Consider the following 114,383-nt stretch of genomic DNA (forward strand, 5'->3'; position numbering starts at 1 on the left):
ACATCCAGATGGCGATGTCGGTGGGCAACTCGCGCCACTACCGCATGGACCAGATCCATCCGCGGCACTTCACGCAGACCGCGCGCGCCACGCGCGTGCCGGAGAGGGTGATCGGGGACGCGGTCTCGGAGATCGCGGCGGTGGGACGCCGTGCCCTGGCGGAGGTCGAGACCGGGCTTCCGGGCGATTTCCCGGAGCGGATCTCGGGGCCGGTGCTGAAGCGTCTCGGGCGATGCCTTGCGACGGTGGAGGCCTATGCCGATGGCGGGATCGCATAACAACACAGCATATATAGGGCAACGATCGAGGCCCCCTACGCATTCTTGTGCGTCATGATCCCGGCATCAGCCGAGACCACTAAAGCGGACAGGGCCATGGCAGCGACAGCCAGGGCCAGTTCAAAAGGAAGTCTCAATACTTAGTTGACACGAGACCGATCGGTCAAGCGCCCGAAATCAAGCGCCCTAAGACTGGAATCTTTGCTCAAGTCGTTTCGCCGCTCGAGGCATCGAACCCAAGTCCCTGGAGTTGACAAGAGCAACGCACAATCATTCCCGCCAGGAGACCTTCTGACATGCACACATGTCTGTTCCAAACACCTTCTATCGCCGGCTTCTTCGGCATTCCCAAAGACGTCGCCCGCGCCGGGGCCGAGTTTCTGCACGAGCAGCTGCCAAATTCCAGGCTCGACTACATGATCAGGAAGAAGCTTGAACTCTGTATCAGCATCCGCTGTACCCCCGGCCTAACGCTATCGAAGCAGGAATTCTGCTTCTTGGAGATTTCGAGTCACAAGGGTGCCTCCGACGTTGATGTCTTCGGTGGTCAACCGGAAGACCTCCTACGACTCGATGAAGAGGAGAGGGTCGAGGCCCTGACGGAGATGGTATTCCAGAGCGCCGATGCATTTCTGGATATGTACGACGGGTCATAAATCAGCATCAGTGACCCTCGGCGACGATGCTCCCGCCACTGCCGCGAGCGCCGCGCTGTGGGTCCCCCACACCGCGGAGAAGAGACTTCCCGCGCCTCAGGCCCGGCTATGCGGTCTTGGCCCACATAGCCGGGTGGCAACTTACGCCTTTCGGAGCAGCTTCATCACCGCCCGTTGACCGGCAACGCGGTCGACGAGTTCATCTCTGGCAACCTTCATGCGCTTGAAGGCCGCCTGAAGGTCGCCGACCGCCTGCCCCTTCTCGGTGACGATCCGGACCGCCTGAAGGTAACCTTCCTGCGCGGGCTCTTCGTCGACCCAACAGTTGGTGACGAATTCCTCGCGCACCTCGAGGGTCTCGGCATCGAGCGCATCCTGAATTGCGAGTCCCAACAGGCGGAGAGCCTCGTCATCCCAGCGCTCGAGGATGGTTCCGTCCCGCAGATAACTGCGGACCTTCCAAAGTTGGAGGTCCTGACCATGACCTTGGGGCTGGAGCAACTCACCGATGCCGTTCGCGACAATGCGGGCCTCGGCGACAACCCTTGCCGCGAGATCCTCATATGATCTTTCATTCTGATTGTGAGGGGCCATTTGTTTCCTCGTCGTCGAGGCGGCCACCATAGCCGCCTTGTCAAGGCCCGGCCGAGCGCCCGGGCGAGGATTTCTCCCTACGGCATATCGAGTACCACAGGGGTCATACCATGAGCGGCGGCCCATCCTCCGAAGGCACGAACGGCATGTTGCAACTGGTCGGTGAGAAGCTGGATCTCGGCAACAACAGGCCAGTTCAGGTCGATCGCCGCAAAGAACCCTGCTTCTGGCCGGTCGACATCGCCAACATGTTGAAGCGAGAGGAGATCCACGAGAGAAACCAGCCGGGTTTTCGCGACGCGGGAGAGACCAGGGTTGCGGCTAAGCTCTTCAACAAGAAGCTGCAGGTTTCGACGGGCGCCGGCACCGCCCAGAAGCGTTGTGGCGCTTTCGAGGCCGGCCAGGTGGTCTTGAAAGAACTGCCGGAGGGGATCAGGCGTGGGGAAGGAATGCTGGTGAAGCATAGGCGGTGGCTCCATTTCGTAAGCCGGTCACTCTGGACCGGGTCAAGCGCCATCCAATTCCGCCCTTCTGCTCGCGTTCCCTCTGAAACGTCTTATTCCTTTGTGCCGCCATCCCGACTGCCGGCGGTCTCACCGAGATGACCGCCGGCAGTCGGGATGGCGGCACGACCGGCCCGACCTCTCACCTCAGCCTGGAGACCAGCTCTTCCGGAGCGTCTGAGGCTTCCTCCCTGTCATCGAGAAAGGAAAGATCGAGGTCCCCTCCCCCCATCTGGTCGTAACCGGAGCGTCGCGCCTGGCCTGACGCGCGGCGCTGGGCGACCGAATTCCGCATGACCAGATCTTGCTGATACTTGAACTCGATCCCGCTTGAGACCTGATGACAGGCGGCCATCGCCATGAGAACCCCCTGCTTGCCGTAGCGGACGGCGCAGTCTGTGTGAGTCATCGTTCGCGTGGTGGTAAAGCTGTTGCCAGAGAGGTGTTTGAAGATCCGCGGAATGTATGAAGGCGCGGTAGCACCACCGTCAAAGAGAACGAAGAGCTGGCGCCGGGCCAGCAGCGCCTCCTGGCGAAGTTTCGGCAGCATTGACGGCGAGTGGTCGCCGAGAAGAACGGCATCGATGTATCGGCCGAACAGTGGTTCAAGACGCAGGACGAACAACTCCGGATTCCGGCTGTGCGTTTTATGAATCTTCGTTCTGATCACCCAATGCTCGGCTTCCCAGAACAGCGTCTCGCCGAACCGGAGGTCGGCGGAATGGTTCCGAAGCGGCGCATTGGCGTAGATGCCGAGGATCGCCGCGCCGTTTCGCAATTGATGGCGCTTCTTGGGTGACTCGACCGCGGCGACACCAGCAAGAAGCCCGTCAGCCATATCCAATAGCCGATCGATTGTGTTGCCGGTTCGCGCAAGCTCGAAATGCTTTAGAGCCAGTTGCACGTTCTCGCGGCTTTGCAGAAGGGCGAGCCGGGAGGCCAGTTCCGCGATGACGTCCCCGCCAAGGCCCGCATAACGGGCGAAGCGATGGAGTTCTTCAATCGACGCGCGAACGCTCGCCCATCGAAGGCCGTTCTTGCGGGCCTTCAATCGCTGACGCAGGTCCGTTTCGTAGAGGTTGATCGCGCTCGGCGTCAGGGCCACCGAAGTCCCGGCCTTCCGACAAGACCAGGCAAACTGACAGAGCTTCTCCCGCAGGCGCTTGGCGATTTCCGGAGCAATCATGACATCGTTGCCCGGAAGCCCGTCGAAGATACGGCGAAGGAGGTCCTGCCAATCGCTGGGCAGATCTTTTGGCGCGACGGAGACATGCCTTGGGACAGGCGGCTTGCGCCCTGGTGGCGCGATGGGGTCGAATGCCGGGCGCGCCGGCTCGCCCCCCCTGCTTGACGGGACCTCGCTCCCATCAGCAGGCGTCTTTGCTGGCGTCAATATTGCGGCCTTCGCGGCGATCAGGCCGATCGCCTCGTCGATCTGAGCCAGAAAACTTGGCAGGCAGATGACCATCGCCTGTCTCAAGCCGAGCAATCGGAGCCTCGCCGGGGCCGAGGAGTCGCCGACGGCCCAGGCCAATAGATCTGCGCCATTTGGCGCAGCAAGCCCGTGCTCGGCGATGAACCGGAAGAAGTCGTCTGTGATCGCAAGCACGGATGTTGGAAGGTCAGCGAAACCTTCCCGATGCACGAAATGCTGCCAGTGCGGGCTTTTCAGGATACTGCTGCGCGATGCCATCAGACCGCCAGCCGCAGATTGATGGCGCCAGAGGCCTTGCGGCGATTGGCGCGGTCGCGTTGCAGCCGGCGCGCCTGTTCCTCGCGATCGATGAAGGCGTAATAGCGCCGGATCGTATTCGGATGATCGGCGAGCAAGTCTGCCAGTTGCTCGATGCAGGACGGGTCGTGGTTGATCTCGATCGAGCATAGACCGTGCCGGAAATTATGGGCGGTCAAGGGAAGCTCGATCTCGGTCGAACACTCGCGCAGCCATTCATCGAAGGTTCCGACGCAGAGGCTATCATGTCTGGGATTGATCGGCGCAAAGAGCGCCCCGGACGTCCTTGCACCCGGGAAAAGAGGACGAATTTTTTTGAGAAAAAATTCAAGGATGCCGTAGGCATAGGTGCCATCCCCCGGGCGCCCCTTGGCGATCTTGAACGGCGGCAGTGATCTGTTGCGTTTGGTGAGAGCCTTGCTGTTCTTGAGAAGTTCATTCGGAATGATGATTTCGAAATAGGGGGCAGGCGCTCCGCGGTGATCGAAGAAGGTCTGGCGCTGGCCCGACCGGCACAGCTTGAGCGTGTTGGATTTGCGGAACGGCGCAGCTTCGATCTCGATGGCAGCGAAAGCCGCACATGTGCCAAACATGCGCGCCCGGCGTAACAGGTGTTTGGCCGCACTTCTCTTTTCCAAGGACAAGCGCCGCATTGCCTCGGGATCGGAGAGCGCGACGAGATCGAGTCCGGCGGCGGCGGCAGCCTCGAGCGCCTCGTTGGCCTTGGTGGCATAGTAGACATGCTGCATTTCGAACAGCCGCTGACGTTCGTCGCTCGCGAGCAAGTCGCGGCACCATTGCTCTGTCTCCGCCGACATGAATTCGTTCGCCGCCTTTCCCTCAAGCAGGATCGGCAGGGCGGTGCAGAGCGTCTTGATCTTGAGCGCCGCCGTCGGATGACCGTTCGCATCGAGCGCCAGCCGGATGCAGTCGATGTAACGGTAAATCGTTCTTGCACTCAGGCCACGAGGACTATTGGAGGCGCGGTCCCAGGCGACGATGACGCGCTCGATGGCGGCACCATCGAACAGGCCGCCGATCGTGTTGAGCGCGGTGATTGTCTGCAACTTGCCGAGGGTGTCGACATAGGCCCGCAAAGCCGCCTGATGAATGCCCTTTGACCCCGCCGAAAGCTCGGTGGCGTAGAGCTCGCGCGCTTCCTCAGATGCGAGTTCGGGCGGCACGATGCGGCTCACGCAACCGACCCAGGCATCGATCTCGGCCGCGAACTGTGGCGGGATGGTGCGTTCTTCTCGAAGGACACCGCTTAGGGAACCGATCTCTGTCGGCGGCAGCAGATCTCGCATGCAAGGATACGGGAGAAGCTTGTCGATCAGCTTGGCGCCGCGTTTGACCTTGGTCCAATGATTTTCGGTCGGGCAGTGTTTCTTGAGCGCGATCACCCGCTCTCGATCAAGATCGGCCAGATCGTGCCCCTCGGCCCTGGCGGCGTCGGCGATTGCCGCAAGGCTGCGCAGCTCCTCCACTTTTACAAGACCGGCGTCGACCAGCATCGGGCCGCGCTCGGCAGCGGCGGCGAACCCATCCCGGCGCGCTTTGCGTTCCGACCGCTCGGCGAACTCTCCGGTGAAATGCTCGACCAGCCGCCGACCGTCGGACTGATATTGCTTGTAGGTCGAGGCCGACCAGCCCTGGCGGACGATCGACTCGCCGAGCCACGTCAATCGTTTGTTGAACTTTGGCGCGATCTCGAGATAGCGCGTCAGATCCGCGGGCTCCTGGGCGAGGTTCGAGCGGTCGAAGCCGCGGGACGCGGTCACCCGGAGAAAGTTTTTGGCGTATTGCCGGAGCGTCGGGTCGGTGCTGTCTTCTCCGAAACGGACAGCATCGAGCAGGGTCTGGTTGGATGCGTTCATTGGCCTGCGAGCCCTTTCATGTTCTGCGCGTTATCGGGAAGATTGGCTGTTATCGGGAAACCGGTAATAAAAAGTCGTGCGTTTACCACTGCCGAAAACCAACGGAGGAACGTTATTTTGCGCGTTGCCGGGGTCACTGCGCGTTATCCCTCACGATCTGAGCAAAAACGTTGTTTTCCGGGTCTTCGCGGTCCTGGTCCGTCGGGTAAGCGTCTGAGATGCGAGCCGATTGGACGTCGCCGGCTTCAGCTTCAGGGGCGTCGGCCATGACGTCCTCAAGGAACTGAAGACTGGTGAGGTCAACCGCGTCGCGCCGAGCCAGAACGACCCGCGGCATCCAGCGGCGCAGGCGCGGCGGCTTCCGGTCCGCTCGGAGGCAGCCGAGCTGAATGCCGGTCGGCCAGTCGAAGGTGCCAGCAGCGATCTTGCGACGGATTGACGACGCGGATTCGCCGATGGTCTTCACCATCCAATTGATATCCTGAAGCTGGAGCCGCAGCGCTTGCATCGCCGGCTCGTCTCTTGGCTCGACACCGAGGATCCGTTTCCAGATCGCGCGTTCGGGATAGAGCCCTTCGAGTGCGGGCACTTCAAACCGGCGCATGATGCCACTGATCTCGTTGTGCCCGACATTGAGAAATTTGGCGCATTCCTCCCGAGTCAGGAGGCCCGGTGTCTTGGGTTGGATGCTCGGTATCTCGTCCGAATGTGCCATCGCCACTCTCCTTTTTGGGGAGGTGGGACCGTCCGGATACGCCCGGAAATAAACAATGAATGACGATTGCTTCCAAATTCGGGCCGATCAGGTCAGCCCGGACGTTCAGTGCGGTCACATCCGGATCGGACCGATCAGACTGGGCAGAAGATCCGTCGCCCGCACTGTCTCAATGCCGTGCAAGGCATCGAGGCGCGCAATATTGCGCGCGAAGGTGAGTGCGAGGTCGGCCCGCCCGTATGGCGCGTGCGTGCTGCACCGCCGCAGATCGCGATCGACCCCAACCGCCCAGGCGAGATCGAGCTCGGCCGGGCTCCGACCCTGCGCATATCCGAGAAGGGCAGAGACGGGGTTGTCGACCGAAGATACACCCGCCCGAACGACGGCTTCCTGCAAGGCGGTCCAGTCCGGGGTCCATGCCAGGAACAGGAAGTCACGCAAGGCGCGGAGGCTGGACTTGTACCGATTGACCTTCGCCTGGACGAGCCCCCAGTCGATTTGCTCGAAATCGTAGGTGAGCAGCTCGCTCAGGGACGCAAATCCCATGTCTCGACCCCGCGCGACGGCGGCAAAGGCCTTCACGGCGATCCGTGTGGACCGAGACCCGCTCGCAGAGAGACCGCGCAGGCGGAGCGCGCATTCCGTCTCTTCGGCAAGTTCGCCCGTTAGATCAGGAGCCGACTGCCGTCGGTCCGGCAGCGGACCGATCGGCCGCGCCGGCATGTACGACCGCAGGTCTTCGACCGACCGAAGCTCATCGAGCAATCTCGCCGCCCCGCTGATCGCGTTTGCCTTTTGACTGTTGGTCATCCGCCGTGCATTGTCGACCAGGGTTGCATCAAGCTCATTCGGTCTGCACCCGGCGCGAAGAGCGACCGCTTTTAACGCATAAAACCGGTGCACTCTGGACTTCTCGAGCCCGGTTTTCCGCAGATCCTCAAAAAAATAGGTCCAAACCTCCGTGAGGGTCGGGCACGGGTTTCTGCCAACCTTCTTTGGTTTCGCGGTCTTCGGTTTGTTGGCTCGCGGCAGCGCCGGCGGCACCCCGCTTGGGCCTGCCGGCAACAGAGCCGGATCGAGCAACCCGGAGCCGCGGAGTTGATCAAGCATCCGGGCGCCACGGAGAAACCCATCCACGCTCGATCCGCGGAGCTGCCGTTGCTGGTCCGCGAACCAATCCGAGGTGAGTTGCTCTGGCTTCAGTTTTGCGCGCGCGGCACATGCGCCCACGGTTGCAAGGCGTTGTTCGGCTCTGTGCTGGCCCGCCTCGCGGAGGCGCCGACGGAGCTCGCTCCAGGCCGTCGCGGCGGGGTCGCGTTCGTGAGACAGACGCTCGAGGAGACCAGGAACCAAATCGTCTGCAATTGCCTTCAGATACACCCGATACGCCTCGACACCAGGTCTGCGAAACCCGAAGTCAGCCGGCCGCAGCGCCCGAAGCCTCATCAAGATTTCCGGTTCCACCAGCATGGCAGGTGTGACGTCTGCTGCTGGTCGCAAGATGCCGGCGGTGACCGCCAGACGCCAGACAAATGGAAGCCCGTACTTCACTCGTTCGGGCGCAGCGGCACGATATTCCTCGAGCTGTGGCGGAAGTGGAACCGCGGTCGCATGTGCAGACGGCTTAGCAAGATACCCGATCTTCTCTGTTGGCAAGAGCCCCGCATCTGTCACAATTTTCAGGTCACGGAGCCGATCCAAAACGCTGAGACCTGCTCGAAATGTCTGGCGCTTGTTTCCGGAGAGTTTTGCGTCGATCTCGATGGCGCTGGTACGAGTCAGGTCCTTCAACCCGAGCGGGCTCGGCAACAAATTTGAGATCTCCGTGAGACGATTGGCCTGAGCGCTGCCGAACTCGAGTCGCCAGATCCGACGCAATGCGTCGATGGTGTCGGCATCGACGGGGCTCCCGGTGTGTACCAGAAGGCAGTCGAGAAGCAGGTTCCGCCACTTCCGGTACCGCGTCAGTTCCCGGCCGAAGACTCCGCGCGCAACTTCCGGCACTTCGTTCCTGGGAAATTGCCGTGACAATTCGATCGGCGGGACGTCGAGTGCCGCGAGTGGAATGCCCACAAAGCGCGTGAGCAACTCCAGTGCTGCAACTCCAGAAAGCGGCCCCGCCAGCCCGGCCTGGTTCGAGAACGACGGGTCGTCATGGAGACGTCGGTATAGCGATTGATATGTCATGCCGGGTATCATGCCGGGTATATTGGTCGATCTTGGAAAAGCAGAAGAACGTTGTTGGCCGCGGCAACTCTGACAATGTGATGATCACACCAACGGCATCGCCGTACCCAGATGACTCGGGGACAATCCAAATAGGGAGATCGGTCGCACGATCAGTGACAGGGAAGGCAGATAGCGGCCCTTGAAAAGTCGTGGCGTGAGAGTGGAGCCAACTGGAGCGAACGGCCCAGAGCCGACCTTCCGACCCTAATCAGATGCGGCGGTGCAGCTTCTCAGAACCGGACTTTCGGTGCTGAGGACAGAAATTTCATGTGTTGAACGTTGATACCGCCTCTCACCCGCGACCGAGCGGGCCGTCACACGGGCATTTGCACGCTTCGCTGCCAAACCGACGGAGCAGGACTAAGGCCGGCAGGCGACATGCATCAGCCTCACCACCTCCGCGCCCCCCTCCTTGCGAGCTTCCCACTCTATACATCATACGCTCCTTGCCATAGCGTCCTACGGCAGTCGGGGCCGCTCCGGGGGAAAGGACTTTGGCGATTTCCTTCGGGCAAATATTCGACGATCGGGGCACAGCGCTGCGGACGAAGGTCGTCGGCTTACTCGGCCTCCTGACCCTCCTGAATGTCATGGCCTGGGGCTGGGCGCTGCTCAGCTTTCGGACGTATCCGGTGCTGTTGGGCACGGCGCTAATCGCCTGGGGCTTCGGGCTGCGCCATGCCGTCGATGCGGACCATATAGCAGCCATCGACAACGTAACCCGGAAGCTCATGCAGGCCGGCAAGCGTCCGGTCGCAGTCGGGTTCTTCTTCTCGCTTGGCCATTCGACGATCGTCGCCCTCGCCTCGATCGCTGTCGCCGCCACTGCCAGCGCGTTCAAGGACCAGATCGAGGAATATCACGCAATTGGCGGTGTCATCGGAACCTGCGTCTCGGCGACGTTCCTTCTGATCATTGCGCTCGCCAACCTCGCCATCTTCCGCCGCATCTACCGAACCTTCCAGGAGGTCAGAAACGGTCGGCAGCTCCCCGACGAGAGCATGGAAGACATGCTGGCAGGGGGCGGTTATCTCACTGCGGTCCTGCGCCCGGCGTTCCGCCTGGTGACCCGGTCGTGGCACATGTATCCGCTCGGCCTCCTGTTCGGCCTCGGCTTCGATACGGCGACGGAGGTCGGACTCCTCGTCATCTCGGCGGCCGAGGCCGCGAAGGGGATGGATGTCTGGGCAATCATGATCTTCCCGGTCCTGTTCGCGGTGGGCATGTCGCTGATCGACACGATGGACAGCATCCTGATGCTCGGCGCCTATGGCTGGGCCTTCGTGAAGCCCATCCGCAAGCTCTACTACAACATGACGATCACCGGCGTCTCGGTGGTGGTCGCGCTGCTCGTAGGCGGGATCGAGGCTCTGGGGATGCTCGGAGACAAGCTTGGCCTGACCGGTCCGTTTTGGGAGGCCATCGGATCGCTCAACGGCAATTTCGGCAGCATCGGCTTCGTCATCATCGGGGTCTTCATTGCAGCCTGGCTCCTGTCCTTCGCGATCTACCGGGCGCGCGGCTACGACGATCTGGACACCGACGCCTCCGCCGACTGAGGTCCGCCCGGCGCCTCTCTTGCGCTTTCCGGATCGTCCCGCGATCCTGCCCCCGGCCGTCGCATCGGGACGGCGCGAAGCCGGATCGCCAGGCACCCACGGATTCCAGCATGACCGATCAAAGCAAAGCCCAGCCCGCCGGAAACGCCCGGGAGGTCTTCCGCGCCTTCCTGCGCCTCGGCCTGACCAGCTTCGGCGGGCCCATCGCGCATCTCGGCTACTTTCGGAACGATCTTGTCGTGAAGCGGCGCTGGATCAACGAGGCGGACTTCGCCGATCTCGTGGCACTCTGCCAGTTCCTGCCGGGTCCCGCGTCCAGTCAGGTGGGCTTCGCCCTCGGTGTCCTGCGCGGCGGTCCACTCGGCGGCCTCGCCGCCTGGACGGCGTTCACGCTGCCGTCCGCACTCCTGCTCGTCGCCTTTGCTGCTGGTCTGTCGCTCTTCGCCGACCCCGCTGGGCAGTCGGTTCTCCACGGACTTCAGCTTGCGGCCGTGGCTGTTGTCGCCCAGGCGGTCTGGGGCATGGCCCGCAGCCTGGCGCCGGACCGGCCGCGGGCTGGGATCGCCCTCTGTGCCATCCTGCTCGCCGCCTTCACGGGCGCCGCCTTCGGACAGGTTGCCGCCATTGGCCTGGGCGCCCTCGCCGGGCTGGTTCTATGCCGCGGAGAGGCCAGCAGCGGCGCCGGGCGGCTTCACTTTCCCGTCTCCCGACGCGCCGGCGCGATCTGCATCGGCCTGTTCTTCCTCCTCCTCCTGCTTTCAATGTTCGAGCCTTCAGCTGTAGGCGCCCAGGGGGCCAAGCTCTTTGCCGCCGTCTATCGCTCCGGTGCCCTCGTCTTCGGGGGCGGCCATGTCGTCCTCCCACTTTTGCAGGCGTCGGTCGTGCGGCCGGGCTGGGTCACCGGAGATGCCTTCCTCGCCGGATACGGCGCCGCGCAGGCGGTTCCCGGGCCGCTCTTCAGCTTTTCGGCCTATCTCGGCGCGGTGGCGGTGCCTGCGCCGAACGGCCTCGCCGGAGCGGCGATCGCCCTCGTCGGGATATTCCTTCCCGGCCTGCTCCTCGTTGCCGGGATGCTCCCATTCTGGGACAGCCTTCGCGGGAGGCCGATGGCGCAGGCGGCGATGCGGGGCGCCAATGCCGCTGTGGTCGGCATCCTCGCCGCGGCCCTTTACGATCCGGTCTGGACCAGCGCCGTCCGGACCCCGAAAGATTTCGCGGTCGCGGCGATCGGGTTTCTCCTCCTCACCCTGTGGAAGGCACCACCCTGGCTTGTGGTGCTCCTCGCAGCGGCCGGAGGATGGCTGCTCATCACCCCTTGAGCCCAGGGACGCCTGCTGCCCTCTGCACCAGTTCGCGACCACGCCGGGAAACTCCAAGATCCGGCGCTCCAAACTTTGGGAGCGGAACAAGAAGGTCGGAAACTCCGGCCTCAGCTGGTCCAAAGTAGGGTAACGGAGCAACCTCTCCGCGGACTTTCTGCAAGTCCGGAAGAGAGCCGGGGTATCCAGGTCACCGACATTATCATGGCGATATACATCGCACGGTCTCTGCCCCTTGCTCACCAAGGCGATCGCTCGGGCGACCCGGATTGCGCGAATGGCTGCTATCTCGATTTACCGCAGGCGCAACGCCGCGGGTGCAAATGACAGCTCTCCGCCCTTCTTGCCAGGACCACCGAGGCGTCACGACCGATCGACAAAGGGCATTGATCCGCGTAGCCCGCGCCGCAGTTCAGACCGTCAAACAGGCCATTGTTGCAACTGCGCGTGCGCTGGCCACCGTTTGCATGAAGGGTTCGCGCGGGGGGCGTCAGGACTCGTGTGGAGTTGAGCCCCTATCGCCGGGCTTGAGGGAGCGTCCTCGTCCAGGCCAAGTAGCGGCCCACCCTTACATCGAGAACGCATTACGCTTCGGGGATCGCACGTGTTCCCGCAATCGAAAGTCCATAGGCCTCGAGGCCCACAACCTTAGGAACGGGAGAATTGGTCAGAAGTGTAAGCTTGGTGATGCCAAGTGAAGACAGTATCTGCGCACCAAGACCATATTGCCGCAGGGTTTGCGGAGAAACGGCGTCGTCTGCGACCAGCTTCATATGTGTGTCCCGAAGGAGCACAAGTGCACCACGCCCCTCCTCCGCTATCAACCGCATCGCTTGACCGAATTCAGCGGAGCGCCCGCTTCCGCCCAGCCCTGCTACGTCCAAAAGGGGATCGAGAGTATGCATCCGAACGAGCACAGGTTCGGCACCTGTCAGATCTCCACATGTCAATGCGATGTGCTCGTCTCCGTACACATCGTCGGAAAAGATACGCATCAACCACTCGCCGCCAAACTCTGATTCGACGGTGCGTTCGGATCTTACCTTGACGAGGTTATCATGGCGTCGCCGATACTTGATCAGGTCCGAAATCGTCCCGATCTTCAAGCCGTGCAGCTGCGCAAAAGAAATGAGGTCTGGCAATCTTGCCATAGTCCCATCTTCATTCATAACCTCGCAGATCACGCCTGATGGGTTCAGTCCAGCAAGGCGTGGGATATCAACCGCCGCCTCAGTGTGACCGGCTCGAACAAGCACTCCACCGTCGCGAGCCCGAAGTGGAAAAACATGACCAGGAGTGGCGATGTCCTGAGGACCCTTGGTTGGATCTATCGCCACTGCGACTGACCGCGCACGATCATGCGCCGAGATGCCCGTTGTCACCCCTTCACGCGCCTCTATCGACACCGTGAAAGCCGTTTCATGCCGGCTTGAGTTTTTCGGACTCATCAACTGAAGACCCAGGCCCTCGATCCGATCGCCGGTAAGCGCCAGGCAAATCAGGCCCCGCCCATGAGTAGCCATAAAGTTTATTGCCGCCGGCGTACACATTTGGGCTGGAATAATCAGATCCCCTTCATTCTCACGGTCTTCATGATCAACGAGGATAAACATGCGTCCATTTCTGGCATCGTCGATTATCTCCTCAATTGAAGAGATTGCATCCGAATACTCACTCAGATTGTCGCCATGCATGCGCAACACCCCTATAGATCATCCGCTGCGCGGATTACTGACAAACCCTCAGCATAAACTACCTTTGAGCCTGCCCTTGTTCGCATCGGGAAGATGAAAACGAAATACCATCAAGCAATCAACAATTCGATCCCTCGGTTTTCGATCTCCCGCGCCGCCTTATCGCTGATCCCATCATCTGTGATAAACGTCTGTACCAGATCCAACGCCCCAAGACGCGCGAAGGACGTCCGGTCGATCTTGGTAGAATCGGCCACCAGGTAGACGTGAGAGGCGGACTCAATCATCGCCTGCTTGAGACGGAGATCCGCAAGGCTCGGCAACGTCAATCCGGCGTCGAAGCTCACTCCACCCGTGGCGAGAAAGAGTTTGCCTGCAAAAATGTCGTCGAAAAATTCAACCGACTTCTCTCCGCTGAGGGAGAGGGTTGGCGCTTTGAACTGGCCGCCTGGCATATGCACCGAGTATCCAGGAACGCCGCCAAGCATGAGAGCGATGTTCAGGGCATTCGTGATGACGGTCAGCTCCTGCCGATCGAGCAGACAATGTGCTACCTCTGTCGTCGTGGAACCTGAGTCCAGGATGATGGTCTCACCATCTCTCACCAGCGCGGCCGCTCGAGCGCCGATCTTTCGTTTCTTCTCCATGTTCTCCATGTGCTGAAGAGACATGGTGCCAACCTGTTGAGGGACGGTCTTGAGATAAGCACCGCCGTGTTCCCTCAAGATATGTCCATCATTTTCGAGCCGCTCGAGATCCTGCCGGATCGTCGCTTCGGAGACTTGAAAAGCTTCGCTGAGATCTCGCACCCGAGCGCTGCCTTCTTCCTGAAGCCAGTCGAGGATGCGCATCCGACGCGGTTCTGCGAGAAGGCCCGGCTCCGGCTCGGCGGCACGACCGCCGCCTCGGCCGTTTCGCGGCCTTCCCCGCACCGGGCTCGCCGGCTTTTCAGAAATGGCCATCCGTTGACCTCTCGCTCGTTCGCATCACGCGGCACAATATGCGGAAATCACATCGGCTGGCCACGGTTGCACACGATATTTTTCGTATGCTTTCATATTGACCCGGAGCCTGCCAGAGGTGTGACAAGCTCCGGGTCTGAGGAGGCCCGCTTGGCGGGCCCAATCGTTAGCGCGCTGGGTTAGCTCTTCATCGCCCAGTTGGTATAATTGCCGACATTTTCCGGGGTGATCAGGATGCAGTTCAGCTCCTGCTTCTCCGGCAGTCCGGTCTTACCCGTCTTGATGTACTGGTCCGCCTCAATCACCGCCTTTTGGGAAAACACAGCGATCGGCTGCAGTACATCGGCCTTGATCTGGCCTTTCTTGATCGAGGCCACGACATCGGGGCTACCATCGAACCCGACGACGATCACGTCCGGCTTGTGGGCAGCCAGTAGCGCAGCTTCAGCGCCGAGCGCCATCGTATCGTTACCGGCGATGACGCCCTTGACGTCCGGGTGGGCTTGAAGAAGCGTTTGCATGACCGAGAAGCCCTTGGACTGCGACCAGTCCGCGGTCTGTTTCCCGACCATCTTCATGTCCTTGAAGTGGTTCAGCACGCTTTCTGCACCCTGGGCACGCACTTTGGCGTTGGTGTCGGAAGGAAGGCCGGTCAGCTCAACATAAGTGCCCTTGTATCCCATGAGCTTCGCGAATTGGGTACCTTCGAGCTGCGCGCCCTGGAAGTTGTTCGACACGATCTGCGCCTTGGCAATACCCTTGGCGTTGATCTCGCGGTCGATCAGGAACACCGGCACGCCAGCGTCTGTCGCGGTCTTCACTGCCGAGATGGACTCGTCAGCCCCAGCGTTGTCCAGAACGATCGCGGACACATGCCGGGCAATTGCGGTCTTGATCAGGTTCAGCTGAGTTTCGGCGTTGCCGTCGTGGCTGGCCACCATGGTGCCGTAGCCGAGCTTGGTGGCTTCATCGGCGGCAAATTTCTCTTCGGCAACAAAGAACGGATTGCTCAGCGAGGGCACGAAGATGGCAATCGTCTTGCCATTTGTGCCCTTCTGAGATTGCACCGACGGTGTAGCCGCAGATGCCGGAAGCGCCAGTACGCCAAGCGAGGCCGCCATGCAGGCCGTTCCGAGAAGGGTCTTCAGTGTCATGATTGGGTCCTCCCAAAGGTTTTGTTCCACTGACTGTGGTGCAACGGCCCTGGCCTCCTGCGCAGGGCGTTACCTCTTCACCGCGGCGCCTCCGCGCCACGGAAACTTGACGGCATTGAACTGCACCTGATCGATTGCCACCGCCACAACGATGACGAACCCGGTGATGATCATTTGCCAAAAGTCGGAAACGCCGAGCAGGATGAGACCGTCGACGAGGACTGCTATGACGAGCGCGCCAATCACGCTACCGGTGATTGTCCCCTTGCCCCCCATGAGGGAAGTCCCTCCGAGCACGGCTGCCGCAATCGCGTTCAGCTCATATCCCGTTCCCGCCGCCGCACCGGCGGAATCGAGTTGCGCGGCGATGACGATGCCGGCGAGCGCTGAGAGGGCACCGGAGATCACATAGACCCGCGCCCGGACGGAGCGCACTTTGACGCCAGACAGGGCGGCCGCTCGCTCGTTGCCGCCGACCGCATAGATATGGCGACCAAAGGTCGTCCTGGTGGCGACGGCTGAGGCCGCAAGTGTGGCTATGGCCAGAAGCCAGATGGGCACGGGGATATCGAGGAGCAACCCGTTGCCAAGCCAGGGAAAGCCCATGTTGCCATGCGCCTTGGTGCCGTCGAGGAACGGGAAGGTGGAGCCGTTGTTGCTTAGAAGGGCAAGCCCCCGCCCGATGTAGAGCGTACCAAGCGTGGCGATGAACGGCGCAACGTTCAGTCGGGTAATGATCCACCCGTTCACGGCCCCGGCCAGGGCACCTGCGGCGATGCCGATGAGAACGACAGCCCAGGCATGCGGATAGACGACAACGCCGAGGGCGTGAATTGGAATACCCACGTCGATCAGCGCGCCGACGACCATGCCGCAAAGACCCGCGATTGCACCAACCGACAGGTCGATCCCGCCGGAGACGATGACCAGCGTCATGCCAATCGCCAGCAGGCCGTTGATAGACGACTGCACCAGCACCGTGATCAGGTTCGACCAGGTCAGGAAGGTCGAGGACAGGAACGTGAACAGTACCATGATCACGATCAGCGCGACGAAGGCTCGGAACTTCAGAAGAAGTGCTCCGAGCGCCGGTCCCGTGCCGCGCGTCTCGCTTTCCGGGTGTTCACTCTTTTTCAGGTCTTGCTTGGCCATGTCTTTCATACCGCCTCCCGCGCCCGGGCGGCGCTCACCATCAGGTCGTTTTCGTCATATTTGCCGCGCGCCAACTCGGCGGTGATCCGTCCCTCGGACATCACGAGGGTGCGATCCGCCAGCGCCACGATCTCCTTCATCTCGGAAGAGACGAAGAGGATCCCGATGCCTTCCGTCGCGAGCCGGTTCATGATCGTGAAGATTTCGGCCTTCGCCTTCACATCGATGCCCCGGCCCGGCTCATCCATCAGGAGTAGTCTGGGCCGGATCAGCAGCGCCTTGCCGACAATCGCCTTTTGCTGGTTCCCACCCGACAGCGTTGTGATCATCTGCGCCGCCGAGGTGGCCTTTATGGCCAATTCCTTGATCGTCGAAGCCACATCGCGAGCACCGAAATTGCGGGGAAGCCAGCCGAAACGCTCGTATCGGGTCAGGTTGGCAAGAGAGATGTTCTCTCCCAGGGTCATCGTCTGAACGATACCGGCGGCCTGCCGATCCTCCGGAATCAGCATCATACCCCGATCAATCCGTTGCTCGACCCCAAGCCGGGCCCCCAAGGTCTCGCCGGCCAGCTCAACCTGACCGCTGGCTTCCGGATGTAGGCCCATCAGGCACTCGAGAAGCTCCGTGCGCCCCGCGCCCATCAGTCCGAACAAGCCGACGATCTCGCCCGCCTTCACGTCAAACGAGACATTATCGACTTTGGCGCCACTATCCGTGTGCGGCAGGCTCAGGTTGCGAACAGAAAGGATGGGGTCGACCGAAGGCTCGGCGCCATGGTGCGGCACGTCGAGCTTGGTGTCGCCAAGCATCTGCCGCAGGATCCACGGGATGTCGAGGCCGTCCATCTCTGCGTGGGCCGATATCTTCCCGTCCCGCAAGACCGTAATGTAGTCACCGATCTCGATCAGCTCCTCGAGGCGATGCGAGATATAGATGATCGCGACGCCCTGTGCCTTCAGGTCACGGATTAGCCGGAACAGCGTCTCGACCTCCCCCGCCGACAGTGCGGAGGTCGGTTCATCCATAATGAGAACTTTGGCGTCGCGCCTGAGCGCCTTGGCAATGGCGACGATTTGCTGGGTCGAGACGCCGAGTTCTCCAACCACTTGGTCAGGGTCGATCTTGTGGTCGAGCCGGTCGAGGACGTGCCGCGTCACATCGTCCTGATGCTGTCGATTGATGACACCGTGCTTCACCGGCTCGTGGCCAAGGAAGATGTTCTCCGCAACCGTCATGTTCGGGCAGAGGTCCAGCTCTTGATAGACGATCCCGACGCCCTTTTCGGCTGCTTCGGTAGGTGTTGCGAAGGCAACCGGTTCGCCATCGAGGAGAAGCTGGCCTTCAGTGGGCTGGACTGCACCGGCGATAATCTTCATGAGCGTCGACTTGCCCGCGCCGTTTTCGCCGACCAGAATATTGACCGATCCGGCGTAGGCGGTGAAATCGACATGGTCGAGCGCGATCGTTCCCGGATAGGACTTGCAGATCTGCTTGGCCTGGAAGATGACGCGGCCCATTACTGAGATCCCTTCGCGCGCTCAAGGATCACAGGCGTGACAGTAATATCCTGCGGATCACTATCGTTGTACGTATAGGCGCCAAAGATCGTGACTGCCTGACCCCTGAGATTGGCAGCCTCTTTCGGCGTAACGATTTTCGAGGTCACCATGTTGTTCAGGGCATCGGAAACGTCGCCGTATTGAATCTGGTTAAGGAACTCGCCGAAGCTGATGAATTTCAGCGCATCGCGCAAAGTCGTGCCGAGAATGACCGGCCCAACCGCGACCTGGACGGGCACCGACTTGCCGTTATCTTTGGTGTCGACCGTCAACATGCCCATCGGTGTCGAAGTATCGATCTTTCCGACCGTTCCGCTAAAACTGACGAGGATGTTGTAAGCGTCGCCAACCTTGTTGCCGTAGGTCGTCAGGGCTGCCGCCTTGTCCTTGGCCAACGCGGACAGGAGCTGGGGCAATGGCACAGCGTCCTTTCGCACCATCGCAACGATCTGTTTGGGCCAGATCCGCTCGACATAGGCATTCGGTTGGAATGCAAGGCCGGCAGATGGATAGCTATCAGCGACCGTTGGCCCCGCCACAGGCACGACTGTCACAACCGACCCCTGCCAGAACATCACGGCCAGAACCAAGACACCCGCCCCGAACATCGCGAGTTTCGGGGATCGTGGTCGGTGCGCGAGTACACCGCTCATAGCGCGCACCGGATATTAAGGTCGGCCGCTGCGTCATGTCTGTTAGTATCGCCAGACAACGCGAGTATTTTGGCTTCCACCAAGAGTTCCTCCCATAAGTTCTTCGGCGCCGTCCTCCAGATCGGCACCGGCCGTGTCAGAAGCGCACTACTGCCCGCTCCTCCAACTCGTCATTCGGATCGGCGCCGACGGTGCTAAGCGATGTCTCCCTGCCGCCGAGAATTTGCCCGACGGCAGCGTGCCAACCGTCAAGAATGGCCTTCCGGTGCTGCTCTGGCATGGTCGGCGTGACATGTTGACTATCTCGCTGGAACAGCACCTTTGCGGCGTCCTCGTCCCAGAAGCCCACAGTGATCCCAGCCATCGAAGCGACCCCTGCCGCGCTCAGTTCGGCCACTGGATTGCGGCATACCGGTCGAGCAAGGAGATCGGCCTGCAACTGCATCAGCACCTGATTGGCGCTGGCGCCACCATCGGCGAATACTTCTTGAAGACGGAGGCCCAGATCCGCTTCTACGGCCCGGAACACATCACACACTTGCAGTGCAATCGCCTCGAGCGCAGCACGAGCAACATGTGCTGGCTTTGTACGCAGGCTCATCCCGCTGATCGATCCCTGGACGTCGTCTCGCCAATAGGGCGCGCCGAGCCCGGCGAGAGCGGGGACGAAGACGACCCCGTCACTCGTCGGCACCGACTCTGCCAAGTTTGTCAGAGCGATCTCATCTTTGAGCCCCAAGAGGCGCGTCACGAAGGCTGCGCCCTGACCTGAGACCGATATGTTGCCTTCGAGTGCGTAAGTCGGTCGCCCGTCTCGGGCCCAGGCGATAGTCGAGGATAGTCCGTGGCCTGACGCCAGGGCCTCATCCGTCAACGCCATCAGAGACGTGCCGGTGCCGTAGGTGGCTTTAATCTCACCGGGCTTTCTTATGCCGTGACCAAATAGGGCCGCATGCGAGTCCCCCATCACGGATCGGATCGGAATACCGTCAGGCAAGTCGCCGGCGCCACGTGTCACACCGAAGTTGGCATCAGAGGATCGGACTTCCGGTAGCACCTTCATTGGCACATCGAAAAACCCTGCCAAATCTATGTCCCAAGCGGCGTGCCGAATATCGAGCAGTTGCGTGCGGGCGGCATTTCCCAGATCTGTCGCGTGAACCTGCCCGCTCGTCAGCTTGAAGATCAGCCAGCTGTCGACCGTTCCCGCGCAGATCTCACCCCGTTCCGCCCGCCGGCGAAGCCCCTCATCCGCGTCCAACAACCAAGCAAGTTTTGCCGCCGGAAACATCGGATCCAGACCAAGTCCGGTTTTCACGGCGACTTGGTCGGCACCCGGCGCTTGCCTCAATTTTCCGAGCCGGGGGGCAGTCCGTCGGCACTGCCACGTCACACAGGGCCCGAGCGGACGGCCTGTAGCCCGCTCCCAAATGAGAACTGACTCACGCTGGTTAGAAATTCCAACTGCCGCGACCCGCACATCTGGAGTAGCCGAAAGCGCATCCGCAACCGCTTCGAGGACACTTTCCCAGATGTCGTCCGGTGACTGCTCCACCCAGCCAGGCCGCGGATACGTTGTGGCTGTCTGGCATGAGGCACGGGCGATGACGGTTCCCGCTGCATCGATCAGCAAGGCCTTGGTATTGGTCGAGCCTTGGTCGATAGCGAGAACGGCAGTCGTCATTTTCCGTCCCTCGCGGCCATGACCGCACGCACGGCGCCCGCGATCCCTTCGGCGGTCAGACCAGCTCGCTCAAGCAAAAATTCAGCCGTGCCGGTCGGTTGGAAGCCCTCGAAGCCGAGGATTCGCATATGGCAAGGCCGTTCAGTTGACAGAACTTCAGCAACCGCGCCCCCGAGCCCCCCGCGCACGGAGTGTTCCTCGACAGTCACCACAGCGCCGGTACCGGCTGCCGCAAGCACCGCATCATGATCCAGCGGATTCACGGTCGCCATGTTGATGACCCGCACATCGATACCCTCAGCGGCCATCACTTGAGCGGCCTCCAGCGCCCGCGACACCATCGTCCCGCACGCGATAATGGCCGCGTCATTTCCCGCGCGGAGTTCTTCGGAAACACCGATCCTGAATTTAGAGCCATCCGGCCGGCCAAGGTCGGGCACGGGCATCCGGCTTACCCGAATGAACATCGGCCCCTCGTTGCTTACCGCCGCCTTGATCGCTTCTCTCGTCTCCCAGCGGTCCGATGGCACGATGATCGTCAGGTTCGTCAAAAGCCTGAACCAGCCCATGTCCTCGATCGAATGGTGCGTGGGCCCAAGCTCCCCATATGCGACACCGCTGGACATCCCGCAGAGCTTCACATTGGTGTTCGAATAGGCCAGGTCCGCTTTGACCTGCTCCAGTGCACGAGCGCTGAGGAAACATGCGGCGCCGCTGACGAACGGCACCTTCCCGCCATTGGCCAAACCGGCCCCGACACCGACCATGTTCTGTTCGGCGATGCCGACGTTCACAAGCCGTTCGGGAAAGCGCTTGCCGAACCCTCCAAGTTTGCTTGATCCGACGCTGTCATTGACAACCGCAACGATGCGCTCATCAGTCTCCGCCAGCGCTTCCAAGGTTTCCGAATAGGCTGTTCGGCAGTCGTGCAGATCCGTCGAGAGTGCAGTCGCCATCACACGAGCTCCTGCATGGCGATTTCGAATTGTTCCGTGTTCGGAACGCCGTGATGCCAGCCCACCTGATCCTCCATGTAGGACACGCCTTTACCCTTGTGAGTGTGTGCTATGACGCAGCGCGGGCGGTCGGTTCCTACCGCGCCCAGGATCTTCAGGAGCGCTGATTGGTCATGCCCATCCACTTCGATGACCTCCCATCCGAAGGCCCGCCACTTGTCCGCGAGCGGCTCCAGTGAGTTGGTCTGTTCCGTCGAGGCGCCCTGCTGCAGACCATTGCGGTCCACGATGAGCGTCAGGTTGCCGAGACCGCGGTGGCCAGCCGCCATCGCCGCTTCCCAATTGCTGCCCTCCTGCAGCTCGCCATCGCCAACGACGACGAAAACCCGCCAAGGGGCTTTGTCCATCTGCCCTGCTATCGCCATACCAACGGCGACGGGCAGGCCGTGACCGAGCGGCCCGGTGTTTGTCTCCACCCCCGCCACATAGTTTCGGTTCGGATGGCCATTCAGCCGGGACAGCGGCTGCATGTAGGTCTCGAGCTCTGAAAGGTCGAAGAAGCCGCGCTCGGCCAGGGTCGCATAGAGCGCGCCGGTGCAATGACCTTTGCTCAACACGAAGCGATCCCGCAATGGATCAGACGGATTGGCGGGATCGAGCTTCAGAACCCCGAAGTAGAGAGTGGCGAGTATGTCGGTCACCGACATATCCCCCCCCGGATGGCCGAGCTTGGCGCGATAAACCATCTCGATGGCATGGCGGCGCACCGCCGTTGCCTTGCCTCGGATGAGGTCGAGCTGGAAATCCGAACTGCTGGTCATGTCACTCTCCAAGAAAATGCGTTTCGATCAGCCAAAGAACTCACCCGCGCCCGCAGCCTCGGGCGCAAGGTGGTGGTAGATCGGCCATTTCAGGTAACGCCGCACCGCCTCGTCGACGGTATCGGCCCAATTGCCACGCACCATGGCGACGTGGTGCTCGAAGCCATTGCGCACGACAAACTTCATCATTGCCTGGAGCTTCTCCACCCGCGTCACAGCAATGCCGCCGTCCATGGGAAACGGATCATCGGTGAACGCGCCTTCGCCGACATACGCCTTCAACGTCCCCCGCCCATCGTCGCTGGACAGTCGGAAGAATGTCATCGGGCCGGCCTTCACCTTGCCCTTCACCGCGCCAAAGCATTTCTCCGCCCCGATTACGGTGCCGAGCACATCAAGGTTGGAGATCTCCGGTTTATCGCCGATGAAACTCTTCGGGAAGTTGCCGCAATGGGTGCAGACACACATCTCGGGGTCCGCGCCGTAGTTGTTATTCCAGTCGAGGATCGCCGGCGGCGCCGTTGAAGCCAGCGCGAGCGCATACATAGAGATCGCGCCCATCACGTCGACCTCGCAGGCACTCGGCATGAGCTTCTCGCCCATCATCGACATGCTGAGGCACGTCGCGCAGCCGTAATTGTCCTGGATCGAGCGCCAGCATTGAATGGAACTGGCATCGCATTCGTTCTCGGCAATCCAGCGATCAAGTACGATTGAAAGTCTTGCCTGCTTGACGATGTTGTCGCGAACGATCTGGGAGGGAATGCGCCCGTAGCCATCAATATCCTTGAGCTTCGCCTGCACCTCGGGCGCCTCAGACGAGAGCGCCTCGGCCGCGCCGATGATCTCCGACATGTCGGCGGTCACGATGGTAATGCCCGACGCCTGCAACAGCTTCTCGCTATACCGCATGGTCTGAAACGGCGAGGTGCGTGCCCCGATGGCCCCGATGCGCGCCCCTCTCAGGCCGCGCACAACTCGGCAGACCCCGGCGAAGCGGTTTAGGTCGTCCGCGAAACCTTCGCTCGCGACATCCATTGTATGAAGGCTCGTGTCAGTAAACGGGATGCCGTACTGGTAAAAGTTGTTCGCCACGGAAATCTTGCCACAGAAGGCATCTCGCCGGCTGTGCACGTCGACCTTGCCAATCTCATCATTAGAGGCCTGCAGGAGGATCGGCACATTTAGCCCGGCCCGCGTCACAGTCTCCACAATGGCAATCTCATCGCCAAAGTTCGGCAACAAGATCACCATGCCATCGATCTCGTCGCGGCGAGCCCGGAAGAATTCCGCGTATAACACCGCATCGGAGCGAGACTGAACGGCACCGAACTCCGTCGCCTCGAGCGGCAGGATAACCGGCTCGATCTGCAGCTTGTCGAGTTGGGCGATGGCCTCTTGACGCGCGGCGATGGCTGGCGTGCCGTTGAAGAACTGCCGGCTACCAACCACCACGGCCAGCCTAAGCGGCCTGGCAAAAATTCCCATACCCCCCCCCTTTAGCCATAGGTCCCGCCGGTTGGCGGGATTCGCGAATGGCTTCGCTTGATTGCGTTTGTAACCACCGGCTTGACACTATGGCAAGTAAAAGATTCGTTTTCTTCGTTTTACTTTCGCTTTTTTTCACATACCCTAAGAATTCAGAACCAGAACGCCTGAAATGGGTTCATGAGGGGTAGCCCACGTCGAGGTGCACGCGGGCGAGGTCTTGCGCGGCCGGACCAATGGGGAACCGCTTGGCGAAAACCGTCTGAAGACGCATAAGCTTGCCCTGGCAAGCTATGAGAGTGCGGTGAACAAAAGCACAATCAACATGCGCCGCTGGGGCCAGGCGATCGGAGCGTCAGCCTGCGCCCGCTGTTGCCACCCTTCGCCGACCGGCCCCGCCCTCGCGGCCGGCCAGCGCCAAAACAAGGATCACCACCACGCCCTGCACCATGTCCTGCGCCCCCGGCGGCAGGCCCATGATCTGCATGGTCGTCACGATCAGGATCAACAGCACGGAGGCGACGAAGGTGCCGAGCGCTGTGGCCGAGCCGCCGAAGATCAGCGTGCCGCCCACCACCACCGCCGCGATCGATTGCAAGAGATAGGGCTGCCCCATCTCCAGGAAGGCCCCGCCGACGTAGGCGCCGAGCAAGAGTCCGGTCAGCGAGGCCATCACCGAAGAGATCAAGAATGCGATTCCGATTACCCGCCCCGCCGGGATCCCCGCCAGCCGTGCCGCCTCGCGGTTCTGGCCGACGGCGATCAGCATCTGGCCGTAGCCGGTGAACCGCAGCACCAAGGCGGCGAGCCCGACGCAGGCCGCTGCGATCAGCGCCATCACTGGCAACCCTTCGACCCGGGCGCCGACGATCGCCTTCAGAAGCGGGCTAACCGCGAATCCCGGGATCATGCCGTTGGCCAGAAGCGTCGCCGTCGCCAGCACATAGCCGGAGGCGAGCGTGGCTATGATCGCCGGGATCCGCAGCTTCACCACCAGCCCGGCGTTGATCAGCCCGACGACCAGCCCCACCCCCAGGGCCACCGCCACGCCGAGCGCCAGTCGCCCATCATGGCCGCGCACCGTCAGGAGAGCAAGATAGGCGTTGAGCGTCAGCACCGAGGGAATGGACAGGTCGATATTGCCCCGCCCGGTGGTGACCACGAACATCTGTCCCAGCCCGACGATCGCCAGGAACGAGGCCGAGAGCAGGATGCCGGAGAGACTGCCGAGGCTGAAGCGGCTGGTGACAACCGAGAGCACGATCCACAGGATCAGCACCGCCAGCGCCGACCAGATCCAGCGGTTTCTCTGCGCCCAGCGGGCGATCCCGGCCTCAGTCATTCCTCCGCTCCCTTCTGGATCGTCAGCGCCCGCACGGCCAGAAGACCGATCAGCACCAGCCCTTGTGCGGCCACGGTGAAGTCACTCGAGACGCCCAGCAGCCCCAGAAGCGCACCAATCAGCGACAGCGTCACCGCGCCAGCCACCGCTCCGAAGGGCGAGATGATGCCGCCCAGCAGCGTGCAGCCCCCCATCACCGCCGCCGCCACGCTCAGCAGCGTGTAGGAATTGCCGGAATTGATGTCGCTCGCCGTATTGATCGCGGTCAGTGCCAGCCCGGCCAGCGCCGCGAAAATCCCGGCAACAAGGTAGCGGAGAAGCGCAATCCGCGTCGCGGACCAGCCAGAATTCACCATTGCCCCCGCGTTGTTGCCAAAACCCCGTAGCGCCACCCCGATCGGAGCTTGGTTCACCCCATAGGCGAGCATCGCTACTATCAGGATCATCAGCACCGAGGTTGGCAGCCCAAGGATCTGCCAGTTCACCGCGGCGCTCAGCCAGGCCGGGCTCGCGCCCCCCGGCGTCGGCTGGATCGAATAGCCGATGCCGGACCAAATGAACGAGGCCCCCAGCGTCACTACGATTGCCGGGATCCGGCGCGCCTGGATCAGCCAGCCGAGCCCGGAATAGGCCAGGATCACCGCCAGAATCGCCAATAGGCCGAGCGGCGGATGGGCGTAGAGCAGCGTCGCCGCCAGAACGCTCGTGAGCCCGGCGAAGGCGCCTACGCCGAGGTCGATCTCGCTGCCGCCGATAATGTACATCTGCGCCATCGCAACCAGCACCAGCGGTAGCGCCGGTATCAGCAGAAGGTCGAGCCCAAAAACCGAGGCCACCAGCGGATTGGCCCAGACCATGATCGCGAAGACCAGCGCCAGCCCGAGCAACGGCGCCGCCCGGACGGTCCCCTCGCCCAGCCGGCGCAACCCGCCAGCGCCAGCCGAGTCCTCCTCCCGCCGCTCGCCGATATGAGCGAAGGAGGCCGCGACCATCGCCTCCTCGGTGATCTCGGGCCCGGCAAGCTCGCGCACGATCCGCCCGTCGGCAAAGACCAGCACCCGGTCGGCCGCCAGCAGCTCGGCATCCTCGGTGCTGTGCCAGATCAGCGTATGGCCCTCCTGGGCCGCGGCATCGCAGAGCCGGTAGAAATCCTGCTTGGTGGCGATATCGACACCCCGCGTCGGATCGTCGAGCAGGATCACCGGCGTCCCGGTCGCAAGCGCTCGGGCTACCAGCGCCTTCTGCTGATTGCCGCCGCTCAGCTCCAGGATGTTGGAGCCGAACCGCCCGGTGTCGAGTTGCAGAGCCTCGGCATGCGGCACCGCCGCCGCCGCCTCCCGGCCGGCCGAGACCAGCCGCAACATGCCCTGCCGCGCGATCCGGCCGATGCCGATGTTGAAAAGCACGGTGCCGAGCGGGAAGACGCCTTCCTTGCGCCGGTCGCCGGCGATGAAGCTCGCCTCGCCCAGCCTCATAACATCACCACCGCGTCCGCCAGCAAAGACCGCCTGCAGCAGATCCTTCTGGCCGCAGCCCTCGAGCCCGGCAAGCCCAATGATCTCGCCCCGCCGGATCTCAATTGGCCGCTCCAGACCCTCGGCGAACGCGCCACCAACGCGCACCACCACCTCCCCCCCACCGGCTACCTTTGCCGCGCCATGGTGATGGATCACCCCGGCGTCGCCCCCCATAAGCTCCACGAGCCTGCCGATCGACGCCTCGCGCACCGCCCCGGTCCAAGCCAGCCGACCATTTCGCAGCACCACGACCTCGGTCGCGATGTCGATCACCTCGTGGAGCTTATGGCTGATGAAGATGAAGGAGAGCCCTTCGGCCCGGCGTTCATGCATGAAGGCCCGCAGTTGGCGCGAACGCTCCTGGCCGAGCGAGGAGGTCGGCTCGTCGAGCACGATAAGCCGCACCCCAGGAGTCGCCACCGCGCGGGCTATCTCCACCATCTGCCGCTCGCCGATCGTCAGATGCCCCACCTGCGCATCAACATCGATCCCCGGCTCCGGAAACACTGCCTCCAGCGCCGCCCGCGCCCGGGCACGGTAGCGCTCGCGCCAGCGCCGGCCGATCCGCGCGCCCTGCGGCTCCTCCAGAAAGAAGTTCTCCGCTACCGTTAGATTGGTGCAGAGAGAAAATTCCTGATGCACCATGCGGATGCCGCGCCGCTGTGCCTCGGCGGTGCCGTAATCGGCGAAGTGCACCGCCTCACCGGCGAAGGCGATCGTCCCCAGCGTCGGCGGCAGCGCCCCGCAGAGGATGCGCATCAGTGTCGACTTGCCCGCACCATTGCCGCCAACGAGGCCGATCACGTCGCCTGGCCGCACCTCCAGATCGATCTCGGCATTGGCCAGCGTCGCCCCGAAGGCCTTGGTAATCCTGCTGAGGCGGACGACGGCGTCGCCGTCGGCCGCGACGATAGCCCCTACGGCCTCCAGATGGCCCGGCGCGTGCCCGGCGAAGCGGATATCGGTCATGCATCCCTCGGAGTGACGTCGGGGCCGGCCAGGCCCGTCTTCGCGCGGCCGGCCCGCTGGATCAATCTGCCCGTGCAAGAACGGTTACTTGAGCAGGTTCTTCTTAACCCAGTCGAGCGAATAGCTGGGCGAGATGATCTGCCCGGCCGGAAGCTTCGCATATTCTGCAAGGTTGCTGTCGTCGACCGTCGCCACCGGCATGATCATCATTTTCGGCGCCTTGGCGCCCTTTAGGATCGACAGGCCCAGCCAGAAGGCCGCACCGCCGATCCCCGGCGTCGTATTCATCGAGATCGTGTTGTAGCCGTCCGCGGCATGCTCCTTGGCCCACCATTTTACGAAATCGGTGCTGCCTCCGCCCTCGATGATCGGCATGTGGCCCTTGTACTGGCCGCCGAACTGCTCGAAGGCCTGGGCGATGCCGATATCGTCGCTGCCGCCCTGCGCCAGGACCGCATCGACATGCGGCAGGCTCGGCAGCACATTGGTGATCGCCGCCTGAGCGACCGAGGCCGTGGCCTGGCCGTAGACCGTCGCCACCACCTTCACGTCCGGGTATTTCTTCAGGACGCTCTGCTGCGCCTCGTACATGTCATGGTCCGGCGCCGAGCCCTTCACGCCGCGCACCTGGATGATGTTGCCCTTGCCCCCGATCATCTTCATCACCGCCTCGGCCTGGGCCTTCTTGTAGCCGGTGAAGTCGAAGTTGAGCTGGTAGTTGCAGGGCGCATTGGCAATCGAGTCGAAGGAGACGACGATGATCCCGGCCTTGCAGGCCTTCTCGATCACCCCGTTCACCGCCGTCTCGGAGGCGGCATCCACCAGGATCACATCCACCTTCTTCAGGATCAGTTCGGCGATCTGGCTGTTCTGCTGCGCCACCGAGCCGTCGCCGTTCATGGCGATGTAATTCGCGATCTGGCCGTCCGCCTTGGCCTTCTTGGCGGCCGCGTCGAAGGCCTCCACCATCTGGTGGCGCCAGGTATTGCCATAATAGGCATTCGACAGCGCGATCACCGGCGCAGAGGGCGAGGCAATGGCCGGAAACGCTCCGCCCGCGGCCACCACCGCGGCGCCGACCGCCGCCGCAAGACCAAGTCTCATCATTTATCCTCCCATGTTCTGTCGCGCCGCCCGTTTAGTGCCGACGCCAACTATGATGCTTATTATACCAGTTGCTTCGTGACAAGCCCCTTTGGTAAGAGTAATAGGGCAATCGGGGTACGGTAGGCGGAGGAGCACATGTACGGAGCGCTTGAGGGAGCCTGGTTTGAAATCCTGGATGATCGCTTCCGGACACTTTTCGCACCGCATATTCATGTCGAGCGGCTCTGGAGCGGCGCCCGCTGGTCCGAGGGTCCGGCTTGGTTTGCCGCGGGCCGTTACCTCGTCTGGTCCGACATTCCCAACAACCGCATGTTGCGCTGGGATGAAACAGACGGCTCGGTCTCCACCTTCCGCTCACCCTCAAACCACTCGAACGGAAACACGGTGGATCTCGAGGGCCGACTTCTGAGTTGCGAGCATCTGACCCGTCGCGTTACCCGGACCAATCACGATGGCCGCATCGATATCCTCGCAGATCGTTTCGAGGGTAAGCGCTTCAACTCGCCCAACGACATCGTTTGCAAGTCCGACGGATCGATTTGGTTCACGGATCCAACCTACGGAATCCTTAGTGATTATGAAGGAGAGGAGACGGCGCCAGAGATGGATGGCTGTCACGTCTACCGCATTGACCCGACCGACGGCGCCGTCACCTGTGTCGCCAACGACTTCGTGCAGCCGAACGGCCTCGCCTTCTCGCCGGACGAAAGCCTGCTCTACATCTCCGACACCGGCGCCTCGCACCGCCCGAAGGGCCCGGCCCATATCCGCCGCTTCTGCGTCGGCGCCGATAACCGCCTCTCCGGCGGCGAGGTGCTGGCGACCTGTACCGCCGGCTTCTTCGATGGCTTCCGCGTCGACCGCGCCGGCCGCATCTGGTCCTCCGCCTTCGACGGCGTGCACTGCCTGGCGCCAGAGGGCGACCTGATTGGCCGCATCCGCATCCCCGAGATGGTCGGCAACCTCACCTTCGGCGGCCACCGTCGCAATCGAATCTTCATCTGCGGGACCAGTTCACTCTATTCTGTTTTTGTCATGGCAAATGGCCTCGGCCTTGGTTGACCGGCGGGCTCAATCTACTTGCTTGGAACGTACGGAAAACCTACTACTGGTATCATGAGCACAAAGAATCCCATATCCCGCGTGAAGCTATCCGACCAGGTGCAGCGCCGCCTCCTCTCGATCATTGAGACCGAGGGGCTCGAGCCAGGTGACGTCCTTCCCTCCGAGCGGGAGCTCATGGAGCGCTACGCCGTCGGCCGCCCAGCTATCCGCGAGGCGATGCAAAATCTCCAGAGAATGGGACTGGTGGAAATCAAGCACGGCGAACGTCCGCGCGTGGCCGAGCCCTCGTTCGATCGAATGGTCGGTCAGATGAGCGAGTCGATGCGCCATATCCTTGTTCACTCGTCGACCAGCCTCAGCCATCTCAAAGAAGCTCGAGCCACCTTCGAGATGGAGATGGCCCGCATCGCCAGCCGCAAGCAAACGCCCAAGGATATTGCCGATCTGAAGGACATCCTAAAGAAGCAGGAAAGCGTCCGCCTGCTCTCCCCCGCCTTCCTGGAATGGGACGGCCGCTTCCATCACCGCATCGCCGTGATTAGTGGCAATCCGATCTTCTCCTCGCTCAGCCGGGCGCTGTTCGACTGGCTCGCCCAGTTCCACTTCGACCTGGTGCGCAAGCCCGGCTTGGAACAGCTCACCCTCTCCGAACACTGGCAGATTCTCGAGGCCATCGAGCGCGGTGACGCGGATGATGCCGCCCGCTTCATGAGTGAGCACCTGAACCGCGCCAACAGCCTCTATCATCAAGACAATTACAGTCTGCGCAAGTAACGCCACCAAGGCGGGACGACTTGCAAGCGCGCCCCAACTGGTATAATGAGCATTCAACGTGCTTAACGGGAGACACTCGAGATGACCGGGCTGGAACGGGCCCTCTACGGCACCACCGAGCCCGCCGCCGCGGCGCGGGCGCTTACGGCCGGCCCTCTCTCACTCTCTATCGAAGCCAACATGCTGCGCAGCCTGTGCTGGCATGGAACTGAGCTGGTCCGCGCCATCAGCTACCCCATACGCGACGTCGACTGGGGCACGATGCTCATTTCGACCACCGCGGAGGCGCTCGATCCTGGAGCGGGTACCTATTTCCGCCGGTTCGAGACGACCGACGGTGCTCTATCCGGAACGCTCGATCTCACCGTCACGGCAACCGGCCGGATCGAGATCGACCTCACCCTCAGCCCCCAACGCGATCTTCAGGTCAACCGCGCTGGATTCACCATCCTTCATCCGATTTCTGACCTTGCCGGGGCACCGATCGAGATCAGCCATGCCGATGGCTCCATTGAACGTGCACGCTTCCCAGAAGTCATCTCACCCGACCAGCCAGCCCGGGAAATAAAAGCGCTGGCCTACGCAATCGCTCCCGCGCGGGTCGAGATCGAGATGGAGGGCGAGGTTTTCGAGATGGAGGACCAGCGCAACTGGTCTGACGCCTCCTACAAGACCTACTGCCGCCCCCTGGCGCTACCGTTCCCATACCGCCTTGCCGCTGGCGCCGAGATCCGCCAGCACGTTAGCATCCGTTTTTCCGGCCCCGCCCCCGCCGCCGCCAGCCTCGCGCACGACCCGAGGCTCTTGCTGGAGAAGACCGCCGAACAGCTCCCCGAACCGTCGCTCGCGGTTGAGCCTGGGTGGTCGCTGCATTCCGGACCTGCAGCGGCGGCGTTGGCCTCCTCACGCCGCCTGATCCGCCTCGACCTTCGTACCAGCACCGCAGCGACAGACCTGCTCGATGCCCTCGCGAACACGACTGCAGCCTACGACATAGAGCTCGTCACCGCGGACGACGCCCCTACATTAAAGGCTCAGCTCTCGGCCATTGCCGCAGAGATTGTCCAAATCGGCCGCTCTCCGGAGCACGTAATAGCGCTGCCCGCCGCCTACCTGGCAAGTTACCAGCCCGAGGGCACTTGGCCCAAAGGTGCGAGCCCAGCAGACGCACGCTCGGCCGCGCGCGCCACTTTTCCGGGCCTTGCTATCGGCGGCGGCATGCTCACCAATTTCACCGAACTAAACCGTCATCGCCCAGATCCAAAGACGCTCGATTACATGAGCCACGGAACCACAGCGATCGTTCACGCAGCCGACGATGTCTCAGTCAGCGAAACCATCGAAGCACTGCCACAGATCTTCCGCTCCGCTCGTGCACTGGCGCCAGAGAAGCCGTACCGACTCGGTCTCGTCTCTATCGGGATGCGTTCGAATCCATATGGCGCCAGCACCGCCCCGAACCCGGAGCGCATGCGCAAAGCGATGGCGATGGACGATCCCCGCCACGGCGCGCTCTTCGGCGCGGCATGGCTTCTCGCCGCCATTGCGGCCACCGAAGGCGCAGGGGTCGAGGCGATGGCACTCGGCGCCCCTGCCGGCCCCTTCGGCCTGGTTGAGGCAGACCGACTTCGCCCCGTCTTCCACCTTTTTCGGGCACTTCAGACCATGTCTCCTGGCCGCCGCCTCCGGCCGCGGCTGGCCGATCGGGCAATCCATGTGGTGGCTGCGGCCCTTGCCGGCGGAACTGTCCTCGCCGCTGCCAATCTCGGGACTGCGCCCCGCGCCTTCACCCTGCCCGCTCGCGCTCGCGTCCGCCGGCTCGACACCGAAACTCTCGCCGCAGCCGAGACTGATCCCGACTGGCTGACCCACGCGCCGGCCTACCAAGCCAGTGCAATCGACCTGCCTCCCTTCGCCCTCGCCTTCGCTGAACTGGACGCCTGATCTCATGCCTTCCCCAATCCGCATCGAAGCAGACTATCTCATCGAAACCGCCTACGACCCCCGAGCCGCGATCGAGGCTATGGCCGGTGAGCAGTCCTCCGGCACCTTCGTTCCCGTGCCAGGCGAGACGGAAGAACTGAAGGCCCGCGCCGCGGCTCGCATCGAGGCGCTCGACATCATCGGTCCGGTCGGCCCTCCCAGCCTGCCGGGCGCCGGTGAGCCTCCGGGCGGCGGCGCACCGGTCGCCGCCCGGATCACGCTCTCCTGGCCGATCGACAACATCGGCCCGTCGCTGCCGAACCTTATGGCGACCGTCGCCGGCAACCTCTTCGAGCTGCGCCAGTTCTCCGGCCTCCGGCTCATGGACATCCGCCTGCCAGCGGAGTTCGCCGCCGCCTACCCGGGCCCGAAATTCGGCGTCGACGGCACCCGCCGGCTCTCCGGCGTCACCGGCCGGCCGCTGATCGGCACGATCATCAAGCCCTCCGTCGGCTTCTCGCCAGAGGAGACGGCGGGCCTCGTCGCCCAGCTCTGCGCCGCTGGCATAGACTTCATCAAGGATGACGAGCTGCAGTCCGACGGCCCGGCCTGCCCATTCGAGGCCCGCGCGAAGTCGGTGATGCGCGAGATCGAGGCCCATGCGGACCGCACCGGCCGCAAGGTGATGTACGCCTTCAACCTTACCGGCGAGGTAGACGAGATGCGCCGCCGCCACGATCTGGTGGAACGTCTCGGCGGCACCTGCGTCATGGTCAGCCTCAACTCGGTGGGCCTCGCGGGTGCCATTGCGCTCGGACGCCACACCCGCCTGCCAATCCACGCCCACCGCAACGGCTGGGGCTATCTTACCCGCGCCCCGGCGCTCGGCTGGTCCTATGTCGCCTGGCAGAAGCTCTGGCGCCTCGCCGGGGCTGACCACATGCATGTCAACGGGATCGACAACAAGTTCTGCGAGGCCAACGACAGCGTCATCGCCTCGGCCCGCGAATGCCTAAAGCCGATGTTCGACGACAAGCCCTGCACTGTCATGCCCGTCTTCTCCTCCGGCCAGTCCGCCCGCCAGGCCGGCGCGACCTATGCCGCGCTCGGCTCTGCCGACCTGATCTTCGCCGCCGGCGGCGGGATCATGGCCCATCCCCAGGGCCCCGCCGCCGGTGTCGCCTCGCTCCGCGAGGCTTGGGAGGCCGCGCTCGCCGGCATCCCGGCCGCCGACTATGCGGCCACCCATCCCGCGCTCGCCGCGGCGCTGTCGAAATGAGCCCGGCCGGGGCCCTTCCGGACGGCCCGCTCGTCGCCTTCTACGGCGACGACTTCACCGGCGCGTCGGCGGTGATGGAGGTGATGGCCTTCGCCGGGCTGCAATCGGTGATGTTCCTCGACATCCCCGACGCCGCCAGCCTCGCCCGCTTCCCCGCCGCCCGCTGCATTGGCATCGCGGGCATCGCCCGCTCGCAGCCGCCCGGCTGGATGGCGCGAGAGCTGCCGCCGGTCTTTGCCGCGCTGGAACGCCTCGGCGCCCCGGTCATCCAATACAAGATCTGCTCCACTCTCGATTCCGCGCCCCATATCGGCTCCATCGGCGCGGCGCTGGAGATCGCCCTGCCGATCGTCTCCCGCCGCCCCGACGTTGCCGGGTGGCAGCCGCTGGTGGTCGCCGCCCCGGCGATCCGCCGTTACCAGGCCTTTGGCACCCTCTTCGCCGCCTTCGGGGCGGAGGTGTTCCGGCTCGACCTCCACCCGGTGATGCGCCGCCACCCCGTCACCCCGATGGACGAGGCCGATGTCCGCGCCCATCTCTCCCGCCAGACCGCCCACCCCTTCGCCCTCATCGACCTGCTGGCGCTGAAATCCGGCGCTGCCCAAACCCGCCTCAACGAGATCCGCGCCGCCGGCAACGCCGCCGTCGCCCTTGACGTGATCGACGAGGAGACGCTGGTCGCCGCCGGCGCGCTGATATGGGCCAACCGCGCCGGCGGGCTTTTTGCCTTGGGCTCCCAGGGCCTCGAATATGCGCTCGTCGCCCATTGGCACGCGGCGGGCCTGTTGCCGCCGCCGCCGACCCCGCCGCGCCCTGCGGCAACGGCGCTCCTGCCCACGGTCTCTGGCTCGGTCTCCGCCACCACCGCGGAGCAGATCGCCTGGGCCGCCGACCACGGCTTCACCCCGATCGCCCTTGAAGCCGCCGCTGCGACCGATCCCGCTCGTTGGCAGGTGGCGCTCGACACCGCCGCCGCGGAAGCCGCGGCCGCCCTCGCCGCCGGCCGCTCGCCGCTCGTGGCCACCGCTCGCGGCCCGGAGGATCCCGCCGTCGCCCGCCTCGCCGAGGCGCTGGCCCGCAGCGCGGCTGAGCCCGCCGCCGTCAACCAGCGGATCGGCGAGGGGCTCGGCCTGATCCTCGCGCGCCTTCTACGCCACCCCGGCATCAGCCGTGCCGCCGTCCTCGGCGGCGACAGCTCCGGCCATGCCTGTCGCGCCCTCGGCATCACTGCGCTCGAGGCCGTGGCGCCCCTCGCCCCAGGCTGTCCACTTTGCCGCGCACATGGCTCGGCTGCACCGGTCGACGGGCTCGAAATCGCACTGAAGGGCGGCCAGATGGGCCCGCCCGATATTCTGGGAATCATTCGCGCCGGTGGCGCAACAGCACATGGGAGTACATAAAATGACCAAGATAGCATTGCTCGGCGCCGGCGGGAAAATGGGCCTCCGGCTTTCGAAGAACCTCCAGGGCACGCGCTTCGACGTCGCCCATGTTGAGGTCTCAGCAGAAGGCCGCGATCGGCTAAAGGCTGCAACCGGCATCGACTGCATCGAACAGGGCCAGGCCCTCTCTCGCGCCGATGCTGTGGTAATGGCGGTGCCGGACCGGATGATCGGCAAGGTCCTCACCACCTTCGTCGCCGATCTCGACCCAGGTACTTCTGTCATCATGCTCGACGCCGCCGCCCCGCATGCTGGCGAATTACCGAAAAGGCCGGACGTGACCTATTTCGTCACCCATCCCTGCCACCCGCCAATCTTCAACGACGAGACCGAGTTCGAGGCCCGTACCGACTTCTTTGGCGGCGTGAAGGCCAAGCAGCATATCGTCTGCGCTCTGATGCAGGGCCCGGAGGCGCATTATGCGCTCTGCGAGGAGGTTGCCCGCACCATCTATGCCCCGGTCATGTCCGCCCACCGCTGCACGGTGGAACAGATGGCGATCCTCGAGCCCGCGCTCTCCGAAACCGTGGGGGCCACACTGTCGCTGGCGCTGCGTGAGGCGACAGAGGAGGCCATCCGCCGCGGCGTGCCGCGCCAGGCCGCGGTGGACTTCATGCTGGGCCATCTCAACATCGAAATTTCCATCGCCTTTGAGATCTTTAAGGAGGGCAAGTTCTCCGACGGAGCGCTGCAGGCCATCGAGCAAGCAAAGCCTCAAATCTTTCGCGACGGCTGGCTCGACCGCGTCTTTGCTTCCGAGGCGGTAATGCAGTCGGTCAAGGACATTTGCAACCCGCCGTCATAGCCAGCGCTTGTCGGGGAAAGGTGTTTGCGACATCTATAGTTCGGCAATAAACGTGCAGCGATTGCAGCCAATGGCTGTGATCGCGTCGAGCTTTTCTCGTTTCCGCTTGAATGAGCAAACGGTCGCGATCGCAAATCAAAAACAATTGTGAGGTATGCGGACCGGAGCCATCCCGACGCAGACCCTATCAGGTGAGCCTATTCCTGGCCGCGGCCGATAGGGCGACGTGACCGGCCCTTTGTAGTCATTCGAGTGCCAAACCGACGCCGCGACGCAGCATCCGCAAAGCTGACACTCAGACCAGGGCTCTTCGGGAAATCAACAAGCCATCGGCATCGCAGTAGACGTAGTCCCCCGGCCGAAAAGTCGTCCCGCCAATTTCAACGGGCACTTCCTGACTTCCGATGCCAGCGCCGGCGCTTCTCCTTGGTGTCACACCGAGGCACCGCACACCGACCTCAAGGCAATCGATTTCGTCGCGGTCCCGGATGGCGCCGTGAATAATGATGCCCGCCCAATCATTATGGAAAAGAAGGCCCGCCATCTTATCTCCGAACAGCGCGCTTTGAAGGGACCCTCCTCCGTCGACCACCAGTACGCGACCTTTACCCGGCATCTCGAGCTCGGATTTCAGAAGAGCATGATCCTCGAAGCACTGCAGCGTCGCAACGGGCCCGAAGAACGAACGCTTCCGGCCGAGGATCAGAAACGAGAGGGAACAGACCTCGACCTCCGAGCTAAACGCATCGTGGATATCTGCCGTTTTCATGAGGTTAGCCCGCTATCAAAACGATATTGCCGTTCGGACAATACAAACTTCATTCGGGATGCGCGGCCCGCAGGTTCGCGAAGCCGCAGACCTTGCCGGCGATCGCGCTCGCCACGACCGTCGCCGGACTCGCGAGCCAGGTCGTGCCAGGCCCGCCCCGCCCTGGGAAGTTTCGGTTGATCGCCGAGATCGTCACCTGGCCCGGATCGGTCGAAACCCCGGGGCCACATTGACCACAGGCACCGCAGGATGGGCCCAGAATTTCGGCGCCGATGCCACGGAAAGCGTCCATGTAACCCTTCTTCTCACAGTAATCGCGCACCTGCAGGGTGCCGCACTGGAGGTAGAGCTTGGTCTCCGGAGGAACGCTCAGGCCCCGTTCGAAGGCCCATTGGGCGACCTCGTGATAGGCGTCGAAGTCGTCCCTCTTTCCGGCGGTGCAGGATCCTCCGTAGGCGATGTCGACATGGACGGTGTCAGAGAACGTCTCAAGCGCGAGCCCGTTACCGGGATCGCCGGGGCTTGCGAGCATCGGGCCGACCCGGGAGCAGTCGATAGTGAGCACATCGGCATAGATCGCCTCCGGATCGGATTGCATCCAGTCCTCGAGTTGGAAATCGACCGCCCGGCGCTCTCGCAGGAACGCGACCGTCGTTGCGTCCGGCGCACAGATGCCGGTCAGCCCGCCCATCTCGGCCACCATGTTAGTCAGTGTCGCGCGCGCGTCCACGCTCATGGCATCGATCACTGGGCCTGCGAATTCGAAGATCTTGCCAAGGCCGCCACCTTCGCGGATGAGCGAACTCGCGAGAATGGTGAGGGCGACATCCTTGGCCGACACACCGGGCGGCAGCTCGCCCTCCAGCCGTACGAGCAGGCTTTCGGCCATCGTCAGGCGGCAAGCCCCGGTGACGAACGCGTTCGCCATGTCCGTGGTCCCGATGCCATACGCAAAGCAACCGACCGCACCGAGGTGCGTCGTATGGCTGTCGGTTCCGACGATGAGCTGGCCGGGCAACGCATAAAGCTCGGTCATCATCGCGTGGCTGATGCCTTCCGATCCCTCCTCACCTACGAGATAGCCGTGGCTTTTCAATCCGTACTCTCGTTCGAACGCCCTGTGGGCCTGGGATAGCGCGCGAACGCCCGGAAGCAGCCCCTGCGACAGATGCGTGGGCGAGCGGTGGGAATAGGAGAGATGGTCCTCGAAGAGCAGGATGGTTCCAGGATTCCTGAGGGCCAGCGGCCGTCCGAAGCGGTCGTGCAGCATATGCGCGGCCATCCCGGTGTAATACTCGTGGATGAAGCGCCAGTCGGCTCGCACGAAGCCGCCGGTTCCGGGCCGCATGTCCCAGTCGAGCCCCTCGACCTGAAGGCGGGCCCTGGCGACAATCTTCTGAGCAAGCGTCTGCGGGCCGGCGGGCGTATCGCCGACAGGCCTGGCATGGGCAAGGTGGCGCTCTCCGAAGCTCAGCAGCCCACCCTCCCTCAGGATTGCCGAGGCAAGGGAGTCGCGGCCGGCGACGAGCTCTTCCAACGGGATATCCTCGCCCGCCCGGATCCGATCGATCAGCCCGAAGTCGCTCGAGGTGAAGATGCCAAGATTGTCGCAGTTCTGCCGGTAGATGCGCTCGAAGCTCTCGGCGATCACCAGCCGGATACCGGCCGAGCGCTCAGCCAGAGGCGAATGCTCTCGTGACGAGCCCTTGCCGTAGCGCTTTCCGGCCACGAGCACCGAGAACCCGCCCCGGGCAAGCGTTCCCTCGCCAATCGCCTTGACGCCCCCGAACACAGTCCCGGTGTGGGCGTAACGGCCAAGCGTCTCGTCGAAATTCAGGAGCACCGGCAGCGGGGTAATCTCGTCTGTCGAAACATTCGAGCGACGCGGCGACGCCTCTTCCAGACCGAGGTCCGCACCGGCGAGTTGCGCCGACATCGCTGCGGCGTCATCGCTCAGGATTAGGATGCGTCCAGAGAACTTCATCGTACTCCCACCGTGTTGTTGGCAACGAAAAGGACGAGCTGGGGCACCGCCACGAGCAACAGCAGGGTGAGCAGCATCAGCAGCACGTAGGGGAAAGATCCGCGGATGATCCTCGACATCGGCGCCCGGGTGATGGCCTGGATCGTGAAGAGGTTCATGCCGACCGGCGGCGTAATCATCGCCACCTCGAGATTCACAACCAGTAGGACGCCGTACCAAACCGGGTCGATGTGCAGGTGGATCATCGCCGGCAGCGTGATCGGCGCCGTGATCAGGATGATCGCAATGCTTTCGAGGAACATGCCGAGCACGATGATCAGCGCCATCATCGCCAGGACAAACTCGATCCGCCCCATCCCAGAGGCCGTCATCGCCTCAACGATCTGCTGCGGCACCCGCATCATCGTCAGCACGTGGGAAAAAACCGTAGCGCCTGCCAGGATCATGAACAGCAGCCCAGAGAGCTGCGCCGCCTCGATCGCGGCCTCCCAGATTTCGCGCAGCCCGACGGTACGGTAGATGAAGACGGTTATGAGGAGTGCGAGCCAGGCGCCGGCGGCAGCGGCCTCTGTCGCGGTGAAGACGCCGAGATACATTCCGCCGAGCACGAAGACCGGCAGTGTTCCCGCCCAGGCGGATTTCTGGAGCGCCTGCCCCATCTCGGTCAGGCCTGCCATCTTCTCGCGCGTCATGTTCGGCGCGCGTGAAGCGCGGAACGAGGCCCACAGGATGAAGACGCCGGCCATCAGGATACCGGGGACGATACCGCCCATGAAGAGCTTGCCGATCGATGTATCGGTAGAGACGCCATAGAGGATCATCGGGGCGGAGGGCGGGATCAGAATGCCCAGCGTGCCCCCTGCCGCGACGACCCCATAGGCCAGTCGCTCGTCATAGCCGAAGCGGAGCATCTGAGGGATTGCGACGGCGCCGATTGTCAGCGCAGTTGCTACGCTCGAACCGGAGATCGCAGCGAAAAGCGTGCAGGCGAGGATGGTAGCGATGGCGAGCCCGCCAGGCAGGTGCCGGGTGAATGTATAGGCAGTGTCGTAGATGTCGTCGACGACGCGGCCCTTGATCATGATATGGGCCATGAATCCGAAGAGCGGGATCGCCACGAGCAGGTATTCGTTCACCTGGTTGAAGATGACGCCCGAAATGCCGCCGAGGCCGCCCTCGAACATATAGAGCATCGCGCCGCCATAGATGGTCAGGCCGGCGAAGATAGGCACTCCCGTGAACAGGAGGACGAGCAGTGTTGCGAGGATGAGAAAGATGATCATTTTGAGCTCGCTTCCCGCGACACACCGGACCATCCGTCCACCGCCTCCCAGATCTGGCCGACAGCCACCAGCGCGAGCAGGACGCCGCCCAACGGCAGCAGGAGTTGAAGCAGCCACACAGGCAGTTCGAGCTGTCCCTCCGTCATGATGCCAATCAGTTTTGACATCATCGCCGTCTTCCAGCCGTTTAGGATCAGAAGTGCCGAGACACAGAGGACGGCGGAAGCGCCCCAGATGCGGACGACAAGCTGGGCTCTCCCCCGCAATCCGCCGGTGAGGATGTCGACGCCGATGTGGCCGTTCTGGAGAAGCACCTTGGGCGCCGACAGCATCACCACCGCCGTCAAGGTCAGCGACACGATCTCGTCGGTCCACTGCAGCGGGTTGCTGAAGACATATCGCATGACCACGGCGATCCCGATCAGGGTGAGATCGAACAAGATCAGCACCGCCGCGCCGGCCATGCAGAGGTCTACCAGTGCCCGGACTGCACGCGCATACAACCGCAGCCCCCGCGATGGCACCCTCACGATCCCGTAGGAGGCCTCCATTGCTCGCCTACATCTTCGAAACGAGATCGAGCAGCTTCTGCCCTTCCGCGCCGGTCTGGTCTACGAAAGCCTTGCGGACCGCGGGCTGCATGGCAGCCTTGATCGCCGCGTTTTCAGCATCCGTCCAAGCGCGCGCGTCCATACCGACGCGCTTTAGGTTCTCGATGTCCTTCGGGTCGATGCCATCCGTCGGGGTGATCGATGCGCTGACGGCCTTGTCAGCGGCCTTGGTGATACCGTCCTGCACGTCCTTCGGCAGTTTGTTCCACCAAGCGGGGTTCACCACGAGGTTGTCGAAGGCCACGAATATAGGCGCTGCGCGCCCGTATTTCTGAACCTCATAGAACTTGCGGGAGTAAGCCGCCTGAACACCGGTGATGCCAGCATCAATTACGCCGGTCTGGAGCGCTTGGTACGTCTCCGACCCGGCCATAACGACGGGTGTCGCCCCCATCGCGACCAACCCCTTGTCGAAAAGCGGGGAAAGGCCACGGATTTTCACGCCCTTGAAGTCAGCCGGCGTATTCAGCGGATGCCCGTTCGAGGTGAAGATCAGGTCGTTGGTATCGACGATCCAGCCAATATTCTTGACGCCATGCTTCAGCATTTTGTCGTCGAGGAATTGGGCCGCGGCCGATTTGATGAACGCTCGTTGGGCCTCGGGCGAGCTCACGAGATACGGAATAAGGGTAACCCCCATCTCGGGAAGGGTGCCGCCCCACTGCAGGTTAACCACGGCCGCCGCTTCAACGTCGCCCGACGCAACCGCCGCAATCTGCTGCTTCGGGGCGTAGAGCTGGGCTGCCCCGAAAATCTGAACCTTCACCTTGCCATTTGTATCGGCCGCCACGTCCTTGGCAAACTGCTGGAGCAGGATTGCCGTGTGGTGCGTCGGCGGGAACTGGTGACTGAGGCGCATCGTGAAGTCCGCCGCCCAGGCCGACGTGCCGATAAGCGCAATCGCTGCCGCACCAACAAAGCTCCTGAAGTTCATTGTCATGGTCTCCTCCCGTTGACATTTGGCTCAGCCACGCGCCGCCCCTGCACCCAAATCCCCGCGGGGTGAGGCTGGGATGTGATGCGGCGGTCCTCCCGGCAACTTCCTTAGCGCAACGATAAAGCCCGAAATATTATAATGTTTGCACTGTTCCTCTCTATAATTTAGAGATCACGAATGGACTTCCGCCAACTGCTGATCTTCATTGAGATTTACAAGGCCGGGAGCATCGTCGGTGCAGCAGATTCGGTGCGATCTGCGCCATCCGTGCTGACCCATCACCTGCGCAATCTTGAGCATGAGGTCGGTGGCCCGCTGTTCGAGCGCCGGTCGCGCGGGGTTGAGCCAACCGACCTCGGGCGGAAGCTCTTTCCCCATGCGCTCGACATCCTCCGTACAATCCGCCTGGCGAAGCAGAGCCTGCAGGACGCGAAGTCTGAGATCACAGGCAGTGTCTGCGTGAGCCTCGCCTATTCGGCAGTCATCGGCATTGCCGATCTCCTTGTGGAGAGGGTGCTTTCCCGCCATCCGCTCATCCGCCTCGATATCGTCTCCAGCGTTTCAGGCGTGACCTTCGAGACTCTCTCGAATGCTGGGGTCGATCTCGCTGTCATCTACAGCCCAAGCCGGGACAGTCGTCTTCGCCTGACGCCCCTTCTTGAGGAGCGATCCGTATGCATCGGGCTGCCCGAGATCGTCGGCGAGGCGGATCAGGATCTGCCGTTGTCAGAGTTTCTCAAGATGAAATACATCCTGCCGCGCATGAGCGCCCGTGGCCGTGCACCGACCGACAATGCGGAGCACCAGCGCCTGATTGAAGATCACGCAACCATGTTCACGGAGAATGTCGAAGTCGCGTTCCGCTTCATCACTGGAGGTTACGGCTGCATGATGGGAAGCCGGCTATATTCCGACCACCTCAAGCACCGCGGCCTCATTGCCCGTCCACTCATAGACCCGGAAATCACCCGGACGCTCTATCTCTGCGAACGGAGGGACACGCCAATAACGCGAGCCATCGAGGCGGTCCGAGCCATCATATTGGAGACGATTGAGACGGCTGTCTCAACCGGCTACTGGCCATGCAGTCGCTTAACAAAAGATGGAGATCCAGGGTGACGCCGCCCTAACCTGACCGATTGGGGTGCAGACCCCTCTGCGCGACACCCCACGTACCACGGCCGAAGTCCCAAACGGCCCCTAACAGCCATCGGACTAAGTGATCGAATGCTGCGCCGCGGCGAGGTGTCCAGCGATTCATGTGGCATGCAGCGATCCCCTGACCGGGCATGCGCAGGATGCCCATTCGCCTTCAATGCGCCTCAGCGAGCTGGCAAGGGAAGCTCATCACGCTGCCCAACCAAGCTCTTTCAGGCTATTCCATGAATGCCATATCTTGGTCATGTGGGCGATCTTGTCTCCGGCAAACTGCATCACATAGACGTAGTCCGCCGTCGCCGTCTTGCCCGTCGGAGGCACGGGGCCATTGCACTCTTGACCTCAATGAAGCCGCTGTAAACACCCGTCCAGAGCGCTGAGCGATGCCTGAGAGCCTGAAAGACTGTAGGATGTCACATCCTTCCCGCTCTCGTCGCGCAGGAAGAGGGTGTTGCCATAGGTGACATCGGACAGGAACTCGCCGCTCCCTGCCTTGTTCGGCAAGGTGAACAGGACCGAGTTCTTGTAGAGGTCGGCGTCATTTAGGTTCCAGGGTTGACGACCGTCGATCTGGACCTGCAGGTTGGCGGTACCGCCATTGTCTCCAAAATTCCAGCTCGGCGAATAGAATTGGAGTTTTGTCGTGGCGTCCTTGTACTTCCAGACCGAAAAACTGTCCCCATTGTCGTAGTAGACCTCAGCGACGCAGGCCGAGGTGCCATCGTCCCAGGTTACGATTTGAACGTCCCAGTTCTTGTACTGGTACAGCGTGGTGCCATGGCTGGCGGCCGCCGCCACCGGCGAGGACAGGCACATCAATACCGCCACCAATGAAACCTGCGCGGAGCGTAGACGGCCCTGCAAGGACATATCGGTCAAATCGGGTGCTCCTTTCTTAATTGCACGTCAACTTGGCCCATATGCCTGGAAAGCCAACGGTCGATGCGGCCGAGAAGCGCTCTGGCAAGCTCGGGATCGAAGCCTTGCCGATAGAAGCGCGCGCATTCCGCCTCGATCATTTTTCGGAATGCCTTGTGTTCCAGACAGTTTTGGTTCGCCGCGGCGCAGCGGTGAGCCTGCATGCAACTCTCTTCGATCTGAAAATGTACCATCCCGTAGATGGTAAGGAAGCCAAGAAAGGCTTCGTAAGGCCGGGACGACTCGCCATTCTTGAGCGTATCGCGAAAGCAATCGACTGCTTCCAGCAGCGCTTTGTGCTGGGCGTCAATGTGCGCAAACCCGGTTCTCAGTTCCTGACGCAATTCCATAGCGCTTCACCTCCCTTGACCGACCATAAGGGCATTGCTTGCGAACGCGTGGCCAAAACCGAAGGCGGAAACCGCCGAAGGCCCAACCTAAATGATAGGCCGAGTGAAGTACGGTTTTGTCACGCGCGAAGCTCGCAATCTACAAATACCCCGTCGCCCAAGCACGGCAGGTTCCCATGGAAGAACGCTTACTCGACTCAGTACCGCCGACTTCCAGTGCACCGGTCTCGATCGGAAAAGCGTCGTCACCTCAGTCCTTTGTCTTCACAGTCTTCAGATAGGCTATGATGTCGTCGACCTGCGCGAGCGAAAGCTTGTTCGCGACCTTGCCCCAGCGCGGCATGATCGTGTCGAGCGGACCACCTTCTTCATCGATGCCGTCCATGATCGCGCGCTCCATCAGCTTGTCGTCGTGATGGTACTGATTTTCGAGTCCGGGCGACTGAAGGTCTGCGGATTTGGTGTCGCCGAGGGACACACCGCCTGAGGCATCGCGCTTATGACACACGGCACAATGGGCCAAGAACAGCCTTTTACCCGTAGCAGCGTTCCCCACTGCAAGTGCTGACGACGCGGAGAGTGCCACGGCGCCAGCCGCAATGAGCGGTATCGTAAGGTCGCTGATGAATTTGGTTGCAGAACGCATTGAACAGGCCTCCTGGTTTGCCGACGCAGTTATTGAGGTTCCCCTTTAGCCTCTATGCAGAGGCCTCCCCCGACTTTGATGCAGATCATGTCAATTATCCGGCCTTCCTCGACGAATGCAGATTCCGGAGATTCCGACCACACATTTTCGTGATATGCGTCGCCACTTGTTGCGCTGTTCTACGGCGGCACTGAGTTACAAACCGATGTGGCAGACGGGCCTGCGAGCCGTCTCTCCGCAAGTACCCCCGAACCCGTCCCCAACTACTGCTCCGGCACCAGAAACTCGCGCTTGCCGACGTGGTTGGAGGCAGAAACCAAGCCTTCGTCCTCCATCTGCTCCACCAGCCGCACGGCTTTGTAGTAGCCGATGCCGAGCTTGCGCTGGATGTAGGAGGTGGAGCATTTCCGGTGCAGGCGCGTTCCGCACCGGCAAAAGCTTGATCGAGATTCTGCCTCTGGCGATTCAGAGCGCAGTGAACGGCGCCCACACGATGCAGGCCGCGGCCGAGGGGGAGCGACTGCCGTTCGGGCGCATCGCTTCGTAGGCTCAGCTCTCTTCGCCGGGTTTCATCCGTAACAGGAGCCCATCGTGGCGAACGAACTGGTGGTACAACGCCCCTGAGGCGTGCATTCCGACGAGCAGGAGCAACGTCACCGCCAAGACGTTGTGGACGATCGAGACCGCGCGGAGATCGAAGAAATAGGCGAGTATTCCGGTGAGCGGGATCAGCACCATGGTTAGGTAGGTGGCCCATTGGACGACGTGGGCAACCGCTTCCATCCGCGGATCGAAGTCCTTGGGCGGTGGCGGGGCCGCGTGGCTGCGCTTCAGTTGCAGTCGCCAAAGGACGAGCACGAGAACTGCCGTGCCGACCGTAAGGTGTATGATGACACCGGGAGTGAATAGATAGCTGTGGGTTGTGATGAGGTAATGCCAGCCCGGCAGCACGATCCAGTAGAAGGCAAATTGCGACGCGATCAGCAGTGCCATCGCCCAATGCAGGAAGATTTGGACGGAATCGTAGGTTTGTGCTTGTTCTTGCACGGCAAGGCTCCAGCTCAGGTCTTGCCGGGTTATTCCGCGACTTTGCTGATAGAGACCTGACAATGCTGCGCTGCAGAGTGCGGCAGAACGTCTTGCCTATATGCCCCTCCGTAACCGGCCGATCTGGGCCGCAGTTGTAGCGATGATCCGTGATAGGCTCGGGGCATGGAGATTGATCAAGACCGGATTGACGAAGCCGTCTGTGAACAGGCATCGGAGTTTGCCCCTTCCTGGAGTGCGCCCCTTGGGCGCACTCCAATCCGAAATTGGTAAGTGAACTGGACTCAGCCGATCATCGCTCAGCTGTCTCCTGGAAATCGGTCATCCGGCTACGGGATGCTCTACCCCTCACACGAGCGATCGGAATGGGGGCGCGTCCCGACGTTCGATCTTGGCGCGGCGAAGTGGTGGAACCAGCCCAGCCTTCCAGCTCGAGCCTCGGCGTGTTGCTGATGGCGCGAATGGCCGCTCCTGCCGGATCCGGTAGCTGCCACGCCGCGGCGCCGGAGGTCCGCTCTCCGCCCGGAGGCGCACTGTCGTGACCTGGCACGGCGGAGAGATGGATAGGGGATGATTGATCGGCTTGCACAACCGAGAAGAGCACATACCCCAAATTCAGCATGTGTTATGCTCGGGCCAACCAAAGCCCGGGAGGCTGTTGCATGATCGACCGATCCGATCATTGGGAACGCATCTACCGCGAGAAGCCCGCGGCATCGCTGAGCTGGCACGAGGCGATACCGCGCGTCTCGCTCGATCTGATCGAGGCAACTTCGATCCCGAAGGACGCCTGGATCGTCGACATCGGCGGTGGCGCATCGCGTCTGGCCGATGGTCTCGTTGCCGCAGGCTACAGCAACCTCACCGTCCTCGATCTCTCCGCCACAGCCCTTGCCCAGTCCAGGTCCCGCATCGGACGCGAAGCGCCGGTCGAATGGGTTGTCGCCGACGTGCTCCAATGGGAGCCGACGCACCGCTACGCACTCTGGCACGACCGTGCCGTGTTTCACTTCCTAACCGCTCCGGAAGACCGCGCCTCCTATCGCGACGTGATGCTCAATGCGATCCGCCCGGGCGGGTACGCAATCGTCGGCACCTTTGCTCCGGACGGCCCCGAGCGGTGCAGCGGACTTCCTGTGGTCCGATATGACGCCAAGGCCTTGATGGATGTCTTCGGAATGGACTTCGCGCTGCGCCGCTCGATCCGGCACGAGCATGTCACACCGGCCGGGACGGTCCAGAATTTCCACTTCGGGACCCTGCAGCGGCTCTGATCCGGCGTCACGGAATGGAAGGTGCGGGCTGGGCGATGAAGGCCAGCGCCACCGGCCAGGACGCGGTCGGCTATATGGCTGGCTATGTCGTAGTGATGTAACCCGAAACGGCTTGGATTGGTCTTCAGGACGCAGCCGGGAACTCCGGCTGCGTCCCTTCAATTCGGTTTCTCCATTATTTCCAGGAACGATCCGAAATATTAAAAGTCCGAATTGTCGAACCGGAATTCCGTTTCACGGCATTTCTGTGCCACGCACCGGACCTCAGCCTTTTCGGCGGGTGCGGCAAACGCCTACTTCCAATGTTTGTGACGCTTGACACTCTGGCAGGCAGCCGCTTCAGCGGATTTTACCGAAGCGCCAGATCAGTCGCAGCAGTTGCGCCCCCTTTGGACCGGAGGGCACGGGACCGTTCCATATGAGCAAAAGACACAACAATCACCGGGCAACGGCCTCAGAACCTTGCCGCACGACCTGCATTCATAGAACCACTGGCAGCTATCAGTCGACATGGTCTCGTCTTCTGAGTGGCCACAGTTCGGGCATGTAATGCTGCTGATGAGCTTGATGTTGTCGTCAGACATGCTGACACCCTCGCAAGATCAGAGAGATGGTAGTCACGTTGGGGCCACGCACTTTAGGGACCGTTTGGCGCAGCTGACGTACGCGGAGCCGCTACGACGACAGAGGATGCAATACCGTAGCTGACAACGGTACTCGAATGCGTCACGACCCAGATGTCCGACGCGAGCGTCTCGGGCAACTCTATGGGTCGGCACCCGCCAGTCAGCACAGGAGACAACCGGTTGAGGGCGGTCCATGCGTGACTTATGGCCGAGGCTGGAAACGTTCGCCCAGGGGTTATGCTGGTAACGCAAAGCATCCCATCTGGCATCAACGCGTCCCGCGCCTCTTCAAGGAATGCATCGGTCTCATCGGGCCGAAGGAGATCGAGCACGTAACTCGTAACGATGCGGTCGAACCGTTGGCCGTCAAAGACAGCTTGAGGATCACCGTCATTCTGGAAAATGCGAACGCGTGGACCAAATCGGGAGGTCCTCTGCCGCGCCAATGCAACCATCTTTGGGCTGATGTCACAAGCGACATAGGAGGCTTCGGCAGGCAGGACTGCTTCAAGCAGGCGGGCAGCCAGGCGCCCGGTCCCGCAACCGAATTCAAAAACCGAGGTGGCTGTGTCGAAATGGCCTTCCCGGATCAATACATCCAGCGCCGGCTCCTCGTAGAAGGCCTGGGTGTCCTGAAGCGCTCCGATACGATCATAGATGCGGCGCGCGGCCGTGCGCGTGAGATACCTCATCCTGAAAGTATCGCATGCCAGGCGGGCTTACACCAACAGCGTTCGCCCGACACTGGGGCGTATCCGACGCTGTATTGTTCCCGGGATCGGATGGCCCGCGTGACCCGCGCATTTTCTGGTCCACTCTCCGGGGTCCGACAATGCCCCTCCCGCTCCGTAAACGAGCAGCAATGTCTGCTTCTGTGGGGCGCGACTGAAAATTCGCAGCCAGGACGAATGACGGCTAACCGCCCTTCTTGCTCTTCGCCTTTCTGACCAAGTCGACAAGAATCTGAGGTCGCGAGAATTTATCCGAATGTCGGGCCGGTCATTCTGACCGAGCCCGACAGTTTGCGGACATGGCTTCACCAACTGGATCGGGCCTGAAGTCGGCGACGGCCGCTATCAATCGGCGCACTGCGCTTCGCTTCATGACCTCGGAAGTTCGGCCAAGGTGGTCCCGGAAGATTAGACCGTGTCGCGGCAAGCTGCAAATTGGGCCATCAACACTTCGTTGATCTGTGCCAAGTGGCTCACAATAAGCATCTCGCCCCCCTTGAGGCCGTCCTTCGATTGAACCGAATCGATGAAAGGCGGAAAAGGCGCGGGAGGCATCGTGAATTCAATGTCGAGGTGGCGCTGCCCCTCAGGAGTGTCGATAACTACGGTCGCCTCTCCGAACTCGTCGTCGATGAATACTGTGTTGGTGACTTCCAGGTTTTGCACGGGTTTGTGCATATTTTTCTCCATATCGTGATGGCCCACCCTGGGGCCGAGGTTTCAAGATCGGAGCTTTGGCGAGTGGCGGGGCCGACAAGTCGACCTACTGACCCCCGACAACATCGCGGCCAGGCTGATGGCGCTCGGCAAAGAGTGCGATGCCGTCGCCGTGACCGCGGCGGACCATCCAGTCATCAATCATACGATCAGGGATCTGCGCGAACAGGGAAAGCCGGTCGTTTCCTACATCACGGACCAGTCGGCCCCGGAACGAGCCGCATATGTTGGCACCGACAACTGGAAGCTCGGGCGCACGGCCGGCTACTTGATGGCGCAAATGACCAATGGGCCCGGCCGCGTTGCCGTCTTCATCGGCAATCACTGGAGCGCCGATGCGATCGGCTGGCAGCCGCTTGGCTGGGAGCAATGGTTCCACGCCCAAGGCGCCCGGTGGGAGCGCGGACCGTCGAGCTTCTCGACCAACAAGGTGGCGCTCCTGATAGAGGCGGCGCTCGCCGGCGAAGGCGTCATGCTGGGCTGGCAGCACATGGTCCGGCGGTTCCTCGACGAGGGGCGCCTCGTGGTTGCGCATCCGGCGCCGGTGACCGCGGGACGCGGCAATTTCCTGCGCTGCCAGACCGCCTCGCTGCAGCGCCCGGCGGTCGCGCGCTTCGTGGATCACCTGCTCGCCTCGCTCAAGGCCTGACCGACGGGCCGCACAATCCGGCTCCGCCAGAATTTCATTTGAATTCAACGCTTTGCTTTTCGATGACGCATTAGGCTTACTAATGCGAACCCCGCCAAAATTCTCGTTTGCAGCACGCCGCCCGTCTGACCGATACCTGCGTGAAGGAAGGGGACGACAGCGACGCCGGGCACGATCGCCGGTTGACGTGTTGGCCCCATCAGATGGGCACGGTGGCCACACCACCCCAATCACCAGATCGCCGGTCAATCGGCGAATGGCGCTGCGGTGCCATTCGCCTGCTTGCGCACACGGTGGCATCGCACCCAACGCAATCGGAGGACGTTCCATGCGCAAACTGATGCAGACCCTCGCGGCCGTTGCGGTCGTGGCTGGCCTTGCCCTGCCCGCAGCCGCCGAGAACATGACGATCAAGATGGGCACGCTATCCTGGGAGGACCTGACGCCGATCACCGGCATCACCAAGAAGGTCCTGGAGGACGAGGGCTACACCGTGAAGGTGACCCAGTTCTCCGAATGGGGCATCGCCTATGCGGCGCTTGCCAAGGGCGACATCCAGATGCTCGCCTCGCAAACCGACTATGTGGCCCAGGATTACTGGAACAGGAACAAGAGCAAGCTGGAGAAGCTCTCGCCCGTCTCGCACGGGCTCTATCAGGCCTTTGCGGTGCCGAGCTATGTACCGATCAACTCAATCGACGATCTGAATGCCAATTCCGAAAAGTTCGGCGGCAAGATCATCGGCATCGAGCCCGGCTCGGGCCTGATGCGCGACGCCGCGACCGCGGTGAAGACCTATGGTCTGAAGCTGAACCTCGTCGAGGGCAGCACCGCGGCCATGACGGCCGCTCTGAAGGCGGCCGAGGAGCGAAAGGATTGGATCGTCGTCACCATCTGGCAGCCGTCCTGGATGATGCAGAAGTTCGACATGAAGTTCCTCGCCGATCCCAAGGGTGTCTTCCCGCCGGCGCAGAGCTACTACTGGATCGCCCGGAAGGGCTTCGCGGCGAGCCATCCGCACGCCCGTGAGGCGATTGCGAGCGTTTTTGTCCCGCTGGCTGACATCACCTCGATCAACTCCGAGGTCGCCGATGGCAAGACCATGGACCAGGCAGTTGCGGATTGGACGGCGAGCCACGCCGACCTGCTGAAGCGCTGGGAAAATATCAAGAAGGAATGATCCGGCGGACCGGATCCAGGGCCGTCCCGGCCTGACCGGGGCGGCCATTCGAACTGTCGAGGCACAAACGGGGAGGATGTGCGTCATGAAGCAGAAAGACACGGCTGAGATCCTGATCGACTGCCAGGCCCTCTGGAAGATCTTCGGTGACCGGTCGGGCGCGGCCATGTCGGCCGTCACCCAGCGCGGGCTGACCAAGACGCAGGTGCTGCAGGAGTTCGACTGCGTCGTCGGCGTTGCGGACGCGAGCCTGCAGGTGCGCCGCGGCGAGATCTTCTGCATCATGGGCCTCTCGGGCAGCGGCAAGTCGACGCTGATCCGGATGCTGAACCGGCTGATCGTGCCGAGCTCGGGTCGGGTGCTGGTGAAGGACCGCGACCTCGCCGGGCTGAATGCCGCCGAGCTGCGCCAGATGCGCGCGCGCCACATCGGCATGGTGTTCCAGAGCGTCGCGCTGCTGCCGCACCGCACGGTGCTGGAAAACGCCGCCTTCGGGCTCGAGGTCCAGGGCCTGCCGAAGCCGGAGCGGGCGAAGGCCGCCGAGGCGGCGCTGCGCCAGGTCGGCCTCGGCGATTGGATGCAGCGCTACCCGTCCGAACTTTCTGGCGGCATGCAGCAGCGCGTGGGTCTCGCCCGCGCCATCGCGGCCGATCCCGAGATCATCCTGATGGACGAGCCGTTCAGCGCGCTTGACCCCCTCATCCGGCGTCAGCTGCAGGACGAGTTTCGCCAGCTGACCAAGGAGCTTGGCAAGTCGGCCGTCTTCATAACCCACGACCTGGAAGAGGCGATCCGCATCGGCGACCGCATCGCGATCATGAAGGACGGCGCCATCATCCAGGTTGGCACCGCCGAGGAGATTGTGTTGAATCCGGCCGATGCCTATGTGGCCGACTTCGTCGCGGGCATCTCGCGGCTGCATCTGGTCAAGGCACATTCGGTAATGGTTCCGGTCACGGAGTTCCTCAAGGGATCCCCGGGCCGCGACATTGCCGGCCTCATCACGACCCGGCCGGAGGCCGACATCGACGAGCTGATCGGCCTGACTGTGCGATCCGAAGACGGTGCAATCGCGGTGGCGGAGGAGGGCTCCGTGGTGGGCGTCGTGACCACCCGCAACCTCCTGCTCGGCGTCAAGGGCACGCCTGCCGCCGCGCCGGACACCGGCATAGCAAGGCGGGCGTGACCATGGACAGCTCCATCGTCGTCACCACCTTCGACACCTGGACCGATGCCGCGCTCGGCTGGATCGGCGACCATGGCGGGGCACTCTTCGACGCTATCAGCGCCGTGCTCGAGGGCTTCTACGGAGCGCTGCTCTGGCTGCTCGACCAGCCGCCTGACTATGCCGTGGCGCTCCTCGTCGCGCTCCTCGGCTGGCGGCTGATCGGCGCTCGCTTCGCCCTGCTTGCCGGCCTGGCCCTCCTTTTCTGCGCTGTCATGGGCCTGTGGTCAGAGACGATCAGCACACTGGCGCTGGTGATCTCGGCCACGATCCTCGCACTTCTGGTGGCCCTGCCAACGGGGGTCGTGGCGGGCTACCTTCCGAGGCTGGACGCCGCGATCGGCCCGGCGCTCGACCTCGTCCAGACCCTGCCGCCCTACATCTACCTTCTCCCGGCCATCGCGCTCCTGGGCTATGGCCCGGCCACCGCCTTGGCCGCCACGGTGATTGTGGCGATGCCGCCTGCGATCCGGCTGACCGCGCTCGGCATCCGCATGACCCCGCCGGAATACATCGAGCTTGGCCAAGCCTCCGGCATCACTCCGATGCAGATGTTCTTCAAGATCCGGCTACCCTTCGCCGTGCCGAGCATCATGGCTGGCATCAACCAAAGCCTGATGATGGCCTTCGGCATGGTGGTGATCGCTGGCATCGTCGGCTCCGGCGGGCTGGGAGCGACCATTTACGATGCGATCCGCAAGCTCGACATCGCAAAGTCGATCGACGCGGCGATCGCCATCGTCGTTCTTACCATGGTGCTCGACCGGCTGACCCAGAGCGCCTCGCAAGTCCGGCAGGAGGGCAATCCATGACTCTGGCCTCGCTGCATTTCTCCCCCGGCGCCCTGCTCGCCCCGCTGGTCGACTGGCTCAACGCCAACGCCCACCCGCTCTTCGCCGCCATCAGCGCGGTCTGCGAAGCGGTCCTCAACGCGATCGAGGCGGTGCTGCTCTGGCCGCCGGCGCTGCTGCTCATCGCGCTGGTTGCCGGGGCCACCTTCCTTGCCATGGGTCTGCGCCTGGCGATCCTCGTCGCGCTGTCGCTCGGCTTCTGCCTCATCATGGGGCTCTGGAAGGAGTCGATCGAAACCATCGCACTGGTCACCGTCGCAGTTTCTCTGGCGGTCTCCATCGCCTTCCCGCTCGGCGTTGTCGCCTCCCGCCGCAAATCCGTCGAGGTGGTGCTGCGCCCGATCCTCGACATCATGCAGACCGTGCCGCCCTGGGTCTATCTGATCCCAGTCGTGATGATCTTCAGTCTCGGCCGGGTGCCGGCTCTAATCGCCACCGTCGTCTACGGCATCCCGCCGATGCTGCGGCTGACCACCCTGGCCTTCAAGCAGGTGCCCAGAGATCTTCTGGAGCTCGGCCAGGCCATCGGCGCCCCGCCGCGCGACATTCTGCTGAAGATCGAGCTGCCGGCCGCGCGGCCAACCCTCCTCGTCGGCCTGAACCAGTGCATTCTTCTGTCGCTCGCGATGGTCGTGCTCGCCGGCCTCGTCGGTTCCGGCGGCCTCGGCGGCGAGGTCACCCGTGGCCTGTCGCGAATGGAGATGGGCCTCGGCCTCCGCGCAGGCCTCGCCATCGTCGCGGTGGCGGTGCTGCTCGACAGGCTCACCCGCGGCACACTCCAGCGCAAAAGGCGCGGGGCCCGCTGAGCAGGGCCCGGACCGCCGGACGAAACCGGTGGCGGCTGGGTCCTGACGTTGACATGGAAAGGGGATCGGCAACCTGTGGCCGACGGGTCGAGGGCGGAGGACACGACGCAGAAGATGAGCAATGAAGCCGACCGGAAATTCGTGGCGCCTGGCGTGGCGCATGTCGTCGTGCGGGACGTCGGCGCGCCCGTGACCGTGACCTTCGCGTTGATGCCGCGGTTCACTCTGCTGGCGTTCACCTCGGCCATCGAGCCACTTCGCGTAGCGAACCAGCTGGCCGGCAAGGAGCTATTCCGCTGGGCCGTGGTGTCGTCCGACGGCGCACCCGTCACCAGTTCATGCGGTCTCCCGGTCGTGCCCGACGGCGGCTTGACCCGGGATATCGACACCGACCATCTCCTGGTCTGCGGCGGCGTCGAGCCCGAGAGCGGCCTCTGGCCCGGCCTCGCCGACAGCGTGCGGACCCAGTGGCGGCGCGGCCGTGTCGTCGGCGGGCTCTGCACCGGCGCCTACGCCCTGGCCCGTGCCGGAATCCTCAAGGGGCGACGCTTTACCCTCCATTGGGAAAACATCGCGGGGTTCCGGGAGGTCTTCCCTGACCTCGACCCGATCCGACGTGTCTTCTGCGTCGAAGACCGCATCCAGACCTGCGCCGGGGGCGTCGCCTCGGCCGATCTCATGCTGACCCTGATCGAGGCGCAGTATGGCGCACAGCTCGGCCAGGAAGTCATGAACATGTGCCTGATGAATCGGCGGCGCTTCGGCGGGGAAGACCAGATGATCTCGCTGGCCGCGCGTCTCGGAACCCGTAGCGAACGGGTCGTGAAAGCGGTCGCCTACATGGAAAAGCACATCGAGGACGGGATCGACATGGAGGAATGCGCAGCGCGCGCCGGCATCACCCGCCGGCAGCTCGAACGCCTCTTCGCTGATCATCTCGGCACGTCGCCGCGGCAATACTTGAACGATCTTCGGCTCCAGCACGGCCGCGCGCTCCTGACCGAGACCAACATGACGGTGCTCGATGTGGCCATCGCCTGCGGCTACGTTTCCAGCTCCCATTTCGCCAAGAGCTTCCGCAGGAAGTTCGGCGTGACCCCCTACCAATTCTCTCACTTTGGTTCTGGGCGGGCGGTGCCGAGAACGAACTCAGTCGAAGGGGGATATGGCAGGTAGATCGCAATCGCGGTGCAGGTCTATATCGCGTCCGTCAGCTGCAGCTCCGGAGCGCTGAAACAGATGAGGTATTCGGGCACCGATTTTCCTTCAAGTCCGTCTGCCGGCGCTCTGAAGGTGACGTTTGTGCAAAACGCGGCGAATTTTCGCTCTTGGCCCTCTCCTGCTAATCGGCCGGACTCGACGCAGAGAGTTGCGCGAACGGCGGCTATCCCGGTCTGCTCCAGGCGCTCCGCCGCAGCTGCAAACGACAGCTCCCCGCCCTTCTCGGACCTGGTTGCAGACCGCAGAGAGCTATGACGTCCGACTATGCTACCTGAGCATTCTATGCTCTCCGGGTGGGCTGACGATTCCGCAAACCTGCCCTTAATTTATTGGCCCAGTCGCGCGCAGTCTCCCCACAGAAACGGTCTCGAAAACCGTTGTGGGTTTGCGCCCACCCAGGGTTCGAATCCCTGTCTCTCCGCCAATCGCTTCCTAAGAAATACAGTGAATTTAGAGCGTTTGGGCTGCACCTGCCGGTAGGTCCGCCAGGCTCTGATTGCTTGGGTTTTGCCCCTCCGTCGCTCCAGACTTATAGCGCACTGGCACGGATTTGCGCGTGCGAAGTCGTCATCGTCCGAGCCAACCGTCTTTGCGCCCAATGGAAGATGCGGACACCAGCGCGCCCGGCGAACCTCGTTGGGCCGAAAATTGTCCGAAGCGAAAAGCGTTCCTTTGGCCCTGCGTATCCGACATGGACCGCCAGGCTTACCACGATCCTGCAGCTTGCCGTTCCTGACAGTGACCGGGTCGCAAAAACACAATGGAACTTGCTCCGGATAACTTAGAAACGCTTCTGCCTTGGTTGGCGAAAGCCGAACCCGCATTCCGTTCTCGGACGGTGAAAGTGACGACACGGTGAAGAAACTTGCCCTCGACGCCACCGATATCCGCATCCTGAGTGCGGTTCAAAGCCACGGGCAGCTGAGCAAGTCGCGGCTGTCCGAGATCGTGAACATCTCGGCCACGCCGTGCTGGGCGCGGCTCGACCGTTTGAAGGCGGCGGGTTACATCAGGGGCTACCATGCGGATATCGTTCTCGAGCGGGTCTGTGACTTCACGCAGGTCATGGTCACGGTCTCCCTGACACATCACCGCAAGGCCGACTTCGAACGGTTCGAGTCCTGGGTGTGCCGCAATGAGGAGATCACCGATTGCGTCGCGACCGGCGGGGGCATGGATTACGTGATGAAGATCGTCTGCCAGACGCTTGCCGCCTTCCAGACACTGATGCAGGACATGACGGATGCCGAACTCGGGGTCGACCGATACATGACTTACATCGCGACTCGTGTGGTCAAAGCGACCCGCCCGAACATCGCGAAATTGGCAGGACCGGTGCCGCGGGACCGAACGGTCTGAAACAGGCCGCGATTTCAGTCTGAACGGGCGAGAATAGGCCCGTTCTTTAGTCCACGGCACACCGGCTTCGCAGCGTAAACAAGCGCCATCTTCCACCGTGTCCCGTGTCATCGACCGGGGTTCAGCAAAGGCGCAAAACGATGAATGCAGACGCGTTCGGCTTCGGCACCCAGATCCGCAAATCCCCCTATTTCGACGCCACGGTCCGGTGGGGCGCGAAGGGGTTTTCCGTCTACAATCACATGTATATCCCGCGCGACTTCGGCGATCCTGAGCAGAACTTCTGGAACCTCGTGAACGATGCCATCCTGTGCGACGTGGCCGTCGAGCGGCAGGTCGAGATCACGGGCCCGGACGCGGCGCGCTTCGTCCAGATGCTGACCCCGCGCGACCTGTCCAAGATGAAGGTCGGCCAGTGCAAGTACATCCTGATCACCAATGCAGAGGGCGGCATCCTGAACGATCCGATCCTGCTGCGTCTGGCCGAAAACCACTTCTGGATCTCGCTCGCCGACAGCGACATCCTGCTCTGGGCGCAGGGCGTGGCGGTGCATTCCGGCCTCGACGTGCAGATCTGCGAACCCGACGTGTCGCCTTTGCAGCTTCAGGGACCGAAGTCGGGCCTGGTGATGCAGGCGCTCTTCGGCGAGGACATCCTCGACCTGAAATACTACTGGCTGCGCGAGCTGGAGCTCGACGGTATTCCGCTGATCGTCTCGCGGACCGGCTGGTCGAGCGAGCTGGGCTACGAGCTTTACCTGCGCGACGGATCGAAGGGCGACGCCTTGTGGGAAAGGATCATGGCGGCGGGCATGGAGTTCGGGCTGAAGCCGGGCCATACGTCGTCGATCCGCCGCATCGAAGGGGGCATGCTCTCCTACCACGCCGATGCCGACATCAAGACCAACCCTTACGAGCTGGGGCTTGACCGTCTGGTGAACCTCGACATGGAGGCGGACTTCATCGGCAAGGCTGCGCTGCGGCGCATTCGCGATCAGGGCGTGACACGGATGCAGGTGGGCCTGATCATCGAGGCCGATCCGCTGGCGGGGCCGAACACGATCTTCTGGCAGATCAACCGCGGTGGCGAAGCGATCGGCAAGGTGACCTCCGCGATCTACTCGCCCCGGCTGGACCGCAACATCGCGCTGGCGATGGTCGACGTGGATCATGCGCGGATCGGCACCCAGGTCGAGGTGGCGCTGCCGTCCGGCCCGACCGTCGCGACCGTGGTGGAGCGGCCCTTCTTCGACCCGAAGAAATCGCTGGCGGCGGCATAGCCCATGTCCGCGCTTGCGATCGACCTGCATTGGCAGCGCAACGGGCGTGAGTTCCAGCCCGGCCAGTATTCGGCCGCGCATCGCGTGTCTTATGGAACCCGTTTCGACATCGACGTGGACGCCGCCCCCGACTGGGGCGGCGATCCGACCAACACCAACCCCGAGCAGGCGCTGGCCTCGGCCCTGTCCAGTTGCCACATGATGACCTTCCTGGCGCTGGCGGCGAAGGCGGGCTGGCCCGTCGCGGGCTATTCCGATCACGCGGTCGCCCATCTGGGCAAGAACCCCCGCGGCCAGATGTCGGTGACGCGGATCGACCTGCACCCGGTCGTGCGTTTCGACCCCGGCTTCGCTGTCACCGACGAGGCGCTTGCCCAGATGCAGGACCGCGCGCATCGCTACTGCTTCATTGCCAACACGCTGGCCGACAGCGTGGAAATCAACATCCTCTGAGGCCCCATGACCGACATTCTTCTGCGCGATCTGGATGCCGATGGCATCCTGCGCCTGACCCTGAACGACGCGGGCAGGCGCAATGCCCTGTCCGAGGCGATGTTGGCCGCACTCGGCTCGGCCTTCGTCGAGGCGGGTGCAGACCCGGTGGTGCGGGTCGTCATCCTGGCCGCCAATGGACCGGCCTTCAGCGCCGGACACGACCTGAAGGAAATGACCGCCGGTCGCGCGGGCGAGGATCGGGGCAGAGCGTATTTCACCAAGGTGATGGGGCTCTGTTCCGGGGTCATGCAGGGGATCGTGAATTGCCCCAAACCGGTCATTGCCGAGGTCACCGGCGTCGCCACCGCTGCCGGCTGCCAGCTGGTCGCGAGCTGCGACCTCGCCTTCGCCGCCGAGACCGCCCGGTTCAGCACGCCGGGCGTGCATATCGGGCTGTTCTGTTCGACGCCGATGGTTGCGCTGTCGAGAAACGTGGCCAGCAAGCACGCGATGGAGATGCTGCTGACCGGCGACATGACCCCGGCCGCGCGCGCAGCGGAGATCGGGTTGGTCAATCGCTGCGTCCCGGTGGAGGATCTGCGCGGCGAGGTCATGACCGTGGCCCGCAAGATCGCGTCGAAATCCTCCCTGACGCTCGCGACCGGCAAGCGCGCCTTTTATGCACAACGCGAGATGCCGCTGGCGGAGGCATATGACTATGCGTCCCGGGTGATGGTCGATAACATGCTGGCACGCGACGCCGAGGAAGGTATCGGCGCCTTCATCGAAAAACGTACGCCCGAATGGCAGGATGCCTGATGGAAAATCCCTACGACACCGGCCTTGACCGCAACCCCGCGAACTACCAGCCGCTGACGCCCCTCGGCTTTCTTGAACGGGCCGCAACGGTCTTCCCCGATCATACGGCCATCGTCCACGGGCCCCTGCGGCGCAGCTATGCCGATTTCTACTGGCGCGCGCGCCAGCTCGCCTCGGCGCTGGCCGGGCGGGGGATCGCGCGCGGGGATACCGTTTCGGTGCTGCTCGCCAACACCCCGGCCATGCTGGAATGCCACTACGGCGTACCCATGAGCGGCGCGGTGCTGCACGCGATCAACACACGGCTCGACGCGGCGATCATTGCGTTTCAGCTGGACCATGCGATGTCGCGGCTGGTGATCGTCGATGCCGAGTTCCTGCCCCTGCTGCAAGAGGCACTGACGCTGTGCAAGGCGGGACCCACCATCATCGTCTATGACGACCCGGAATTCGACGGTCCCCGCACCCCGCATGAGGCGCTCGATTACGAGACCTTCCTCGCCGCCGGCGACCCGGAGTTCCCATGGCCGGTGCCACAGGACGAGTGGGACGCCATCGCGATCAGCTACACCTCGGGCACCACGGGCGATCCCAAGGGCGTCGTGACCCATCACCGGGGCGCCTATCTGCTTGCACAGGGCAATGCCGTGACGGCGTCGATGGCGAAGCACGCGGTCTACCTTTGGACACTGCCGATGTTCCATTGCAACGGCTGGTGCTTCCCCTGGACCCTGTCCGCGATCATCGGCACCCATGTCTGCCTGCGACAGGTCCGGGCCGAGCCGATCTGGGCCGCGCTCGCAGAAGAAGGCGTCACGCATCTGTGCGGCGCGCCGATCGTGATGTCGCTGCTGATTTCGGCCCCCGATACGGTAAGGCGTGAGCTGTCCCAGCCCGTCCAGTTCTTTACCGCGGCCGCACCTCCGCCGGAAAAGCTGCTTGCGGAGATGAGGGAGGCCGGGTTCGACGTGACCCATCTTTACGGGCTGACGGAAACCTACGGGCCTGCCGTGGTGAACGACTGGCATGCCGAGTGGTCCGCCCTGCCTCCATCCGACCAGGCGCGGCTGAAATCCCGGCAGGGGGTGCGCTACCTGCCGCTTGAGGGCCTGGACGTTCTCGACCCTGAAACCATGCAACCCGTGCCCCGCGACGGCGAAACCAGGGGCGAAGTGATGTTTCGCGGCAACGTCGTGATGAAGGGCTATTTCCGAAACCCGCAGGCCACGGAAGAGGCCTTCCGGGGCGGCTGGTTCCACTCTGGCGACCTGGGTGTGATCCATCCCGACGGTTACATCCAGCTGAAGGACCGTTCCAAGGACGTGATCATCTCGGGCGGGGAGAACATATCCTCCATGGAGATCGAGGAAGTGCTCTATCGACACGAGGCTGTGGCGGTCGTGGCCGTCGTCGCCATGCCGCATGAAAAATGGGGCGAGACACCATGCGCCTTCGTGGAACTGGCGGAAGGCCGGCACGCCAGCCCCGAAATCCTGAGGACCTGGTGCCGCGATCATCTGGCGCACTACAAGGTGCCGGGACGGTTCGTTCTTGGCCCCATTCCACGCACATCGACCGGCAAGATCCAGAAGTTTGTGCTGCGCGATAAGGCCCGCGCTCTGGAGGACGCCCGGCAGGCATCAGATGCGGGTCCGGTTTGCGCGGATTAGATTTCACCCCGCCAGGCGAATGACCCGTTTGCCGAACGCCTCCCCCCGAAGCAGCCCGATGAAGGCAGACGGCGCCTGTTCGAGTCCGTCGATCACCTCCTCACGGTAGTGGATCCGGCCCTGCCTGACCCAGGCACCCACGGTGCTGGCGAATTCCGGATAAAGATGGCCGAAGTCATTGAAGACGATAAACCCTCGGACCGTCATGCGCTTGCGGAGTATCTGCCCCATCAGGAAGTTCAGCCGGTCCGGCCCATCGGGCAGCGAGGTCGCGTTGTATTGCGATATCAGGCCGCAGACGGGGATACGTGCCAGTGGGTTCAGGCAGGGCAGCACCGCGTCGAGCACCGCGCCACCGACATTCTCGAAATAGATATCGATGCCGTCCGGAACGGCGGCCTTGAGCGCCTCGGGAAAGCCGTCCGCCTTGTAATCGACGCAGGCATCGAACCCCAGGGTTTCGACGACGTGGGTGCATTTCTTCGGGCCGCCCGCGATCCCGACAACATGACAGCCGAGGATCTTGCCGATCTGTCCGACCGTCGCACCGACCGGGCCGCTGGCCGCCGCGACGACGAGCGTCTCGCCGGCTTCAGGCTGGCCAATCTGCGTAAGACCCGCCCATGCCGTCAGCCCGGGCATTCCGAGCACCCCGAGCGCCCAGGATGGGTGCTCCGGCGCCTTGCCCATATTGATCACGCCGCTACCGTCAGACAGCGCATAGTCCTGCCAGCCGCCAAAGGCTACGACCCAGTCGCCCTCCGCAAAGCCCGTCACGTCCGAGCGGAGGACCTGCGAAACGGTCCCGCCAACCATGACGCCGCCGATCTCCACCGGCGCGGCATAGGACGGCGCATCGCTCATCCGGCCGCGCATGTAAGGGTCCAGCGACAAATATTCGTTCCGCAAGAGCATTTGCCCCCTGCCCGGCCTCGGCAGATCCTCCGTCACCAATCGCAAGGTGTTCCTGTCCGGTTCGCCGCGAGGCCGCTCAGCCAGGATGAACTTGCGATTTTGGGTATCGGATTGCGGCATTGTGGGCTCCTTGCTGGCTTGGGCTTTCGAGTGTCGCAGGCGGTGCAAACCGTCTCCTTCAACCCCTCGACGGGAGGACAAGTGTCGCACTGCTTGCGGCCAGCGTCCAATGCCAACCAGGATGTCAGAGGTCAAAGGCGCTCGAGCAGGCGGGCCTTAGCCGCCATTGCGCTGCTTCCTTATCCGCCTGGCCCTGCCCCTGACGCTGCGCAGCATCGTCGGCGAGAGTGGCGATGTCGCGCGATCTTGGAAGGCTGTTATCAATAAGCTCGCCTGACCGCCCCCGGCAAGCTGCCCGTACTGGACATGGATGGGCCGGCGCCTGTAGTTGAGACGCATTGACCCTAGACGATGCGTCGGGCAATTTCGAAGACGCTGCGCAGGATGCCGGCCGCGCCTGGATGCTCGGGCGCGCTCTGTTTATGCCTTTGGATTCAAACAAATCATGAATTACGCCGCCGTTTCGGATCTTAATTCGGTTGGCTTCCCTATTCCGAAGTGGCCGCGCTACCGGCAAGGCATGCTGATTGTCCTGGGCGATGGCCCGGCCCCGACCGCCCGGCACAAGGGGATCGAAGACCAGACGGTTCTTAAGGAGAAATTCGCCCGGCAGGCGGCCCGGTCACCAATCACGGCGGGCTCCGTCATCGTCCGGCAGCATGTCCTGGGGGCCCCGAAATGACGACCCTTTCCGTGGTTATCCCTGCCTTCAACGAGGAGGCCAACGTCGCCGCAGTCACCGCGCGCACCCGGGCCGTGCTCGAAGAGCTCGGCGTAGACTGGTCGATCGTTTTCGTCGACGACGGCTCGCGAGACCGGACCGTCGAACGCATCCGGGCCGAGAACGCCGCCGACCCGCGTGTCCAGGGCCTGATCCTGTCGCGCAACTTCGGCAAGGAGATCGCGATCGCCGCTGGCCTGCGCGCCGCCAAGGGTGATGCCGTGGTCGTCATGGACGCGGACCTGCAGCATCCGCCTGAAACAATTCGCACCTTCCACGAGGCCTGGACCGGCGGCGCGGAAGTAGTGTTGGGGCGGCGGCGGGTCGAGGACGCCCTCGGATCGCGCCGGCGGCAGTTTGCCTCGCGGCTGTTCTATCCGGTATTTCGTGCACTTGCAGGCATGTCGCTTGAGCCCGGCACCGTCGATTTCGTACTGCTCGACCGCAAGGCCGTCGACGCGCTCAACCGCTTCGACGAGCGCGCGCGCTTCACCAAGGGGCTGTTTCACTGGATCGGATTCCAAACCGCAACGATCGCCTTTGACTGCGAGGTCCGGCACGGCGGCAACTCCTCGTTCAATTTCCGCCGGCTGTCTCGCTTTGCGCTCGACGGGATTATCTCGTTCTCCTCCTTTCCGCTGCGCGTCTGGTCCGGCATCGGTGCGGCGATCTCCCTCGGCTCAATCCTCTACGCGCTCTATTTCTTTGTCCGCACCCTTATCCTGGGCGCCGACGTCCCCGGCTTCCCGTCGCTGATCGTCGCCATCACGTTCCTTTCCGGCATCCAGCTGCTGTCGCTCGGGGTATTCGGGGAATACCTGTCCAGGATCTACGAGGAGGTGAAGGCCCGCCCGCTCTACCTCGTCCGCGAGGAGATCGGCACGGGGCCGCTCAAGATAGCCCCTCCGGGTGGCGCGGCCGCATGAGGGCGCCGCCAAGTAGGTTCCTGCTCATCGCTGACGACTTCGGGCTGACGCCCGACGTCTCCGCCGGCATCGCGGAACTGGCGCGTGCCGGCCGTCTTTCTGGCACATCCGCGCTGGTCACGATCGCGGGCTGGTCTGAGGGCGGCCCGGATGTTCACGCGGTCCGCGACGCGATCTCCTTGGGCCTCCATATCAACCTGACGCTCGGCACGCCCCTGGGAGTCATGCCGGACCACGCGCCCGGCGGCCGGCTTCCGCCCGTCTCCCATTGGATAGCGCGGGCCTTTACCGGACGGATCATCGAAGCCGAGGTCGAGGCCGAGATCGACCGTCAGTTCGAAGCCTTCGAAGAGGCAGTCGGCGCGCCGCCGGACCACGTCGACGGTCATCACCACATCCATGCGCTGCCTGGCATCCGCAGTGCGCTGGTCCGCACCCTTCGCCGCCGCTTCCCGAATGGCCGGCTCCCTCTGGTCCGGCTGCCCGGCGATCGCGCCAGCCGCATACTGGCGCGCCGGGCCTCGGTGCCGAAGGCGCTCCTCGTCGCCACCCTGTCGGTCCGCGCGCGCGCGGCGTTGCGTGCTGTCGCGGCGCCGACGAATGACGGCTTTTCCGGCTTTTCAGGCTTCCGCCTGGGCCATCCCTTCGCCGATGAACTTGCCCGCTTCGCCAGCGTGCCCGGCCCGGCACACCTCGTCATGTGCCACCCAGGCCATATCGATGCCGACGCGCCCACGGGCGATCCCGTGGAGCACCGCCGGGCAGAGGAGCTTGCCGCACTCGAAGCGGAGCCGTCGCTGCCCGAGCGCCTCCTCCACCCTGCTCGTCACCGCGATGCCTCGGGGACCATCGACTGGGAGGCAGTATTTGCAGACTGACCGCCGCCAGAGCCGTCTCCACCATATCGCAGCCTTTGCCGGCAGCGGCTTGCTGTCCCTTGCGATCGACGCCGCGGTACTCACGTTACTGACCCGCTGGGCCCATATTTCCCCGTTTCTTGCCCGCGTGCCCTCAGTCGGGCTGGCCATGGTGGCGGGCTGGCTTTCCAACCGCCGCTTCACCTTCGGGCTCTCGACACCGCCGCGCTTCGCCGAGTTTCTGCGCTACGCGGCCGCTAGCGGTCTTGCCGTCAGTGTGAACTACGCGGTGTTCTCAGCGCTCTTGCTCATGACGGCAATCGGTCCGTTGAGCGCCCTCGTCATAGCCTCGGGTATTGCCGCCGGCGTCTCTTATGCGGGCTATAGGTGCTTTACGTTCAAGCCGCCCCGCAGCCGGTAAGCGGCTCCCGGGCAAGGCGGCCGGTGTTTGCCGCCATGGATGCAGACCGGTCGCACGACCAGGGCTGACCAGGGGGCCGAGCGACGCGAAACGCCCGGCATGGTTGCCCTTTCGTGCTGGTACGCCCGAGACCCGATCGGCCGCCCCCGGTTTGCCCCGGGCGCGGCCCTGCCGGCGCCGGCGGCCGGCGTCAGCTATCCGCCCGGGTCACCTCGATCTCGTCGAGCCGCTGCAGGCGATAGATAACGTAGGACAATCCCCAGGCGACGATGAACAGCCCGATGATGGCGAAGCCGAGGTTGTTGAAATTGCCGTTCAGCGACCCGACCGCCGTCCAGAACCCGCCCTGCAGGTCCAGCTGGCTGCCGATCAGACCGAGCGCCTCGATTCCCCCGATCAGCACCGCGACGAGTATGGAGACCAGCGTAATCGTCATGTTGTAGTAGAGCTTGCGCATCGGTTTCACGAAGGCCCAGTCGTAGGCGCCGAGCATCATCACCCCGTCCGTCGTATCGACCAGGGACATGCCGGCGGCGAAAAGCACGGGGAAGACCAGGATGGCCTCCACCGACAGGCCCTTGGCCGCCTGCGAGGCGGAGACGCCGAAGACCGCGACCTCGGTTGCCGTGTCGAAACCCAGGCCGAAGAGGAAGCCGAGCGGGAACATGTGCCAGCTTTTCGTCACCAGCCGGAACATCGGCCGGAACAGGCGGGCAAGAAAACCGCGGTTGTTGAGGAGCAGATCGAAGTCCTCCTCGACATAATCGCCGCCCGCGCGGATCCGGCGGAAGCTGCGGTAGATCGACAGGAAGATCATGACGTTCATTGCCGCGATCGCCAGCAGGAAGAACGAGGAAACGACCGTGCTGATGACGCCTGTCACGCTGCTCATGGCCTCGAAGCTGCCAAGCAGGGTCGCCGCGACGGCGACGGCACAGGCGGTGACGACGACGACCGTGGAATGGCCGAGCGCGAAGAAGAAGCCGACAGTGACAGGCCGTTGCCCCATCTGCATGAGCTTGCGCGTCACGTTGTCGATCGCGGCGATATGGTCGGCATCGACCGCGTGCCGCAGGCCCAGCCCGTAGGTGACGAGTGCCACGCCAAGGAGACCGGGATTGCCGTTGAAGGCGAGGAAGGCCCAGGCCCAGGCCCCGATGTTCATGACCGCGAGCAATGTGTAGATCGAGATGAGGCGCGGGCGCAGCGCGCTATCGGTTTCCCGAAAGAGCCTCGAGATGGGGGTTGGCATGAGACTCTCCTGCCGTTGACGTCCAGTGTCACAGCAAGGCCCGCCGAACCGATCTTGCGGTCCAGACCCACCGAGACACCCCGCCCGATGTTCCTGCTCTGACGTCCGTGATGGCAGGTCTCCTGGCTCGTGGCACTCGCCCCCGCCGCCTTCCCAGCCCGCCGGGCCAGTGGCTTCTGGAGAGGGCCCGCCACTTACAGTTGCGGGGGCAGCCGCGGCATCGGACCCGAGTCCTCACCGCGTTCCCTTTTCATCCCCGAGGGGAACCATCCCAACCTGCATAGAAGCCGGCGCGGTCAGCCGTCAACGCGAAATCCGACCCTCAGGCGGCGGCGAGCGCCAGAAGCGCCGCAAGCTCGGCGGCGATCTGCGCGGCTCCGAGGACGTCTCCGGTGAAACCGCCGATCTGGCGGCGGGCCAGAAGGCCGGTCAGGGCGGTGGCGGCCGCGGCGGCGAAGACCGGGCAGAAGAAGCCCGGCAGGAAGAGAAGTGCGAGGACCAAGCCGACCAGCACCGCGGCCCCAGCCTGCCCCGCTCCGATCTGCAGCGAAGCCGAGCGGCCGAGGCCGTCAGGCCGCGCCGCCGGCAGGAGCCGCATCAGGACCGGCAGCGGCGCCCGGCTGAGCGCGCCGAGGCCGAGGAGGAAGAAGAGCGGCGCATGGCCCGGCAGGACTTCGGCCAACAGCACCACGCGGAGGAGAAGCGCGAGGCAGAGTGCAATCACCCCGTAGCTGCCGACACGGCTGTCGCGCATGATCTCCAGCTTCCGGGCGCGGTCGCCGCCGCCGCCGAAGCCGTCGGCGAGATCGGCGAGCCCGTCTTCGTGCATGCCGCCGGTCGCGACAACGCCCGCCGCCACGGCGAGCACAACCGCCGGAAGGGGCTGGAGGCCGAGGCCCTGCGCCAAGAGGTACACCAGCCCCGCGATCGCCCCCACCACGGCCCCGGCCAGCGGATAGGCCCAGGCAGCGGCGGAGAGCGTGGGCGCCGGGTCGAGCCGGCCCATCGGCAGGCGCGTCAGCAGCATCAGCGCCAGGCGCGCCTCGTCTGCCCGCGACTGGATCCAGGAGCCGTTCATCCGGCCGAGATCCCGGCCTCGGCGAAGGTCGCCATGCCGTCATGCGCGGCAAGGGCGGCCCGCAGCACGCCCAGCGCCACCGCCGCGCCTGACCCCTCGCCGAGGCGCATCCCGAGATCAAGGATGGCCTTCTTGCCGATGGCCGAAAGTAGCCTTCGGTGCCCCGGCTCGGCGCTGGCGTGGCCGACCATGCAGTGGTCGAGCGCGCCGATGCCGAGCGGCACAAGCACGGCTGCGGCGGCGGTGCAGATGAAGCCGTCGAGCATCACCGGGATCCGCGCTGCCCGCGCGGCGAGGACCGCCCCGCAGATCGCCGCCTGCTCGCGCCCGCCGAAAGCCGCGAGCGTGGCAAGCGGGTCGCCGAGGGCGGCGGCATGGCGCTCCATCCCCGCCTCGATGACCTGAGCCTTGATCGCGATCTTGTCGGCATCCGCGCCGGTGCCGGGGCCGACCCAGTCCCAGGCCGTGCCACCGAAGGAGGCGCGGGCCTGTGCGGCCGCCACGGTCGAGTTACCGATCCCCATCTCGCCGAGAAGGAGGACGTTCGCCCCGGTATCCACCGCCGCCGCGCCGCGGGCCATGGCGTCGAGCACCTCGGCCTCGGTCATCGCGGGACCTTCGGTAAAATCGCCGGTCGGGCGGTCGAGGTCGAGCGCCACGATCGAGAGATCCGCGCCGCTCACCCGGCAAAGCTGGTTGATCGCAGCGCCGCCGCGCGAGAAGTTCGTCACCATCTGGGCGGTCACTTCCTGCGGGAAGGGGTTCACGCCCTGCCGGCAGATGCCATGGTTGCCGGCGAAGACCACCGCCTGAGCACGGTCCAGCACCGGGCGCGCGCGGACCTGCCAGCCGGCCATGAAGATCGCCAGCTCCTCCAGCCGGCCAAGCGCGCCAGGGGGTTTCGTCAGGTTGTCCTGGCGCACCCGGGCGGCGGCGATGCTGGCCGGGTCGGCGGCGGGCAGATCCGCCAGCCGGGTGCGGAGATCGGCAAAGGAGGCGGCGGGGAAGAGCGGCGCTTGCATCATTTCACCTTCAGGGGCAGTCCGGAGACGACGAATTGCACCTCGTCGGCCGCAGCCGCGAGGGCCTGGTTCACCAGCCCCGCCGCATCGCGGAAGGCGCGCGCGAGCGCGTTTTCGGGGACGATGCCGAGGCCGACCTCGTTGGTGACGAAGATCACCGGGCTTTGCTGCGCCGGCAGCGCGGCCAGAAGGGCGTTCAGTTCCGCCCGCCAGTCGCGATCGGCCAGCACGAGGTTCGTCAGCCACAGCGTGATGCAATCGACGAGGCGGGGGCCGTCGCCGTCGGTCTCGGCAAGGGCCGCGACGAGGTCGAAAGTCGCCTCGCGCTCGCGCCATTCAGGGCCGCGGCGGGCGCGGTGGTGGGCAATGCGCTCGGCCATCTCGGCGTCGCGGATCTCGGCCGTCGCGATATAGCAGGGCCGCCCCGGAAGCGCGGCCACCCGCCCTTCCGCATAGCTGCTCTTGCCCGAGCGCGCTCCGCCGGTAATGAGTAGGATCACGCCGCCTCTCCTTTCCGGGCAGCAGAAAACACCATTTTGGCCGAAGGAAAAGGGAGAAAGCCGACTGTGCCGGGGACGGAGACGACCAGCCTGATTCTGATCCGCCATGCGCCCTCGGACGCGGGCGGGCGGCTTGCCGGGCGCAGCGACCCTGCTGCGCGGCTGCCCGGCACCGAGGCGTTGACGCGCGCGCGGGCGGCGCTGGCGACGCTCGTTGCGGCGGAGGCGCGGCTGGTGACGAGCCCCGCCCGGCGCTGCCGGGAGACCGCGGCAGCGCTTCTTCCCGGGCGGGAGGCGGCGCTGGACTCCCGGCTCTGGGAGCAGGATTTCGGCGCCTGGGAAGGGCTTTTGCCCGAGGAACTCCCCGATCTGGGCCCGCTCGGGCGGGCGGAGATCGCTGCGCACCGTGCGCCGGGGGGCGAGAGTTTCCTTGACCTCTGGACCCGGGTGACACCCGCGCTGGAGGGGCTGACGCAGGGCGGCACGGTCGTTGTCGTAGCCCATGCCGGGACGATCCGCGCGGCGCTCGGGCTCGCACTGGGGGAAGCCCCGGCGGGACTCGGCTTCGAGATCGCGCCGCTGTCGGCCACGCATCTGCGGGCGCTGCCGGGCGGTGTCTGGTCGATCGGCTTCACCAACCGGGCGCTGGCATGAACGGCATGGAGATCGCCGTCCCCGGCCATTTCGGAGAGTTCCTGCAGGGACGCATCGGCCCCGGTGGGCCGGTGGCGCTAGTCACACTGCCCTGCCCGGCGCTGCGCGCCCGGGCACTGCGCCTTCCCGGGCCCTTCGCACTGCACCAGCCGGGCGTGAGGGTGCTGAGCAGGGCCGGCGCGGCCGGACTGCTGCGAAGCCTCGGGGTCAGGCCCGAGGGGCGGTTCAGCCTGCGGCTCGACATGCCGGCGGGGGGCGGCGCTGGGGCGTCGACCGCGGCGCGGGTGGCTCTGGCGCGGGCGGCGGGTGTCACGGACCCGGAGGCCATCGCGCTGGCCTGCCTCGGCTCCGAGGGGGCGGTCGATCCATTGATGCTGGACGATCCCGGGCGGCTTCTCTGGGCCTCGCGCGCAGGCCGCGTGCTCGCCCGATTGCCCGCGCCGCCGCGAATGGAGATCGTCGGGGGCTTCTTCGGGCCGATGCGGCGGACCGATCCGGCGGACGCGGCATTCCCGGACATCGCCGACCTCTCCGACGCCTGGCCCGCCGCTTGCGGCGACCTCGCCGGGGTGGCCGCGCTTGCCTCCGAATCGGCGCGGCGCACGATCCGTCTGCGCGGCCCGGCGGATGATCCGACCGAAACACTGGCCGCCACGACGGGCGCGCTTGGGTTCGTCATCGCCCATACCGGGGCGGCGCGCGGGCTGATCTTCGCGCCGGGAACGGTGCCCGAAACGACGCCCGCCGCCCTTCGCGCCGCAGGCTTCCGCCATATCCTGCGCTTCCGGATCGGGGGCGGAAGATGAGCATGGCGGCGGCAATGGCGGTGGCGCTGGGAGTGGATTGGGGGCTCGGCTGGCCCGATCCGCTCTATCGTCGCATTGGCCATCCCGTGACCTGGATCGGTGCATTGATAGGGCGCCTGGACCGGGACTGGAACACGGCAGGCGCGCGGCCGGGGCGGGACCGGCTGTCGGGGCTCGCGGCGGCGCTTTTGGTCATTGCGGTGACCGTCGCCTTCGCCGCTGCAATCGCGGCGCTGCTGCCCGGCGATTGGGCAGGGCTGGTGCTGACGGGCGTTCTCGCCTGGCCGCTGGTCGCGGCCCGGTCGCTGGACGATCACGTGGCCCGCGTGGCCGAGCCGCTCGGCCGGGGCGACCTGCCCGGCGCGCGGCGCGCGGTGGCGATGATCGTGGGGCGGGACCCGGAGCGGCTCGACGCAGCGGGGGTTGCCCGAGCGGCGATCGAAAGCCTGGCGGAGAATGCCTCCGACGGGATCGTGGCGCCGCTCTTCTGGGGGGCGATCTTTGGCCTGCCCGGGATCGCGGGGTACAAGGCGATCAACACGCTCGATTCGATGATCGGGCACCGCACCCCCCGACACGAGGCCTTCGGCTGGGCCGCGGCGCGCATCGACGATGTGGCGAACCTGATCCCGGCACGGCTTTGCGGGCTGATCTTCGCCGCGGTCTCGGCCCGCCCCCGCGCCTCGTGCGCGACGATGTGGCGGGACGCGGGCCACCACCGCTCGCCCAACGCGGGCTGGCCGGAGGCGGCGATGGCGGGGGGGCTCGGCATTCGCCTCTCGGGCCCCCGGGTCTACGCGGACCGGCTTTCGGACGAGCCCTGGGTGAACGCCGGCGGCGGCGATCCGAATTCGGCTGGCATTTCGGCGGCACTTGCGCTTTACCGCCGGGCGCTGGCGGCTCTGGCGGCGCTCCTGCTGCTTGCGGCGGCTCTGTGAGGGGATGATGCGCGACCACGGCGGCAATCTGGACGAGGCAATGGCGGGGTTCGGCGGCACGGCCGCGGACTGGATCGACCTGTCGACCGGAATCAACCGCCAGCCCTGGCCGGTGCCGCCACTGCCGCCAGAGGCCTGGACGGCGCTTCCCACCAAGCGCGCGCTTGCCGCACTGATCGAGGCGGCGCGCGGGGCCTGGGCCACCGAGGCGCCGATGGTGGCGCTGGCCGGCGCGCAGGCGGCGATCCAGCTGATCCCGCATCTCGCCCCCCCCGGCAGCGCAAGGGTACTGGCGCCGACCTATAACGAACATGCCGCTGCGCTGCGCGCCGCCGGATGGGCGGTCGAGGAGGTCTCGCGGCTGGAGGATCTGGCGGGTGCGGACCTCGCCGTGCTGGTCAACCCCAACAACCCCGACGGCCGGCGGATCGAGCCCGAGGCGCTTCTCGCGCTCCTGCCGCAGGTTGGGCGGCTGGTGGTGGACGAGAGCTTCGCCGACCCCGATCCGACGCTGTCGCTGGCCGCAGCCTGTGGCCGGCCCGGGCTGATCGTGCTGCGGTCCTTCGGCAAGTTCTGGGGGCTGGCGGGCGTGCGCCTCGGCTTCGCCATCGGCCCGGCCGCCGATATCGCGGCCATGGCCGAGCGCGCCGGCCCCTGGGCCGTCTCCGGCCCGGCGCTGGAGATCGGCCGGCGCGCGCTTCTTGACACCGCCTGGGCCGAGGCCACGCGCCAGCGCCTGGCCGAGGACACGCCGCGGCTTGACGCGCTGGTCGCCCGCGCGGGGTGGGAGTTGATCGGCGGCACCGGGCTTTTCCGCCTTTACCGCACGCCCGAAGGGGCGGCGGCGCAGGCGCGGCTCGCCCGCCACCGGATCTGGTCGCGAATCTTTCCGGCCCGGCCGGACTGGCTGCGCCTCGGCCTGCCTGGGAGCGAGGAGGAATGGCAGCGCATGGAAGCGGCGCTCGAAGACCCCAAGACCTTCGGCAGCGAGGAGGCGGAGGTGCTTTCGCGTCTCCTCCACTGGCGCCGCGACGTGCGCCACTTCCGCCGCGATCCGGTGCCGGAGGAGGTGCTGCGGCGGCTGCGGGCGGCGGTCGACAGCGCGCCCTCTGTCGGCAACGCCCGGCCTTGGCGGATCTTCCGGGTGGAGGATGCGGGGCTGCGCTCGGCCGTGCGCGTGGAATTTGCCCGCTGCAACGGGGCGGCGGCTTCGCTCTATTCGGGCGATCAGGCGCAGACCTACGCCAAGCTAAAGCTCGCAGGCCTCGAGGCCGCGCCGGTGCAATTCGCCGTCTTCACCGTGACCGATCCGGACGCAGGGCATGGCCTCGGCCGCCAGACCATGCCGGAGACGCTGCGGCAGTCGACCGCGATGGCGATACATACGCTATGGCTCGCAGCGCGGGCCGAGAACCTCGGGCTCGGCATGGTCTCGATCGTCGAGCCGGGGCGGATGGAGGAGCTGTTCGACGTGCCGGAGGGCTGGGAGTTCGCGGCCTACCTCTGCCTTGGTTGGCCGGCCTTCAGCGACGACACACCGCTTCTGCACCGCAATGGCTGGCAGCAGAACCTCGCGACCGACTGGGAGATTCGCTGACCTCTCAGCGCGCGAGCGCGAAGAGGCCGTCGAGATCGAGATGCGCCTCGAGATGCGCAGCGAGATCGTCGAGCGTCTCCTCCACCCCCGCCCGGTAGTCGAGGCCGGAGCTCTGCGCACCGAGCCGGTCGAGGAACGCGCGGCGGAAGCCGTCGACCGAGAACATGCCGTGAAGGTAACTCCCCATCACCCGCCCGTCAGCGGAAACCGCGCCTTCCGCCTGGCCTGCAACCTCGGCGAAGGGCCGGGCACAGTCCGTGCCCCGAGTGCGCCCAATGTGGATCTCGTAGCCGTCGAACTCCGTCCCCGTGGCGGTGTGGCGGGCAGAGACGCGGGTCAGGGTTTTGTCGCCGCCCATTACGGTCTCGACATCCAGAAGCCCGAGGCCCGGGCTCTCGCCTGCCGGCCCCTCTATCCCCTTCGGGTCGTCGATCCGCGTCCCGAGCATCTGGAAGCCGCCGCAGATCCCCAGCACCGCCCCACCGCGGCGGCGGTGCGCGGCGAGGTCGATGTCCCAGCCCTGCGCACGCAGATATGCGAGGTCGCCACGGGTCGATTTGCTGCCGGGCAGGATGACGAGGTCGGTGTCGCCCGGCAGCGCCTCTCCCGCGCGCAGCATGGTGACGCTGACGCCTGGCTCGGCAGAGAGCGGGTCGAGATCATCGAAATTGGCAATGCGGGAAAGCGCGAGGCAGACCACCCGGAACGGCCCGCCTTCGGCGGCGCGCCCGAGGTCGAGCGCGTCCTCCGCCGGCAGGCGCGAGGCGCCGGGAAACCACGGCAGCACGCCGTAGCCACGCCACCCTGTCCGGTCTTCGATCAGACGGTAGCCGTCGTCGAAGAGCCGGGGATCGCCGCGGAACTTGTTGATCAGGAACCCCGCGACGAGCGCCGCGTCCTCGGGGTCGAGCACGGCCTGCGTGCCTACGACCTGGGCGATCACCCCGCCGCGGTCGATGTCGCCTGTCAGCACCACCGGCACGCCAGCGGCGCGCGCGAAGCCCATGTTGGCGATGTCGCCCGCGCGCAGGTTCACCTCTGCCGGGCTGCCCGCGCCTTCGACGAGGACGAGATCGTGGGCCGCCTTGAGGCGGTTGAAGGATTCTAGCACCGGCGCCATCAGCTCGGGCTTGCGCCGGGAGTAGTCGCGCGCCCGCATGGTCCCGATGCGGCGGCCCTGAACGATCACCTGCGCGCCGAGGTCGGTTTCGGGCTTCAGCAGAACCGGGTTCATGTCGGTCACCGGCTCCAGCCCCGAGGCAAGCGCCTGAAGCGCCTGGGCGCGGCCGATCTCCCCCCCGTCGGCGGTCACGGCTGCGTTGTTCGACATATTCTGCGGCTTGAACGGTGCCACCGTCAGCCCACGCCGCCGCGCCGCGCGGCAGAGGCCTGCGACTAGCATCGACTTGCCCACGTTCGAGCCGCAGCCCTGGATCATCAGCGCCGGCATCGCGCGCTCCCCGCCCCGTCCATCACGCTCATCTTACTCGTGTTCCAAATATCCCGGGGCGCTGCCCTCTGACGCTCAGAACTCCACCCCCGCCTGCGCCTTGATTCCGGCGCGGAACGGGTGCTTGACCAGCGTCATCTCGGTCACCAGGTCGGCGGCTTCGATCAGCCCCTCGGCGGCGTTGCGGCCGGTAAGGACGACATGGGTCATCTCGGGCTTCTCCTCGCGCAGGAAGGCGATCACGGCCTCGATGTCGAGGTATTCGTAGCGTAGCGCGATATTGATCTCGTCAAGAAGCACCATGCGGATCGACGGATCGCGGATCAGCTCCTTGGCCTTCTCCCAGCCCGCCTCGGCGGCGGCGATGTCGCGGGCGCGGTCCTGGGTTTCCCAGGTGAAGCCCTCGCCCATGGCGTGGAACTGGCAGAGATCCCCGAAATGCTCGGTCAGGAGCCGCCGCTCGCCCGTGTCCCAGGCGCCCTTTATGAACTGGACGACCGCACAGGGCATGCCATGAGCGATGCACCGCAGGATCATGCCGAAGCCGGAGGAGGACTTGCCCTTGCCGGGGCCGGTGTGGACGATGATCAGGCCCTTCTCGCCGGTCTTCTCGGCCATCATCCGGTCGCGCGCGGCCTTGATCTTCGCCTTCTTGGCGGCGTGCTCTTCCTCGCTGACGGGTTTGCGGCCCATTGCGTCGCTCCTTGTTCTTGACAACAGGGGGCATCCTGCCACACCTGACGCCATGCTGGTGCCCGGCTTGCGTCGGGCCGAAGAGGGAATGCGACAGGGGAAACCCCGAGCGCAGCCGCCCCCGCGACCGTGACCGGAGAGGTCGCCCGATGCCACTGGTCCCATAGACCGGGAAGGCGGGCGGCCGCAGGGCCGAGAGGCTCATATCCGTTAGCCGGGAGACCTGCCAGCGGCAAGACTGACCGGGCGGCCGGGGTGCGCCGCGACGGACGGTGGTGTGGCCTTACGGCCCGTCCTCGTCTCGCATGCCCCCACGGCCGCCGCCGACCGAGAGGACCCGATGGGCGCGACGCTCCATGTCTGCATCACCTGCCGCGCCGGGCGAGAGCCGGTGGAAGGGATGCCCTGCCCCGGCGCGCGCCTGCTGGCCGCGCTTCAGGCCGGGCACTGCCCCGAGGGCGTGACGATCCGCCCGGTCGAGTGCCTGTCTGCCTGCAACACCGGCGCCGCCGTCGCGCTCTCCGCCCCGGGGCGGTGGAGCTATGTCTACGGCCGGCTGGCCCCCGAGGATGCGCCCGACATCCTCGCCGGGGCCGCAGCCTATGCCCGCGCGCCGAACGGCCTCGTGCCCTGGCGCGAGCGGCCCGTGATCTTCCGCAAGCAATCCATCGCCAGAATCCCCCCGCAGGAGCCCGCGCCATGAGCGACCTCGCCAAGATCCCCGTCACCGTCGTCACCGGCTTTCTCGGCGCCGGCAAGACCACGCTGATCCGCCACCTGATGGCCAATCCGGGCGGCCGCCGTCTCGCCGTGCTGGTCAACGAATTCGGAAGCCAAGGTGTGGACGGCGAGATCCTGAAGGGCTGCGCCGATGAGAGCTGCCCGGCGGAGAACATCGTGGAACTCGCCAATGGCTGCATCTGCTGCACGGTCGCCGACGAGTTCCTGCCGACGATGGAGGCGATCCTCGCCCTGCCGGAGCGGCCCGACCATATCCTGATCGAGACCTCCGGCCTCGCCCTGCCGAAGCCGCTTTTGAAGGCCTTCGACTGGCCCGCCATCCGCTCGCGCATCACCGTGGACGGTGTCATCGCGCTGGCCGATGCCGAGGCCGTGGCCGCCGGCCGCTTCGCGCCCGATCCGGAGGCGGTACAGGCCCAGCGCGAGGCCGATGACAGCCTCGACCACGACACGCCGCTGGGAGAGGTCTTCGAGGACCAGATCGCCTGCGCCGACCTGATCCTGCTGACCAAGGCCGATCTCGCCGGCGAAGCCGGCATCGCCGCCGCCCGCGCCGCGATCGAAGCCGAGGCGCCGCGCCGCATCCCGATGGTTCCGGTGCGCGATGGCGAGGTCGACCCGGCCGTCATCCTCGGTCTCAACGCGGCAGCGGAGGACGACCTCGCCGCCCGGCCCTCGCATCACGATGGGGCGGACGATCACGAGCATGACGACTTCGACACGATCGTTGTCGATCTGCCGGAACAGGCAAGCCAGGAGGCGCTGGTGGTCGCGATCGAAAAGCTGGCAGCCGAGCAGAACATCCTGCGCGTGAAGGGCTATGTCGCGCTGGCCGGGAAGCCCATGCGCCTTCTGGTGCAGGCGGTAGGTGCGCGGGTGCGCTGCCAATTCGACCGCCCCTGGGGCAGCCTGCCCCGTGCTTCGCAGCTCGTCGTGATCGCGGAGCGCGGCGATGTGGATGCCGCGCGCATCCGAACCGCGCTCGGCGCCTGAGGGAGCGCGCGCGCCGTGCATGTCGTCTTCCGCGAGAGTCATGGACTGGAGGAAACCGAGACCCCGCAGGATCTCGGCCAGGATCCGGCCGATCTCGTGGTGCTCTCGTTTTCCGACAGTGACCTTGGCGCCTTCGCGGCGGGCTGGCACCGCGCGCGGGAGGCGGGGAGCACCCTGCCCTCGCTGCGCCTCGCCAACCTGGTGGCGCTGCGCCATCCGCTGTCAGTCGACACCTATGCCGAGCGGACGCTCGACGGTGCCAGGGCGGTGCTGGTCCGGCTGATCGGCGGCGAGGCCTATTGGAGCTACGGCCTCTCGACGCTGCGCGATCTCGCCCAACGGAAGGGCGTGGCGCTGGCCGTGCTGCCCGCCGACGGGCGCGAGGATCCGGCGCTCGATGCCTATTCGACGCTTCCCACCTCCACCCTCCGCCGGCTCTCGGCGCTGTGTGACGCCGGCGGCGCGGTTGCCGCGCAGGCGGCGCTGGCGCAGCTTTCGCTTGCCGCAGGCCTCTATGCCGGACCGGTCGCGGGCGCAAAGACGGTGCCGGAGGTCGGGCTATACCTGCCCGGGCGGGGCGTCGTGGCCGCGCTGCCGGAGGATCCGCGGCCGGCGGCGGCGGTCACGTTCTACCGAGCCTATCTGACGGCGGCGGATCTCGGCCCGATCGACGCGCTGATTGGGGCACTGGAAGCGGAAGGCTTTGCCGCTTACGGCCTTTTCGCGCCCTCGCTGAAGGCCCCGAGCGCCGCGCCGCTGGTTTCCGAGCTTCTGGCTGCGCATCCGCCCGCTGTCATCGTCAATGCGACCGCCTTCTCGGCGCAGGGGGCGGAGGGGCGCTCGCCGCTCGACGGGCCGGGGGCGCCGGTGTTCCAGGTGGCACTCTCGACCGCGCGGCGGCGGGACTGGGCAGGTTCGGATCGCGGGCTGTCGCCGGCCGACCTCGCCATGCATGTGGTGTTGCCGGAGGTGGACGGGCGGCTCTTCGCAGGCGCCGTCAGCTTCAAGGCGCCGACGCCGCGCGATGACGCGCTGCAATATTCGCGCTTCGTGCATCGGGCCGAGCCCGAGCAGGTGGCCCGCGCCGCCGCCCGGGTGGCGGGCTGGCAGCGGCTTGCCGCAACCCCGGCGGCGGAGCGGGAGCTGGCGCTGATCCTCTCCACCTACCCCGGACGGGCGCATCAGATGGCCCATGCCGTCGGGCTAGATGCCTTGGCCTCGGCCGAGGCGATCCTCTCCGATCTCGCCACGGCGGGCTACGCGATTGGCCCCGAGGCCGGGCTGGCAGCGCGGCTGGGGGTCGAGACGCTGGCCTGGTCGCTCGCCGATTACCGCACAGCACTTGCCACCCTGCCCGAGGCGTTGCGCGAGCAGCTCACCGAGGCCTGGGGCGCGCCGGAGGACGACCCGGCGGTGCGCGACGGCGCCTTCCACTTCCCGGCCCTCGCGCTTGGCCGCGTGCTCGTCGCACTGCAGCCCGAGCGTGGGCGCCGCGCCGGGCGGGAGGAGAGCTACCACGACCTCGCCGCCACGCCGCGGCACGCCTATGTGGCCTTCTACCTGTGGCTGCGCGCTCGGGGGCTGGCGGCGCTCGTCCATATCGGCGCGCACGGGACGCTGGAATGGCTCCCGGGCAAGTCGGTCGCGCTATCTGCCGATTGCTGGCCGGAGGCGCTGACCGGCGCGATGCCGGTGATTTACCCGTTCATAGTCAATGACCCCGGCGAGGCGGCGCAGGCCAAGCGGCGGCTTGGCGCAGTCACCCTAGGCCACCTGCCGCCGCCGCTCGTCGCCTCTGCCCTGCCGGAGGCGCTGTCTCGGCTCGAAAGCCTCCTGGACGAATATTCCACCGCCGACGGGCTCGACCCGGCGCGGCGGGGCCGGCTGGTCGCCGCGATCCGAGAGGAGGCGCGCGCCCGGGGGGTGGAGGAGGACCTGGCGCTGCCGCCCGGCGCGAGCGCGGCAGAGGCGATCACCCGGATCGACCGTTTCGTCTGCGATCTGAAGGAAAGCCGGTTCGGCGAGGGGCTCCACGTCTTCGGGCGCGGCGCCTGCGGGGCGGAGGAGCGCACCGGGCTTCTGGCCGCGCTTGACGGCCGGCGGGTCGCGCCCGGGCCCTCCGGCTCGCCGGCACGGGGGCGGTCGGATGTGCTGCCCACGGGGCGCAACCTCTTCGCCGTCGATCCGCGCGCGGTGCCGACGCGCGCCGCCCATGCGCAGGGCGTGAAGCTCGCCGAGGAGCTGATCCGCCGCCACCTGCAGGACCAGGGCGACTGGCCACGGGGGCTGGTGGTAGACCTCTGGGGCTCTGCCACGATGCGGACGGCGGGCGAGGATTTCGCCATGGCGCTGCACCTCGCCGGCCTCGCGCCCGTCTGGGACGAGGGCTCCTCTCGCGTTTCGGGGTTCGAGGTGATCCCGCCGGCGCTGCTCGGCCGGCCGCGGATCGACGTGACGCTGCGGGTTTCCGGCCTCTTCCGCGACATCTTTCCCGGCCTTGCCCAGCTTTTCGAGGCGGGTGCCGCGGCGCTGGCGGAGCGCGACGAGGATCCGGCTGAAAACCCCTATGCCGCGCTCAGCCCTCGCGTCTTCGGGCCGAAGCCCGGGGCCTATGGCCTTGGCATCGCGGCAGATCCCACCGATTTCAGCGATGCCGCGCGCGCGGCGGCGGGCGCGGCCTGGCTGGCCGCTTCCGCCTGGGCGATCGGCGCGGACGGGGCGAGCCGCGAGGCCCGTTCGGCGCTGGAGGCCCGCGTGGGCACGGCCGATGCCTTCGTCCATTCCCAGGATCTGGCGGAGACGGACCTGCTGCTGGCCGAGGATTTTGCCGCCCATGAGGCCGGGATCGCCGCCGCCGCCGCGCGGCTCGGGCGCCCCGCGCCCGCGCTCTACCACCTCGACGCGACCAACCCGGAGACGCCGCGGGCCCGGGCGCTTTCCGAAGAGATCGCCCGCGTCGTGCGCGCCCGCGCCGCCAACCCGACCTGGGCCGAGGGGATGATGCGCCACGGCTTTCGCGGCGGGGCGGAGATCGCGGCGACGCTCGACCATCTCGCCGCCTTCGCCCATCTCGCCCGCGCCGTGCCGCCGCATCTCTTCGACCTCTACCACGAGGCGACGCTGGGCCGGCCCGAGGTGGCGGAGTTCCTTGCCCGGGAAAACCCGGCGGCGCTGGCGCGGATGAACGAGACCTTCGCGGCGCTCCGCGAGGCCGGGCTCTGGATCACCCGGCGCAACTCCATCGCCGCGGCGCTGGAGGGGCGGGCATGAGCGAGCCCGAGATCCGCGGCTGGTGCCCCGGCGCGCTGACGCCCATGGCCTCGGCCGACGGGCTGGTGGTGCGGTTGCGCCCGCCGCTGGGCTGCCTCAGCCCGCCACAGGCGCGGGCGGTAGCCGCCGCGGCGGTGCGATTCGGACCGGGGGAAGTGGAGCTGACCTCGCGCGCCAGCCTGCAGATCCGTGGCGTGGCCGAGGCGGACCATGCGGCGCTGCTGGCGGAGCTGGCGGCCCACGGGCTGGTCGACCCCGACCCGGAAACCGAGCGCGCGCGCGCCATCGCCATCGCGCCTTTCTATGGAGAGGCGGCGGAGATTGCGGGCCTGGCGAACAGCCTGACCGAGGCGCTCCGCGCCGCCCCGCTGCCCGCGAAATTCGGCGCGACACTCGATACCAGCCCTGCGCCGGTGCTGGCGGAGACGGCGGCCGACATCCGGCTGGAGCGCGCCGCGGACGGGCGGCTGGTGCTGCGGCCCGACGGCTCGGCCACGGGTAAGCCAGTGACGGCCGAGACCCTGCCGGAGGCGCTGGCGGAGCTGATCGACTGGTTCCTCGCCACCGGAGGCGCCCGGAACGGTCGCGGCCGGATGCGCAAGCACCTTGCGGAAAACCACGCCCTGCCAGCGGGTTACGACGTCACCCCTGCCCCGCCCGCCCCGCTGCCGGCACCCGGGACGGTGGCCGGAGGGCAGCTTGTCGTCGTGGCCTTCGGGCTTCTGCCGGCGGAAACGCTCTCGGCCCTTGCCGAGCTTGCCGAAGAAATCCGGCTGACGCCCTGGCGCGGGGTGTTCCTGCCCGGGCTCGCCGCCTTACCGGCCCTGCCCGGGCTTCTGACAGATCCGGAGGATCCGCTGCTGCGCGTCCATGCCTGCACCGGGCGGCCCGGCTGCCCGCAGGCACTCGCCGAGACCCGCACACTCGCCCGGGCCCTTGCGCCCAGGCTGACGGCCGGGCAGAGCCTCCATGTCTCCGGCTGCGCCAAGGGCTGCGCTCATCCCGGGCGCTGCGGTCTTGTTCTGACGGCCACGCCGGAGGGCTTCGATCTTGCCCGCGATACCTCCGCCGGTGCCCCGCCCCTTCGCCGCGCGCTCTCGCCCGCGGCGCTTCTCTCCACCCCTGACCCATTCGGTGCCCCCTGATGCCCCACGCCTACGAGACCGACGGCGCCGCGATATACCGGCAGTCCTTCGCCACCATCCGCGCCGAGGCCGACCTCGCCCGCTTCACGCCGGAGGAGGAACCGGTCGTCGTGCGCATGATCCATGCGCTTGGTTTCGTCGGGCTGGAGGCGAGCGTCGCCTTCACCCCGGGCATGGCCGAGGCCGCCCGGGCTGCCCTCATGGCCGGTGCTCCGATCCTCTGCGATGCGCGTATGGTAAGCGAGGGGATCACCCGGCCGCGGCTGCCGGCGGAGAACGAGATCCTCTGCACGCTCCACGACCCCGAGGTGCCAGCACTGGCGCAGCGCCTTTCCACCACCCGCTCCGCCGCCGCGCTGGAGCTTTGGCGGCCGCGGCTCGCGGGCGCGGTGGTGGCAATCGGCAATGCGCCGACGGCGCTCTTCCACCTGCTGAACATGCTGGAGGATCCCGACTGTCCGCGTCCGGCCGCGATCATCGGTTGCCCGGTGGGCTTCGTCGGTTCCGCCGAGTCGAAGGCCGCGCTGATGGAGGCGCCGCCGGTGCCGTCGATGGCCGTGATGGGTCGCCTCGGCGGGTCGGCCGTCACCGTCGCCGCGATCAACGCGCTTGCCAGCCGGAAGGAATGAGCATGGGCCGCATTCTTTGCGCCGGGCTTGGCCCCGGCGACCCGGAACTGATGAGCGTGAAGGCCGACCGTGCGATCCGCGGAGCCCGTCACATAGCCTTCTTCCGCAAGGCCGGCCGCGCCGGGCAGGCGCGCCGCATTGTCGAGGGGATGCTCGCCCCCGGCGCCATCGAACATGCGATGGAATACCCGGTCACGACCGAGATCGCCTTCGACAGCCTGGAATATACCGAGGCGCTGGCGCGGTTCTACGACCTCTGGGCCGACCGCCTTGCCCAGCTGGCCGAAACCGAGGAGGTCGTCGTCCTCTGCGAGGGCGACCCGTTCTTCTACGGCTCCTTCATGCATCTCTATACCCGCCTTCAGGGCCTGGTGCCGGTGGAGGTCATCCCCGGCATCACCGGCATGTCGGGCTGCTGGACGGCAACCGGCGTGCCAATCACCTGGGGCGACGATATCCTCTGCGTCCTGCCCGGAACCTTGCCCGAGGCGCGGCTTGTGGCGCAGATGCGGGAGGCCGAGGCGCTTGTCGTGATGAAGACCGGCCGCAATCTGCCGAAGATCCGCCGTGCGCTGACAGAGGCCGGGCGGCTGGCGGATGCCTGGCTCGTGGAGCGCGGCACGATGGCCGACGAGCGCGTCGCCCGCCTCGCCGATCTGCCGGAGGGCGACTGCCCCTATTTCGCGATCGTCCTCGTCCACGGTCAGGGCCGGCGGCCGGAGATCGAGGCATGAGCGGCTGGCTCGCCATTGCCGGGCTCGGCCCCGGGGACGCCGCGCTGGTGACGCCCGAGGTGGAGGCCGCGCTGGCCGAGGCGACCGATGTGGTGGGCTACATCCCCTATGTCGCCCGCGTCGCGCCGCGCGTCGGGCTGACGCTGCATCCGTCCGACAACCGGGTGGAGCTCGACCGTGCCCGCCATGCGCTGGAGATGGCGGCGGCAGGGGCGCAAGTGGTCGTGGTCTCCTCCGGTGATCCGGGGGTCTTCGCCATGGCCTCGGCCGTGTTCGAGGCGTTGGAGGGCGCGCCGGAGTGGCAGGCGCTCGACATCCGCGTGCTGCCCGGGATCACCGCGATGCTGGCTGCCGCGGCCCATGCCGGGGCGCCGCTGGGGCATGATTTCTGCGCGATCAACCTGTCGGACAACCTCAAGCCCTGGGCGGTGATCGAGCGGCGTCTGCGGCTCGCCGCACAGGCGGATTTCGCCATGGCCTTCTACAACCCCCGCTCGAAGAGCCGCCCCGAGGGCTTCGCCCGGGCGCTGGAGATCCTGCGCGAGGAATGCGGCGGGCAGCAGCTGATCACCTTCGCCCGCGCCGTCAGCACGCCGGAGGAGCGGATCGAGACGGTGACGCTGGCGGAGGCGGCGCCCGAGATGGCCGATATGCGGACCGTGGTCCTTATGGGCAATTCGGCGACGCGGCGGGTCGGCAGGTTCGTTTACACACCTAGGCGGCTGGAATGAGAGAGCCAGGCCATCACCTCGGCAACGCTCGCGGCGACCGGCCGGTCGGGAACCTCCGGGCGGTCGATCAGGATCACGGGCAGGCCGAGCGCCCGGGCGGCGTCGAGTTTGGCGCGCGCGCCGCTGCCGCCGGCATTCTTGGCGAGGATCAGGTCGATGCGATGGGTCTCGAGCAGCGCCCGGTCGCCCGCCTCGGAGAAGGGGCCGCGGGCGATGACGGCATGGGCATCCGGCAGGGGCAAGGGCGCCTCCGGCGGATCCACGAGTCGCAGGAGATAATGGTGCTGCGGGGCCGCGGCGAAAGCGGAAAGGCCTTGCCTGCCGATGGCGAGGAAGATCCGCGTCGGGGCCTGCGGCATCGCGGCAATGGCGGCAGCGGTGTCCGGCACATGGGTCCAGCGGTCGCCTGCGCCCGCGCGCCAAGGCGGGCGTTCGAAAGCCAGAAGCGTCACGCCGGTCTCGGCCGCGGCCGCGACGGCATGGGCGCTCATCTGCGCCGCGAAGGGATGGGTGGCATCGACCAGGTGGGTGATGCGCTCCGCCGTCAGCCAGTTCACCAGCCCCGCAACGCCACCGAAGCCGCCGATGCGCTGCGGCAGCGGCTGGGCTACCGGTGCCCCTGTGCGGCCGGCGTAGGAGAAGACCGCATCCACCCTGGCCTCCGCCAGGGCGCGGGCGAGCGCGCTCGCCTCGCTGGTGCCGCCGAGCAGCAGGACCCGCATCGCCTGTCTCCTTCCGTCTTCCCCCTCTCCTGCCGCGATCGCGCGCGCATCGCAAGCGGAGGCGTGCATGGCTGAGTCCTGGCTGTCGATCATCGGCATCGGTGAGGACGGGCGCGAGGGGCTGGTTCCCGCCGCGCTGGCTGCTCTGGAGGCGGCCGAAGTGGTCTTTGGCGGGCCACGTCACCTTGTACTTGCCGGGGTGGCAGAGGGCGTAGGCGAGCGCGGTCAGGCATGGCCGGTGCCCTTCTCCGTGGCTCCCGTTCTGGCGCTTGCCGGGCAGCGGGTGGCGGTGCTCGCCTCGGGCGATCCGTTCTGGCATGGGGCCGGAGGGAGCCTTTCGCGCCACCTCTCCCCCGGAGACTGGCGAGCCTTTCCGGCGCCGTCGACCCTCGCGCTGGCGACCGCCCGGCTCGGCTGGCGGCAAGAAGACGTCACGACTCTCGCCCTCCACGCTGCCCCCTTCGCGGAGGCGCGGCGACATCTCGCCCCCGGGGCGCGGCTTCTGTGTCTGCTGCGCGACGGGGCGGCGGCACCGGCTTTTGCCCAATGGCTCGCCTCGCAGGGTTTCGGGGCCTCGCGGCTCTGGCGGCTGGAAGCGCTCGGCGGTCCGCGCGAGCGGGTCGAGGAAATGACGGCCGACGCTCTCGCCGTCCGCACCGTCCCGCCGGCCGACCCGGGCGGGCCACCGGTCGCGGTGGCGCTGGAGGCGGCGGGCGGACCCGCCCTGCCCCGCGCGTCGGGCCTGCCAGACGCGCTTTTCGCCCATGACGGCCAGATTACCAAGCGCCCGGTCCGCGCGCTGACGCTCTCGGCGCTGGCGCCAAGGCCGGGCGAGCATCTCTGGGATATCGGCCTCGGCTCCGGCTCGATTTCAATCGAATGGCTTCTGGCCGCGCCCGGCACCCGCGCCTCAGGGCTGGAGGCCGATCCGGCCCGCGCCGCCCGCGCTCGGGCAAATGCCGAGGCTTTCGGAGTCGGCACCCGGCTTAGCATCACGGAGGCCCGGGCGCCGGAGGGTCTCGGCGGGCTCGCCCCGCCCGATGCCATCTTCATCGGCGGCGGGGCAAGCGAGGCGCTGCTTTCGGTACTGTGGGCGCTTCTGCCGGAAGGCGCACGGCTTGTCGCCAACGGGGTAACGCTTGAAACCGAGGCGCTGCTGGCCCAATGGTCCGCCGCGAAGGGCGGCAGCCTGCTGCGGATCGAGCTTGCCGAAGCGCAACCGCTGGGCCGAAAGCGGGGCTGGAGCGCGGCACGGCCGGTGGTGCAATGGAGCGTGGTGAAATGAGGGTGGCAGGTCTTGGCTTCCGGGACGGGACGACGCCCGCTGCGCTGGCCGAGGCCATCGCGGCGGCGGGCGGCGGGGCGCTGAGCGGCCTTGCCACCGCCACCGACAAAGCCGAGGCGCCGCCACTTCTTGCGCTGGCCGCCGAACTGGGGCTGACCGTGACACCGGTGCCGCTTGCCACGCTCGCCTCCACCGAAACGCTCACGCGATCCCCCCGCGTCGCCGCCCGCTACGGCACCGGAAGCCTGGCCGAGGCCGCGGCACTCGCCGCCGCCGGCCCCGGCGCCCGCCTTCTCGGCCCCCGCGCGACTTCCGCAGACGGGACAGCAACCGCCGCCATCGCCACTACCGAGACCAGAGAATGACCGTTCATTTCATAGGCGCCGGCCCCGGCGCCCCCCAACTCCTGACGCTCCGCGGCCGTGACCTGATCGCGGCCTCTCCGGTCTGTCTCTATGCCGGATCACTGGTGCCGCCCGGGGTCCTGGCGCATTGCCCCGAGGGTGCGCGGATCGTGAACACCGCGCCGCTCTCGCTCGACGAGATCATGGCCGAGATCTCCGACGCCCATGCGGCGGGGCAGGACGTGGCACGCCTCCATTCCGGCGATCTCTCGGTCTGGTCGGCGATGGGGGAGCAACTTCGCCGCCTGCGCGCGCTTGCCATTCCCTTCGACGTGACCCCGGGCGTGCCCGCCTTCGCCGCCGCTGCCGCGACGCTGGCGACGGAGCTGACGCTGCCCGGCGTGGCGCAGTCCGTGGTGCTCACCCGCACCTCCGGCCGGGCGACGCCGATGCCGGGGGGCGAGACGCTTTCGGCCTTCGCAGCGACCGGCGCGACGCTGGCCATCCACCTGTCGATCCACGTCCTATCCAAGGTCGTGGAGGAACTGACCCCGCATTACGGCGCAGATTGCCCTGTTGCGGTGGTCTGGCGCGCCTCCTGGCCGGACGAGCGGGTGCTGCGGGGCAGTCTTGCAACCATCGAGGCCCAGATGGCCGCCGAGATCGACCGCACCGCCCTGATCCTCGTCGGCCCCGCACTCGCCGCCGAGGGCTTCGCGGAGAGCCGCCTCTACGCCGGGGATTACGACCGCCGCTACCGCCCCGTCGGGCCCGAGCCGCGCTTCCCGGAGGGGCGGAAGTGATCGACGCGCGCACCTCCGTGGCAGGGCCGGTGCCGGGGCTGATGATATCGGCCCCAGCATCGGGCAGCGGCAAGACGACGGTGATGCTGGGACTGGCGCGGGCCTTCGCCAATGCCGGGCTGGCGGTGCAGCCGTTCAAGTCCGGCCCGGATTACATCGACCCGGCCTTCCACAGCGCGGCAGCGGGGCGCGCCTCGGTCAACCTCGACAGCTGGGCGATGCCGCCGGGGCGGATCGCGGCAGAGGTAGGGCGCGCCAAGGGGGCGGATCTGATCCTTGCCGAGGGCTCCATGGGGCTTTTCGACGGGGTGGCGAAGCCGGGCGCGACGGGGACCGGGGCGAGCGCGGACATCGCGACGCTGGCGGGCTGGCCGGTGCTGATGGTGATCGACCCGAAGGGCCAGGCGCAGACCGCGGCCGCCGTGGCGCTCGGCCTCGCCCGGTTCCGGCCGGACCTGCCGATCGCGGGCGTGATCCTCAACCGCGTGGCGAGCCCGCGGCACGAGGCCTTGATCCGCGCGGGCATGGCGGAGGCGGGGCTGCCCGTCCTTGGCGCCCTGCCCCGCGTCGCGACCATAACCATGCCGGAGCGGCACCTCGGCCTCGTCCAGGCCGGCGAGCATCCGGCGCTGGAGGCGCTGATCGAGGCCGCGGCGGCGCTGGTCACCGAACATTGCGACCTGGAGGCGATTCGTACCGCCGCCGCCGCGCGCGCCCTGCCCGCGCCCGTGGCGCCGCGGCTACCGCCACCCGGCCAGCGCATCGCGCTTGCGCGGGACGCGGCCTTTTCCTTCACCTATCCGCATCTCCTCGACGACTGGCGGGCGCAGGGGGCAGAGATCCTGCCGTTCTCTCCGCTCGCCGATGAGGCGCCTGACCAGAGCGCCGACGCCTGCTGGCTGCCAGGTGGATACCCCGAACTGTACGCCGGCCGACTCGCCGCTGCCGCGCGGTTCCGGGAGGGTCTGCGGGCCTTCGCGGAGACCCGGCCGGTTCATGGCGAATGCGGAGGCTATATGGCGCTCGGCGCGGGGCTGGTCGATGCCGAGGGCACGCGGCACGAGATGGTGGGGCTCCTGGGCCTCGTCACCAGCTTCGCCAAGCGGCGGATGCATCTGGGGTACCGGCGGGCACGGCTTGCGGGCCGCTGCCTCGGCCTGCCCGAGGGCACCGATCTTGCCGGGCACGAGTTCCATTACGCCGGGGTTGTCGAGCAGCCCGATGCGCCGATGGCGGCGGTTGCCGATGCCGCGGGCCAGCCGGTGGCCGAGACCGGATCGCGACGCGGCAATGTCTCCGGCTCCTTCTTCCACCTGATCGGGGGGGCGGCATGACCGGGTTCGTCTCCTTCGTCTCCTCCGGTCCCGGCGATCCGGAACTGCTGACACTGAAGGCCGCGGCACGGATCGCGGCGGCGGATGCGATCCTTTTCGACGATCTCTCCTCCGGGCCCATCCTTGCCCATGCGCGGGCCGATGCAGATCTGGTCGGCGTTGGCAAGCGGGCGGGCCGCGCCTCGCCGAAGCAGGATCAGGTGAGCCGGCTTCTGGTCGATTACGCGAAGACCGGCGCCAGGGTCGTGCGGCTGAAATCCGGCGACGCCGGGCTCTTCGGGCGGCTGGAGGAGGAGACCACGGCGCTCCGCGACGCCGGGATCGGGTTCGAGATCATCCCCGGCGTGCCCTCGGCCTGCGCCGCCGCCGCCGCCGCCGGGATCCCGCTAACGCGGCGGATCACGGCGCGGCGGGTGCAATTCGTCACCGGCCATGACGTGACCGGCGGGCTGCCGGAGGATCTGAACCTTGCTGCGCTCGCGGATCCGATGGCCACGACGGTGGTCTTCATGGGCAAGCGCACCTTCCCGGCGCTTCTCGCCATGCTCACCGGCGCGGGACTGCCGCCCGGCACCCCCGCCCTTCTGGCCGAGGCCGTGGGCCGGCCCGAGCAGCAGCTGGTCCGCACGACCGTTGCGGAGCTGGCTGAGCGGCTGTCGGGCGATCCGGGGACGGCGCCGGCGCTGATCCTCTACGGACCCCTCGCAGAGGCGGCAGGGGCATGATCACGCTTTCGTTGATCGGTATCGGCACCGGCAACCCGGAGCATCTTACACTTCAGGCGATCCGCGCGCTCAACGCGGCCGATCTCGTCCTCATCCCCCGCAAGGGGGAGAGCAAGGCCGACCTCGCCGAGCTGCGCCGCGCAATCTGCGCCGAGATCATCACCAATCCCGCGACCCGGATGGTGGAGTTCGACTTGCCGATGCGCGATCCTGCCACGCCCGACTACCGCAGACGGGTGGACGATTGGCACGATGCCATCGCCGAGGCCTGGCGGGCGGCCATCGCCGAGGGGCTGCCGGGCGACGATGGAAGGGTGGCGCTTCTCGTCTGGGGCGATCCCTCGCTTTACGACAGCACGCTGCGCATCGCCGCGCGGCTCGGGCTGCCGACGGAGGTGATCCCCGGCATAACCTCGATCCAGGCGCTCGCCGCGGCCCATGCGATCCCGCTGAACGAGATCGGCGCGCCCTTCACGGTCACCACCGGCCGGCGGCTGCGCGAAGGCGGCTGGCCGGAAGGTGTCGACACGATCCTTGTCATGCTCGACGGCGATTGCGCGTTCCAGGGCCTTGCTCCGGAAGGCCTCTCGATATGGTGGGGCGCCTATGTCGGGATGGCGGAGGAGATCACCGAGGCCGGACCGCTGGCAGAGGCCGGGGCGCGCATCCTTGCCCGCCGCGCCGAGGCGCGGGCGCGGCATGGCTGGATCATGGATATCTACCTGATCCGCCGCGCGGAGGCCTGAGCCCCCGCGCGGGACAATGGCGGCTCAGGCGAGGATGCCCGGGTTGCTGCCCATGTCGAGCTTGGGGAAGATCGTGTTCTCCAGCAATCCGGTGTCGAGCCCGTAGAGCCCGCGCATCGCCCAGGCGGCATAGCTGCGCACATCGGCAGTCGGCATCAGGTCGCGCCGCTCGTAAAGCGCGGCCTCGTCGAGGCCCGGCCAGCGGCCATAGACTTTGCCTCCCTTGATCGCCCCGCCGGCAAGGAGCATGACACCACCGGTGCCGTGATCGGTACCGCCGCTGCCGTTTTCCCAGGCGGTGCGGCCGAACTCCGTCATCGCGACAAGGGTCGTCTTCTTCCAAGTGTCGCCGAGGCCGGTCTTCAGCGTCAGGATCGTGTTGGCGAGTTTGGAGAGCTCGCGACCGAGGATCTGGCGCTGCGCGGCATGGCTGTCCCAGCCGGTGATGGAGAAGGTGGCAATCCGCGTCTCGCCCCGCAGCCGACTCGCGGCGAAGGCCGCGACAGGGTCAGGCTTGGTCATGTCGACTGCCGGCAGCGCGGCGGCCATCATCTGGTTCTGCATCCCGCCCGAGGCCATGGCGGCCTTCTTCTGGCGGTCGAGCTGGCCGGTGAGGGCGATCGCCTCCACCGCCGCGTCGCGGAACAGCGGATCGTCGTGATACATCGCTTCCAGCAGACGCCGGCTCTGCGCCGAAAGGCCAAGCCGGGTGTCCGGCGCCCAGCTGTCATAAGGCGCCTTGCCCATGATCACCTTCATCTCGTCGCGGCCGACGGCGAAGGCGGTCTCCGAATGCAGGCCCGGCATTGCCTGCAGCATCCGATTCAGCCAGCCGTCCTTCACCGAGCGGTCGGGCATGTCGAGGCCCGTGCCAGCTTCCAGGATGTCCTGGCCGTCGAAATGGCTGCGCTTGTCGCGGTAGGGGGTGGAGACGGCATGGGCGAAGCCCAGCTCCCCCGCCTTCCAGAGCGGCATCAGGGGGGCGAGATCGGGGTGCAACGCGAAGATCCCGTCGAGCGGGATCGAGGGCTTGCCTTCGAGCGTCGCCTTCCGGAGCCCCTTGAAGGCCGGGTCGCCGACCGGACGCACCACGTCGAGCCCGTCCATCGCGCCGCGCAGGATCAGGACGACGAAACGTGCGTCACCGGGGGCGGCGGCGAAGGTGATCGTCGTCAGGAACGGCTGGGCGGCGATCGAGCACCCGACGAGCGCGCCGGTCTTCAGGAACCGGCGCCGGGAGAGACTGGTTTCGGGTGCGGCATCAGGCGCGGCGTCGGCCAGGGCGGAGGCCGGGAGATCGAGCGGGGCGCTGGGCATCGGGGCCTCCTAGCGGCGGTTGAAATCGTTTGACGCAAGCACGAGGCCCACCCCTTCGCGCGGGCTCTCCGCCCGCTGCGATGCCGAAAGCGTCGCCGGTCCCGCGAGATCGGCCAGCGCGGTTTTCACGAAGGCGCGCGGGTCGGGCAGGTCCGGCGTGATCTGCACCGGCGCATACATTGCCCAATCGACCCGGGCGGCGAGGAACTGCGGCTGGATCCAGGCCGCCGCTGCCTCAGGCCAGCCGTTGGGGCCGGCGGGGCTTTGGAACTTCTGGCCCATGGCGGAGAGCGGGTAGAGGAGGAGCCGGCGGACCTGCTTTGCGTCGAGCCCCGCCAGAACCTCCGGCTTGGGGCCGAGGGCGCGGATCGAGGCCACCAGATAGTCGAAGGGCTGACGGACCTTGGCGCCAGGCTTCGCCCAGGCGGCGGGATGGGCGAGCATGGCCTGGTAGGTCGCCCAGAGGCTGCCGCCGGTTGCCATGTAGGCATCCTTCATCGCGCCGACGAGCGCCGGATCGGGCTGGTCGGCGACGAAATGGGTGGCGAGCTGCAGCGAAAGGTGATGCGCCGTCTCCGGCCGTGTCGAGATGTCGTCGAGCGCGCGGTAGATCTGGGCGAGCTTCTCCTCCCCTCGCCCGCCGTAGCTCTTGCCGAGGATTTTCTCGGTCATCTGCTCCGCCATCCTCGCATTGAAGAAGAAGCCACGGCGCGGGGTGTATGTGAGGCCGGTCAGCAGATAGGCCATCTGGCGCACGTCGGTCTGGGTATAGGGCGCACCGACGCCAAGCGTGTGCAGCTCCATGATCTCGCGACCGAGGTTCTCGTTCAAACCGCGATGCAGCCGCTCTCCGGCGGGCGAATGCGGCCCGTAGGAGGTGTTCTGGTTGAGATAGGCGAGCATCGCCGGATGCGTCGCCACCGCCTTCAGCATGTCCGAGAAGCGGCCGGAAAGATGCGGGCGTATCGCCTCTTCGGCGAAAGCGGTCGGCAGTGCAGCCAGCACACCGTCCTTGGCCACAACGGAGAAATGACCCGACCAGAAGCCCTGCAGCCGCTCGCGAAAGCCGTTCCGGGCCTGTACGCCGCGCTGGACGAGGCTGACGAGGCCCAGCTCGCCGTTGCGGCGCGCTTCCTTCCGGACGGTCTTGAGCATCGCGCGGGCGTCTGCATCGCCCGCCTTGGCCTGGCGATTGGTCTCGTAGGACAGGATCGCCAGCGGCCAGATCACATCGGAGGAGACGACCGGGAAGGCCTTTGCCATCGCGTCCGGGGCTGAGAGTTCCCCGAGGAGGGTGGTTGCGTCCTTTGGGGGGGCGATGGCCGGCGAAAGGCCGGATCCGAAGCGGATGGCGGCGAGCGTCGGGCTGAAGCTCATGTCGGGACCTGGACAGTGGATCGGCTCGGCCGCCGCGGCACTGACAAAATAGCACCGGGCGCGACCACCACGGATGGGAAATAGATATGGTCCCGATTAATTGAAACACTGTGACGCGTGGCAAGCCCTGGGCAAAAGCCATATCCTTCGGGGCGACCGACGCCCCGGGAATTGCCCTCGAATGCCGCGCCTCAGACGATCCCGCCAGAGGCGCCCTGCACCTTGGGCCGGATCCCGGCCACCTTCCCGCGGTAGCCCGACGCGCGGTAGGCCGCGACCGGGTCGATGGCCCCACCCGCCTCCATGCGCGCCAAGGCGAGGATCGGTTCCACGTCAGTGCGGAAGGCCTCCTTCAACGTGCCCGTCGCCATCAGCGCGTCATTCTCCTCCTGGAACCCCGCCAGTGCCGCACGGTCTACCAGAAGCGCCTGGGCATAAGCGCGCGTCACCTCCATGGCGGAGACCATCAGGCTTTCGATCGGATCGGTGACATTGTGGCTTTGGTCGAGCATATGGGCGGGGGCGAAGCCCGGCCTGCCCTCGGCCGCGACCAGCTCGTTGAAGACCAAAAACAGCCGGTAGGGGGCGATGGCGGCGGTGTCGAGGTCGTCGTCACCGTATTTCGAATCGTTGAAATGGAAGCCACCGAGCTTTCCGGCCTGGATCAACCGGGCCACGATCATCTCGATATTCACGTTCGGCGCGTGATGGCCGAGATCGACAAGGCAGTAGGCCTTCGGCCCCAGCGCCTGCGCCGTCATCAGGTTGCTGCCCCAGTCCTGGATGACGGTGGAGTAGAAGGCGGGTTCGTACATCTTGTGCTCGGTGAACAGCCGCCAGTCCTCCGGCAGTCCGGCATAGACCTTTGCCATCGCCTCCAGATACCGCTCGAAGGCGCGGGTGAAGTCGGACTGGCCGGGGAAGTTCGACCCGTCGCCGATCCAGACCGTCAGCGCCTTGGATCCCAGCGCCCGGCCGATCTCGATGCATTCGAGATTGTGATCGACCGCCTGCGCCCGCGTCGCTGGATCGGTATGGCTGAGCGAGCCGTATTTATAGCTCAGTGCCTGCCCCGGCTGGTCCTGGAAGGTGTTGGAGTTCATCGCATCGAAGCCGAGGCCCAGCGCCTCCGCCTTGGCCTTCAGATCCGCGGCCGGGGCCTTGTCCCAGGGGATGTGCAGGCTGACGGAGGGGGTGGCACGGGTCAGCTGCTGGATGACGGCGCAATCCTCCAGCTTGTCGAAGACATGGCGCGGTTCGCCGTCACCGGGAAACCGGGCGAAGCGGGTGCCGCCGGTGCCGACGCCCCAGGAGGGGATCGCAACGCCGTAACTCGCAACCTTCGCCTTCACCGCATTGATATCCACGCCGCGCCGGGCAAGCCGGGCGCCGAGGCTTTCGTAGTCGTCCTTCAGATCAGCTGCCCGGCGCGCGTTCTCCGCCTCGACCAGCGCCGTGTCGATCATGCTCGTCATGGGTCTACCTCGTGAAACTCTGCTGGTTGCCGGCGTCGACGTTCAGAATATTGCCCGTCGATTTCGCCGAAAGCTCTGAGGCGAAGAAATAGACGCCCTCGGCGATGTCTTCAGGAAGCACCGAGCGTTTCAGCATCGAGCGCTGGCGGTACATCTCCTCCAGCCCCTCCTTGTCAGTGCGGTAGGTGGATGCGCGCTGGTCGAGCCATTCGCCTGACCAGATTTTCGATCCCTTCAGCACTGCATCGGGGTTCACGACATTGACACGGATCCCCGCCTCCGCGCCTTCGAGGGCGAGGCATCGGGCCAGGTGAATCTCTGCCGCCTTGGCCGTACAATACGCCGAGGCGTTGGGCGAGGCGGCAAGCCCGTTCTTCGATGCCACGAAGACGATCGCGCCGCCGAGGCCTTGGGCGCGGAACAACCGGAACCCCTCGCGGCTGGCCAGGAAATAGCCCGTGGACAGGATATCCATGTTGCGGTTCCAGAGCGCGAGCGAGGTGTCCTCCACCGGCGCAGAGGACGCGATGCCGGCGTTGGAGACGAGGATGTCACAACCGCCGAATTCCACAGCAATCTCGGCATAGGCGGCGATGACGGCGGCCTCGTCTGTCACATCGACGTGCACGGTGCGGATCGCATCCCGCCCAAAGCGCCCGGCGAGCGCCGCAGAGGCAGAGACAAGTGCCGGCTCGTCGATATCGGCGAGCATCACGCAGGCGCCCTCACCCAGGAACCGCTCCGCCGTGGCCGAGCCGATCCCTCCCGCCCCGCCCGTGACGAAGGCGATACGGCCGGCGAGGCTTTTGGGCTTCGGCATGCGCTGCAGCTTCGCCTCTTCCAGCAGCCAGTATTCGATGTCGAAGGCTTCTTGTTCGGGCAGACCGCAATAATCCGACACGGTGGAGGCGCCGCGCATGACGTTGATGGCGTTGACGTAGAACTCTCCAGAGATGCGCGCCGTCGCCTTGTCCTTGGCGAAGGTGATCATGCCGACGCCTGGGACGAGGTAGACGACCGCGTTAGGATCGCGCAGCGGCGGGCTGTCCGGGCGCTTGCAGCGCTCGTAATAGGCGGCGTAGTCGGCGCGATAGGCCTCCACCTGGCCGGCCAGCGCGGCGAGCGTCGCCTCCGCGTCCGGCTTGGCCGGGTCGAAGCCCACCACCAGCGGGCGGATCTTGGTGCGCAGGAAATGGTCCGGGCAAGAGGTGCCAAGCGCCGCCAGCTCCGGCATCCGGACGGAGTTGACGAACTCCAGAACCGCCGGCTGGTCGTCGAAATGGCCGACCATGCGGTGGTCATTCGAGATCATTCCACGGATCGCCGGCATCAGTTTTGCCGCCACCGCGCGCCGGTCGGCATCTGCGAGGCTCGTGTGGCGGGCGCCGCCAAAGACGGGCTTTCCGCGCGTCTCCGCCTCGAACCAGGCCATCGCGCGGTTGATGATGCGGAGCGTCAGCTCGTAGCAGTCCTTTGCGTCATCCGCCCAGGTGAAGAGGCCGTGGGATTCCAGCACGACGCCCTTCGCCTCCGGGTTCTCGAGGCAGTATTTCTCCAGCCACAGTCCCAGTTCGTAGCCCGGCCGTTTCCAGGGCAGCCAGCCGATCTCGCCGCCGAAGATCTGTTCCGTCAGATCCTTGGAGCTTTTCGCGGCGGCGATGGCGATGATGGCATCGGGGTGCATGTGGTCGACGTGGCGCTTGGGCACATAGGCATGCAGCGGCGTGTCGATGGAGGCGGCACGGGGATTCAGATTGAAGGTGCAATGCGGCAGATACCCCACCATCTCGTCTTCATAGGCGAGGCCGCGGTAGACGCCCTTCAGCGCCCGCAGTTTCTCCATGTAGAGCGTCGCGAAGCCGTCGAGCTTCATCGAGCCGACATCACCACCCGAGCCCTTGACCCAGAGAACCTCCACCTCGCCGCCGGTGAGCGGATCGCGCTCCATCACCTTGGCAGAGGTGTTACCGCCGCCATAGTTCGTGATCCGCTTGTCCGAGCCGAGCAGATTCGAGCGATAGAGAAGCTTCTCCGGCTCACTCATCCCCGCGGCTTTCGCCTCATCCCAAAGGCTTGCGAGCCGTGTCGCAGCGGCGGTGTCCGGCATTTTGTCCTCCCTCGCGCAGATCTGCGCCATTCGGCGGAACTGTGACAGCCTGCGGCGGAATGTCAATCATAAACGATCACAATCAATCATGCTGCGAGCGCATAATGCGCACTTATGATCGAAAATGATTGACAGTGCTTGGAATCAATGGAAGCCTCGGCGAAACGGAGGGCCCTATGCACGAGACCGAACGCCACCGGATCATTCTGTCCGCCGTCCAGGAACGGCCCGTGGCGACCGTGCTGGAGCTGGTCACGCTCACCGGCGCGTCAGAGGCGACGATCCGGCGCGACATCGCCACGCTGCATGTCCAGAAAAAGCTCCGCAGGGTTCGGGGGGGCGCGGAATCGATCGCCCCGCCGCAGTTCGTCGGCATCGCCGGGCGGCCCTTCAGCGTGAACGAGACGATCAACATTGCCGCCAAGCGGGCAATCGCGCGGGCCGCGGTGGAGCTCTGCGAGGACGGCGACCCAATCATCATCAACGGCGGCACGACGACCTTCCAGATGGTCCACCCGCTCTCGGCCCGGCGCTGCCAGGTTTTCACCAATTCCTTCCCGATCGCCGAGCATCTGCTGAAACACTCGAAGAACACGGTGCTGCTGCCGGGCGGCGCGATCTACAGGGAACAGAACATCATCCTGTCGCCGTTCGAGGACGACGGATCGAGCCATTTCTACGCGCGGCGCATGTTCATGGGCGCGCAGGGCCTCGGCCCAGTCGGGCTGATGGAGGGCGATCCGCTTTTGATCCAGGCCGAGCAGAAGCTGATCGATCAGGCCGACGAACTGGTTGTGCTGGTCGACAGCTCGAAGTTCCGTAACCGCTCCAGCCTCGTGCTCTGCCCGCTCGGGCGGATCCACACTGTCATCACCGACGACCGGATCGACGACCGCGCGGCGCAGATGCTGGAGGCCGCCGATATCAGGCTGCTCGCGGTCCCTTCCGGGGCCGCAGAGAAGACGGGCGCCGCGCAGGAGGGTTGAGGAGCCCGCGCGACGGCCGAACCAAGAGACGCTCAAGGGAGGAAAACATGAGCATCTTCAAGAAGGCCCTGACCACCGCCGCGGTCGCGACCGCGCTCGCCACATCCACCGCCACCATCGCGCAGGCGGCACCGATGCGCATCGCCGTCGTCGTCAAGGCGCTCGGCATCGGCTTCTTCGACGCCGTCCACAAGGGCGCGGAGGAGGCCGCGCAGAAGCTCGGCAACGTGAAGATCATCTACACCGGTCCCACCAACACCACGGCCGAGGGCCAGATCCAGGTGATCAACTCGCTTATCGCCCAGCATGTCGATGCGATCGCCATTTCGGCAAATGACCAGGATGCGCTGGTGCCCGTTCTGAAGAAGGCGATGAGCCGCGGCATCACCGTGATCTCCTTCGACTCCGGCGTCGCCAAGGCCGGCCGCGAGATGCAGCTTGACGACAGCTCCACCCCGCTGATCGGCAAGACGCTGATCAAGCTTGCAGCCGACCATATGCCCAACGGCGGCGAGGTCGCGGTGCTGTCCGCCTCCGCCACCGCGACGAACCAGAACGCCTGGATCGCCGCGATGAAGGGCGACATGAAGGACTATCCGAAGATCAAGCTGGTCTCGGTCGTCTATGGCGACGACCTCTCCGACAAGTCCTATCGGGAGGCCCAGGGCCTGATCAAGAAATACCCCGACCTGAAGGCGATCATCGCGCCCACCACCGTCGGCATCGCCGCCGCGGCGCAGGCGGTGGAGGACGATCACCTGACCGGCAAGGTCAACGTCACCGGCCTCGGCCTGCCCTCGCAGATGGCGGGCCATGTGAAATCGGGCGCTTCGAAGAGCTTCGCGCTCTGGAATCCGATCGACCTCGGCTATGCGGCAACGATGATCTCCTACAACCTTGCCACGCATAAGGCGAAGGCGGAGCCGGGCGCGAAGATCGGCATGGGCCGGATGGGCACGGTCACGCTCGACAAGAACAACATTGGCGTGATGAGCGACCCGTTCACCTTCAACGCCTCGAACGTCGACAAATACGCCAAGATGTTCTGATCGGGCGCAAGCTCCGGCCCGGCGCGCGATGCGCCGGGCCCCACCGCTCCCCGAAGGGTTCCGCCGATGACAGTCCTGCCGCCCAGGGCCGATCTTCAGACCACCGATCCGGTTCTGACGCTCACGGGCATCTCCAAGAGCTTCCCCGGTGTGCGCGCGCTCCATGACGTCGCGCTGGAACTCTATCCCGGCCAGGTCACCGCGCTCGTGGGCGAGAACGGGGCCGGGAAATCGACAATCGTCAAGATCCTGACAGGGATCTACCAACCCGACACGGGCGCCATCGCCGTCGCCGGGCAGCAGACGCATTTTTCCACCGCCGCCGCGGCCGAGGCCGCCGGGGTCACCGCGATCCACCAGGAAACCGTCCTGTTCGACGAACTGACGGTAGCGGAGAACATCTTTCTCGGCCATGCGCCGCGCGGCAGGATGGGCCTGATCGACTGGCGCGCGATGAACGAGGCCGCGCGCGCGCTTCTGGCCCGCATCGGCGCCGATCTCGATCCCTCCGCGCGGCTGCGCGACCTCGGCATCGCCTCAAAGCACCTCGTCTCGATCGCCCGTGCGCTTTCCATCGACGCCCGCGTGGTGATCATGGACGAGCCGACCGCCGCGCTGAGCCACAAGGAGATCCACGAGCTTTACGCACTGGTCGAACGCCTGAAGGCGGAGGGCAAGGCGATCCTCTTCATCTCGCACAAATTCGACGAGATCTTCCGCATCGCTGACCGCTGGGCGGTCTTCCGCGATGGCGAGCTGGTGGGACATGGCATGATGCGCGATGTGCACGAGGCGCAGCTGGTGCGGCTGATGGTCGGCCGCTCCGTCGACCAGATCTTCCCGAAGCGGCAGCCGAAGCTCGGCCCCCCGGCCCTTACCGTCGCGGGCTACTGCCATCCGACCGAATTCGACGACATTCGCTTCACCCTGCACGAGGGCGAGATCCTCGGCTTCTACGGGCTGATCGGCGCGGGGCGGTCGGAGGTCATGCAATCGCTCTTCGGGCTGACGAAGCCCTCCAAGGGCGCCTGTCGGATCGGCGACCGCATCGCCGTCATCCGCTCCACCGCCGAGGCGATCGCAAATGGCATCGTCTACGTGCCCGAGGACCGGGGCACGCAGGGCGCGATCAAGGGTCTGCCGATCTTCCAGAACGTCACCCTGCCCTCGCTTGCCCGCACCTCGCGCAAGGGCTTTCTCAGGCTCGCCGAGGAATTCCGGCTGGCGCGGGAATTCACCAGCCGGCTCGACCTGCGCGCGGCGAGCCTCGACCAGGACGTGGCGCTCCTCTCAGGCGGCAACCAGCAGAAAGTCGTCATCGCCAAGTGGCTGGCGACGAAACCCCGCGTCATCATCCTCGACGAGCCGACGAAGGGCATCGACATCGGATCGAAGGCGGCGGTGCACGAATTCATGGCCGAGCTCGCGGGACAGGGCCTCGCCGTGATCATGGTCAGCTCCGAGATCCCGGAAATCATGGGCATGTCCGACCGCGTCATCGTCATGCGCGAGGGGCGGATGGTGGCGGAATACGCGCGGGACGAGATGACGCCGGAGCGCCTTGTCCGCGCGGCGGCGGGCCTGGGCGACGGCATGGAGGAGGACCGGGCATGAGCCGCGCGCTGAAATCACGCGAGGCCCTTCTGGGGGGCGCTATCCTTTCGATGGTCGCGCTGATCGCGATCCGCTTTCCGCAATTCGTCGCGCCCTCGAACCTCGTCGGCACCTTCAACGACACATCACCGCTGATCCTGCTGGCGCTCGGCGAGATGGCGGTGATCCTGGCCAAATGCATCGACCTGTCGGTGGCGGCGAACCTTGCGCTCTGCGGCATGGTTGCAGCGATGATGAACACAATGGGGATCCCGCTGCCATTGATCATCCTGGCCGCCACCGCGCTTGGCGCCGTTGTCGGAATGGTCAACGGGCTTCTGGTCTGGAAACTCGACATCCCGCCGATCGTCGTGACGCTTGGGACGATGACGATCACCCGCGGGGCGATCTTCCTGATCTCCGGCGGCAAGTGGATCAACGACCAGCAGCTGAGCGAAAGCTTCAAGGACTTTCCGCGCAGCGTGGTTCTCGGCCTGCCGGTGATGGCCTGGGTGGCGATCGTCGTGGCCCTTGCCTTCGCGGTCCTGATCGGGCGCACGCCCTTTGGACGCAGCCTCTTCGCCGTTGGCGGCAACCCGAATGCGGCCATCTATACCGGGATCAATGTCGGCCGCACGCAAGCGCTTGCCTTCACTCTTGCAGGCGCGCTGGCGGGGCTGACCGGTTATCTCTGGATCGCGCGCTACGCGGTGGCCTATGTCGATATCGCCAACGGCTTCGAGCTGGACGTGGTGGCGGCCTGCGTGATCGGCGGCATCTCCATCGCCGGCGGCGCGGGCTCGGTCGCGGGTGCCGTCCTTGGCGCGCTCTTTCTCGGCGTGATCAAGAACGCACTGCCCGTCGTCGGCATCTCGCCCTTCTGGCAGATGGCGATCTCCGGCTCCGCCATCCTCGCCGCCGTCGCCATCAACGCGCGCGAGCGCCGCCGGGCCGGCCGCGTCATCCTGAAAACCGCGGAGAGCCGCGCATGAGCGACGCCCGACACATCCCTGACCGGCTGGACCGCCCCCTTAGGCGCCTGCTGCGCAGCTGGGAGTTCCTGCTGGCTTTGGTCGCGGTGGCGATCTTCATCGCCAATTCGCTGGCCTCGCCCTATTTCCTGAATCCCTGGAACCTTTCGGACGCGACCTACAACTTCACCGAGCTGGGTCTGATCGCCTTCCCGATGGCGATGCTGATCGTGGCGGGCGAGATCGACCTCTCCGTCGCCTCGACCATCGCGCTGGCCTCGACGCTGATGGGGGCTGCTGCCACCGCCGGCGCGCCGATCGCGGTGCTGGTGCTGATCGGCCTCGTCGTGGGGCTTTTCTGCGGTGCGTTCAACGCGGTTCTGGTGACGCGGCTTGGCCTGCCCTCCATCGTCGTCACCATCGGCACGATGAGCCTTTACCGCGGGCTCAGCTACATCATCCTCGGCAACCAGGCCTATACCGCATACCCGACCGGCTTCGCCTACTTCGGGCAAGGCTATGTCTTCTGGGTCTTTTCATTCGAGCTGGTGCTCTTCGTGCTCATGGCGGTCGTGTTCGGGGCACTCCAGCACCGGACCAGCTTCGGCCGCATGGTCTATGCGATCGGCAACAACCCGACCGGGGCGCTCTTTTCAGGCATACGCGTTGCGCGGGTGAAGGCGATCCTGTTCCTGCTCACGGGGCTCATGTCCGGCATCGCGGCGGTCTGCCTGACCTCGCGGCTCGGCTCCACCCGCCCGTCGATCGCGCTGGGGTGGGAACTGCAGGTGGTCACCATGGTGGTCCTTGGCGGGGTCGACATTCTCGGCGGATCCGGCACCATCCCGGGCGTGGTGCTCGCGGCGCTGGTCATGGGGCTCGTAACCTTCGGCTTCGGGCTTCTGAATGTGCCCGGCATCGTCATGTCGATCTTCATCGGCCTCCTGCTGATTGGCGTCATCGCCCTGCCCCGGCTCTGGTCGCGGCTGAAACCGCGGGGCACGTGAATGGAGAAATACGCCTTCAAGATGCAGCTGAACCCCGGCATGGCCGAGGAATACCGCCGCCGGCACGACGCGATCTGGCCGGAACTGGTGACGCTTCTGAAGGCGGCCGGGGTGCGCGACTACTCGATCCACCTCGACCCCGAGACGGATATCCTGTTCGCGACGCTCTGGCGGCCGGAGGATCACGGCATGGACGACCTGCCGGACCATCCCGTCATGCGACGCTGGTGGGCGCACATGGCAGATATCATGGAGACGTCGCCGGATAACGAGCCCGTGGCGCGGCCCCTTCTGCCAATGTTCCACCTGCCATGAGCGCGCAGCGCCACATCGCCGTGCTCGACATCGGCAAGACCAACGTGAAGCTCGGCCTGATCGACCGCCCGACCTTGGCGGAAATCGACCTGATGATCCTGCCGAACCGCGTGCTGCGGGGGCCGCCCTGGCCGCATTTCGATACCGAGGGGATCTGGGCCTTCCTGCTCGACGGGTTGAAAACCCTGCACGATCGCCACGGTGTCGATGCCATCGTCCCCGTGGCGCACGGCGCCTGCGCTGCGCTGCTTGCGGGCGACGGCAGGCTCGCAGCGCCCGTGCTCGACTACGAGCATCCCGGCCCCGAGGACCTTGCCGACGCCTACGACGCGATCCGCCCGCCCTTCGCCGAAACCGGATCGCCACGGCTGTCGCTTGGCCTGAACCTCGGATCGCAGCTACACTGGCAACTTTTCACCGACCCGGGGCTTGTCACTCGGCTCGCCACCGTCGTGACCTGGCCGCAATACTGGTCGCATCGTCTGACCGGCGTGGCCGCCACCGACGCCAGCTCGCTTGGCGCGCACAGCGATCTCTGGAATCCGGCCCGGGCGGATTTCTCGCCCCTCGTCGCGCGCCTCGGCCTTTCGAACCGCATCGCGCGGCCACGGCCGCCGGGCGAGATCCTCGGCCCGATCCGCGCCGATGTCGCGGCGGCGACCGGCCTCGACCCGGCGACGCCCGTCGCTTGCGGCATCCACGATTCGAACGCCTCGCTGCTGCCCTATCTCCTTGGCCGAAAGCCGCCCTTCACCGTCGTCTCAACCGGGACCTGGGTGATCACCATGGCCGTCGGCGCTCCGGTCGTGCCGCTCGACGAGGCACGGGATACCCTGATCAACGTCAGCGCCCTCGGCCAGCCCGTACCGTCTGCCCGTTTCATGGGCGGCCGCGAGTACGCCCTGCTCGGCGGCGGCCGCGCCGAAGCGGGCGCACAGGAGATGGGCGCCGCGCTCCGGGCACCCTTCCTTCTGCTCCCGGCGGTCGATCCGCTCAACGGCCCGTTCCGTGGCCGCGCCATGGCATGGTCCCCGCAAGAGCCCGACGATCCCGGGGTCCGCGAGGCCGCGCTCTCTTTCTATCTCGCGCTGATGACGGCAGAGTGTCTGGCCATCACCGGAGCCGCAGGTCCCGTCATCGTCGAGGGGCCCTTCGCAGCCAACCCCCGCTTTCTCGAGATGCTGGGCGCCGCGACCGGCCGGCCCGTGCTCACCTCCGGTTCCCGCACCGGGACTGGAAGCGGCGCGGCCCTGTTGTTCGACGGGGTCCGTGGATCCGTCCCCCTAGCGCTCAAACCGGTCTCCCTCGCCCCGGAACGCGCCGAAAGGCTTGCCGCCTATGCCGAGCGCTGGCGCAGTCAATGTGCCGCGGCACCAGAGACTCCGCCCGCGCGACGGAAATAGCGCCCGGGTTCGAGATACCGCTCGCCGCGAACAGACCGAAGGCGCGCTTGCCGGGCTTGACCGCCCCCTACCCCGCGCGGCGTAGTTTGCCGCTGCCGGCCCCGGCACGACCCGTGCGCCCGGTCCCCTGACCGGCGGCCGAGAAGCGCCGCAGCAAGGCGGAGAGCCGTATCGCCTCTTCGCTCAGCGCGTGGCTGGCGGCTGTCGTCTCCTCCACCATGGCGGCGTTCTTCTGGGTCGAGATGTCGAGCTGGCCGACAGCCACGTTGATCTCTGAGATGCCGGTTTTCTGCTCGCCCGAGGCAGAGGCGATCTGGGTCACCCGATCGGTCACCGCTCCGATCGCCTGCGCAATTTCCAGCAGGACCGAGCCGACCTCGTTCACCAACCCCACGCCATCTTTCACGCTGGCACCGCTTTCGCCGATCAGCGAGCCGATCTCGCGCGCGGCTTCCGACGACCGGTGCGCCAGCGCCCGCACCTCGCTGGCCACCACCGCGAATCCGCGGCCCGACTCGCCCGCGCGCGCGGCCTCGACCCCCGCATTGAGGGCGAGGAGGTTGGTCTGGAAGGCGATATCCTCGATCACGTCTATGATCGTCGCGATCTTGCTGGAGCTCGCCTCGATTGCCTGCATTGCACCGATCGTCCGCTCCACAACACGCTGGCCGGCGTCCGCGCGATCGCGGGCCTCCGTCACCATGCGGTCCGCCTCGCCCGCCTGCTCGGCCGACTGGGTGACCGATTGCGTCATCTCGGTCAGCGCGGCGGAGGATTCCTCCAGCATCACGGCGGACTTCTCCGTGCGCTGGGACAGGTCATCGGCCGCGCCGCTGATCTCCTCGGAGGCGCTGCGCACCCGCTCGACACTGTCGGAGATCGAGCTCATGACCTCGCCCAGCGCCTCGGCCGCCGAGTTGAAATCGCGCCGGAGCGCCTCGTAACCCTCGGGGAATGCCTCCTCGATCCGAACCGAGAGGTCGCCCTCGGAAAGCCGGTGCATGCCTTCGGCAAGCGCCGAGACGACGCGCGCCTGTGCCTCGGACTGGGCCTGACGTGTGGCCTCCTCCTCGGCCTTGCGCCTCGCCTCCTTCTGCTGCTCGGCCCTCTCGCGGTCGCGCTCGGCGCGGTCGCGGGCCTCCTGGCGCTCCCGTTCCAGGGCCTCTGCCTCCTCGCGTTCACGCCGGGCGGCCGCTTCGGCCGTCGCGCGTGCCTCGCGCGCGGCTTTCTCGTCCCGCTCCAGCTGTGCTTTCTGGATCAGCCCGTCACGGAAGACGCCGAGCGCCCGGACCATGGCCCCGATCTCCCCCCGCGGATGGCCTAGTCCGTCGACGGCGGAGAGATCACCCTCTGCGAGCTGCCCCGTCGCCCGGGTGACCCGGCCAAGCGGGCGGGCCAGCATCAGCCAGGCCAACACCTGCGCGAGCACCAGCATCACCACGCTCGCCAGCGCGATCCGCCCGAAGAGCAGGAGCGCATGGTCAAACTCGCCGCTGATCTTATTGCTGGTCTCGGTCACCGCGGCGGCGACCCCGTCGCTCATCCCCTGCGCCAGATCGACGATGGCCTTGGCGGTATCGGCCGCTGTCAGCGATGCGGCGGCGGCCTGCCGCCGCGCCTCAAGCACGGCGCTGCGCTCGGGCACCAGCCCGCCCTTGCCGTCCGAGAGGGCGGCCAGAACCTTGAGCCCGTCGCGTACTTCTGGCGGAGCGGCGGAGGATAGCTCGCGGATCTGCGCGAGATCCTGCGTCAGCTGCGGCTGCGCCTTCCGGACCTGTTCGACATCGGTCATCGTCAGGACGAATAGAGCGTCGGCGAGATAGGTCTTCGCGCGAGAATCGAGTTCGGCCGAATCGCGGAAGCTCAGCAACTTGCCGCCGGCCAGCACCTTCCTCGTGCTTTTGCCCCGCCGCGCGGCGTCGGCGCTGAGCTGGTGGATTGCAGTGCGGATCTTTTCCTCTGAGGCGCTCAGGAGGCTGTCGACGTTCTTCTGCAGGGTCAACAGGTCGTGCCGGCGCGCGTTGGCCTCCGATGGGCCGGCGTCGAGGATGCCGGCGAGCCGGCCGGCCGCGGTCGAAAGCCGGCCGGAGACATCCTGCAGCCCGTCGAATTTCCGCATCTCCGGCACGATGGTGTCCAGGTCGTGGACCGCCGCCCGCCCCATGTCCGCGAGCGTCGCCTGCAGTGTGGGCTCCGCCGTACTGCCCAGTGCCACCATCGCCCCGGAGGCGAGGTTCACGTCGGCCCGGGCGTCGAGCACCAGTTCCTGCTCCACGATGTCCACATCCACGAGCCGCTCCAGCGCCTGCTGGCCGGCCGCGAGCGAGGCCTGCCCGCCCGCGCTCAACTCCGCCATCGCGGTGTCGGCCCGGGCGCTCAGCGCCTGGTCGAGCTCCTCCGTCAGCCTGCGCATCCGCTCCATCGAGGCGCCGATCTTGGCCTGCGTATCGAATTCGCGCATCCGCGCAGCGATGAGCGCATCTATCGCGCGCCGGGCGGCGGTGATCGCCGCCTGGAGGTCCTGCGAGCGATCGCGCGCCAACCCGTTGGAGATCGCCTCCAGATCCGAGATCGTCTTTCGGGTCTTGGCGGCTGTGTACTGCACGCCCGCCTTGCCCTCGGCGATCAGCAGTTCGGCCAGCTCGCCGCGCAGGCCAACCGCGGCGCGGGTCAGCAGGGTGCTTTCCTTCAGCGCCGGAAGCTCGCTCTTCTGCAAATGCTCGATCCGGCCGGAGACCAGTCGCAGCTCCTGCGAACCGACATAGAGCGCCGCAGCGGTCATCGCGCCCATCGACAGCACGATGATCCCAACCTTGGCGGAAATCGAATGGATCATATCAGCGATCTGTCTGGCCATGTCGGGCGCTCCAGCGGGAAAGAGGGAAGAGCCGAAGCGGAGGGCAACCGGGGCAGTCGGTGGCAGATCGCCCCAACCTCACCGCCCCACACGCGGCAGCGCTCCCCCTGCGATTGCGTGTATGCCGCATCTGTCACTCCGGACTGCGAATATGCGGCGATCATGGGGCGGGCGGGCTTAAAGTCCGGTAAACCGGGCTCGCATGCCCGGCATCGCACCGGATACCCCCTCGAATTCCCGCCCGTTTTGGGCGAGACCGTGTGCAACCGGCGAAAGCAGACCGGGCAGCCAGTCGAAAGGGCGGATCATGCAGGAAGAGCGGCAGGAGGGGGCAAGGGGGCTCGACCCGCAGGATTGGGGCGCCTTGCGGGAGAGCGCGCATCGCATGCTCGACGGGATGCTTGACCATCTCGAACACCGCCGGGACGTGCCGCTCTGGCAGGCACCGTCGCCCGAGGCGCGGGCGGCCTTCGACATGGCACTGCCGCGCGCGCCTGCCGCGCTTGACGCGGTGCACGAGGATTTCCGCCGCCACATCCTGCCCTATGGCGCCGGCAACACCCATCCTGGCTTCATGGGCTGGGTGCAGGGCGGCGGCACCCCGGTGGGGATGCTGGCGGAGATGCTCGCCGCCGGCTTCAACGCCAATTGCGGCGGGCGCGACCACATCGGCCACGAGGTCGAGCGCCAGATCACCCGCTGGATGCGCGACCTCTACGGCTTCCCCCGGACCGCAGGCGGGATATTCCTGACCGGGGCGAGCCAGGGCAATTTCCTTGCCGTTCTGATCGCGCGCAGCCGGGCGCTCGGGCCGGAGGTGCGGCGCGAAGGGCTCGGCGGGGCGCGGCTGACGGCCTATGCCTCGGCCGAAGTACATGGCTGCGTGCCGCGCGCGATGGAGATGGCGGGCTTGGGCCGCGCGGCGCTGCGATTGATCCCGGCGGATGCCCTCGGCCGGATGGACATGGCAGCGCTGGCGGAGCGGATTGCCGAGGACCGGACCGCGGGGTGCACGCCCTTCCTGCTGGTCGGCAGCGCCGGGACGGTGAACATGGGCGCGGTCGACCCGCTGGCGGCGCTCGCCGATCTTGCCGCCGCAGAGGGGCTGCATTTCCACGTTGACGGCGCGCTCGGCGCCTTCGCCCGGCTGGCACCCGGGCTCGCCCCCCTGCTCGACGGGATCGAGCGGGCCGACAGCCTCGCCTTCGATTTCCACAAATGGGCGCAGGTGCCCTATGACGCCGGCTTCCTGCTAACCCGGGACGAAGCCTGGCAATACGACACGTTCGCCGCCGACAACGCCTATCTCGCGCGGGCGGAGACCGGCCTTGCCGGCGGCAGCTGGTGGCCCTGCGACACCGGGCCGGACCTCTCGCGCGGGTTCCGGGCGCTGAAGACATGGTTCACGCTGAAGACCTACGGCCTCGACGTGCTCGGCGCGATGATCGAGGGGACCTGCACCCTCGCCCGCGGCCTCGCCGAGCGGATCGAGGCCGAGCCGGGGCTGGAACTGGCCGCCCCGCAGGGCCTCAACATCGTCTGCTTCCGCCCCACGGGCGACCTGGACGGCGCGCGCAGCAGCAGCATCACCGAGGAGCTGCAATGCGAGGGCCGGGTCGCCCCCTCCCTGACCCGGCTCGACGGGCGGCCAGCGATCCGCGCCTGCATCACCAACCACCGCACCACCGCCGAGGACATCGAGGCGCTGGTGGAGGGGGTCCTGCGTCTCGATCGCGCGCCCGACTGAGGCCCGGGGAGAGGCGCGGAGAGCCTCTTCCGTATCCCGGACGGTGCCCAGATACCGCTTGCCGGCCGCCGCTGCGCCAATGCGATGCACAGGCGCAGCAGTTCACGGATTATTTCCCTGCCCCCGGCCGGAATCCGCCTGATTCCGGGTCCAGCGTAGGCCGAATCGCGCTACTCTGCATGTGAGGCACTGAGCAGCCGCAGGAACAACGGGGGAACTCCGGTGAATGCGCATGTGGACGGGCGGGACTTCGGCCCTCTCCCGCGACGGCAGGCACAACCGCAACCAGAACCGCGCACGCCCGTGGGGCGGATGCGAAGCTTCAACGGACTGCTGACCGCCTACTGGCGCTCTACCAGCAAGCGTGAGGCCTGGACGCTGGCGATCATCATCGCGGTGATGAGCTGGTTCATCTCCAAGGTCGGGATCTGGATGGCGGTTGCCGCGGGCGAGTTCCAGAATGCCCAGGCAACCTATCAGAACCCCGGCAACCTCGACCCCTGGCGCACGTTCCAGGCGGCGGCGGTGGCGCTGGTCGCGATGGTCTCGCTCAGCGTGGCGGCGACGGCGGTCCGCCATCTCTTCTCGGAGACGCTGCACCGCAAGTGGCGCGCCTGGCTCAACGAGCAGTTTACCGAGGCGACCCTCCAGGAAGGCAACACGATCCTGAAGATCCAGTCCAACCCGGGGCTCGATTCCATCGACCAGCGCCAGCAGGAATGCCTCAAGAGCCTTGCCGGCAACGCCATTGGCCTCGCCATGGGGATCATGACGGTGGCGACGGCGGTCTGGGAGGTCTCGAGCAAGCTCTGGGACATCTCGACCCCGATCAAGGGGATGGCGGCCTTCGGCGGCGGCGCGGGATTCGTGCTGACGCTGGGCGTGATCCTGCCCTTCGCGCTTCTCTGCACCTGGGGCTTCACCCGCATCGGCACCGTCATGCGCGGCGTCAACAAGCGCTTCATGGAGGCCGAGGGCGCCTTCCGTTCCGAACTGAACACTATGTTCCGTCGCGCCGGGCAGATCACCGCCTCGAACGGCGAGAAGGTGCAGAAGAAGGTCAACCAGACGCTCTACACCGACATCGACCATGTCTGGCACCGCAACAACCTGCTGCAGGCCAGCTTCATGGGGCTGCAGGGCTTCTACAACATGCTGTCGTTCCAGGTGATCGCCTCTGTCCTGGCCCTGCCAGCCTATGCCCAGGGCGCGATCGACTTTCAGACCTATGTCACCACCTCGGCGCTGATTGGGCAGCTGACCAACGGCTTTTCCTGGCTGATCAACGTGACCCCGGCGATCGCCTCGCTTAAAGCCGATGCAGAGCGGATCTGCGAATATGCCCAGGAGATCGAACATGCCCAGGACACGCGGGCCTATTTCCGTGCAACGGGCGTGCATGACTTTCAGTACAGCGCGCAGCCCGCGACCGACGGCATCCGCATCCGCGGCATGGAACTGATGCATGCCGGACGTGCCGCGCGCCCGTTCCTCTCGGCGCCAGAACTTCATTTTCCGGCCGGTTCCTGGACCGCGCTCGTCGGCCAGTCCGGCGCGGGCAAGACCTCTTTCCTCAACGCGCTGATGCGCCAGCAGGATTACGGCCGCGCCGACGTCTCCCTGCCCGAAGGGCCACGCCCGTTCTATGCCTGCCAGACAGCGCGCACCCCGGACCTGACGCTGAAACAGCTCGTCGCCGGGTCGCAGGACGAGGATGATTTCGAGGATGCCGAGATTGCCGCAGTCCTGGTCGAGGCCGGCCTGGGCAAGCCTGCCTTCCTGCGTGCGCTGAACGAGAAGGCGTGCAATGGCCGCCCCTGGGAGCGCGCGCTGTCCGGCGGGCAGAAGAAGCGGCTGATCCTGGCGCAGCTCCTTCTCCACCGCCCTTCGACGGCGTTCCTGGACGAGGTGACGGCGGGCCTAGACCCGCAGGCTCAGGCGGAGTTCTACGCCGCTCTGAAGAAGGCCTGCCCGCAGACGACCGTGATCTCGGTGATCCACAACCGCGCCATGCCGGTGCTGCCGGATGGCAAGCCGGTCTATGACCATGTGGCCGAGATCGATGCCGGCCGCCTCTGGCTGCGCCGGTTTTCCGCCGGAACCGCGCTGCAATCCGCAGCCGAGCCGCAGCGCAAGGCGATCCCCGCGGCCTGAGCCGCGCCCTGCCGGCTTCCCTTTCCGAGCCCCCTTGCGCATGCGCGGAACTTTGCACAGCTTGGCCCGGAACACCCCGGGCCCCGCGCCAATCGCGGGCGCCTCCGCTATCCTCCTCCGGTAACCCCGTTGAAAGCCCGCGCGCCATGACCGCCCAGACCGACAAGGACACCTTCCTCGACACCCTCCTCTCCCGGATGAGCCTGATGGAGAAGATCGGGCAGCTTAACTACCCCTCGGGTTCCGGCGTCGACACCACCGGCGTGGGACAGAAGGTCGACACGCCGGTGATGATCCGCCGCGGCGAACTTTGCGGCATCTCCGCCGGCGCCCGCCTTGCCGACCGGCGGGAGCTGCAGACCATCGCGGTGGAGGAAGGCCCGAACGGCATCCCGCTGATCTTCGGCAAGGACTGCATCCAGCGCTACAAGACCGGCGGGCCGATCCCGCTTGCGCTCTCCTGCTCCTGGGACCTCGACCTGATCCGTCGGGTGAACGAGATGACCGCGCGCGAGGCCCGAGCGGATGGCATCACCATCAACTGGGCGCCGATGCTGGATGTCTGCCACGATGCGCGTTGGGGCCGTATCGCCGAGGGGAATGGCGAGTTTCCCTATCTCGGCGCGAAAATCGCCGAGGTGATCGTGAGGGCCTATCAGGGAGAGGATGGCGACATGGCCCGGCCCGACCGGTTCATGGCCACGCTCAAGCATTTCATGGGCTACGGCCTCGCCCGCGCCGGGCGCGACTATGCCGGGGTGGAGGCCTCCGTTGCCACGCTCGCCCGGATCATGGAGCCGTTCCGCGCGGGGATCGAGGCCGGCGCCGGCGCAATCATGGTCGCCTTCAACACGATCAATGACATCCCGGTGACGGCCCATCGCACGCTCCTGCAGGACGTGCTGCGCAAGCGGCTCGGCTTCAAGGGGATCATCGTCACCGATTTCACCGCCATCGACCCGGAGCTTGTCCACCACGGCGTCGCCGCCAATTCGCGCGAGGCGGCGTATCTGGCCTTCAAGGCCGGGGTGAACGTGGATCTCGTCTCCCAGGCGTTCCTGCGCCACCTGCCGAAGCTGGTCGAGGATGGCGCGGCCCATCCCGAAGCTTATGCCGGGCCGGACGGCGCCTATCGCTACGGCCCGGTGACCGAGGTCGAGATCACCGCCCGCGCCCGCGAGGTGCTGGAGGCGAAATGGCACCTCGGCCTGTTCCAGAACCCCTATATCGGCATGGACGACGGCCATCGCTCGATGGTGACCTATACTGCGGAGAACCGCGCGCTGGTGCGCGAGGCGGCCGCCAAATCGCTGGTCCTGTTGAAGAACGAGCGCAATGCCCTGCCGCTTCCGGTCAAGGGCACGCTTGCCGTGATCGGCCCGCTGGCGGACGACCGGATCGACATGCAGGGCACCTGGGCGATCGACGTCGACCCCGAGAATTCGGTGACGATCCTCGAGGGGCTTCGCGCCGCCGCCCCTGCGGGGATGACCGTGCTCCACGCCAAGGGCGCCAATATCGTCGACGACCCAAGCCTTGCCGCGCGGCTCAACATGCACAACCGCGCCATGCCCTCGGTGGTGATCGGGCCGGAAAGCCCCTCCGCCATGATCAAGGCGGCGCTCGCCACGGCGGCGAAGGCCGACACGATCCTTCTCTGCCTCGGCGAAGCGAAGGAGCATGCCGGCGAAAGCTCCACCCGGGCCGAGATCACCCTGCCCGAGGCGCAGCGCCCGCTGTTCGACGCCATCGCCGCCCATGCCCGTGCCGAGGCCAAACCCCTGGTCCTGATCGCCATGGCGGGCCGCCCGCTGGCCCTGACCCACGAGGCCGCGCATGTAGATGCGCTGATCTGGACCGGCCATCCGGGCAACGAGGCGGGCAATGGTCTGGCCGATGTTCTCTTTGGAAAGGTCAGCCCTTCCGGCCGGCTTTCGCAGGCGCTGCCGCGCTCGACGGGGCAGCTTCCCTACCGGACGGAGGACCTCGTCACCGGCCGGCCGATCTGGGGCGCTGGCATCGACGTGGAGGGCGACGAAGAATACGACGCGAAGGGACATCACTGGTTCCGCAAGTTCACCACCGCCTGCATCCTCGAGGAGCCGATGGTGCCTCTCTACCCGGCGGGCTTCGGGCTCGGCTACACCAGCTTCCGCTACGGCACGCCGATCCCCTCGGCGATCCACCTGAAGGGCGACACGGAACTCACCGTCAGCGTCGAGATCACCAACACCGGCAAATGTGCCGGGGCCGAGGTCGCGCAGGCCTACCTGCATGACCTCGTCGGCCACACCGCCCGCCCCAAGCGCCAGCTGATCGGCTTCGAGCGGGTGGAGATTGCCCCCGGCGAGACCCGCACCGTCACCTTCCGCATTACCACCGACACCTTGCGTTACCCGGTCGGCGACAGCCTAACGCACTATACCGAGGATTGGGAACCGGGCGAGTTCGAGCTGTTGATTGGCCCCGATGCCGAGACAGTCGACCGCCTTCGCTTCCGCTGGGATCGCGCATGACTCTGTCCGACGACGGGCTGCTTGACCTCGTCCAGCGTCGCACGCTGGCCTATTTCCGCGATTTCGCCCATCCCGTCTCCGGCATGGCGCGGGAACGCTCTGCCGGGTCGGTCAGCTACGACGTGGCCGAGACGGTCACGACAGGCGGTAGCGGCTTCGGCGTGATGGCCCTGATCGCGGGGGCGGAACGCGGCTTCCTGCCCCGGGCGGAGGCAGAGACCAGGATCGGCAAGATCGTCGATTTTCTCGAACACACAGAGCATTACAACGGCGCCTTCCCGCATTGGATGAACGGCACGACGGGCGAGACGGTGGCCTTCTCCCAAAACGACACCGGTGGCGATATCGTCGAGACGGCCTTCCTGATTATGGGCCTTCTGACCGCCCGCCAATGGCTTGGCCCCGGAAGCCTTTCCACGCGGATCGACACGCTCTGGCACGGGGTCAACTGGGCAGGCTTCTGCCAGGCGCCCGACCGGATGATGTGGCACTGGCGGCCGGAAGGCGAATGGGCCGTCGGCCTGCCGATCACCGGCTATCACGAGGCGCTCATCGCCTTCGTCCTCGGCCTCGCCTCCCCGACCCATCCGATCGACCCGGCCGCCTACGAGATCGGCTGGAAGCGATCCCGGACCTTCGAGAACGGCAAGAGCTACTACGGAATCCGGCTGCCGCTTGGTCCCGATTACGGCGGCCCGCTGTTCTTCACGCATTACTCATTCCTCGGCCTCGACCCGCGCGGTCTGCGCGACCGGCATGCCGATTATTTTGAGCAGAACCGGGCCCATGCGCTGATCCACCACGCCTATGCGCGCGAGAACCCGAAGGGATTTCGGGGCTATGGCCCCGCCTGGGGCCTTACCGCCTGCGATGGCGACAAGGGCTACAACGCCTTCTCGCCCACCAATGACCACGGAGTGATCGCTCCCACGGCGGCCATCGCCTCGCTACCCTACACACCTGCAGAGAGCCTTGCGGCGCTGCGCCATTACCATGAGGTGCTGGGAGACCGGCTCTGGGGTGATTACGGCTTCTACGACGCCTTCAACGAGACGGCGGGCTGGGTGGCGGGAAGCCATCTCGCCATCGACCAGGGGCCGATCGTGGGGATGGTAGAAAACGCCCGCTCCGGCCTGCTCTGGCGCCTCTTCATGTCCGCGCCCGAGATCGGTCCGGCGCTTGCGAAAATGGGTTTCACGAGGGGGCCCACCGCGTCCTGACCTCGCCCATTCTTCTTGGCCCAAATACTCATTCCCGCCCGCCCCGTCCGCGCGCGAGGGCCGGGCGGGCGCGCCTTACTCACCCTCCCCGCCCGCCGGCACGAAGCAAGGCCCTTCCGGATCAAGCCGCAGCGTAAGGCGGCGCGTGTAGAACCCTTCCCGCCCGCCGTCATGGCCGATGTTGACCACGCCCACACCGGAGAGCGCGCCGAGGAAGATCCCCTCGATCCGCTCCCGGCTCGGCCGATCGAGGAAGTTGAGCGCGTCGTCGATCACCACCCAGTCCGGCCGCTGCAGCAGGGCACGGGCGAAGGCGAGGCAGTGTTTCTCGTTCTCGCTCAGGTGCCGCTCCCAGCGGTGGGGCTTGTCGAGAAGCCCGGTCAGCCGCGAAAGGCCGACCGCCTCCAGCGCAGCGGTCAGCTCGGCATCGGTGAACTCCGCCGCCGGGCGCGGATAGGCGACGCAGTCGCGCAACTGCCCGGTCGGCACATAGGCCCGGGCCGGCACGAAGATGATCCGGTTCCGCGACGGGCGCGCGATACTGCCCGCGCCCCAGGGCCAGAGCCCGATCAGCGCGCGGAAGAAGAGCGTCTTGCCCTCGCCATGGCCACCGCCGACCAGCACCCGCTCGCCCGGCATCAGCTCCGCCGGCCCGCCTTCGAGCGTGACGCAGCCCGCCGGCCCAGCGACCTGCACCCCGTCTAGGCGGATCGCGCCACCCTCCACCTCTGTCAGCGCGATGCGCCGCGCGTCCTGGCCGAGGCGGTCCATCGCCACCATCGCCTCGCGAAAGCCCGCCACCCTGAGCATGGTGGCGCGCCAGTCGGCGATGGCGGAGAAGTTGTCGACATACCAGCGCAGCGAGGCCTGTACCTGGTTGAAGGCGCCCACGATCATCATCAGCTCGCCGAAGCTCGTCTTGCCCGCGAAATAACTCGGCATGGCAACGAGGATCGGCGCGACGATGGCGAACCAGCCGTAACCCGCGGTCACCCAGGTGAGCCGCGTCGTCGCCGTCACGATCCGCCGCAGCACGTGGTAGACGGAGCCGAAGGTGGCGTCGAGCCGCGCACGTTCCGCCGCCTCGCCTCCGTACATGGCGATCGCCTCCACCCCTTCGGAGACGCGCACCAGTTCGAACCTGAGGTCCGCCTCGCGGGCGTAATGCTCGGCATCGAGGCGGATCAGAGGCCGCCCGACGGCCCAGCTGAGCGCCGAGGCGGTGCCGGCGTAAAACAGCGCGCACCAGACCATGTATCCAGGCGGATCAAACACATAGGGCCCGACCTTGAAGAACATGCCTGCGCTCAGGCCCCAGAGGACGCCGATGAAGGAGGCCAGAAGCAGCGTCGCCTGCAGAAGCCCCACACCAAGGTCGGTGGTCAGGTCTGCCAGGTGCTGTGCGTCGGCCGACAGGCGCTGGTCCGGATTGGTGCCGATGGCGCCTGCATTTGCCAGGCGGAAGGCGCGAAGCGGCGCCAGCCACTGACCGAAGAGATCCTCCACCAGCCCCTGCCGCAGCACCAGCCGGGCCATCTGGTTCAGCCAGGTCTGGCTGACGTTGAGAACGAGGAGTATCCCAGCGAGCATCGCGAAGACGCCGAGCTGGGTGGTGAATTCACCCAGGTCCTTCCGTGTCAGCGCGTCGTAGAACGGACGGTTCCAGGCATTGAGCCGGATCTGCATATAGGCCGTTGCGCCGACGACGCCGACCAGCCCTGCGGCCAGCCCCAGAAGACGGTTGCGACGGGAGGAGGCCCAGAAGGCCGCCACCATCATC

At 65.8% G+C, this 114,383-nt stretch carries 99 protein-coding genes, 3 pseudogenes and 2 riboswitches (1 of these 104 running past the window's edge); of the genes and pseudogenes, 56 read left to right on the plus strand and 46 right to left on the minus strand.

The features are described 5' to 3' along the window. Both EIP85_RS23015 and EIP85_RS11835 read left to right on the plus strand, forming a co-directional pair. Positions 1 to 278, plus strand: a pseudogene (locus EIP85_RS23015) (hypothetical protein); the annotation flags it as partial. Between the two features lie 296 nt (positions 279 to 574). Further along, positions 575 to 934: a hypothetical protein gene (locus tag EIP85_RS11835; RefSeq protein ID WP_127902396.1), complete on the plus strand. Its 360-nt coding sequence runs from the start codon at positions 575 to 577 to the stop codon at positions 932 to 934. 141 nt (positions 935 to 1,075) lie between these two features. Here EIP85_RS11835 and EIP85_RS11840 read toward each other — a convergent pair whose 3' ends face one another. The 6 genes from EIP85_RS11840 to EIP85_RS11865 all read right to left on the minus strand — a co-directional run bounded on the left by EIP85_RS11840 (position 1,076) and on the right by EIP85_RS11865 (position 8,542). Continuing rightward, a complete protein-coding gene (locus EIP85_RS11840; protein ID WP_127902397.1) occupies positions 1,076 to 1,558 on the minus strand; it encodes a hypothetical protein in 483 nt (160 codons plus the stop codon). Between the two features lie 47 nt (positions 1,559 to 1,605). Beyond that, positions 1,606 to 1,992 (minus strand): hypothetical protein, encoded by a 387-nt coding sequence (locus EIP85_RS11845; RefSeq protein WP_127902398.1) that lies wholly within the window; start codon positions 1,990 to 1,992, stop codon positions 1,606 to 1,608. 181 nt (positions 1,993 to 2,173) lie between these two features. Then, a complete protein-coding gene (locus EIP85_RS11850; RefSeq protein WP_127902399.1) occupies positions 2,174 to 3,724 on the minus strand; it encodes a hypothetical protein in 1,551 nt (516 codons plus the stop codon). Further along, positions 3,724 to 5,640 carry a hypothetical protein gene (locus EIP85_RS11855; RefSeq protein ID WP_127902400.1) on the minus strand — a complete coding sequence of 639 codons (1,917 nt, stop codon included), beginning with the start codon at positions 5,638 to 5,640 and terminating at the stop codon, positions 3,724 to 3,726. The genes EIP85_RS11850 and EIP85_RS11855 overlap by 1 nt, the downstream gene beginning before the upstream one ends. A 133-nt stretch (positions 5,641 to 5,773) precedes the next feature. Further along, entirely contained in the window at positions 5,774 to 6,355 is a 582-nt protein-coding gene (locus EIP85_RS11860) for a hypothetical protein (protein ID WP_127902401.1), read from the minus strand. Between the two features lie 114 nt (positions 6,356 to 6,469). Beyond that, on the minus strand, positions 6,470 to 8,542 hold the full coding sequence (locus EIP85_RS11865) for a hypothetical protein (RefSeq protein ID WP_127902402.1): 2,073 nt from the start codon (positions 8,540 to 8,542) through the stop codon (positions 6,470 to 6,472). Between the two features lie 536 nt (positions 8,543 to 9,078). On the opposite strand from EIP85_RS11865, the gene EIP85_RS11870 reads away from it, so the two are divergent. Together EIP85_RS11870 and chrA are read left to right on the plus strand one after the other, a co-directional pair. Further along, on the plus strand, positions 9,079 to 10,143 hold the full coding sequence (locus EIP85_RS11870) for a HoxN/HupN/NixA family nickel/cobalt transporter (protein WP_206615520.1): 1,065 nt from the start codon (positions 9,079 to 9,081) through the stop codon (positions 10,141 to 10,143). Positions 10,144 to 10,253: 110 nt separating this feature from the next. After that, positions 10,254 to 11,462, plus strand: coding sequence for a chromate efflux transporter (gene chrA / locus EIP85_RS11875; RefSeq protein ID WP_127902403.1), 1,209 nt, complete (start codon positions 10,254 to 10,256; stop codon positions 11,460 to 11,462). Positions 11,463 to 12,046: 584 nt separating this feature from the next. Here the strand turns inward: chrA and ribB are convergent. From ribB to EIP85_RS11940, 13 genes are all read right to left on the minus strand, one after another. Further along, positions 12,047 to 13,156, minus strand: a complete 1,110-nt coding sequence (gene ribB / locus EIP85_RS11880; protein ID WP_127902404.1) for a 3,4-dihydroxy-2-butanone-4-phosphate synthase — start codon at positions 13,154 to 13,156, stop codon at positions 12,047 to 12,049. Between the two features lie 110 nt (positions 13,157 to 13,266). Beyond that, positions 13,267 to 14,118 carry a DeoR/GlpR family DNA-binding transcription regulator gene (locus tag EIP85_RS11885; protein WP_127902405.1) on the minus strand — a complete coding sequence of 284 codons (852 nt, stop codon included), beginning with the start codon at positions 14,116 to 14,118 and terminating at the stop codon, positions 13,267 to 13,269. Between the two features lie 179 nt (positions 14,119 to 14,297). After that, positions 14,298 to 15,272 carry a D-ribose ABC transporter substrate-binding protein gene (locus EIP85_RS11890; protein ID WP_127902406.1) on the minus strand — a complete coding sequence of 325 codons (975 nt, stop codon included), beginning with the start codon at positions 15,270 to 15,272 and terminating at the stop codon, positions 14,298 to 14,300. Positions 15,273 to 15,341: 69 nt separating this feature from the next. Next, a complete protein-coding gene (locus tag EIP85_RS11895) occupies positions 15,342 to 16,433 on the minus strand; it encodes an ABC transporter permease (protein ID WP_164871714.1) in 1,092 nt (363 codons plus the stop codon). Beyond that, positions 16,430 to 17,944: a sugar ABC transporter ATP-binding protein gene (locus EIP85_RS11900; RefSeq protein ID WP_127902407.1), complete on the minus strand. Its 1,515-nt coding sequence runs from the start codon at positions 17,942 to 17,944 to the stop codon at positions 16,430 to 16,432. Before EIP85_RS11900 ends, EIP85_RS11895 begins: the two co-directional genes overlap by 4 nt. Beyond that, positions 17,944 to 18,639 carry a DUF2291 family protein gene (locus EIP85_RS11905; RefSeq protein ID WP_127902408.1) on the minus strand — a complete coding sequence of 232 codons (696 nt, stop codon included), beginning with the start codon at positions 18,637 to 18,639 and terminating at the stop codon, positions 17,944 to 17,946. The genes EIP85_RS11900 and EIP85_RS11905 overlap by 1 nt, the downstream gene beginning before the upstream one ends. A 136-nt stretch (positions 18,640 to 18,775) precedes the next feature. Then, a complete protein-coding gene (locus EIP85_RS11910) occupies positions 18,776 to 20,323 on the minus strand; it encodes an FGGY family carbohydrate kinase (protein ID WP_127902409.1) in 1,548 nt (515 codons plus the stop codon). Then, positions 20,320 to 21,279, minus strand: a complete 960-nt coding sequence (locus EIP85_RS11915) for a transketolase family protein (protein ID WP_127902410.1) — start codon at positions 21,277 to 21,279, stop codon at positions 20,320 to 20,322. Before EIP85_RS11915 ends, EIP85_RS11910 begins: the two co-directional genes overlap by 4 nt. Next, entirely contained in the window at positions 21,279 to 22,100 is an 822-nt protein-coding gene (locus EIP85_RS11920) for a transketolase (RefSeq protein WP_127902411.1), read from the minus strand. The genes EIP85_RS11915 and EIP85_RS11920 overlap by 1 nt, the downstream gene beginning before the upstream one ends. A 27-nt stretch (positions 22,101 to 22,127) precedes the next feature. Further along, positions 22,128 to 23,588: an L-fucose/L-arabinose isomerase family protein gene (locus EIP85_RS11925; RefSeq protein ID WP_127902412.1), complete on the minus strand. Its 1,461-nt coding sequence runs from the start codon at positions 23,586 to 23,588 to the stop codon at positions 22,128 to 22,130. A 355-nt stretch (positions 23,589 to 23,943) separates the two neighbouring features. Further along, positions 23,944 to 24,930 carry an ABC transporter permease gene (locus tag EIP85_RS11930; protein ID WP_127902413.1) on the minus strand — a complete coding sequence of 329 codons (987 nt, stop codon included), beginning with the start codon at positions 24,928 to 24,930 and terminating at the stop codon, positions 23,944 to 23,946. Continuing rightward, positions 24,927 to 27,416: an ATP-binding cassette domain-containing protein gene (locus tag EIP85_RS11935; protein ID WP_127902414.1), complete on the minus strand. Its 2,490-nt coding sequence runs from the start codon at positions 27,414 to 27,416 to the stop codon at positions 24,927 to 24,929. The genes EIP85_RS11930 and EIP85_RS11935 overlap by 4 nt, the downstream gene beginning before the upstream one ends. 84 nt (positions 27,417 to 27,500) lie before the next feature. Beyond that, positions 27,501 to 28,520: an ABC transporter substrate-binding protein gene (locus EIP85_RS11940; protein WP_127902415.1), complete on the minus strand. Its 1,020-nt coding sequence runs from the start codon at positions 28,518 to 28,520 to the stop codon at positions 27,501 to 27,503. 138 nt (positions 28,521 to 28,658) lie between these two features. On the opposite strand from EIP85_RS11940, the gene EIP85_RS11945 reads away from it, so the two are divergent. The 6 genes from EIP85_RS11945 to EIP85_RS11970 all read left to right on the plus strand — a co-directional run bounded on the left by EIP85_RS11945 (position 28,659) and on the right by EIP85_RS11970 (position 35,811). Further along, positions 28,659 to 29,585, plus strand: a complete 927-nt coding sequence (locus tag EIP85_RS11945) for an SMP-30/gluconolactonase/LRE family protein (RefSeq protein ID WP_127902416.1) — start codon at positions 28,659 to 28,661, stop codon at positions 29,583 to 29,585. A 54-nt stretch (positions 29,586 to 29,639) separates the two neighbouring features. Beyond that, positions 29,640 to 30,362, plus strand: a complete 723-nt coding sequence (gene nanR / locus EIP85_RS11950; RefSeq protein WP_127902417.1) for a transcriptional regulator NanR — start codon at positions 29,640 to 29,642, stop codon at positions 30,360 to 30,362. Positions 30,363 to 30,443: 81 nt separating this feature from the next. Next, positions 30,444 to 32,306: a D-apionate lactonase family protein gene (locus EIP85_RS11955; protein ID WP_127902418.1), complete on the plus strand. Its 1,863-nt coding sequence runs from the start codon at positions 30,444 to 30,446 to the stop codon at positions 32,304 to 32,306. Between the two features lie 4 nt (positions 32,307 to 32,310). Further along, positions 32,311 to 33,564 (plus strand): ribulose-bisphosphate carboxylase large subunit family protein, encoded by a 1,254-nt coding sequence (locus EIP85_RS11960; protein ID WP_127902419.1) that lies wholly within the window; start codon positions 32,311 to 32,313, stop codon positions 33,562 to 33,564. Next, entirely contained in the window at positions 33,561 to 34,964 is a 1,404-nt protein-coding gene (locus tag EIP85_RS11965; protein ID WP_127902420.1) for a four-carbon acid sugar kinase family protein, read from the plus strand. Before EIP85_RS11960 ends, EIP85_RS11965 begins: the two co-directional genes overlap by 4 nt. Before the next feature lie 16 nt (positions 34,965 to 34,980). After that, positions 34,981 to 35,811: a phosphogluconate dehydrogenase C-terminal domain-containing protein gene (locus EIP85_RS11970; protein ID WP_241559994.1), complete on the plus strand. Its 831-nt coding sequence runs from the start codon at positions 34,981 to 34,983 to the stop codon at positions 35,809 to 35,811. A 295-nt stretch (positions 35,812 to 36,106) separates the two neighbouring features. On the opposite strand, the gene rraA is transcribed toward EIP85_RS11970, so the two are convergent. The 5 genes from rraA to EIP85_RS11995 form a co-directional block, all read right to left on the minus strand. Continuing rightward, a complete protein-coding gene (rraA, locus tag EIP85_RS11975) occupies positions 36,107 to 36,580 on the minus strand; it encodes a ribonuclease E activity regulator RraA (RefSeq protein WP_127902421.1) in 474 nt (157 codons plus the stop codon). 49 nt (positions 36,581 to 36,629) lie between these two features. Further along, positions 36,630 to 38,564: an aconitase family protein gene (locus EIP85_RS11980; protein ID WP_127902422.1), complete on the minus strand. Its 1,935-nt coding sequence runs from the start codon at positions 38,562 to 38,564 to the stop codon at positions 36,630 to 36,632. Beyond that, complete coding sequence (locus EIP85_RS11985; protein WP_127902423.1) at positions 38,561 to 39,847, minus strand: TRAP transporter large permease; 1,287 nt, start codon at positions 39,845 to 39,847, stop codon at positions 38,561 to 38,563. The genes EIP85_RS11980 and EIP85_RS11985 overlap by 4 nt, the downstream gene beginning before the upstream one ends. Next, positions 39,844 to 40,311: a TRAP transporter small permease gene (locus EIP85_RS11990; protein WP_164871715.1), complete on the minus strand. Its 468-nt coding sequence runs from the start codon at positions 40,309 to 40,311 to the stop codon at positions 39,844 to 39,846. Before EIP85_RS11990 ends, EIP85_RS11985 begins: the two co-directional genes overlap by 4 nt. A gap of 94 nt (positions 40,312 to 40,405) precedes the next feature. Next, positions 40,406 to 41,398, minus strand: a complete 993-nt coding sequence (locus tag EIP85_RS11995) for a TRAP transporter substrate-binding protein (RefSeq protein WP_127902425.1) — start codon at positions 41,396 to 41,398, stop codon at positions 40,406 to 40,408. A 174-nt stretch (positions 41,399 to 41,572) separates the two neighbouring features. On the opposite strand from EIP85_RS11995, the gene EIP85_RS12000 reads away from it, so the two are divergent. Further along, a complete protein-coding gene (locus EIP85_RS12000) occupies positions 41,573 to 42,514 on the plus strand; it encodes a LysR family transcriptional regulator (protein WP_127902426.1) in 942 nt (313 codons plus the stop codon). A 381-nt stretch (positions 42,515 to 42,895) separates the two neighbouring features. Here EIP85_RS12000 and EIP85_RS12005 read toward each other — a convergent pair whose 3' ends face one another. The 5 genes and pseudogenes from EIP85_RS12005 to EIP85_RS12025 form a co-directional block, all read right to left on the minus strand. Continuing rightward, positions 42,896 to 43,432, minus strand: a complete 537-nt coding sequence (locus tag EIP85_RS12005; RefSeq protein ID WP_127902427.1) for a hypothetical protein — start codon at positions 43,430 to 43,432, stop codon at positions 42,896 to 42,898. Further along, positions 43,429 to 43,821 carry a bacteriohemerythrin gene (locus EIP85_RS12010; RefSeq protein WP_127902428.1) on the minus strand — a complete coding sequence of 131 codons (393 nt, stop codon included), beginning with the start codon at positions 43,819 to 43,821 and terminating at the stop codon, positions 43,429 to 43,431. The genes EIP85_RS12005 and EIP85_RS12010 overlap by 4 nt, the downstream gene beginning before the upstream one ends. A 250-nt stretch (positions 43,822 to 44,071) precedes the next feature. Next, positions 44,072 to 44,467, minus strand: coding sequence for a c-type cytochrome (locus EIP85_RS12015; RefSeq protein ID WP_206615522.1), 396 nt, complete (start codon positions 44,465 to 44,467; stop codon positions 44,072 to 44,074). A 263-nt stretch (positions 44,468 to 44,730) separates the two neighbouring features. Next, positions 44,731 to 44,877: pseudogene (locus EIP85_RS23405) on the minus strand (DNA translocase FtsK); the annotation flags it as partial. A gap of 139 nt (positions 44,878 to 45,016) precedes the next feature. Continuing rightward, positions 45,017 to 45,514 (minus strand): cytochrome b, encoded by a 498-nt coding sequence (locus EIP85_RS12025; RefSeq protein ID WP_127902429.1) that lies wholly within the window; start codon positions 45,512 to 45,514, stop codon positions 45,017 to 45,019. Positions 45,515 to 46,176: 662 nt separating this feature from the next. Here EIP85_RS12025 and EIP85_RS12030 point away from each other — a divergent pair. After that, positions 46,177 to 46,788 carry a class I SAM-dependent methyltransferase gene (locus tag EIP85_RS12030; protein WP_127902430.1) on the plus strand — a complete coding sequence of 204 codons (612 nt, stop codon included), beginning with the start codon at positions 46,177 to 46,179 and terminating at the stop codon, positions 46,786 to 46,788. A 365-nt stretch (positions 46,789 to 47,153) separates the two neighbouring features. Here the strand turns inward: EIP85_RS12030 and EIP85_RS23255 are convergent, their stop codons facing one another. The 3 genes from EIP85_RS23255 to EIP85_RS12045 form a co-directional block, all read right to left on the minus strand. After that, a complete protein-coding gene (locus tag EIP85_RS23255; RefSeq protein WP_127902431.1) occupies positions 47,154 to 47,372 on the minus strand; it encodes a GDCCVxC domain-containing (seleno)protein in 219 nt (72 codons plus the stop codon). Positions 47,373 to 47,425: 53 nt separating this feature from the next. Beyond that, on the minus strand, positions 47,426 to 48,106 hold the full coding sequence (locus EIP85_RS12040; RefSeq protein ID WP_127902432.1) for a class I SAM-dependent methyltransferase: 681 nt from the start codon (positions 48,104 to 48,106) through the stop codon (positions 47,426 to 47,428). A 447-nt stretch (positions 48,107 to 48,553) separates the two neighbouring features. Beyond that, positions 48,554 to 48,823: a hypothetical protein gene (locus EIP85_RS12045; RefSeq protein ID WP_127902433.1), complete on the minus strand. Its 270-nt coding sequence runs from the start codon at positions 48,821 to 48,823 to the stop codon at positions 48,554 to 48,556. Positions 48,824 to 48,941: 118 nt separating this feature from the next. On the opposite strand from EIP85_RS12045, the gene EIP85_RS12050 reads away from it, so the two are divergent. From EIP85_RS12050 to EIP85_RS12100, 11 genes are all read left to right on the plus strand, one after another. Next, positions 48,942 to 49,511, plus strand: a complete 570-nt coding sequence (locus EIP85_RS12050) for a substrate-binding domain-containing protein (protein WP_127902434.1) — start codon at positions 48,942 to 48,944, stop codon at positions 49,509 to 49,511. A gap of 328 nt (positions 49,512 to 49,839) precedes the next feature. Further along, a complete protein-coding gene (locus EIP85_RS12055; protein WP_127902435.1) occupies positions 49,840 to 50,691 on the plus strand; it encodes a glycine betaine ABC transporter substrate-binding protein in 852 nt (283 codons plus the stop codon). A gap of 85 nt (positions 50,692 to 50,776) precedes the next feature. Continuing rightward, positions 50,777 to 51,877 carry a quaternary amine ABC transporter ATP-binding protein gene (locus tag EIP85_RS12060; RefSeq protein ID WP_206615523.1) on the plus strand — a complete coding sequence of 367 codons (1,101 nt, stop codon included), beginning with the start codon at positions 50,777 to 50,779 and terminating at the stop codon, positions 51,875 to 51,877. A 2-nt stretch (positions 51,878 to 51,879) separates the two neighbouring features. Next, positions 51,880 to 52,728, plus strand: coding sequence for an ABC transporter permease (locus EIP85_RS12065; RefSeq protein ID WP_127902437.1), 849 nt, complete (start codon positions 51,880 to 51,882; stop codon positions 52,726 to 52,728). Continuing rightward, complete coding sequence (locus EIP85_RS12070) at positions 52,725 to 53,573, plus strand: ABC transporter permease (protein WP_127902438.1); 849 nt, start codon at positions 52,725 to 52,727, stop codon at positions 53,571 to 53,573. Before EIP85_RS12065 ends, EIP85_RS12070 begins: the two co-directional genes overlap by 4 nt. 114 nt (positions 53,574 to 53,687) lie before the next feature. Beyond that, the gene (locus tag EIP85_RS12075) at positions 53,688 to 54,749 is read left to right on the plus strand and encodes a GlxA family transcriptional regulator (RefSeq protein WP_127902439.1); all 1,062 of its coding nucleotides are present in this window, start codon (positions 53,688 to 53,690) and stop codon (positions 54,747 to 54,749) included. 900 nt (positions 54,750 to 55,649) lie between these two features. Further along, positions 55,650 to 56,153 carry an Lrp/AsnC family transcriptional regulator gene (locus tag EIP85_RS12080; protein WP_127902440.1) on the plus strand — a complete coding sequence of 168 codons (504 nt, stop codon included), beginning with the start codon at positions 55,650 to 55,652 and terminating at the stop codon, positions 56,151 to 56,153. A 140-nt stretch (positions 56,154 to 56,293) separates the two neighbouring features. Continuing rightward, positions 56,294 to 57,433 (plus strand): glycine cleavage T C-terminal barrel domain-containing protein, encoded by a 1,140-nt coding sequence (locus EIP85_RS12085; RefSeq protein ID WP_127902441.1) that lies wholly within the window; start codon positions 56,294 to 56,296, stop codon positions 57,431 to 57,433. A gap of 3 nt (positions 57,434 to 57,436) precedes the next feature. Next, entirely contained in the window at positions 57,437 to 57,886 is a 450-nt protein-coding gene (locus tag EIP85_RS12090) for an OsmC family protein (RefSeq protein WP_127902442.1), read from the plus strand. Between the two features lie 6 nt (positions 57,887 to 57,892). After that, positions 57,893 to 58,687 carry an enoyl-CoA hydratase gene (locus EIP85_RS12095; RefSeq protein WP_127902443.1) on the plus strand — a complete coding sequence of 265 codons (795 nt, stop codon included), beginning with the start codon at positions 57,893 to 57,895 and terminating at the stop codon, positions 58,685 to 58,687. After that, positions 58,687 to 60,357, plus strand: coding sequence for an acyl-CoA synthetase (locus EIP85_RS12100; RefSeq protein WP_127902444.1), 1,671 nt, complete (start codon positions 58,687 to 58,689; stop codon positions 60,355 to 60,357). The genes EIP85_RS12095 and EIP85_RS12100 overlap by 1 nt, the downstream gene beginning before the upstream one ends. A 3-nt stretch (positions 60,358 to 60,360) precedes the next feature. Here EIP85_RS12100 and EIP85_RS12105 read toward each other — a convergent pair whose 3' ends face one another. Beyond that, positions 60,361 to 61,392: an NADP-dependent oxidoreductase gene (locus EIP85_RS12105; RefSeq protein WP_127902565.1), complete on the minus strand. Its 1,032-nt coding sequence runs from the start codon at positions 61,390 to 61,392 to the stop codon at positions 60,361 to 60,363. Between the two features lie 445 nt (positions 61,393 to 61,837). On the opposite strand from EIP85_RS12105, the gene EIP85_RS12110 reads away from it, so the two are divergent. Genes EIP85_RS12110 through EIP85_RS12125 form a run of 4 tightly spaced genes read left to right on the plus strand, consistent with a single transcriptional unit; the run spans position 61,838 to position 64,317 of the window. After that, entirely contained in the window at positions 61,838 to 62,074 is a 237-nt protein-coding gene (locus EIP85_RS12110) for a hypothetical protein (protein ID WP_127902445.1), read from the plus strand. Continuing rightward, complete coding sequence (locus EIP85_RS12115; RefSeq protein WP_127902446.1) at positions 62,071 to 63,039, plus strand: glycosyltransferase family 2 protein; 969 nt, start codon at positions 62,071 to 62,073, stop codon at positions 63,037 to 63,039. The genes EIP85_RS12110 and EIP85_RS12115 overlap by 4 nt, the downstream gene beginning before the upstream one ends. Continuing rightward, on the plus strand, positions 63,036 to 63,917 hold the full coding sequence (locus EIP85_RS12120; protein ID WP_127902447.1) for a ChbG/HpnK family deacetylase: 882 nt from the start codon (positions 63,036 to 63,038) through the stop codon (positions 63,915 to 63,917). Before EIP85_RS12115 ends, EIP85_RS12120 begins: the two co-directional genes overlap by 4 nt. Then, the gene (locus tag EIP85_RS12125) at positions 63,907 to 64,317 is read left to right on the plus strand and encodes a GtrA family protein (RefSeq protein WP_164871716.1); all 411 of its coding nucleotides are present in this window, start codon (positions 63,907 to 63,909) and stop codon (positions 64,315 to 64,317) included. The genes EIP85_RS12120 and EIP85_RS12125 overlap by 11 nt, the downstream gene beginning before the upstream one ends. Before the next feature lie 190 nt (positions 64,318 to 64,507). On the opposite strand, the gene EIP85_RS12130 is transcribed toward EIP85_RS12125, so the two are convergent. The 4 genes from EIP85_RS12130 to cobU form a co-directional block, all read right to left on the minus strand. After that, a complete protein-coding gene (locus EIP85_RS12130) occupies positions 64,508 to 65,569 on the minus strand; it encodes a HoxN/HupN/NixA family nickel/cobalt transporter (protein WP_127902449.1) in 1,062 nt (353 codons plus the stop codon). A gap of 95 nt (positions 65,570 to 65,664) precedes the next feature. Continuing rightward, positions 65,665 to 65,855: riboswitch (cobalamin riboswitch) on the minus strand. A gap of 36 nt (positions 65,856 to 65,891) precedes the next feature. Next, positions 65,892 to 66,647: an adenosylcobinamide-GDP ribazoletransferase gene (gene cobS / locus EIP85_RS12135; RefSeq protein WP_127902450.1), complete on the minus strand. Its 756-nt coding sequence runs from the start codon at positions 66,645 to 66,647 to the stop codon at positions 65,892 to 65,894. Then, entirely contained in the window at positions 66,644 to 67,669 is a 1,026-nt protein-coding gene (cobT, locus tag EIP85_RS12140) for a nicotinate-nucleotide--dimethylbenzimidazole phosphoribosyltransferase (protein ID WP_206615524.1), read from the minus strand. Before cobT ends, cobS begins: the two co-directional genes overlap by 4 nt. Continuing rightward, entirely contained in the window at positions 67,669 to 68,169 is a 501-nt protein-coding gene (gene cobU / locus EIP85_RS12145) for a bifunctional adenosylcobinamide kinase/adenosylcobinamide-phosphate guanylyltransferase (RefSeq protein ID WP_127902452.1), read from the minus strand. The genes cobT and cobU overlap by 1 nt, the downstream gene beginning before the upstream one ends. Positions 68,170 to 68,235: 66 nt before the next feature. Between cobU and EIP85_RS12150 the strand changes: the two genes are divergently transcribed. From EIP85_RS12150 to bluB, 5 genes and pseudogenes are all read left to right on the plus strand, one after another. Next, the gene (locus EIP85_RS12150; RefSeq protein ID WP_127902453.1) at positions 68,236 to 68,823 is read left to right on the plus strand and encodes a histidine phosphatase family protein; all 588 of its coding nucleotides are present in this window, start codon (positions 68,236 to 68,238) and stop codon (positions 68,821 to 68,823) included. Continuing rightward, entirely contained in the window at positions 68,820 to 69,629 is an 810-nt protein-coding gene (locus tag EIP85_RS12155; protein ID WP_206615526.1) for a propanediol utilization protein, read from the plus strand. Before EIP85_RS12150 ends, EIP85_RS12155 begins: the two co-directional genes overlap by 4 nt. After that, positions 69,626 to 70,567 carry an adenosylcobinamide-phosphate synthase CbiB gene (gene cbiB / locus EIP85_RS12160; RefSeq protein ID WP_127902454.1) on the plus strand — a complete coding sequence of 314 codons (942 nt, stop codon included), beginning with the start codon at positions 69,626 to 69,628 and terminating at the stop codon, positions 70,565 to 70,567. The genes EIP85_RS12155 and cbiB overlap by 4 nt, the downstream gene beginning before the upstream one ends. Positions 70,568 to 70,574: 7 nt before the next feature. Beyond that, positions 70,575 to 71,528, plus strand: a pseudogene (gene cobD, locus EIP85_RS23020) (threonine-phosphate decarboxylase CobD); the annotation flags it as partial. After that, positions 71,517 to 72,164 (plus strand): 5,6-dimethylbenzimidazole synthase, encoded by a 648-nt coding sequence (gene bluB / locus EIP85_RS23025; RefSeq protein WP_206615534.1) that lies wholly within the window; start codon positions 71,517 to 71,519, stop codon positions 72,162 to 72,164. The pseudogene cobD and the gene bluB, both read left to right, overlap by 12 nt. 4 nt (positions 72,165 to 72,168) lie before the next feature. Here the strand turns inward: bluB and EIP85_RS12170 are convergent, their stop codons facing one another. Beyond that, a complete protein-coding gene (locus EIP85_RS12170) occupies positions 72,169 to 73,614 on the minus strand; it encodes a cobyric acid synthase (RefSeq protein ID WP_127902456.1) in 1,446 nt (481 codons plus the stop codon). A gap of 75 nt (positions 73,615 to 73,689) precedes the next feature. Then, on the minus strand, positions 73,690 to 74,307 hold the full coding sequence (cobO, locus tag EIP85_RS12175; protein WP_127902457.1) for a cob(I)yrinic acid a,c-diamide adenosyltransferase: 618 nt from the start codon (positions 74,305 to 74,307) through the stop codon (positions 73,690 to 73,692). A gap of 39 nt (positions 74,308 to 74,346) precedes the next feature. Then, positions 74,347 to 74,552: riboswitch (cobalamin riboswitch) on the plus strand. A gap of 95 nt (positions 74,553 to 74,647) precedes the next feature. On the opposite strand from cobO, the gene EIP85_RS12180 reads away from it, so the two are divergent. The 7 genes from EIP85_RS12180 to cobJ are packed head-to-tail and all read left to right on the plus strand — an operon-like array spanning position 74,648 to position 82,550. After that, a complete protein-coding gene (locus EIP85_RS12180) occupies positions 74,648 to 75,010 on the plus strand; it encodes a DUF1636 family protein (RefSeq protein WP_127902458.1) in 363 nt (120 codons plus the stop codon). Then, a complete protein-coding gene (gene cobW, locus EIP85_RS12185; protein WP_127902459.1) occupies positions 75,007 to 76,041 on the plus strand; it encodes a cobalamin biosynthesis protein CobW in 1,035 nt (344 codons plus the stop codon). Before EIP85_RS12180 ends, cobW begins: the two co-directional genes overlap by 4 nt. A 15-nt stretch (positions 76,042 to 76,056) precedes the next feature. Beyond that, positions 76,057 to 79,311: a cobaltochelatase subunit CobN gene (gene cobN, locus EIP85_RS12190; RefSeq protein ID WP_127902460.1), complete on the plus strand. Its 3,255-nt coding sequence runs from the start codon at positions 76,057 to 76,059 to the stop codon at positions 79,309 to 79,311. After that, positions 79,308 to 80,456 carry a precorrin-3B synthase gene (gene cobG / locus EIP85_RS12195; RefSeq protein ID WP_127902461.1) on the plus strand — a complete coding sequence of 383 codons (1,149 nt, stop codon included), beginning with the start codon at positions 79,308 to 79,310 and terminating at the stop codon, positions 80,454 to 80,456. Before cobN ends, cobG begins: the two co-directional genes overlap by 4 nt. After that, positions 80,456 to 81,085 (plus strand): precorrin-8X methylmutase, encoded by a 630-nt coding sequence (locus tag EIP85_RS12200; RefSeq protein WP_127902462.1) that lies wholly within the window; start codon positions 80,456 to 80,458, stop codon positions 81,083 to 81,085. Before cobG ends, EIP85_RS12200 begins: the two co-directional genes overlap by 1 nt. Positions 81,086 to 81,087: 2 nt before the next feature. Next, positions 81,088 to 81,819, plus strand: coding sequence for a precorrin-2 C(20)-methyltransferase (locus EIP85_RS12205; RefSeq protein WP_206615527.1), 732 nt, complete (start codon positions 81,088 to 81,090; stop codon positions 81,817 to 81,819). After that, on the plus strand, positions 81,816 to 82,550 hold the full coding sequence (gene cobJ, locus EIP85_RS12210; RefSeq protein WP_127902464.1) for a precorrin-3B C(17)-methyltransferase: 735 nt from the start codon (positions 81,816 to 81,818) through the stop codon (positions 82,548 to 82,550). Before EIP85_RS12205 ends, cobJ begins: the two co-directional genes overlap by 4 nt. Here cobJ and EIP85_RS12215 read toward each other — a convergent pair. Further along, positions 82,526 to 83,272 (minus strand): cobalt-precorrin-6A reductase, encoded by a 747-nt coding sequence (locus EIP85_RS12215; RefSeq protein ID WP_127902465.1) that lies wholly within the window; start codon positions 83,270 to 83,272, stop codon positions 82,526 to 82,528. The two genes, cobJ and EIP85_RS12215, sit on opposite strands and share 25 nt — an antisense overlap. Before the next feature lie 67 nt (positions 83,273 to 83,339). On the opposite strand from EIP85_RS12215, the gene cbiE reads away from it, so the two are divergent. The 6 genes from cbiE to cobF are packed head-to-tail and all read left to right on the plus strand — an operon-like array spanning position 83,340 to position 88,509. Then, positions 83,340 to 84,557, plus strand: a complete 1,218-nt coding sequence (gene cbiE, locus EIP85_RS12220) for a precorrin-6y C5,15-methyltransferase (decarboxylating) subunit CbiE (protein ID WP_127902466.1) — start codon at positions 83,340 to 83,342, stop codon at positions 84,555 to 84,557. Then, positions 84,554 to 84,922 carry a cobalamin biosynthesis protein gene (locus EIP85_RS12225; RefSeq protein ID WP_127902467.1) on the plus strand — a complete coding sequence of 123 codons (369 nt, stop codon included), beginning with the start codon at positions 84,554 to 84,556 and terminating at the stop codon, positions 84,920 to 84,922. Before cbiE ends, EIP85_RS12225 begins: the two co-directional genes overlap by 4 nt. Beyond that, positions 84,919 to 85,704 carry a precorrin-4 C(11)-methyltransferase gene (gene cobM, locus EIP85_RS12230; protein WP_127902468.1) on the plus strand — a complete coding sequence of 262 codons (786 nt, stop codon included), beginning with the start codon at positions 84,919 to 84,921 and terminating at the stop codon, positions 85,702 to 85,704. Before EIP85_RS12225 ends, cobM begins: the two co-directional genes overlap by 4 nt. Before the next feature lie 41 nt (positions 85,705 to 85,745). After that, positions 85,746 to 87,038, plus strand: coding sequence for a cobyrinic acid a,c-diamide synthase CobB (locus EIP85_RS12235; protein ID WP_164871723.1), 1,293 nt, complete (start codon positions 85,746 to 85,748; stop codon positions 87,036 to 87,038). Further along, a complete protein-coding gene (gene cobA, locus EIP85_RS12240) occupies positions 87,035 to 87,763 on the plus strand; it encodes a uroporphyrinogen-III C-methyltransferase (RefSeq protein ID WP_127902470.1) in 729 nt (242 codons plus the stop codon). The genes EIP85_RS12235 and cobA overlap by 4 nt, the downstream gene beginning before the upstream one ends. Beyond that, on the plus strand, positions 87,760 to 88,509 hold the full coding sequence (gene cobF, locus EIP85_RS12245; RefSeq protein WP_127902471.1) for a precorrin-6A synthase (deacetylating): 750 nt from the start codon (positions 87,760 to 87,762) through the stop codon (positions 88,507 to 88,509). Before cobA ends, cobF begins: the two co-directional genes overlap by 4 nt. A 24-nt stretch (positions 88,510 to 88,533) precedes the next feature. Here the strand turns inward: cobF and EIP85_RS12250 are convergent, their stop codons facing one another. The 4 genes from EIP85_RS12250 to EIP85_RS12265 form a co-directional block, all read right to left on the minus strand. Further along, positions 88,534 to 89,826, minus strand: a complete 1,293-nt coding sequence (locus EIP85_RS12250) for a DUF1501 domain-containing protein (protein WP_127902472.1) — start codon at positions 89,824 to 89,826, stop codon at positions 88,534 to 88,536. Between the two features lie 9 nt (positions 89,827 to 89,835). Beyond that, positions 89,836 to 91,203 carry a DUF1800 domain-containing protein gene (locus tag EIP85_RS12255; RefSeq protein WP_127902473.1) on the minus strand — a complete coding sequence of 456 codons (1,368 nt, stop codon included), beginning with the start codon at positions 91,201 to 91,203 and terminating at the stop codon, positions 89,836 to 89,838. 191 nt (positions 91,204 to 91,394) lie between these two features. Next, positions 91,395 to 92,669 carry an L-rhamnose catabolism isomerase gene (rhaI, locus tag EIP85_RS12260; protein ID WP_206615535.1) on the minus strand — a complete coding sequence of 425 codons (1,275 nt, stop codon included), beginning with the start codon at positions 92,667 to 92,669 and terminating at the stop codon, positions 91,395 to 91,397. A gap of 13 nt (positions 92,670 to 92,682) precedes the next feature. Further along, positions 92,683 to 94,785, minus strand: a complete 2,103-nt coding sequence (locus tag EIP85_RS12265) for a bifunctional rhamnulose-1-phosphate aldolase/short-chain dehydrogenase (RefSeq protein WP_127902475.1) — start codon at positions 94,783 to 94,785, stop codon at positions 92,683 to 92,685. A 176-nt stretch (positions 94,786 to 94,961) separates the two neighbouring features. Here EIP85_RS12265 and EIP85_RS12270 point away from each other — a divergent pair, with 176 nt between their 5' ends. The 7 genes from EIP85_RS12270 to EIP85_RS12300 all read left to right on the plus strand — a co-directional run bounded on the left by EIP85_RS12270 (position 94,962) and on the right by EIP85_RS12300 (position 102,109). Continuing rightward, on the plus strand, positions 94,962 to 95,771 hold the full coding sequence (locus EIP85_RS12270; RefSeq protein WP_127902476.1) for a DeoR/GlpR family DNA-binding transcription regulator: 810 nt from the start codon (positions 94,962 to 94,964) through the stop codon (positions 95,769 to 95,771). A gap of 47 nt (positions 95,772 to 95,818) precedes the next feature. Continuing rightward, entirely contained in the window at positions 95,819 to 96,820 is a 1,002-nt protein-coding gene (gene rhaS / locus EIP85_RS12275) for a rhamnose ABC transporter substrate-binding protein (RefSeq protein WP_127902477.1), read from the plus strand. A 66-nt stretch (positions 96,821 to 96,886) separates the two neighbouring features. Further along, a complete protein-coding gene (locus EIP85_RS12280) occupies positions 96,887 to 98,434 on the plus strand; it encodes a sugar ABC transporter ATP-binding protein (RefSeq protein WP_127902478.1) in 1,548 nt (515 codons plus the stop codon). Then, complete coding sequence (locus EIP85_RS12285) at positions 98,431 to 99,405, plus strand: ABC transporter permease (protein WP_127902479.1); 975 nt, start codon at positions 98,431 to 98,433, stop codon at positions 99,403 to 99,405. The genes EIP85_RS12280 and EIP85_RS12285 overlap by 4 nt, the downstream gene beginning before the upstream one ends. Further along, positions 99,402 to 100,391, plus strand: coding sequence for an ABC transporter permease (locus EIP85_RS12290; protein ID WP_127902480.1), 990 nt, complete (start codon positions 99,402 to 99,404; stop codon positions 100,389 to 100,391). The genes EIP85_RS12285 and EIP85_RS12290 overlap by 4 nt, the downstream gene beginning before the upstream one ends. Further along, positions 100,392 to 100,706, plus strand: a complete 315-nt coding sequence (gene rhaM / locus EIP85_RS12295; protein ID WP_127902481.1) for an L-rhamnose mutarotase — start codon at positions 100,392 to 100,394, stop codon at positions 100,704 to 100,706. It begins immediately after the preceding gene. Next, entirely contained in the window at positions 100,703 to 102,109 is a 1,407-nt protein-coding gene (locus EIP85_RS12300; RefSeq protein ID WP_127902482.1) for an FGGY-family carbohydrate kinase, read from the plus strand. Before rhaM ends, EIP85_RS12300 begins: the two co-directional genes overlap by 4 nt. A 67-nt stretch (positions 102,110 to 102,176) precedes the next feature. Here the strand turns inward: EIP85_RS12300 and EIP85_RS12305 are convergent, their stop codons facing one another. Continuing rightward, positions 102,177 to 104,966, minus strand: a complete 2,790-nt coding sequence (locus EIP85_RS12305; protein ID WP_127902483.1) for a methyl-accepting chemotaxis protein — start codon at positions 104,964 to 104,966, stop codon at positions 102,177 to 102,179. A gap of 307 nt (positions 104,967 to 105,273) precedes the next feature. Here EIP85_RS12305 and EIP85_RS12310 point away from each other — a divergent pair, with 307 nt between their 5' ends. The 4 genes from EIP85_RS12310 (at position 105,274) to EIP85_RS12325 (ending at position 112,603) form a co-directional block, all read left to right on the plus strand. Further along, positions 105,274 to 106,713: a pyridoxal phosphate-dependent decarboxylase family protein gene (locus tag EIP85_RS12310; RefSeq protein WP_127902484.1), complete on the plus strand. Its 1,440-nt coding sequence runs from the start codon at positions 105,274 to 105,276 to the stop codon at positions 106,711 to 106,713. A 312-nt stretch (positions 106,714 to 107,025) separates the two neighbouring features. Then, positions 107,026 to 108,867, plus strand: coding sequence for an ATP-binding cassette domain-containing protein (locus EIP85_RS12315; RefSeq protein WP_127902485.1), 1,842 nt, complete (start codon positions 107,026 to 107,028; stop codon positions 108,865 to 108,867). Positions 108,868 to 109,013: 146 nt separating this feature from the next. Then, positions 109,014 to 111,383, plus strand: a complete 2,370-nt coding sequence (locus tag EIP85_RS12320; protein WP_127902486.1) for a glycoside hydrolase family 3 N-terminal domain-containing protein — start codon at positions 109,014 to 109,016, stop codon at positions 111,381 to 111,383. Continuing rightward, positions 111,380 to 112,603, plus strand: a complete 1,224-nt coding sequence (locus EIP85_RS12325) for a glucoamylase family protein (RefSeq protein WP_127902487.1) — start codon at positions 111,380 to 111,382, stop codon at positions 112,601 to 112,603. The genes EIP85_RS12320 and EIP85_RS12325 overlap by 4 nt, the downstream gene beginning before the upstream one ends. A 75-nt stretch (positions 112,604 to 112,678) precedes the next feature. Here EIP85_RS12325 and EIP85_RS12330 read toward each other — a convergent pair whose 3' ends face one another. Next, on the minus strand, positions 112,679 to 114,383 hold the 3' portion of the coding sequence (locus tag EIP85_RS12330; RefSeq protein ID WP_127902488.1) for an ABC transporter ATP-binding protein/permease. Its footprint extends 62 nt past the window's final position; the window shows 1,705 of its 1,767 coding nt (coding positions 63-1,767); its start codon lies off the right edge, out of view — the gene reads right to left on this strand; it ends in the stop codon at positions 112,679 to 112,681.

The organism is Solirhodobacter olei (genome assembly GCF_004010155.1).
Taxonomy (GTDB): domain Bacteria; phylum Pseudomonadota; class Alphaproteobacteria; order Rhodobacterales; family Rhodobacteraceae; genus Solirhodobacter; species Solirhodobacter olei.

Coding starts and splice junctions, on each gene's coding strand:
- cobO (WP_127902457.1), bottom strand. CDS start 74,307: ATGGGCCGCAAACCCGTCAGCGAGGAAGAGCACGCCGCCAAGAAGGCG.
- EIP85_RS12290 (WP_127902480.1), top strand. CDS start 99,402: ATGAGCGACGCCCGACACATCCCTGACCGGCTGGACCGCCCCCTTAGG.
- EIP85_RS11930 (WP_127902413.1), bottom strand. CDS start 24,930: ATGACTGAGGCCGGGATCGCCCGCTGGGCGCAGAGAAACCGCTGGATC.
- rraA (WP_127902421.1), bottom strand. CDS start 36,580: ATGAAAACGGCAGATATCCACGATGCGTTTAGCTCGGAGGTCGAGGTC.
- EIP85_RS12010 (WP_127902428.1), bottom strand. CDS start 43,821: ATGGAATTGCGTCAGGAACTGAGAACCGGGTTTGCGCACATTGACGCC.
- EIP85_RS11995 (WP_127902425.1), bottom strand. CDS start 41,398: ATGACAATGAACTTCAGGAGCTTTGTTGGTGCGGCAGCGATTGCGCTT.
- EIP85_RS11895 (WP_164871714.1), bottom strand. CDS start 16,433: ATGAAAGACATGGCCAAGCAAGACCTGAAAAAGAGTGAACACCCGGAA.
- EIP85_RS12170 (WP_127902456.1), bottom strand. CDS start 73,614: ATGCCGGCGCTGATGATCCAGGGCTGCGGCTCGAACGTGGGCAAGTCG.
- EIP85_RS12255 (WP_127902473.1), bottom strand. CDS start 91,203: ATGAGCTTCAGCCCGACGCTCGCCGCCATCCGCTTCGGATCCGGCCTT.
- EIP85_RS12030 (WP_127902430.1), top strand. CDS start 46,177: ATGATCGACCGATCCGATCATTGGGAACGCATCTACCGCGAGAAGCCC.
- EIP85_RS23255 (WP_127902431.1), bottom strand. CDS start 47,372: ATGTCTGACGACAACATCAAGCTCATCAGCAGCATTACATGCCCGAAC.
- rhaM (WP_127902481.1), top strand. CDS start 100,392: ATGGAGAAATACGCCTTCAAGATGCAGCTGAACCCCGGCATGGCCGAG.
- EIP85_RS12105 (WP_127902565.1), bottom strand. CDS start 61,392: ATGCCGCAATCCGATACCCAAAATCGCAAGTTCATCCTGGCTGAGCGG.
- EIP85_RS11965 (WP_127902420.1), top strand. CDS start 33,561: ATGAGCCCGGCCGGGGCCCTTCCGGACGGCCCGCTCGTCGCCTTCTAC.
- EIP85_RS11885 (WP_127902405.1), bottom strand. CDS start 14,118: ATGGCCATTTCTGAAAAGCCGGCGAGCCCGGTGCGGGGAAGGCCGCGA.
- EIP85_RS12180 (WP_127902458.1), top strand. CDS start 74,648: ATGGGCGCGACGCTCCATGTCTGCATCACCTGCCGCGCCGGGCGAGAG.
- EIP85_RS11935 (WP_127902414.1), bottom strand. CDS start 27,416: ATGACCGATATCCGCTTCGCCGGGCACGCGCCGGGCCATCTGGAGGCC.
- cobA (WP_127902470.1), top strand. CDS start 87,035: ATGACCGGGTTCGTCTCCTTCGTCTCCTCCGGTCCCGGCGATCCGGAA.
- EIP85_RS11925 (WP_127902412.1), bottom strand. CDS start 23,588: ATGGGAATTTTTGCCAGGCCGCTTAGGCTGGCCGTGGTGGTTGGTAGC.
- cobM (WP_127902468.1), top strand. CDS start 84,919: ATGACCGTTCATTTCATAGGCGCCGGCCCCGGCGCCCCCCAACTCCTG.
- EIP85_RS12155 (WP_206615526.1), top strand. CDS start 68,820: ATGAACGGCATGGAGATCGCCGTCCCCGGCCATTTCGGAGAGTTCCTG.
- EIP85_RS12045 (WP_127902433.1), bottom strand. CDS start 48,823: ATGCACAAACCCGTGCAAAACCTGGAAGTCACCAACACAGTATTCATC.
- cbiB (WP_127902454.1), top strand. CDS start 69,626: ATGAGCATGGCGGCGGCAATGGCGGTGGCGCTGGGAGTGGATTGGGGG.
- EIP85_RS12040 (WP_127902432.1), bottom strand. CDS start 48,106: ATGAGGTATCTCACGCGCACGGCCGCGCGCCGCATCTATGATCGTATC.
- EIP85_RS11980 (WP_127902422.1), bottom strand. CDS start 38,564: ATGAAGTTCTCTGGACGCATCCTAATCCTGAGCGATGACGCCGCAGCG.
- nanR (WP_127902417.1), top strand. CDS start 29,640: ATGAGCACAAAGAATCCCATATCCCGCGTGAAGCTATCCGACCAGGTG.
- EIP85_RS11850 (WP_127902399.1), bottom strand. CDS start 3,724: ATGGCATCGCGCAGCAGTATCCTGAAAAGCCCGCACTGGCAGCATTTC.
- EIP85_RS11915 (WP_127902410.1), bottom strand. CDS start 21,279: ATGGCGACTGCACTCTCGACGGATCTGCACGACTGCCGAACAGCCTAT.
- EIP85_RS12070 (WP_127902438.1), top strand. CDS start 52,725: ATGACTCTGGCCTCGCTGCATTTCTCCCCCGGCGCCCTGCTCGCCCCG.
- EIP85_RS11910 (WP_127902409.1), bottom strand. CDS start 20,323: ATGACGACTGCCGTTCTCGCTATCGACCAAGGCTCGACCAATACCAAG.
- EIP85_RS12000 (WP_127902426.1), top strand. CDS start 41,573: ATGGACTTCCGCCAACTGCTGATCTTCATTGAGATTTACAAGGCCGGG.
- EIP85_RS11890 (WP_127902406.1), bottom strand. CDS start 15,272: ATGACACTGAAGACCCTTCTCGGAACGGCCTGCATGGCGGCCTCGCTT.
- EIP85_RS12315 (WP_127902485.1), top strand. CDS start 107,026: ATGCGAAGCTTCAACGGACTGCTGACCGCCTACTGGCGCTCTACCAGC.
- EIP85_RS12060 (WP_206615523.1), top strand. CDS start 50,777: ATGAAGCAGAAAGACACGGCTGAGATCCTGATCGACTGCCAGGCCCTC.
- EIP85_RS12265 (WP_127902475.1), bottom strand. CDS start 94,785: ATGCCGGACACCGCCGCTGCGACACGGCTCGCAAGCCTTTGGGATGAG.
- EIP85_RS11865 (WP_127902402.1), bottom strand. CDS start 8,542: ATGACATATCAATCGCTATACCGACGTCTCCATGACGACCCGTCGTTC.
- EIP85_RS12090 (WP_127902442.1), top strand. CDS start 57,437: ATGTCCGCGCTTGCGATCGACCTGCATTGGCAGCGCAACGGGCGTGAG.
- EIP85_RS11835 (WP_127902396.1), top strand. CDS start 575: ATGCACACATGTCTGTTCCAAACACCTTCTATCGCCGGCTTCTTCGGC.
- EIP85_RS11860 (WP_127902401.1), bottom strand. CDS start 6,355: ATGGCACATTCGGACGAGATACCGAGCATCCAACCCAAGACACCGGGC.
- chrA (WP_127902403.1), top strand. CDS start 10,254: ATGACCGATCAAAGCAAAGCCCAGCCCGCCGGAAACGCCCGGGAGGTC.
- EIP85_RS12115 (WP_127902446.1), top strand. CDS start 62,071: ATGACGACCCTTTCCGTGGTTATCCCTGCCTTCAACGAGGAGGCCAAC.
- cobT (WP_206615524.1), bottom strand. CDS start 67,669: ATGCAAGCGCCGCTCTTCCCCGCCGCCTCCTTTGCCGATCTCCGCACC.
- EIP85_RS12305 (WP_127902483.1), bottom strand. CDS start 104,966: ATGGCCAGACAGATCGCTGATATGATCCATTCGATTTCCGCCAAGGTT.
- cbiE (WP_127902466.1), top strand. CDS start 83,340: ATGGCTGAGTCCTGGCTGTCGATCATCGGCATCGGTGAGGACGGGCGC.
- EIP85_RS12050 (WP_127902434.1), top strand. CDS start 48,942: ATGGCGCTCGGCAAAGAGTGCGATGCCGTCGCCGTGACCGCGGCGGAC.
- rhaS (WP_127902477.1), top strand. CDS start 95,819: ATGAGCATCTTCAAGAAGGCCCTGACCACCGCCGCGGTCGCGACCGCG.
- EIP85_RS12300 (WP_127902482.1), top strand. CDS start 100,703: ATGAGCGCGCAGCGCCACATCGCCGTGCTCGACATCGGCAAGACCAAC.
- EIP85_RS11955 (WP_127902418.1), top strand. CDS start 30,444: ATGACCGGGCTGGAACGGGCCCTCTACGGCACCACCGAGCCCGCCGCC.
- bluB (WP_206615534.1), top strand. CDS start 71,517: ATGGAAGCGGCGCTCGAAGACCCCAAGACCTTCGGCAGCGAGGAGGCG.
- cobG (WP_127902461.1), top strand. CDS start 79,308: ATGAGCGAGCCCGAGATCCGCGGCTGGTGCCCCGGCGCGCTGACGCCC.
- EIP85_RS12205 (WP_206615527.1), top strand. CDS start 81,088: ATGGGCCGCATTCTTTGCGCCGGGCTTGGCCCCGGCGACCCGGAACTG.
- cobW (WP_127902459.1), top strand. CDS start 75,007: ATGAGCGACCTCGCCAAGATCCCCGTCACCGTCGTCACCGGCTTTCTC.
- EIP85_RS11905 (WP_127902408.1), bottom strand. CDS start 18,639: ATGAGCGGTGTACTCGCGCACCGACCACGATCCCCGAAACTCGCGATG.
- EIP85_RS12235 (WP_164871723.1), top strand. CDS start 85,746: ATGATATCGGCCCCAGCATCGGGCAGCGGCAAGACGACGGTGATGCTG.
- EIP85_RS12015 (WP_206615522.1), bottom strand. CDS start 44,467: ATGCGTTCTGCAACCAAATTCATCAGCGACCTTACGATACCGCTCATT.
- EIP85_RS12215 (WP_127902465.1), bottom strand. CDS start 83,272: ATGCGGGTCCTGCTGCTCGGCGGCACCAGCGAGGCGAGCGCGCTCGCC.
- EIP85_RS12325 (WP_127902487.1), top strand. CDS start 111,380: ATGACTCTGTCCGACGACGGGCTGCTTGACCTCGTCCAGCGTCGCACG.
- cobJ (WP_127902464.1), top strand. CDS start 81,816: ATGAGCGGCTGGCTCGCCATTGCCGGGCTCGGCCCCGGGGACGCCGCG.
- EIP85_RS11990 (WP_164871715.1), bottom strand. CDS start 40,311: ATGGCCGGCGCGGCGGTGCTGATCTTGTTCGATCTCACCCTGATCGGG.
- EIP85_RS12110 (WP_127902445.1), top strand. CDS start 61,838: ATGAATTACGCCGCCGTTTCGGATCTTAATTCGGTTGGCTTCCCTATT.
- EIP85_RS12320 (WP_127902486.1), top strand. CDS start 109,014: ATGACCGCCCAGACCGACAAGGACACCTTCCTCGACACCCTCCTCTCC.
- EIP85_RS11940 (WP_127902415.1), bottom strand. CDS start 28,520: ATGAGACTTGGTCTTGCGGCGGCGGTCGGCGCCGCGGTGGTGGCCGCG.
- EIP85_RS12285 (WP_127902479.1), top strand. CDS start 98,431: ATGAGCCGCGCGCTGAAATCACGCGAGGCCCTTCTGGGGGGCGCTATC.
- ribB (WP_127902404.1), bottom strand. CDS start 13,156: ATGCATGGCGACAATCTGAGTGAGTATTCGGATGCAATCTCTTCAATT.
- EIP85_RS12085 (WP_127902441.1), top strand. CDS start 56,294: ATGAATGCAGACGCGTTCGGCTTCGGCACCCAGATCCGCAAATCCCCC.
- EIP85_RS12280 (WP_127902478.1), top strand. CDS start 96,887: ATGACAGTCCTGCCGCCCAGGGCCGATCTTCAGACCACCGATCCGGTT.
- cobF (WP_127902471.1), top strand. CDS start 87,760: ATGATCACGCTTTCGTTGATCGGTATCGGCACCGGCAACCCGGAGCAT.
- EIP85_RS11845 (WP_127902398.1), bottom strand. CDS start 1,992: ATGCTTCACCAGCATTCCTTCCCCACGCCTGATCCCCTCCGGCAGTTC.
- EIP85_RS11920 (WP_127902411.1), bottom strand. CDS start 22,100: ATGACCAGCAGTTCGGATTTCCAGCTCGACCTCATCCGAGGCAAGGCA.
- EIP85_RS12200 (WP_127902462.1), top strand. CDS start 80,456: ATGCCCCACGCCTACGAGACCGACGGCGCCGCGATATACCGGCAGTCC.
- EIP85_RS11840 (WP_127902397.1), bottom strand. CDS start 1,558: ATGGTGGCCGCCTCGACGACGAGGAAACAAATGGCCCCTCACAATCAG.
- EIP85_RS11900 (WP_127902407.1), bottom strand. CDS start 17,944: ATGGGCCGCGTCATCTTCCAGGCCAAGCAGATCTGCAAGTCCTATCCG.
- EIP85_RS11855 (WP_127902400.1), bottom strand. CDS start 5,640: ATGAACGCATCCAACCAGACCCTGCTCGATGCTGTCCGTTTCGGAGAA.
- EIP85_RS12100 (WP_127902444.1), top strand. CDS start 58,687: ATGGAAAATCCCTACGACACCGGCCTTGACCGCAACCCCGCGAACTAC.
- EIP85_RS12225 (WP_127902467.1), top strand. CDS start 84,554: ATGAGGGTGGCAGGTCTTGGCTTCCGGGACGGGACGACGCCCGCTGCG.
- EIP85_RS11945 (WP_127902416.1), top strand. CDS start 28,659: ATGTACGGAGCGCTTGAGGGAGCCTGGTTTGAAATCCTGGATGATCGC.
- cobS (WP_127902450.1), bottom strand. CDS start 66,647: ATGAACGGCTCCTGGATCCAGTCGCGGGCAGACGAGGCGCGCCTGGCG.
- rhaI (WP_206615535.1), bottom strand. CDS start 92,669: ATGATCGACACGGCGCTGGTCGAGGCGGAGAACGCGCGCCGGGCAGCT.
- EIP85_RS11985 (WP_127902423.1), bottom strand. CDS start 39,847: ATGATCATCTTTCTCATCCTCGCAACACTGCTCGTCCTCCTGTTCACG.
- EIP85_RS12095 (WP_127902443.1), top strand. CDS start 57,893: ATGACCGACATTCTTCTGCGCGATCTGGATGCCGATGGCATCCTGCGC.
- EIP85_RS12130 (WP_127902449.1), bottom strand. CDS start 65,569: ATGCCAACCCCCATCTCGAGGCTCTTTCGGGAAACCGATAGCGCGCTG.
- EIP85_RS12120 (WP_127902447.1), top strand. CDS start 63,036: ATGAGGGCGCCGCCAAGTAGGTTCCTGCTCATCGCTGACGACTTCGGG.
- EIP85_RS12270 (WP_127902476.1), top strand. CDS start 94,962: ATGCACGAGACCGAACGCCACCGGATCATTCTGTCCGCCGTCCAGGAA.
- EIP85_RS12065 (WP_127902437.1), top strand. CDS start 51,880: ATGGACAGCTCCATCGTCGTCACCACCTTCGACACCTGGACCGATGCC.
- EIP85_RS12310 (WP_127902484.1), top strand. CDS start 105,274: ATGCAGGAAGAGCGGCAGGAGGGGGCAAGGGGGCTCGACCCGCAGGAT.
- EIP85_RS12055 (WP_127902435.1), top strand. CDS start 49,840: ATGCGCAAACTGATGCAGACCCTCGCGGCCGTTGCGGTCGTGGCTGGC.
- EIP85_RS12075 (WP_127902439.1), top strand. CDS start 53,688: ATGAGCAATGAAGCCGACCGGAAATTCGTGGCGCCTGGCGTGGCGCAT.
- EIP85_RS11960 (WP_127902419.1), top strand. CDS start 32,311: ATGCCTTCCCCAATCCGCATCGAAGCAGACTATCTCATCGAAACCGCC.
- EIP85_RS12250 (WP_127902472.1), bottom strand. CDS start 89,826: ATGCCCAGCGCCCCGCTCGATCTCCCGGCCTCCGCCCTGGCCGACGCC.